99 protein-coding genes (2 of these 99 cut by a window edge) are annotated in these 115343 nt (G+C 54.0%); 51 read left to right on the top strand and 48 right to left on the bottom strand.

What is annotated here, in order from left to right; translation table 11 throughout:
- Positions 1-1036: the 5' portion of a hypothetical protein gene (locus VIN76_RS05350; protein WP_332040788.1), read on the bottom strand. 5 nt of this gene lie to the left of the window's left edge; only the first 1036 of its 1041 coding nucleotides appear in the window; its start codon is at positions 1034-1036; its stop codon lies off the left edge, out of view.
- Between the two features lie 199 nt (positions 1037-1235).
- Between VIN76_RS05350 and VIN76_RS05345 the strand changes: the two genes are divergently transcribed.
- The 3 genes from VIN76_RS05345 to VIN76_RS05335 all read left to right on the top strand — a co-directional run bounded on the left by VIN76_RS05345 (position 1236) and on the right by VIN76_RS05335 (position 3690).
- Complete coding sequence (locus VIN76_RS05345; RefSeq protein ID WP_332040787.1) at positions 1236-1958, top strand: hypothetical protein; 723 nt, start codon at positions 1236-1238, stop codon at positions 1956-1958.
- Between the two features lie 318 nt (positions 1959-2276).
- Positions 2277-2558: a hypothetical protein gene (locus tag VIN76_RS05340; protein ID WP_332040786.1), complete on the top strand. Its 282-nt coding sequence runs from the start codon at positions 2277-2279 to the stop codon at positions 2556-2558.
- Positions 2559-2997: 439 nt separating this feature from the next.
- Entirely contained in the window at positions 2998-3690 is a 693-nt protein-coding gene (locus VIN76_RS05335) for a porin family protein (RefSeq protein WP_332040785.1), read from the top strand.
- 90 nt (positions 3691-3780) lie between these two features.
- Here VIN76_RS05335 and VIN76_RS05330 read toward each other — a convergent pair whose 3' ends face one another.
- Both VIN76_RS05330 and purT read right to left on the bottom strand, forming a co-directional pair.
- A complete protein-coding gene (locus VIN76_RS05330; protein ID WP_332040784.1) occupies positions 3781-5997 on the bottom strand; it encodes a M3 family metallopeptidase in 2217 nt (738 codons plus the stop codon).
- A 157-nt stretch (positions 5998-6154) separates the two neighbouring features.
- Positions 6155-7336 carry a formate-dependent phosphoribosylglycinamide formyltransferase gene (gene purT / locus VIN76_RS05325; RefSeq protein ID WP_332040783.1) on the bottom strand — a complete coding sequence of 394 codons (1182 nt, stop codon included), beginning with the start codon at positions 7334-7336 and terminating at the stop codon, positions 6155-6157.
- 257 nt (positions 7337-7593) lie between these two features.
- Between purT and VIN76_RS05320 the strand changes: the two genes are divergently transcribed.
- The 4 genes from VIN76_RS05320 to VIN76_RS05305 all read left to right on the top strand — a co-directional run bounded on the left by VIN76_RS05320 (position 7594) and on the right by VIN76_RS05305 (position 10382).
- On the top strand, positions 7594-9771 hold the full coding sequence (locus tag VIN76_RS05320) for a TonB-dependent receptor (RefSeq protein ID WP_332040782.1): 2178 nt from the start codon (positions 7594-7596) through the stop codon (positions 9769-9771).
- A 56-nt stretch (positions 9772-9827) separates the two neighbouring features.
- Positions 9828-9953 (top strand): Entericidin EcnA/B family protein, encoded by a 126-nt coding sequence (locus VIN76_RS05315; RefSeq protein ID WP_332040781.1) that lies wholly within the window; start codon positions 9828-9830, stop codon positions 9951-9953.
- A 20-nt stretch (positions 9954-9973) separates the two neighbouring features.
- Complete coding sequence (locus tag VIN76_RS05310; RefSeq protein ID WP_332040780.1) at positions 9974-10099, top strand: entericidin; 126 nt, start codon at positions 9974-9976, stop codon at positions 10097-10099.
- Positions 10100-10271: 172 nt separating this feature from the next.
- Positions 10272-10382, top strand: a complete 111-nt coding sequence (locus VIN76_RS05305; protein WP_414696290.1) for an entericidin A/B family lipoprotein — start codon at positions 10272-10274, stop codon at positions 10380-10382.
- A gap of 16 nt (positions 10383-10398) precedes the next feature.
- Here the strand turns inward: VIN76_RS05305 and tatC are convergent, their stop codons facing one another.
- The 9 genes from tatC to VIN76_RS05260 form a co-directional block, all read right to left on the bottom strand.
- Positions 10399-11178 carry a twin-arginine translocase subunit TatC gene (gene tatC, locus VIN76_RS05300; RefSeq protein WP_332040778.1) on the bottom strand — a complete coding sequence of 260 codons (780 nt, stop codon included), beginning with the start codon at positions 11176-11178 and terminating at the stop codon, positions 10399-10401.
- On the bottom strand, positions 11175-11579 hold the full coding sequence (gene tatB / locus VIN76_RS05295) for a Sec-independent protein translocase protein TatB (protein ID WP_332040777.1): 405 nt from the start codon (positions 11577-11579) through the stop codon (positions 11175-11177). Before tatB ends, tatC begins: the two co-directional genes overlap by 4 nt.
- 32 nt (positions 11580-11611) lie before the next feature.
- Positions 11612-11839: a twin-arginine translocase TatA/TatE family subunit gene (locus VIN76_RS05290; RefSeq protein ID WP_332040776.1), complete on the bottom strand. Its 228-nt coding sequence runs from the start codon at positions 11837-11839 to the stop codon at positions 11612-11614.
- A 28-nt stretch (positions 11840-11867) separates the two neighbouring features.
- Positions 11868-12506 carry an SMC-Scp complex subunit ScpB gene (gene scpB / locus VIN76_RS05285; RefSeq protein WP_332040775.1) on the bottom strand — a complete coding sequence of 213 codons (639 nt, stop codon included), beginning with the start codon at positions 12504-12506 and terminating at the stop codon, positions 11868-11870.
- Positions 12499-13293: a ScpA family protein gene (locus VIN76_RS05280; RefSeq protein WP_332040774.1), complete on the bottom strand. Its 795-nt coding sequence runs from the start codon at positions 13291-13293 to the stop codon at positions 12499-12501. Before VIN76_RS05280 ends, scpB begins: the two co-directional genes overlap by 8 nt.
- Positions 13293-14300, bottom strand: coding sequence for a beta-N-acetylhexosaminidase (gene nagZ / locus VIN76_RS05275; RefSeq protein ID WP_332040773.1), 1008 nt, complete (start codon positions 14298-14300; stop codon positions 13293-13295). The genes VIN76_RS05280 and nagZ overlap by 1 nt, the downstream gene beginning before the upstream one ends.
- A 137-nt stretch (positions 14301-14437) precedes the next feature.
- Entirely contained in the window at positions 14438-15094 is a 657-nt protein-coding gene (locus VIN76_RS05270; RefSeq protein WP_332040772.1) for an SPOR domain-containing protein, read from the bottom strand.
- Positions 15095-15135: 41 nt separating this feature from the next.
- Positions 15136-16863 (bottom strand): arginine--tRNA ligase, encoded by a 1728-nt coding sequence (gene argS / locus VIN76_RS05265; RefSeq protein WP_414696289.1) that lies wholly within the window; start codon positions 16861-16863, stop codon positions 15136-15138.
- A 176-nt stretch (positions 16864-17039) separates the two neighbouring features.
- Positions 17040-17699: a hypothetical protein gene (locus VIN76_RS05260; protein WP_332040770.1), complete on the bottom strand. Its 660-nt coding sequence runs from the start codon at positions 17697-17699 to the stop codon at positions 17040-17042.
- A gap of 157 nt (positions 17700-17856) precedes the next feature.
- Here VIN76_RS05260 and ispH point away from each other — a divergent pair, with 157 nt between their 5' ends.
- Genes ispH through rnhA form a run of 3 tightly spaced genes read left to right on the top strand, consistent with a single transcriptional unit; the run spans position 17857 to position 20221 of the window.
- Positions 17857-18816, top strand: coding sequence for a 4-hydroxy-3-methylbut-2-enyl diphosphate reductase (gene ispH, locus VIN76_RS05255; protein WP_332040769.1), 960 nt, complete (start codon positions 17857-17859; stop codon positions 18814-18816).
- Positions 18816-19775, top strand: a complete 960-nt coding sequence (gene thrB / locus VIN76_RS05250) for a homoserine kinase (protein ID WP_332040768.1) — start codon at positions 18816-18818, stop codon at positions 19773-19775. Before ispH ends, thrB begins: the two co-directional genes overlap by 1 nt.
- Positions 19772-20221, top strand: coding sequence for a ribonuclease HI (rnhA, locus tag VIN76_RS05245; protein ID WP_332040767.1), 450 nt, complete (start codon positions 19772-19774; stop codon positions 20219-20221). Before thrB ends, rnhA begins: the two co-directional genes overlap by 4 nt.
- A gap of 283 nt (positions 20222-20504) precedes the next feature.
- On the opposite strand, the gene VIN76_RS05240 is transcribed toward rnhA, so the two are convergent.
- The 3 genes from VIN76_RS05240 to VIN76_RS05230 form a co-directional block, all read right to left on the bottom strand.
- On the bottom strand, positions 20505-20681 hold the full coding sequence (locus tag VIN76_RS05240; RefSeq protein WP_332040766.1) for a YegP family protein: 177 nt from the start codon (positions 20679-20681) through the stop codon (positions 20505-20507).
- Positions 20682-20768: 87 nt separating this feature from the next.
- Positions 20769-21902, bottom strand: coding sequence for an FAD-binding oxidoreductase (locus VIN76_RS05235; RefSeq protein ID WP_332040765.1), 1134 nt, complete (start codon positions 21900-21902; stop codon positions 20769-20771).
- Positions 21899-22873: an alpha/beta hydrolase gene (locus VIN76_RS05230; RefSeq protein WP_332040764.1), complete on the bottom strand. Its 975-nt coding sequence runs from the start codon at positions 22871-22873 to the stop codon at positions 21899-21901. Before VIN76_RS05230 ends, VIN76_RS05235 begins: the two co-directional genes overlap by 4 nt.
- Before the next feature lie 61 nt (positions 22874-22934).
- Between VIN76_RS05230 and VIN76_RS05225 the strand changes: the two genes are divergently transcribed.
- The 7 genes from VIN76_RS05225 (at position 22935) to VIN76_RS05195 (ending at position 30007) form a co-directional block, all read left to right on the top strand.
- The gene (locus VIN76_RS05225; protein WP_332040763.1) at positions 22935-23408 is read left to right on the top strand and encodes an A24 family peptidase; all 474 of its coding nucleotides are present in this window, start codon (positions 22935-22937) and stop codon (positions 23406-23408) included.
- Between the two features lie 73 nt (positions 23409-23481).
- Complete coding sequence (cpaB, locus tag VIN76_RS05220) at positions 23482-24441, top strand: Flp pilus assembly protein CpaB (RefSeq protein WP_332040762.1); 960 nt, start codon at positions 23482-23484, stop codon at positions 24439-24441.
- Positions 24441-26063, top strand: coding sequence for a type II and III secretion system protein family protein (locus VIN76_RS05215; RefSeq protein ID WP_332040761.1), 1623 nt, complete (start codon positions 24441-24443; stop codon positions 26061-26063). Before cpaB ends, VIN76_RS05215 begins: the two co-directional genes overlap by 1 nt.
- 21 nt (positions 26064-26084) lie before the next feature.
- Positions 26085-26696, top strand: a complete 612-nt coding sequence (locus tag VIN76_RS05210) for a CpaD family pilus assembly protein (RefSeq protein ID WP_332040760.1) — start codon at positions 26085-26087, stop codon at positions 26694-26696.
- Positions 26693-27982 (top strand): pilus assembly protein CpaE, encoded by a 1290-nt coding sequence (locus VIN76_RS05205; protein WP_332040759.1) that lies wholly within the window; start codon positions 26693-26695, stop codon positions 27980-27982. The genes VIN76_RS05210 and VIN76_RS05205 overlap by 4 nt, the downstream gene beginning before the upstream one ends.
- A gap of 46 nt (positions 27983-28028) precedes the next feature.
- The gene (locus tag VIN76_RS05200; protein WP_332040758.1) at positions 28029-29000 is read left to right on the top strand and encodes a type II secretion system F family protein; all 972 of its coding nucleotides are present in this window, start codon (positions 28029-28031) and stop codon (positions 28998-29000) included.
- 17 nt (positions 29001-29017) lie between these two features.
- Positions 29018-30007 carry a type II secretion system F family protein gene (locus VIN76_RS05195; RefSeq protein ID WP_332040757.1) on the top strand — a complete coding sequence of 330 codons (990 nt, stop codon included), beginning with the start codon at positions 29018-29020 and terminating at the stop codon, positions 30005-30007.
- A gap of 44 nt (positions 30008-30051) precedes the next feature.
- Here the strand turns inward: VIN76_RS05195 and VIN76_RS05190 are convergent, their stop codons facing one another.
- From VIN76_RS05190 to infA, 6 genes are all read right to left on the bottom strand, one after another.
- Entirely contained in the window at positions 30052-30495 is a 444-nt protein-coding gene (locus VIN76_RS05190; protein WP_332040756.1) for a MarR family winged helix-turn-helix transcriptional regulator, read from the bottom strand.
- Positions 30496-30504: 9 nt separating this feature from the next.
- Positions 30505-32541 carry a TonB-dependent receptor gene (locus VIN76_RS05185; RefSeq protein ID WP_332040755.1) on the bottom strand — a complete coding sequence of 679 codons (2037 nt, stop codon included), beginning with the start codon at positions 32539-32541 and terminating at the stop codon, positions 30505-30507.
- Between the two features lie 62 nt (positions 32542-32603).
- Complete coding sequence (maiA, locus tag VIN76_RS05180; protein ID WP_332040754.1) at positions 32604-33236, bottom strand: maleylacetoacetate isomerase; 633 nt, start codon at positions 33234-33236, stop codon at positions 32604-32606.
- Between the two features lie 47 nt (positions 33237-33283).
- On the bottom strand, positions 33284-34306 hold the full coding sequence (locus tag VIN76_RS05175; protein WP_332040753.1) for a ribonuclease E/G: 1023 nt from the start codon (positions 34304-34306) through the stop codon (positions 33284-33286).
- Positions 34296-34877, bottom strand: a complete 582-nt coding sequence (locus VIN76_RS05170) for a nucleoside triphosphate pyrophosphatase (protein WP_332040752.1) — start codon at positions 34875-34877, stop codon at positions 34296-34298. Before VIN76_RS05170 ends, VIN76_RS05175 begins: the two co-directional genes overlap by 11 nt.
- Before the next feature lie 46 nt (positions 34878-34923).
- Positions 34924-35142 (bottom strand): translation initiation factor IF-1, encoded by a 219-nt coding sequence (infA, locus tag VIN76_RS05165; RefSeq protein ID WP_332040751.1) that lies wholly within the window; start codon positions 35140-35142, stop codon positions 34924-34926.
- A 280-nt stretch (positions 35143-35422) separates the two neighbouring features.
- Between infA and VIN76_RS05160 the strand changes: the two genes are divergently transcribed.
- Positions 35423-37990, top strand: a complete 2568-nt coding sequence (locus tag VIN76_RS05160; RefSeq protein WP_332040750.1) for a TonB-dependent receptor — start codon at positions 35423-35425, stop codon at positions 37988-37990.
- Positions 37991-38013: 23 nt separating this feature from the next.
- On the opposite strand, the gene VIN76_RS05155 is transcribed toward VIN76_RS05160, so the two are convergent.
- From VIN76_RS05155 to hisG, 7 genes are all read right to left on the bottom strand, one after another.
- Entirely contained in the window at positions 38014-38904 is an 891-nt protein-coding gene (locus VIN76_RS05155) for a transcriptional regulator (protein ID WP_332040749.1), read from the bottom strand.
- Positions 38901-40118 carry a GNAT family N-acetyltransferase gene (locus VIN76_RS05150; protein WP_332040748.1) on the bottom strand — a complete coding sequence of 406 codons (1218 nt, stop codon included), beginning with the start codon at positions 40116-40118 and terminating at the stop codon, positions 38901-38903. The genes VIN76_RS05155 and VIN76_RS05150 overlap by 4 nt, the downstream gene beginning before the upstream one ends.
- 145 nt (positions 40119-40263) lie before the next feature.
- Positions 40264-42372, bottom strand: coding sequence for a sodium-translocating pyrophosphatase (locus tag VIN76_RS05145; RefSeq protein ID WP_332040747.1), 2109 nt, complete (start codon positions 42370-42372; stop codon positions 40264-40266).
- 164 nt (positions 42373-42536) lie between these two features.
- The gene (thiL, locus tag VIN76_RS05140; protein ID WP_332040746.1) at positions 42537-43472 is read right to left on the bottom strand and encodes a thiamine-phosphate kinase; all 936 of its coding nucleotides are present in this window, start codon (positions 43470-43472) and stop codon (positions 42537-42539) included.
- 80 nt (positions 43473-43552) lie between these two features.
- Positions 43553-44011 carry a transcription antitermination factor NusB gene (gene nusB, locus VIN76_RS05135; protein WP_332040745.1) on the bottom strand — a complete coding sequence of 153 codons (459 nt, stop codon included), beginning with the start codon at positions 44009-44011 and terminating at the stop codon, positions 43553-43555.
- Entirely contained in the window at positions 44008-45300 is a 1293-nt protein-coding gene (gene hisD, locus VIN76_RS05130) for a histidinol dehydrogenase (RefSeq protein WP_332040744.1), read from the bottom strand. Before hisD ends, nusB begins: the two co-directional genes overlap by 4 nt.
- Positions 45300-45950: an ATP phosphoribosyltransferase gene (gene hisG, locus VIN76_RS05125; protein WP_332040743.1), complete on the bottom strand. Its 651-nt coding sequence runs from the start codon at positions 45948-45950 to the stop codon at positions 45300-45302. The genes hisD and hisG overlap by 1 nt, the downstream gene beginning before the upstream one ends.
- Positions 45951-46004: 54 nt before the next feature.
- Between hisG and VIN76_RS05120 the strand changes: the two genes are divergently transcribed.
- Entirely contained in the window at positions 46005-47063 is a 1059-nt protein-coding gene (locus tag VIN76_RS05120) for a DUF2332 domain-containing protein (RefSeq protein WP_332040742.1), read from the top strand.
- 8 nt (positions 47064-47071) lie between these two features.
- Here VIN76_RS05120 and VIN76_RS05115 read toward each other — a convergent pair whose 3' ends face one another.
- Entirely contained in the window at positions 47072-47356 is a 285-nt protein-coding gene (locus VIN76_RS05115) for a BolA family protein (protein ID WP_332040896.1), read from the bottom strand.
- A gap of 67 nt (positions 47357-47423) precedes the next feature.
- Between VIN76_RS05115 and VIN76_RS05110 the strand changes: the two genes are divergently transcribed.
- The 18 genes from VIN76_RS05110 (at position 47424) to VIN76_RS05025 (ending at position 84365) form a co-directional block, all read left to right on the top strand.
- Positions 47424-48050 carry a J domain-containing protein gene (locus VIN76_RS05110; protein ID WP_332040741.1) on the top strand — a complete coding sequence of 209 codons (627 nt, stop codon included), beginning with the start codon at positions 47424-47426 and terminating at the stop codon, positions 48048-48050.
- A gap of 145 nt (positions 48051-48195) precedes the next feature.
- Entirely contained in the window at positions 48196-49185 is a 990-nt protein-coding gene (cobS, locus tag VIN76_RS05105; RefSeq protein ID WP_332040740.1) for a cobaltochelatase subunit CobS, read from the top strand.
- A gap of 212 nt (positions 49186-49397) precedes the next feature.
- Positions 49398-51425 (top strand): transglycosylase domain-containing protein, encoded by a 2028-nt coding sequence (locus VIN76_RS05100; protein ID WP_414696288.1) that lies wholly within the window; start codon positions 49398-49400, stop codon positions 51423-51425.
- Between the two features lie 80 nt (positions 51426-51505).
- Positions 51506-53335 (top strand): cobaltochelatase subunit CobT, encoded by a 1830-nt coding sequence (gene cobT, locus VIN76_RS05095; protein WP_332040738.1) that lies wholly within the window; start codon positions 51506-51508, stop codon positions 53333-53335.
- Positions 53332-54003 (top strand): nitroreductase, encoded by a 672-nt coding sequence (locus VIN76_RS05090; RefSeq protein WP_332040737.1) that lies wholly within the window; start codon positions 53332-53334, stop codon positions 54001-54003. Before cobT ends, VIN76_RS05090 begins: the two co-directional genes overlap by 4 nt.
- 183 nt (positions 54004-54186) lie before the next feature.
- On the top strand, positions 54187-57315 hold the full coding sequence (locus VIN76_RS05085) for a CHAT domain-containing protein (protein ID WP_332040736.1): 3129 nt from the start codon (positions 54187-54189) through the stop codon (positions 57313-57315).
- On the top strand, positions 57315-59369 hold the full coding sequence (locus tag VIN76_RS05080) for an adenylate/guanylate cyclase domain-containing protein (protein ID WP_332040735.1): 2055 nt from the start codon (positions 57315-57317) through the stop codon (positions 59367-59369). The genes VIN76_RS05085 and VIN76_RS05080 overlap by 1 nt, the downstream gene beginning before the upstream one ends.
- Complete coding sequence (locus VIN76_RS05075) at positions 59344-60153, top strand: hypothetical protein (protein WP_332040734.1); 810 nt, start codon at positions 59344-59346, stop codon at positions 60151-60153. Before VIN76_RS05080 ends, VIN76_RS05075 begins: the two co-directional genes overlap by 26 nt.
- Positions 60154-60272: 119 nt before the next feature.
- On the top strand, positions 60273-62054 hold the full coding sequence (locus VIN76_RS05070; protein ID WP_332040733.1) for a ShlB/FhaC/HecB family hemolysin secretion/activation protein: 1782 nt from the start codon (positions 60273-60275) through the stop codon (positions 62052-62054).
- Between the two features lie 59 nt (positions 62055-62113).
- Positions 62114-68671 (top strand): hypothetical protein, encoded by a 6558-nt coding sequence (locus VIN76_RS05065; protein WP_332040732.1) that lies wholly within the window; start codon positions 62114-62116, stop codon positions 68669-68671.
- Positions 68672-68739: 68 nt separating this feature from the next.
- Positions 68740-70221, top strand: coding sequence for a cysteine--tRNA ligase (gene cysS, locus VIN76_RS05060; RefSeq protein ID WP_332040731.1), 1482 nt, complete (start codon positions 68740-68742; stop codon positions 70219-70221).
- Positions 70218-71180: a D-2-hydroxyacid dehydrogenase gene (locus VIN76_RS05055; protein ID WP_332040730.1), complete on the top strand. Its 963-nt coding sequence runs from the start codon at positions 70218-70220 to the stop codon at positions 71178-71180. Before cysS ends, VIN76_RS05055 begins: the two co-directional genes overlap by 4 nt.
- A gap of 165 nt (positions 71181-71345) precedes the next feature.
- The gene (locus tag VIN76_RS05050; RefSeq protein WP_332040729.1) at positions 71346-72992 is read left to right on the top strand and encodes an acetolactate synthase large subunit; all 1647 of its coding nucleotides are present in this window, start codon (positions 71346-71348) and stop codon (positions 72990-72992) included.
- Positions 72993-73016: 24 nt separating this feature from the next.
- Positions 73017-74453 (top strand): aldehyde dehydrogenase family protein, encoded by a 1437-nt coding sequence (locus VIN76_RS05045; RefSeq protein ID WP_332040728.1) that lies wholly within the window; start codon positions 73017-73019, stop codon positions 74451-74453.
- A 271-nt stretch (positions 74454-74724) separates the two neighbouring features.
- Entirely contained in the window at positions 74725-76113 is a 1389-nt protein-coding gene (locus VIN76_RS05040) for a multiheme c-type cytochrome (RefSeq protein WP_332040727.1), read from the top strand.
- On the top strand, positions 76113-78107 hold the full coding sequence (locus VIN76_RS05035) for a heme-binding protein (RefSeq protein WP_332040726.1): 1995 nt from the start codon (positions 76113-76115) through the stop codon (positions 78105-78107). The genes VIN76_RS05040 and VIN76_RS05035 overlap by 1 nt, the downstream gene beginning before the upstream one ends.
- 5 nt (positions 78108-78112) lie before the next feature.
- Positions 78113-80209, top strand: a complete 2097-nt coding sequence (locus VIN76_RS05030) for a hypothetical protein (protein WP_414696283.1) — start codon at positions 78113-78115, stop codon at positions 80207-80209.
- 37 nt (positions 80210-80246) lie between these two features.
- Positions 80247-84365, top strand: a complete 4119-nt coding sequence (locus tag VIN76_RS05025; RefSeq protein ID WP_414696282.1) for a hypothetical protein — start codon at positions 80247-80249, stop codon at positions 84363-84365.
- 101 nt (positions 84366-84466) lie between these two features.
- Here VIN76_RS05025 and VIN76_RS05020 read toward each other — a convergent pair whose 3' ends face one another.
- Positions 84467-84862 carry a glycine zipper 2TM domain-containing protein gene (locus VIN76_RS05020; protein WP_332040725.1) on the bottom strand — a complete coding sequence of 132 codons (396 nt, stop codon included), beginning with the start codon at positions 84860-84862 and terminating at the stop codon, positions 84467-84469.
- A 260-nt stretch (positions 84863-85122) separates the two neighbouring features.
- Between VIN76_RS05020 and VIN76_RS05015 the strand changes: the two genes are divergently transcribed.
- Positions 85123-85899 carry an SDR family NAD(P)-dependent oxidoreductase gene (locus tag VIN76_RS05015; protein WP_332040724.1) on the top strand — a complete coding sequence of 259 codons (777 nt, stop codon included), beginning with the start codon at positions 85123-85125 and terminating at the stop codon, positions 85897-85899.
- Between the two features lie 30 nt (positions 85900-85929).
- Here VIN76_RS05015 and VIN76_RS05010 read toward each other — a convergent pair whose 3' ends face one another.
- Positions 85930-86166, bottom strand: a complete 237-nt coding sequence (locus VIN76_RS05010; protein ID WP_332040723.1) for a hypothetical protein — start codon at positions 86164-86166, stop codon at positions 85930-85932.
- A gap of 265 nt (positions 86167-86431) precedes the next feature.
- On the opposite strand from VIN76_RS05010, the gene VIN76_RS05005 reads away from it, so the two are divergent.
- Positions 86432-86554 carry a hypothetical protein gene (locus VIN76_RS05005; protein WP_332040722.1) on the top strand — a complete coding sequence of 41 codons (123 nt, stop codon included), beginning with the start codon at positions 86432-86434 and terminating at the stop codon, positions 86552-86554.
- A gap of 169 nt (positions 86555-86723) precedes the next feature.
- Here the strand turns inward: VIN76_RS05005 and VIN76_RS05000 are convergent, their stop codons facing one another.
- The 3 genes from VIN76_RS05000 to VIN76_RS04990 all read right to left on the bottom strand — a co-directional run bounded on the left by VIN76_RS05000 (position 86724) and on the right by VIN76_RS04990 (position 89095).
- Positions 86724-87119: a glycine zipper 2TM domain-containing protein gene (locus tag VIN76_RS05000; protein ID WP_332040721.1), complete on the bottom strand. Its 396-nt coding sequence runs from the start codon at positions 87117-87119 to the stop codon at positions 86724-86726.
- 123 nt (positions 87120-87242) lie between these two features.
- A complete protein-coding gene (locus VIN76_RS04995; RefSeq protein ID WP_332040720.1) occupies positions 87243-87833 on the bottom strand; it encodes a hypothetical protein in 591 nt (196 codons plus the stop codon).
- A gap of 215 nt (positions 87834-88048) precedes the next feature.
- On the bottom strand, positions 88049-89095 hold the full coding sequence (locus VIN76_RS04990; protein ID WP_332040719.1) for an isoaspartyl peptidase/L-asparaginase: 1047 nt from the start codon (positions 89093-89095) through the stop codon (positions 88049-88051).
- 86 nt (positions 89096-89181) lie between these two features.
- Between VIN76_RS04990 and ispG the strand changes: the two genes are divergently transcribed.
- From ispG to VIN76_RS04975, 3 genes are all read left to right on the top strand, one after another.
- A complete protein-coding gene (ispG, locus tag VIN76_RS04985; protein ID WP_332040718.1) occupies positions 89182-90330 on the top strand; it encodes a flavodoxin-dependent (E)-4-hydroxy-3-methylbut-2-enyl-diphosphate synthase in 1149 nt (382 codons plus the stop codon).
- Positions 90331-90408: 78 nt separating this feature from the next.
- Positions 90409-91146 carry a type II secretion system protein N gene (gspN, locus tag VIN76_RS04980; RefSeq protein WP_332040717.1) on the top strand — a complete coding sequence of 246 codons (738 nt, stop codon included), beginning with the start codon at positions 90409-90411 and terminating at the stop codon, positions 91144-91146.
- Between the two features lie 2 nt (positions 91147-91148).
- Positions 91149-92150, top strand: coding sequence for an LLM class flavin-dependent oxidoreductase (locus tag VIN76_RS04975; protein WP_332040716.1), 1002 nt, complete (start codon positions 91149-91151; stop codon positions 92148-92150).
- A 12-nt stretch (positions 92151-92162) separates the two neighbouring features.
- On the opposite strand, the gene VIN76_RS04970 is transcribed toward VIN76_RS04975, so the two are convergent.
- Together VIN76_RS04970 and VIN76_RS04965 are read right to left on the bottom strand one after the other, a co-directional pair.
- Positions 92163-93356, bottom strand: a complete 1194-nt coding sequence (locus VIN76_RS04970; RefSeq protein ID WP_332040715.1) for an acyl-CoA dehydrogenase family protein — start codon at positions 93354-93356, stop codon at positions 92163-92165.
- 25 nt (positions 93357-93381) lie between these two features.
- Positions 93382-94500: an acyl-CoA dehydrogenase family protein gene (locus VIN76_RS04965; RefSeq protein WP_332040714.1), complete on the bottom strand. Its 1119-nt coding sequence runs from the start codon at positions 94498-94500 to the stop codon at positions 93382-93384.
- Positions 94501-94701: 201 nt separating this feature from the next.
- Here VIN76_RS04965 and VIN76_RS04960 point away from each other — a divergent pair, with 201 nt between their 5' ends.
- The 3 genes from VIN76_RS04960 to VIN76_RS04950 all read left to right on the top strand — a co-directional run bounded on the left by VIN76_RS04960 (position 94702) and on the right by VIN76_RS04950 (position 96352).
- A complete protein-coding gene (locus VIN76_RS04960; protein WP_332040713.1) occupies positions 94702-95244 on the top strand; it encodes a glycoside hydrolase family 108 protein in 543 nt (180 codons plus the stop codon).
- A gap of 222 nt (positions 95245-95466) precedes the next feature.
- The gene (locus tag VIN76_RS04955; RefSeq protein ID WP_332040712.1) at positions 95467-95880 is read left to right on the top strand and encodes a holin family protein; all 414 of its coding nucleotides are present in this window, start codon (positions 95467-95469) and stop codon (positions 95878-95880) included.
- A gap of 169 nt (positions 95881-96049) precedes the next feature.
- On the top strand, positions 96050-96352 hold the full coding sequence (locus tag VIN76_RS04950; protein WP_332040711.1) for a hypothetical protein: 303 nt from the start codon (positions 96050-96052) through the stop codon (positions 96350-96352).
- 302 nt (positions 96353-96654) lie between these two features.
- On the opposite strand, the gene VIN76_RS04945 is transcribed toward VIN76_RS04950, so the two are convergent.
- On the bottom strand, positions 96655-97458 hold the full coding sequence (locus tag VIN76_RS04945) for an SDR family oxidoreductase (RefSeq protein WP_332040710.1): 804 nt from the start codon (positions 97456-97458) through the stop codon (positions 96655-96657).
- 197 nt (positions 97459-97655) lie between these two features.
- Entirely contained in the window at positions 97656-100214 is a 2559-nt protein-coding gene (locus VIN76_RS04940) for a TonB-dependent receptor (RefSeq protein ID WP_332040709.1), read from the bottom strand.
- A 301-nt stretch (positions 100215-100515) separates the two neighbouring features.
- Between VIN76_RS04940 and VIN76_RS04935 the strand changes: the two genes are divergently transcribed.
- Entirely contained in the window at positions 100516-101277 is a 762-nt protein-coding gene (locus VIN76_RS04935) for an SDR family oxidoreductase (protein WP_332040708.1), read from the top strand.
- Positions 101278-101281: 4 nt separating this feature from the next.
- Here the strand turns inward: VIN76_RS04935 and VIN76_RS04930 are convergent, their stop codons facing one another.
- The 5 genes from VIN76_RS04930 to VIN76_RS04910 form a co-directional block, all read right to left on the bottom strand.
- Positions 101282-101677 (bottom strand): limonene-1,2-epoxide hydrolase family protein, encoded by a 396-nt coding sequence (locus VIN76_RS04930; RefSeq protein WP_332040707.1) that lies wholly within the window; start codon positions 101675-101677, stop codon positions 101282-101284.
- Positions 101678-101686: 9 nt separating this feature from the next.
- Complete coding sequence (locus VIN76_RS04925; RefSeq protein WP_332040706.1) at positions 101687-102709, bottom strand: NADP-dependent oxidoreductase; 1023 nt, start codon at positions 102707-102709, stop codon at positions 101687-101689.
- Between the two features lie 169 nt (positions 102710-102878).
- A complete protein-coding gene (locus VIN76_RS04920; protein WP_332040705.1) occupies positions 102879-104045 on the bottom strand; it encodes an acyl-CoA dehydrogenase in 1167 nt (388 codons plus the stop codon).
- A 112-nt stretch (positions 104046-104157) separates the two neighbouring features.
- Complete coding sequence (locus VIN76_RS04915) at positions 104158-105303, bottom strand: thiolase family protein (protein ID WP_332040704.1); 1146 nt, start codon at positions 105301-105303, stop codon at positions 104158-104160.
- 31 nt (positions 105304-105334) lie between these two features.
- On the bottom strand, positions 105335-105742 hold the full coding sequence (locus tag VIN76_RS04910; RefSeq protein WP_332040703.1) for a Zn-ribbon domain-containing OB-fold protein: 408 nt from the start codon (positions 105740-105742) through the stop codon (positions 105335-105337).
- Between the two features lie 268 nt (positions 105743-106010).
- Between VIN76_RS04910 and VIN76_RS04905 the strand changes: the two genes are divergently transcribed.
- On the top strand, positions 106011-106391 hold the full coding sequence (locus tag VIN76_RS04905) for a nuclear transport factor 2 family protein (RefSeq protein ID WP_332040702.1): 381 nt from the start codon (positions 106011-106013) through the stop codon (positions 106389-106391).
- A 20-nt stretch (positions 106392-106411) separates the two neighbouring features.
- On the opposite strand, the gene VIN76_RS04900 is transcribed toward VIN76_RS04905, so the two are convergent.
- The 3 genes from VIN76_RS04900 to VIN76_RS04890 form a co-directional block, all read right to left on the bottom strand.
- On the bottom strand, positions 106412-107551 hold the full coding sequence (locus VIN76_RS04900) for an acyl-CoA dehydrogenase (RefSeq protein WP_332040701.1): 1140 nt from the start codon (positions 107549-107551) through the stop codon (positions 106412-106414).
- Positions 107552-107592: 41 nt separating this feature from the next.
- Positions 107593-108804, bottom strand: coding sequence for an acyl-CoA dehydrogenase family protein (locus VIN76_RS04895; RefSeq protein WP_332040700.1), 1212 nt, complete (start codon positions 108802-108804; stop codon positions 107593-107595).
- Between the two features lie 97 nt (positions 108805-108901).
- Positions 108902-109903: an NADP-dependent oxidoreductase gene (locus VIN76_RS04890; protein ID WP_332040699.1), complete on the bottom strand. Its 1002-nt coding sequence runs from the start codon at positions 109901-109903 to the stop codon at positions 108902-108904.
- A gap of 373 nt (positions 109904-110276) precedes the next feature.
- Between VIN76_RS04890 and VIN76_RS04885 the strand changes: the two genes are divergently transcribed.
- From VIN76_RS04885 to VIN76_RS04870, 4 genes are all read left to right on the top strand, one after another.
- Positions 110277-111260, top strand: coding sequence for a thiamine pyrophosphate-dependent dehydrogenase E1 component subunit alpha (locus tag VIN76_RS04885; protein WP_332040698.1), 984 nt, complete (start codon positions 110277-110279; stop codon positions 111258-111260).
- On the top strand, positions 111257-112264 hold the full coding sequence (locus VIN76_RS04880; RefSeq protein ID WP_332040697.1) for a pyruvate dehydrogenase complex E1 component subunit beta: 1008 nt from the start codon (positions 111257-111259) through the stop codon (positions 112262-112264). The genes VIN76_RS04885 and VIN76_RS04880 overlap by 4 nt, the downstream gene beginning before the upstream one ends.
- Before the next feature lie 2 nt (positions 112265-112266).
- Positions 112267-112500, top strand: coding sequence for a biotin/lipoyl-containing protein (locus VIN76_RS04875; protein WP_332040696.1), 234 nt, complete (start codon positions 112267-112269; stop codon positions 112498-112500).
- A gap of 132 nt (positions 112501-112632) precedes the next feature.
- On the top strand, positions 112633-113445 hold the full coding sequence (locus tag VIN76_RS04870; RefSeq protein ID WP_332040695.1) for a helix-turn-helix transcriptional regulator: 813 nt from the start codon (positions 112633-112635) through the stop codon (positions 113443-113445).
- A gap of 27 nt (positions 113446-113472) precedes the next feature.
- Here the strand turns inward: VIN76_RS04870 and VIN76_RS04865 are convergent, their stop codons facing one another.
- Together VIN76_RS04865 and VIN76_RS04860 are read right to left on the bottom strand one after the other, a co-directional pair.
- Positions 113473-113886, bottom strand: coding sequence for a PaaI family thioesterase (locus VIN76_RS04865; RefSeq protein WP_332040694.1), 414 nt, complete (start codon positions 113884-113886; stop codon positions 113473-113475).
- Positions 113887-113899: 13 nt separating this feature from the next.
- On the bottom strand, positions 113900-115343 hold the 3' portion of the coding sequence (locus VIN76_RS04860; RefSeq protein WP_332040693.1) for an aromatic ring-hydroxylating dioxygenase subunit alpha. 140 nt of this gene lie beyond the right edge of the window; only the last 1444 of its 1584 coding nucleotides appear in the window; the start codon falls outside the window, past its right edge; the stop codon is at positions 113900-113902.

Below are 115343 nucleotides of genomic sequence, written 5' to 3'. Positions count from 1 at the left end.
CAACAATCACATAGCCTTCATCGCCCTGCCCTCGGCACATTTGCTTGGAAACCCGCGTTTCCTCGCCTTCGATTATCGCGACATCGGTTATGCTAAGGCACCGGCGTCCATTGGGCTGAGCGTTGAGGGCAGTGACGGTTGACGATCCGGAAACACCGGAGCGAGTCGGGCTTTTCCAGCTTGCCGTGGCACCGACTTCCTCTTGCTCGGTGACTGCGACAGTGGCCTCGGCAGCTTCTTTCTGCTCGTCTTCGGTAAGCTGGCAGGCAATTTCGCTGACCAGCAGCGCCCCCACGCCGCTTGAAATGAGCGTGCCGACATTGCCAAGACCGGCCACATTACCAGCCACGCCGCCTATAATACCGCCGAGCAGGCCACCGCGCCCTCTCGCTTTTTTGCATTTTTGTGCGGCTGTAGCCTTTTCCGCAGTTTTAGGCGCGCTGCTTTCTTTGTCGCTTTCTTTATCGCTGGCCACATATTCGGGCACGTCATACCCGCCGCAACCGGTGTTGAAGCAAAAGCGGTCCTGTAAATAGGCGCGGTCAGTCTGGTAACGCGACTCCAATTCGCGATAGCCGGCAAGATTGGCGCCTTCCGGGTCGGACGCGGCATGTTCCTGCATTATCGCTTTGTAAAAATCATCGCGGGCCTTTGCCGAGTAGGCCATTTTTCCGGCGACTTTATCTGTATAAAGGGCAGATAATTCATTCTGGTGATCGATCATCCGCTGCCGGAACGGGGTCAACACCTGTGCATAATAACGGTCGAGCGATATGGTGCAGCGGTTAATCTCTTCGGCCTTGTCGAAAGGAGCTGAGATTTTCTGAAAATCCTCGCGGCAGTCAGGATAGCCTTCTGACGTTAATATCGGGGTTGGTGGTAATGAGGGCAATTCCGGCTGGGGTGAGACAGGCGGGGAATAGGCGCGATCCGTATCGGATATGGCCTGTTCCTGGGAATTGGCCGGAACGGCCGCATGGACGGCCAAAAAGGCCGTGGCCAGTGCATAAGATAGGCTGTGCATCCATTTTGTCATTTCATTCCCTCCCCTTGCGGGCTGACTGCTCCAGGCAGACCATGATACGAAACCAAGACCGCCAGCTGGAATGAAACTAGGCCATTTTTTTCAGCCTGTCTGTGAAATATCGCACAATGTGACAAATCTCATCATAACATAAAACCGGTATATGGTATAAGCTCTTCATAATCACCTTCGCCGGATGGGAAGAAAGGTCATGAAAACTCGTTTCAAACCGCTGATATTACTGGCCGCAATGCTGGCTGTTCAGGGGAATAGTGCGCCGGACAAAGATATTGTCATGGATCCCGCCAACCCGACATGCCCGGACGAGCCTGATTGGTCCGATTATACGGAAATGAAGCTCACGCGCGTAGAGAAAGACGGCACATCCGTTCTGCTTGCCGAAGGATTTGTGGATGTAGGATTGCCCCAGCGGCTGAAAAAAGCGCTTGCCGATCATGGCGATATTACCGAAATCTGGCTCCGCTCGCCGGGGGGAGATGCCCGCGCCGGAAATGAAGCGGGACGCATTATCCGCGAAGAAGGCGGTTTGATAATCACCCGTATCCCCTCAGGATGGACCTGTTTCAGCGCGTGCAACTTTGTTTTCATGGGCGGCCGCGCCCGGATTATCGAGGATGGCGGAAATTTCATGGTTCACATGTTCACGATGACAAATGACCGCAATGCTATCAATTACAGCATTGAAATGGGCACCGATTCCACGGTCGAGCTTATCGGGGAAGTCGAACAGGAAAGCGCCCTGCTGGCGACTGAAGATAATGACTTCCTAATCCGCATGGGTGTGTCGCGAAAGCTGTTGACCGATATCATGTATAGACAAAAGGCGATCGAAACAGACGGCAAAGACAGGTCAACGCGGCGCTGTCTGACCAGAGAGGAAGCGCTCAAATATAATGTCGCCAATGTCGAGTGAAGGTCGCCGGTGACATTCAGAAAAGCCTACCAAAGGCCTGCGGCACATTGCTTCCGGTGCCTGATACGGCAATAAACCTGTGTAAATTTAACCATATACGTTAATATGTGACATAAGTTTACAACAGTTTTTTTCCTGTTTCTTTCAACGATTTGACTTCGTTCAAGCCCAGTCTCCCGTCCTTATGTCCGAAAATTACTATAATTCGCCCGATGGTCGGCATATCCTTTCATCGACTGAAACAAACGGTTCATCGCAGATTCAGTCTCGAAACTTAATCTCGTGCGTTGAAAGTTCAGAGTAACAGAAGGAAGAACGATGTATTTACCCCTAAAATCATTCGCCGACCGGACTCTTGATGCGCCGGCTGAAGCTACGAACCCGCAAAAAGAAGCTGTGCAACAACGGGGATATCAACCGATGTATCATCAGGACATCGTCAACCACTGCCCCGGTTGCGGTAAATCCCAATGGTATGTAGGCCGGTTCAGCGCGGAATGTGCCTATTGCGAAACGGCTTTGCCACTGGCGATAGTTTCAAGCCAACCCATGCAGCCGCGCTTTACAGAAAGTTTTAGCAAAACGGCAATGGCGGCCTGATCCGCTACGGTTTCGTTTATGAACAAAAGAATATGCGGGAAAATCTGTTCCGTCAGTCTTGGGCATAGATAACATTCTCTGCATCTGGCTGACGGTTCTCGCATCACCCCTCCGGGTTTAATCCCCCTCCCCTGAACGCTGAAACTTGTGTCCCCATCCTGTATCCGGGAAGGTGTTTCAGTATCTGGTTCACGCCCTCGTATAGTGTCAGAAAACGCTGTTAAAATCAGCGGTTACACAGTTCATCTTACGTGCAGAACAGTTCCTATGTGTTGGAAATGCAACAGATTTGGCCATTTCCAGAATTTTCGTTCCAAAATGTAAAATATCATCTGCCGTTCATCTAACAAGCCGCATTTCAGAGGGGTTCCTTATGGAACAAACTACGTCTGCACACGTTTCCAGCAGATGTTTGAATAGTAATAATGGAGTAATAAAAATGAAATCCCCCCTTATAATATCTCTCCTCGCGGGCAGCATGATGGTTTCAGCTGCGGCCCAGGCTCAGGAAACATCCCCCTTCTCTGGTCCCCGCATCGAAATCCTCGGCGGCTATGATCAGCTTAGCTCCGGCAGTGACGTTGATATCGATACCGACAATGACGGCATTTTCGAAGAGAATGATATCGACCAGTCTGTCGACGGCTTCGCTTATGGCGCAGCGATCGGTTACGACTTCGATCTAGGCTCGGTAATTGTCGGTCTGGAAGGCGAGTATATGGACTCGACCGGAAAGCAGGGAACCGATGAAGATATTGCTGCGCCCTTCGGATATCGCATCAATGTCAATCGTGACCTGTATGTCGGCGCACGGATCGGCGCGCAAGTAGCGCCCAGCACCTTGCTCTATGCAAAGGGTGGCTACACCAACACGCGCGTAGAATCCCGTTTTCAGGACCGTCTTGAAGATGATGGCTTTGACCTGAATTTCGATGATGCCCAGTCAGTAGACGGTTTCCGCGTAGGCGCTGGTGTCGAACAACTTATCGGCCCGGGCTATGTGAAACTGGAATACCGCTATTCCAACTATAGCGCCATGAAGTTTGATGACCGACTGTTCTCGGACAACCAGGAAATCGGCATTGACCTTGACCGTCACCAGGTCGTGGCCGGCGTTGGTATGCGTTTCTAAACTCCAGAAAATATTTCTGTAATCCATAAAGAAAGGGCGCGCTGACCAATGGCTAGCGCGCCCTTTTTATATCTTTCGATTACCGGTTATTCACTCGCTACCGGTAGTTTCGCCGGGCACCGGGAATCCCCGTTTCTTGAGGATATATTTCACTTCCGGATCACGGCCGCGGAATTTGCGGTATGCTTCCTTGCGATCCGTTTCGTTTGCGGTGGACAGGATTATCGAGCGGAAGCGTTCCGCCGTGTCCTTGTCCCACACATCCCCGGTTTCTTCAAAGGCCGCCCAGGTATCCGCGTCCATGGTTTCGGACCACAAATAGCTGTAATATCCAGCCGAGTAGGCGTCGGACGAGAACAGGTGATTGAACTGCGGCAAGCGGTGACGCATCACAATCGTATCCGGCATGCCGATTTCAGCCAGCGTCTCACGCTCGAACGTATCGGGGTCGGTGACCGGTTCGGCGCGGTTGTGGAGTTTCATATCCACAATGGCAGATGACAGATATTCCACCGTTGAAAAGCCTTCATTAAAGGTTTTCGACTTGTTGATCTTGTCAACCAGCTCCTGCGGCATAGGCTCACCGGTTTCGGCATGTTTGGCATAATTATCCAGCACATAGCGGGTGAGCAGCCAATTCTCGTTCACCTGGCTTGGATATTCCACAAAATCGCGCGGTGTCCCGCCAAGTCCCGGATAGGTGATGTCATAGTTCAGATAATGCAGCGCATGACCAAATTCGTGGAACAGGGTCGATGCATCATCCAGACTGATGAGCGTGGGATCACCCACCCCGCCTTTGACGAAATTGTTATTGTTGGACGCCAGAACATAATCATTCTTACCGCCCAGATCGAACTGGCTGCGATAGGTGGTCATCCACGCACCTGACCGTTTCCCGCCGCGTGCAAAATTATCGAGATAGAAAAGCCCGACTAGCTTGTCCCCGCGCTTCACTTCAAAGGTGCGGACTTCGGGATCGAAAACCGGCACGCTGCCCGTATTCTCGGTAAAGCTCATCCCGTACAGCTTGTTCGCGGCGTCAAACATCGCGTCGACCATGTTGTCCAGTTTGAAATAGGGTTTGATCTCCGCTTCATCGAGGTCGTATTTTTCATTACGGACCTTTTCGGCATAATAACGATAATCCCATGGCTTGATCGTGATGTCAGCACCCTCGGCATCGGCAATCGCCTGCATATCAGCCACTTCTTCGTTCACCCGTGCGACAGCGGCGGGCCAGACTTTCATCATCAGCTCCATCGCGGTTTCGGGGTCTTTCGCCATCGTATCGGCCATGCGGTAATGGGCATGGGTTTCAAAGCCGAGCAGCTTCGCACGATCCGCACGCAGCTTCAGGATTTTGGCGATCGTCGCGTTGGTGTCGTTCTCATCGCCATTGTCGCCGCGGTTAATATAGGCGTTATAGACTTTTTCGCGCAGATCACGGCGGGTCGAGTTTTGCAGGAAAGGCTGCATCACCGAACGGGTGTTTTTCAGCGCCCAGCCCTCTTTACCCTGTTCCTTGGCCGCTTCGGCAATGGAAGCGATGAAACTGTCCGGCAATCCGGCAAGATCGGCCTTATCGGTCAGGAAAATAAAGGTTTCCTCATCGGCCAGAACCTTGTTGGAAAAGTCGTTAAACGCTTTTGACAGCTCGGTATTATAGGCAATCAGTTGCTCTTTATCCGCGCCTTCCAATAATGCGCCGTTGCGGACAAGGGCTTCATATTCACGCTCAACCAGACGCAATTGCTGTGCATCCAGACCGGCGTTTTCCCGGTTGTCATAAACGGTTTTATACCGCTGGAAAAGTTTCGGGTCGAGGGTCAGCTCATCAAAGAAAGCCGAAACTTTTGGAATCCACTCACCCTGGATCTTGCGAACCTCGTCATTGGACAGGTTGCTTGAATATACGCCCCAGATGGCGAAAAGCTCATCGGCGCTGGTGCTTGCCAGTTCCAGAGGCACGATTGTATTATCAAAGGTCGCTGGCTCGGGATTGTCACGCACGGCAACATATCTGGCCTTGATGTCCTTCATCATCTGGTCAAATGCCTGCGGAAAGTCGGAGACTTTCATTGCATCCCACGGCGGAACACCGCCATAAGGGCCTGTCCATTCCTGTAAAATGCTATTTTCAGACACATTGCCAGATGGTTCGTTCATTTCATTCTTCCCGTTTGCGCTTACCTTGTTAAGCTCCGCAGTTGTTTGCTCTGCCATGGCGGGACTACTGCCGATGCCGAGCAAGGCAGCGGTTGATACGCCCAGAAAAAATTTGCGGCTGGAAACTGAAAATCGCATATATGCACTCCAAAAATTAGGAAATATGGCCCCGCTCAGGATATTGCCCTGAGCTCCTTTCGTCTTGAGATTCCATATAGGAACAGAACATAGAAAGGCAAATGGTTACGTGTGAAATCATCCTTAGACGAAACGAGCTTAGCCATCGATGAACGCATTATTCCCGATATTCAATCCTGACCCTGTCCGCTGCATTTTTGGCGAGCCGCCGGGCCGCATCGCTGTCAGCGCCGGTTGCCAGGGCCACCCCCATACGCCTGTGGACCCGCGTGACGGGCTTGCAGAATATCCGCACATCCACTTCGGCCCCTTCCCCGCCCAAGGCCAGAGCATCGGCAATTCCGGTAAAGGCAAAATCCCCGGCCTCGCGGTCGGCCAATATCACGGCACTGGCGCTTGCCGGAGCGGTCTGGACGATATGCGGGATGGGCAAAGCCATGACAGCCCGGGCATGAAGATCGAATTCGCTCAAGTTCTGGCCTATTAACGTGACCATGCCGGTATCATGCGGACGGGGGCTGAGCTCTGAAAAAATAACCTCGTCCTGTCTGGTCACGAAAAACTCGACGCCGAACAATCCATAACCGCCAAGGTTATCGACGACTTTGCGCGCCATATCCTGAGCGGATTTCAACGCGTCCTCTGACATGGCAGCGGGCTGCCAGCTTTCCATATAGTCACCGCGTTCCTGCCTATGGCCAATGGGCGGACAAAACAGGACCCCTTCGCGTGTGCGGATGGTCAAAAGCGTGATTTCATAGGCAAAGTCGATAAACTGCTCGACAATCACACGGACGCGGTCGCCGCGCATATTGTCAACAGCGTAAGTCCATGCGGTTTCCAGCGCGTCGATACTATCTACCTTGCTCTGTCCCTTGCCAGAGGATGACATGACCGGCTTGATGACCAGCGGCAGCCCTATATCATCAGCAGCCGCCTGCACCTCGGCGAAACATTCGGCATAATGATAGCGAGACGTGACAAGTCCCAGTTCCCGGGCCGCAACATCGCGGATCGCATCGCGGTTCATCGTAAGCTGAGTCGCGCGTGCGGATGGCACGATATTATATCCCTCGCCCTCCATCTCCACGAGTATCTCGGTACGGATAGCCTCGACCTCCGGAACAATCAGGTCGGGTTTGTGTTTTTCGATGGCAGCGCGCAATTTATCACCGTCGAGCATGGAGAATATCTCGCACTCATCCGCGACCTGCATCGCCGGAGCGGCCGGATAAGCGTCGCACGCAATGACATAGGCACCAAGGCGCTTGGCGGAAATGGTGAATTCGCGGCCCAGTTCGCCCGAACCCAGCAACAGGATTTTTTTGGTAAAAGTCATGATATTGTCATTAGCGTGGTTTTATTTGCGCGTCATGTCCAACTTGTTAAGCGATTATGTGTCCCACGAGTAATGATTTGATGCTGAGCCCGATTTGGGAACGTCCTTCGACCAACCCGGAACTAAAGGCTATGTTCATTGTTCAAAGGTTACGGATAACCAATTTCGCGGCACAATGAAAATAGCATTGATATGTTATATCATTTCTCTTAAAGGAGGGTGCAACAACCCTCAACCCCTCATTCAGGCGAGTATTCATGCCCCAGATCAAATATTTCCTCTCTACCGCTCTATTGATCAGCCCCATCACCCCAATTCTTGCCCAACAACCCGTCCTTACACAAGAAAGTGCGGATCAGGATACATCCGATACGCCGCAACTGCGCGGGACATATGACGATTTTCACAAGGATGACGCGATCGTCGTGACCGCGCCCTATGTCAAGAAGCTGGATATTCTGGCTGGCACATCTGTATTATCGGGCGACCAGTTGACCAAGGATATGCGCGGCCAGATTGGTGACAGCCTGACCAGCCTTCCCGGTATTTCCTCGACCAGCTTTGCGCCCGGCGCTTCCCGCCCGGTATTACGCGGTTTTCAGGGGCCCCGCGTTCGGGTTCTGACCGATGGCCTGGGCGCTCTCGATGCTTCCAACACTTCGACTGACCACGCGGTCGCGATTGACGCCCTGACTGCCCAGCGTGTTGAAGTGCTGCGCGGGCCGGCGGTTTTACTGTTCGGCGGCGATGCGATTGGCGGCGCGGTGAATGTGATCGACAAGCGCATTCCGCGCAATGTCCCTGACGAAGCCTTTCACCTTGATGCCATCGGCGGCTATGGCAGCGCTGCAAATGACTGGAGCATGGGCGGCTCGCTCGACGTGAAACTGACGGACTCGCTTGTATTCCATATCAACGGCAGCTTCCGCGATACCGATGATGTCAATGTCGCCGGTTATGTCCTGGCGCCCGAGCTACGCAGCGAAGTTCTGGCGCAGGCCGCCGAGGAAGCCGAGGAAGGCCATCTCGACGAAGCGGCGGAGCTGACCGCTACCGCCAACCAGCGCGGCAAGGTCCCGAATACGGCCAGCCGCACAATTAACGCATCCACTGGCCTCGCCTATATTGGTGAAGGCGGTAATATCGGCTTTTCGGTAAGCTATTATGACACGGATTATGGTGTCCCCACCCGCCCTGGAACGGTGCACGCGCATGAAGCTGACGATGATGACGACCATGACCATGATCACGAAGAAGGTGAAGCACCTGTCACAATCGGGCTGGAACAATTCCGCGCCGATCTGCGCGCCGGTGTTGATCTTGGCGGATTTTTTGAAAAGCTCAACCTGCGTGCCGGCTATTCCGATTATGAACATACCGAATATGAAGGCGATGAAGTCGGCACGGTGTTTCAGGTTTCGGGTGTAGAGGCCCGTGCGGAACTGGTTCAGTCGGATCGCAACGGTTGGCGCGGCGTCATCGGTACGCAGCTCTTGCAACGGGATTTCAATGCCATCGGAGCAGAAGCATTTGTTCCCAAGAACAGCGTCGAGAGTTTGGCGGCCTTTACAGTGCAGGAAATTGATCTTGGCAATTTTGAGGCTGAAATCGCAGCGCGCTATGAAAAGACCGATCTTTCGTCAAACATCATCAATTTCGATCGCAGTTTCGACAGCCTTTCCGGAGCGCTTGGCCTTGCCTATGCTCCTGATGGCACGGGCCTGAAAGTCGGTGTCAATCTCTCCCGCTCGGAGCGCGCACCATCGGCTGAAGAGCTTTTGTCCGATGGCCCCCATATCGCAACCCAGGCCTATGAAATCGGCAATCCGGATTTCACGACAGAAAAAAGCTGGGGCGGAGAGCTTTATGCACGCTGGGATTCAGACGATCTCCAGTTGAACGCGACCATTTTCGCCAACCTGTTCAATGATTATATTTTTGAAGCCGCAACCGGCGCGGAAGAAGATGGCCTGCCGGTTTTCCAGTATTTTCAACGCGATGCGACTTATTATGGCTTTGAAGCCTCAGCATCCTATGTCTTTGCCCGCACAGGCAGGTTTGACTTTGTCGCCGACGGGGTAGCCGATTATGTCCGGGCAAAAATCAAGGATGGCGGCGGCCCTGTTCCCCGGATCCCGCCGCTGCGTCTGTTGGGCGGTATCGAGGCGCAAAGCGACGCGCTTGACCTGCGCGCAGAACTGGAATGGTCCGACGCCCAGAACCGGGTTGCAGCCTATGAAACGCCAACTGACAGCTTCACCCTGGTCAATGCGTCTGCGGCATGGCGGCCATTCGGTAAAAATGGCGGCGTGACACTTTTGGCTTCGGCAAACAATATCTTTGATGTTAATGTGCGCCGTCATGCCTCGTTCACGAAAGATTACGTACCACTGGCAGGTCGTGATATTCGTATCAGCGCAAAGTTTAGTTTTTAGCAGAAATCGGGTAGCTTCCGGTTCTCGCTAGAAACAGAGAATCAGGAGCTACCCAAATGCGGAAAATCTTCGCTTCCATCGTTATTACATCAACTCTCTTGCTGGGTGCGTGCAACACTGTGCAAGGTGTTGGGGACGATATTAAGTCCGTTGGCCGCGCCGGCGAACGGGCAATCGACTAATTTTAATGATCGGAGAATTTATGCGTAATATTTTAGCTATTTTGATGTTGTCTGCGACCTTCGTTCTGGCGGCCTGTAACACGGTTCAGGGCGTAGGCGAGGATATCGGTTCTGTCGGTCGTGCTGGTGAAGAAGTCATCAACTGAGCCTATTACACTCATCCACCTGTAAACTATCCGCCGCAAATGATCCGGCGTTGATCGCTAAACATGCAATTATGAGGCCGGTTGCGGGAACCAAAACGCGATCTGTGCATTATGTTTGAGTGTCGGCATATTATGTCCGGCCGTAAGGAGAGCGAAAATGCGTAAGATCTTTATGACTTTTATCCTGTCATCAACGATGGTCCTTGCCGCGTGCAATACCGTTCAGGGTGCAGGTGAAGATATTGAATCTGTCGGCGAAGCGGGCGAAGAGGTAATTGACTAGCCCTAAACCGCCATATCTACTCGGCAGCTTTGGTCTTTTCCTGCTTGCGCTCGGTAAACCACATGATCGCAAGCGAAGCCTCGTAAAGCAGGATCATAGGCAGGCCGAGTAGAAACTGCGACACGATATCCGGCGGCGTCAATATTGCGCCAATCACAAATGCCAAGACAACCATATAACGGCGAAGGCCCGTAAGCTGTTCGCGTGTAACCAGCCCTGCGCGGTTTAACAATAAAAGCAGCACCGGAAGCTGGAAACACGCTCCAAAGGCCAGCATGAAGCGCATGACGAGATCGAGATAATCGCCCATTGCCGGCAGTGCTTCCTGTGTCATTCCGCCGACTTCGCCCTCAAATCCCAGAAAAAACTCGAAGGCCAGCGGCATCACAACGAAATAGGCCAGCGAGGCTCCAGCGGCGAATAAGATCGGTGTGGCCAAAAGAAACGGCAGAAAAGCCCTCTTCTCGTTTGAATAAAGCCCCGGCGCGACAAAGGCCCAGACCTGGTTCGCAATGATCGGGAATGCAAGGAAGAAGGCAGCGAACATCGCGACCTTTATCTCGACAAAAAACGCTTCGTAAAGCTTGGTATAGATCAGCCTTCCCTCACCCGGCGGAAATGCGTCGGTCAGCGGGGCCACCAATATTCCAAATATCTCGTCGGCAAAATAAAAGCTGACCAGGAAAGCGATGAACAGGGCAATCACTGTCCGCACAAGACGTTGCCGCAATTCGATCAGGTGATCGATCAGCGGAGCCTTGCTCTCATCAATATCCGGTTTGGACGGGTTGTTCATTGACCGGATTCTTTTGCCGGTTTTTCTGATGTGCTGTCATCAAGCGGCAGATCCCGTTGGTCCGCTTCGCCAGTGTCGTTTTCGCCAGTCTCGTTTTCGCCAGAGCCATTTTCCTTGGGAGCATCCAGCGCCCGCATCACCGGTTCATCTTCTGCATCAGAAATGTCGGGATGTTCGAGCATGATACGCTCGTTCTCCGCGGCCCATTTCTTTTCCATTTCCTGCATTTCAGCCTCACGCACCATGGCATCGAAACCGGTGCGGAAATTGGCCATGACGCCGCGACCCTTGGCCACCCAGCGGCCTGCCGTACCAAGAGCGCGAGGCAATTCCTTTGGGCCAATCACCACAATGGCAATGATCACGATAATCATGATCTCGGACATGGAAAGATCAAACATGGGTGCGCGCCGCTATTCCCCGCGGGCAGGCATTAACCAGCGGTCTTGTCAGAGCTGGTCGTTGTCTCTGCTTTGATATCGGTTGGTTTAGTATCAATCTGCGGCGAGGAACTTGCACTTTTCTCTTCTTCGGAAATGCCTTGCTTGAATGATTTGATACCTTTTCCAACATCACCCATCATCTCGGAAATCCGGCCACGACCGAATAGGATCAGGACCAATGCCCCAATGATTAAAATCTGCCAAATACTCGGTTGCATCGAAAGTCTCCTTATCTGTGCCCACTACTTAGGCTCTTTCGGTTTCACTTTCCAGTGAGTCTCTGGAGTCCCCTTCATTTTCTTGGCTATTTTCTTCACCCTGCGGCAATTCTTCTGCCTCGAAATCCATCTGTTCCATCGCAAAATCAACAGGGTCAAGCAAACCAGCGGCTTTCAGGTCGTCAATTCCGGGCAATTCCTTGCGGCTCTGGAGGCCAAAATGGGTAAGAAATTCCGCAGTTGTAGCGTAAATAAGGGGACGTCCCGGCACTTCACGGCGCCCTGCGGGCCGGACCCAGCCCGTCTCCATCAGGACATCCAGCGTACCCTTGGCAACCTGAACCCCCCTTATGGATTCTATTTCAGCGCGGCTCACCGGCTCATGATAGGCAATGATGGCCAGTGTTTCCATGCCTGCACGGCTCAGTTTGCGTAGCTGCGCGCGTTCACGCCGCAGCAGATGGGAAAGGTCATGGGCGGTCTGGAAATGCCAGCGGTCACCCGCTTTGACCAGCGATATGCCGCGCCCTGTATAATGGTCCTGCAAAGCGTTAATCGCCCCGCGAACATCCGCGTCTTCACCGACATATTGCCTGATATCCGCAATCGTCATCGGTGTTTCGGAGGCGAATAAAGTCGCCTCGACCGCGCGGATGATGTCATCCATCACTTCTCGCCTTCAGCTTTAATGGGGCAAAGCTTTCATCCTGACTGAGCACCAGTTTCCCCCGCCGGGCCAGTTCCAGAGCCGCAACGAAACTGGATGCCAGTGCCGATTTACGCAGTTGCGGCGGCCCGCCAGGGGGAAGAAAATCCCGGATATCCATCCAGTCTATCGCTTCGCCAAGCATCAGGGAAACCCGCTCCAGCGCATCTTCCAAAGTCATCACCATACGCTGTTTGACGATATGGACCGGCGGAATGCTCCGCAATTTGACGCGCCCGTAAGCGGAGATCAGGTCATAATATTCCGCCTGCCAATGCCGGTTATTGACGACCCGCAGGCCTTCTGGCGCACCGCGCGTAAACACATCACGGCCAATCCGGTCACGGGCAAGCAACCGGGCTCCCGCCTCCCGCATTGCGTTCAGCCGCTCCAGCCGCATTTGCAGGCGCAGAGCCAGTTCTTCGGGTGAAGGGTCAATTTCCGGGTCCTTGGGCAGCAACAGACCGGATTTCAGATAGGTCAGCCACGCCGCCATCACCAGATAATCCGCAGCCAGCTCCAGTTTCAGGCTCTGTGCCTCGGCTATATATTTCAGATATTGTTGCACCAGTTCAAGGATTGATATTTCCCGCAAATCAACCTTCTGGCTTCGTGCCAAAGCCAGCAAGAGGTCAAGCGGCCCCTCCCAACCGTCAATATTCAGCGTAAGCGCGTCATCCTCTTCGGGCGGGGATGGCGGGAAGAAGAAACTCTCCGTTTCGCTGTCTATATTGACGCTTCGGTCCATCAGGCCGCCGCCAGCAACGCATCACGGCGGGACAGCAATTCCGCCAATTCGACTTGCTCACCGGCCTCTTTCAATGTTTCCATCGCTTTATCGAGCCGCGCGCGGGACTTTTCGCCAATCTCGCCCAGCAGGTTCGCGATACCGGTCATCTCGTCCATCCGGCCCCAGCAGTTCAGCGCAATATCACAACCGGCCGCAACCACATCGCGCGCGCGTTCCGGCACTTCGCCTTTCAGCGCCTTCATGTCGAGGTCATCAGAAAATAACAGGCCGTCAAACCCGATTTCCCCGCGAATGATATTTTCGATGACGACCGGCGACAGGCTGGCACAGCGTTCCTTGTCCCATGCCGTGTAAACGATATGCGCCGTCATCGCCATCGGCGCGGCGGATAGGGTACGGAACGGGGCAATGTCGGCTTCCAGCTCTTCCGCAGACGCATGGACCGTAGGCAATTCCATATGGCTATCCACCACGGCGCGCCCGTGGCCGGGGATATGCTTGATGATGCTGACCACACCGCCCTTGGTCTGGCCATCAATCACCGCCCGCCCCAAAGCCGCCACCTGCATCGGGTCACTGCCCAGCGCGCGGTCCCCGATAGCCTCTACCGTATCCGGTTGCCGGACATCCAGCAGGGGAAGGCAATTGACGGTTATGCCCACTTCACGAAGGCTTTCGCCAATCGCCTGTGCATTGATCCGTGCCGCTTCGATCGCTGTGCCGGGGGCAATGTTGTAGAGCTTGTCAAAAACCTCTCCCGAAGGAAAACGGGGCCAGACCGGCTCTTGCATGCGCGCCACCCGGCCACCTTCCTGGTCGATCAGGATAGCCAGATCGTCACGGCCATGCAAATCGCGTAGCTCGTCGGTCAGCGCCCGCAACTGGTCCTTGCTTTCGACATTGCGGCCAAAAATAATATATCCGGCAGGATCGGCGTCCTTGAAAAACGCTTTTTCATCAGCGGTCAGGCACAGTCCCGACATACCAAAAATGACCGGCTTCATGATCCCGTTCCACCCAATTTCACGCATATATACATGATTATGTCATGCGGAAAATTGGCAGGCCGGTAAAGCGGAAAGCACCATTATCCACAGTGCTTCCCCCGTTTTCCTGTGATTTGCCCGAATGGGAAAGCTATTTACGGGACAACAACGATGCAGCTTTCCCCGGCTGCTTTCAGGCTGTTGCATATTTTCTTTGCCGCGGAGACATTTTGAGCCACAGCGTTGAGCCGGTAAATCGTGCTGCCTTCAACCGTGCCTTCCACAACCTTTTTGGGCAATGCGTCGATATCCGCAAAGCGGCGGGCGAAACCCGACCATGCTTTATCGGCCTGAGCGGCGGTACTGAAAGCGCCGAGCTGGATCATCGCACTGTCCGGATTAACTGGCGGCGCTGTTTCATCATTCTTGATCGGTGCTTCGACAACCGGAGCCGTGCCCAGCTTGCCGGTCGTGACCTGCCCCTGACTGGCCGCAAAGCTGGCATCGCCGTCGCCTTCAAACTCCCTCACCTGCGGGTCGCTGGGGCGTATCTTGTAATCGCCTTTTGGCGCCTCGATCAGGCTTCCGTCACCGCTCAGGCCCATGGTATTGCGGTTTTGCATCCAGTAAATACCGCCAACAATCGCGGCCAACAGGGCAAGGGCCAGAATGATGAATATTGCAATGCGAACCGGGGAATATTCCCCCTCGTCATCTTCATATATTTCGGCGGATTCCAGCCATGGCAAGCGGTCGCCATCTTCCAGATCCAGACCTTCCATACTCATGCCTGCGTTACTAACATTAGACATAATCAAACCCCGTGTTTTTTTGCCCGTGTTTTTTTCAGCGCTTACATTTTATCGGCGGCGGCAACCCCCATCAATGCAAGGCCGTTCTTAATCACCTGTCCTAAATATTTGGCTAAAAAAAGTCTCGCGGACGTTATTTCAGGATTATCGGCGATGATGATCCGCAGCTCTGGCCGGTCATTGCCCATGTTCCAGAACGCATGAAAAGCCGCCGCCAAGTCATTGAGATAAAACGCAATTCTATGTGGCTCACGGTTTATCGCTGCGGCTTCCACGATCCGCGGGAATTGCGCCGCCTGCTTGATAAGGTCGAGCTCTTCCGCGCCCAGCAGCGCAAGATGCTGCTCGGAGGGCTGGAGATTTTCTTCGGCAGCGGCCTTACGCAGCGTCGATTGAATCCGCGCATGGGCATATTGCACATAAAAGACCGGATTATCGCGCGACGCCTCTTTCACCTTGGCAACATCAAAGTCCATTTGCGCGTCGGCCTTGCGGGTTAGCATCGTGAAGCGCACAGCATCCTTGCCGACTTCATCAACCATATCGGCGATGGTGACGAAATTGCCGGAGCGTTTGGACATTTTTTCCGGCTCGCCATCGCGCAGCAACCGGACCATCTGGACCAGCTTCACGTCGAACTTCGTCTTGCCGTCGGTCAATGCCGCGACCGCAGCCTTGATCCGCTTCACGGTGCCGGAATGGTCAGCGCCCCAGATGTCGATCAGCTCATCCGCGCTTTGGGCCTTCTGGTAATGATAGGCGAGATCCCCGCCAAAATAGGTCCAGCGGCCATTGGATTTCTTGATCGGACGGTCCTGGTCATCACCAAATTTTGTCGAGCGGAACAAAGGCAGTTCCACCGGCTCCCAGTCGTCGACTGTCTTGCCCTTGGGCTGTTCCAGAACCCCGTCATAGACCAGACCACGCGCGCGCAGTTCAGCCTCTGCCACATCGGCCTTGCCCGCTTCCAGCAGCTCCGCTTCGGATGAGAACAGGTTGTGCTTAATGCCCAGCAGTTCGAGATCGGCGCGGATCATATCCATCATTCCCGCAACCGCAGCCTTGCGGAAAATCGGTAGCCATTCCTCAATCGGGGCATCGCGATACTGATCGCCATATTGCTGCGCCAGCGCCCATCCGACCGGCTTCAGATAATCACCCGGATATAGCCCCTCCGGAATCGCCAAAATCTGTTCGCCCAACGCTTCCCGATAGCGGATATGCGTGGATTCGGCGAGGATATCGACCTGCGCTCCGGCATCGTTGACATAATATTCGCGGATCACCTTGTGACCGATAAATTCCAGCAGATCGGCCAGCGCATCGCCCACAACCGCGCCCCGGCAATGCCCCATGTGCATCGGGCCGGTCGGGTTGGCGGAGACATATTCGATATTAACGGTAATGCCCTGCCCCTTGGTAGAGCGGCCATAATCCGCGCCCAGTTGCGCTATTTCCCTGAGCTCCGTGAGCAGCACTTCATCACTGACCCACAGGTTGATAAAGCCCGGCCCGGCAATTTCAGCGGCCTTTACATCGTCCAGCACCTTCAGCTTTTCGACTATCTTCTCGGCAAGATCACGCGGTTTCTGCTTCGCCGCTTTGGACAGGACCATCGCGGCATTGGTCGACAGGTCACCATGCGATGCATCGCGCGGCGGTTCCAACGTGACATTCTTGCGGTCGAGTTCGCCGGGCAATGCCCCTTCAGCGACCAACTCATCTAAAGCTTTGTCAATATGTTGTTGAAAAATATGGAACAACATCAGTTCATCCGATTCTTTATAAACATGCGATCAAAATATGAGCCGTTACAGCTCGCCGGTATCGGGGTCACCCATAACGGGCTTGCCGGAATATGAAAAGAAATTGCCGCACCAGCGCGCCCGCAAGTTCGGGCGAACATAGCGGCAATGCTCTCAATGGCCGGGTTTATCGGCCAGCTTTATCGCGTAGCATTATATTGCAACTGTTCCGGGGTAAGCTGAAACCCGACCAGAAGTTCAAAGGTTGAACGGGCCATCGCAGCGCGCACTTCCGGATCGGCCAGCGGGTCCAGGGCAGCATCCGGATCGCCCGGCTTTCTGCGCCGTGTAATCTTTTCAACAATCTCTTCGGGCAGGCGCGCAGCGGCCGCATCAATATAGGAAGCGGCCTTGGCGGAAGTCGAAGCGCGATATTCGCCGTCGGCAAAGGTCAGCGTCACTTGATTCACCCGCTTGGCGATAACAGCAGTGCCCCCGCGCACGACGGTCGAGAAATAAGGCAGCGTCACTGTGCGCGCGCCTTCGGCATTCGAGCGCAAGGCATAAACGTCAAATGACGCTTCGGTATAGATACGCGCGCCTTCGCTGTTACAGGTCGAGCGGACATTGGTGATATTGGCCACCACATCAATCGCGCTGGCATCCGTGCTATTGGCGGGATTAAACACTGTGATATCACCGGTATAGTCGGGAACAGCCACCGCCGGGCATCCTGTCCGGGTCACGTTCACCCCGACACCCGTGCTGACATCAAGCGCGCCTTCCTTGGCACAACCCGCCAGAGCCAGAACCGTTACACTCGTCAATAGCAGCTTATTGAAACGCCCGTTGAATATCATGCTTATTCCTTGCCTTTTATCCCGATTCACCCAGATATACTCTGCGTCCTTGTTCAGGGTATGAAAACCCTTATCTATGCCTTTAAGAGCGCGCAACCATCCTTAGGATGAACAGACGGGCTTTTCGCCGCCTCCGTTTTTCACTAAGGCATATTTCATGGAACAGCCAGAATCAAAAAAACCCCGTATTAGCTTGCTTGTAGCCGCTCCGCGCGGATTTTGCGCCGGCGTGGACAGGGCAATTAAAATTGTCGAGCTGGCGATCAAAAAATATGGTGCGCCGGTCTATGTTCGTCATGAAATCGTCCATAATCGCTATGTTGTCGATGAACTGAAAAACCAGGGCGCGATATTTGTCGAGGAACTGGACGAGGTTCCGGACGGCGTTCCCGTGGTGTTTTCCGCGCACGGTGTGCCAAAGGCTGTACCCCATAAAGCCGAAGAACGCGGCCTTGAATATCTTGATGCCACTTGCCCCCTGGTATCCAAAGTCCACCGGCAAGCCGAACGGCAGGTCGAGGCGGGGCGGCATATTATTTTTGTCGGCCACAATAACCATCCGGAAGTCATCGGTACCTTTGGTCAGGTTGATGAGGGCATGATGACCCTTGTCGAAACACTGGACGATGTAGCGGCGCTGGCGCCGGCTGATCCCGACATGCTTGCTTTCCTTACGCAGACCACCTTGTCCGTCGATGATACCAGAGCCATTGTCGAGGCGCTGCAAGCACGCTTTCCCAATATTGTCGGGCCAAAGGGCGAGGATATTTGCTACGCCACGTCTAACCGGCAGGATGCGGTTAAAGATATAGCGAAATCCTGCGACCTTATGCTGGTGATCGGCGCGCCCAACAGCTCCAACAGCCTGCGTCTGGTGGAAGTGGCCCAGCGTGAGGGCACAACAGGCTATCTGATCCAGCGGGCGAGCGAGATTGATTTTAACTGGATGGAAGGCGTCAAAACACTCGGCCTGACCGCCGGTGCTTCCGCCCCTGAGATATTGGTGCGCGAGGTCGTAACCCATTTGCAGGAACGATATGATGTCGAAGAACAGAAAATAGAGGCAGCCGAAGAACGTATGGTTTTCAAACTTCCCCGCGGACTAGAAGCCGCCTGATGGCTGTTTATACAAAGGTTAGTGCAGAGGAAATTGACAGGTTTCTCACCCGCTTTGACGTAGGGACGCTTGTTTCTGCAAAGGGCATTGCGGAGGGCGTGGAGAACAGCAATTACCTGATCGAAACGACGAAGGACCGTTTCATCCTGACGCTTTATGAAAAGCGTGTCGATCCCGGCGACCTGCCCTTTTTTATCGCGATGCTGGACCATCTGGCGGAAAAAAACTGCCCTGTTCCGCCGATGATTGCCGACCGCGATGGCACAAAGATCCAGCAATTATGCGGCCGCTATGCTTGTCTGATTAAATTCCTGCCCGGCATTTCTGTGAGCCTCCCCACCGCCGCGCAGGCAGAGGCAACCGGACAGGCTCTGGGCCAAATGCACCATGCGCTCAAAGATTTTCCGGGTGATCGGCCCAACAGCATGAACCATGATACATGGCGCAAGCTGGCAATTGATTGCGGCCCCGACGGGTTGGACGCGATTGCGACGGGTCTGCATGATCTGGTCGATACGGAACTTGATTATCTCGACGATCATTGGCCGGATGACTTGCCAAGGTCGGTTATCCATGCCGATCTGTTCCCTGACAATGTGTTGATGCTGGACGATCAGGTCACGGGATTGATCGACTTTTATTTCTCCTGCACCGACATTCGCGCCTATGACGTGGCGATAACCCATGCCGCATGGTGCTTTTCAGAGGACGGCGCAGAGTTTCACTCCGACATTTCTGACGCTTTGCTGCGCGGATACCAGTCGGCGTTCAACCTGAACCCGGATGCACATTCTGCATTACCCGTGCTTGCGCGCGGCGCGGCGTTGCGGTTTTTGCTGACCCGTGCTTATGACTGGATCAATACGCCCGCCGATGCGCTGGTCACGCGCAAAGACCCGGTGGCCTTTCTCAACCGCCTTCGTTTTTATCAAGCCAACCCGGACATTTTTGCAATATGAGCGACCTTTCCTTCGTTGAAATAGCCACGGACGGGGCGTGCAAGGGCAATCCGGGGCCAGGCGGCTGGGGCGCATTAATCCGCTATGGTGACAAGGAGCTGGAGATTTCCGGCGGAGAAAAGGAAACCACCAATAACCGCATGGAATTGCGTGCCGCGATAGAGGCGCTCAACATCCTCAAGCGGCCTTGCCGGGTCAAGCTGTCCATCGACAGCACCTATGTGAAGGACGGCATTACCAAATGGGTGTTCAACTGGCAGAAAAATGGCTGGCGGACAGCGGCCAGAAAGCCGGTTAAAAATGCCGACCTATGGCAGGATTTGGTCGAAGCGGTGAAACGCCACGAGATCGAATGGCACTGGGTGAAGGGTCATAATGGCGACGCCGACAATGAACGCGCCGATATATTGGCCAGCGATGCGGCGATAAAGATGGCGCTAAGTTAAAAGAAACCGGCCACAGGCGATCATAGAAAAAAGCTGTCCTACACAGTGCCTGCTATGATAGCGGAAAAGCCGTCTTTCTCAGTCTGAATAGGGTTCGGCACGCGCTTTGGCCGAAAATGTCAAACGCCTTCACCCGCGCTTACCCTCATTTTCAGGAATCGGCGCAAATATACGGTTCCTTGGTGTGAAGTTAGTGAAGTTTGAACTTGCTCGCGCTACTAAGCATGAGGCGTAAATAACGAGGCGCGCCTAATTCGCAAACGCGCCTCGACGATCTTACAGCCTAGCTATTATCTTCGATTTCAGCACCGGGGCCGTTTTTGATGATAGAATCAATCGCATTCTTGGCGCTGGCTTTGCTCGTATAGCCCTCAGAGGAGAACATGATCTCGCTATTATATTTGAAACGAACGCGAAACTCGCCTTTTTTATCTTTATAGATTTCAAATTTATGCGCCATTTTCTCACTCTCCTTTTTTGTCTTACGGACAAGTGATTTATTGCGTTTTAAACTGCTGAGAGCAATGGCAGAGATGTAAAAGCTTCTTTAGCCTGCGAAACGAACCGGATCATATAATGCCGCATCAATAGAGCGGACGGACGCTTCCCGCTCCCTATCCAGGAAAATGGATTTCGCCAGTTTCGCCGCAGCGGGGGCGGTTTGAATACCAAAGCCGCCCTGCCCCGCAAACCAGAAGAAACCGGGCTCAACCGGATCAAAACCATAGACTGGCAGGCGGTCTGGCGCAAAGCTGCGAAGCCCAGCCCATTTGCGGGTTACCGAGCGGATTTCGACATCCATGATGGACTGGAAACGGTCTATCGCCACCGCCACGTCCCACTCCTCCGGCGCGGCATCGCACGGGTCGACCGGGGTTTCATCATGCGGGCTTAACCAATAGCTGCCGCCCGCTTCGGGTTTGAAATAAAAACTGCCATCCAGCGCGACAACAAGCGGCATATCGGGTGTGGAAGGCGGGTTAGTGGATAGCTGCACCATGGTTCGCCGCATGGGTTGAATATCTATTGGCATCGCACCGGCCAGCTTGGCGACTTCGCCTGCCCATGCCCCGGCGGCATTGATTATCTTGCCCGCCCGAATGATATTCGCGCCGCTTGTTATCATCCACGCGCCTTCCGCCTGCTCAAGTTTCTCGACCGGGCTTTTGCAGGATAATGTCACGCCCTTGCGCTTGGCAGCACGTAAATAAGCCATGTGCAGGCCCGCTACATCAATATCGCAGCATTTCGGTTCATAAACCGCCTGGTCCCAGCCCGGTTTCAAATTCGGCACATTGGCTGTGATCTCGTCCAGACCCCACGGGATCATGGTGACACCGCTCCCGGCAAATTCCGCCAAAAAGTCCTGAACCAGATGCGCTTCCCCGGTGCGCGCAATATTGACGGCTCTGCGCTTTGTCAGAAAACCCGTTTCGGAAAAGGAAGAGGGCGGATCATTCAGGAAATCGAACGATGCCGTGGTGAGCGGCTGGACTTTCGGTCCGCCATAGCTCTCCGTCCAGAATGCCGCCGACCGGCCGGTGGAATGATGGCCCGGTTGATCCTCCGCCTCCAGAATGATTACCGAGCAATGTTCGGCAACTTCGGACGCGATGCTTGCCCCCGCCATTCCGGCTCCGACAATGGCGACATCATAGTTCATGTTTGGATCAATGCTCATGTATTTCGGTTTAGTGGCGGCGCTACCCTATCTAGAAATTCAAAGCTGGCCTGCAAGGCCGCATTGCGTACGTGGTCCACTTCACGGTAAATTTCATGGGCACATTCCGGCCCGAATATTTTAATCTCGGCATGGGGCATCAAATGGACAGCCCGTTCTATGGTAGCATTGTCCACCAGCTCATCAATTGCCGTAGCAAGCACGAAAACAGGCGCGTCCACGGCTTCAAGACGCTGGCGGTCCCTAAGCCTGCGCGCGGAGGAATAGGCCCGCTCTACCCAGCGCCAGCTACCCGGACCCAGCCGCACAAATGGCCGCTCCTTAAACCAGAAAAATTCATCCGAATAACGCGCCGCATCATGGGTCAAAAGCCCCTGCCTCAATACTTCCGGCTCCAGCGGTTTTTCACTCACCTTCCACGCCCGGCGCTTCGCCCGGCCAAAAGCACAGAAAAGCTTCGCAACCAGATGCGCCGCCCATTCCGGCATCCCGCCCCCTGCCGGTGCCAACATTGGCGCGGATAATATTACGGCATCGGGATGAATACGCTGCTCGGTAAGCGCCCGCGCAACAATATGGCCACCCATGCTATGGCCAATGACAATATGCGGTGCGGGATGATCCTTTTTCCACTGCCTGTAGAAAGCGGTCAGGTCGTCTACCCAGATGGAAAAATCTTCGATATGCCCGACATGTTCATGCGGCCCGCACCGCCCGGAGCCGCCCTGCCCGCGCCAATCCGGCGAAGTCACGTTCCATCCCTCAGCGTGGAAATCGTTAAAAGTCTCAAGATATTTTTCGTAAAAATCCGCCCGCCCGGTCATAAACAGAACCGAACCGCGACTATCCGCACCCGTTTGCAACCATTCAAACTGACGGATCTCCCAGCCGTCAGGAGCGTGCCAGATCAGCTCTTTGGCACCTTCGGGAACAGATCGTCGATCAAAACTAGGCGGGTTCGATCGACTCAAAAACGGGCTCCGGTTGTCATGGTTACTATTTGGTAAGGCATTTTTATTAAAGCTGTTTCCCGTGAACGGGGAACAACTCATCTACTTGCTCTGGGGCGGATTGGCAATTGCTCTGATCGTTGCGGCGATTACAGACATCAAAAGCCGTCACATTTCCAATAAGCTGAATCTGGCTATTGCGCTGGGCGCTCCGCTGTTCTGGATTGCCAGTGACATGACTTTCTGGCCCGACATGATGTGGCAAATTGCTGTGGCTGCGGTTGTGTTTACCATATTTGCAGGATTTTTTGCCCTCGGCGCGATGGGCGGCGGCGATGTCAAGCTGCTGGCTGCCATAGCGTTATGGCTGCATTGGCTCAGTTTAATCCAGTTACTGGTGGTCATGTCCGTCGCTGGCGGTGCGCTCACGCTGTTAATGATAGCCGCTAAGAAAATCCAAAAAACCAAGGGTCCAGTAAAGGTCCCATATGGAGTGGCGATATCGTTCGCGGGGCTTTGGGTAATCCACGAACGATATATTAACCATTTTACTTGAAAGAGAAAGTTCGGCCAGCGGATCGTTTCAGGATGATCGATTTCTGGGGGGCATTCAGGAGGCGTAAAACGTCATGGACAAGAAAAAACTTATATTGCTCATCGGTGCATTGGTGGTGGCTGCGGTCACGGCCTTGCTTGCCAGAAACATGTTCGCAGGCGCATCCGCGCCGCAAGTAGAAGCGAAAAAAGTAGAAGTTATGGGTCAGGAAGTTCTTGTCGCTTCACGCGCTCTACCCGTCGGCACGATCATCACCCCGGATGCTTTCAGCTTTCAGCCATGGCCGAAAGAGCTGGTGGAGGAAGCCTATTTCCTCAAAGAGGGAACGGACGTTGATTCCCTGAATGGGACAGTTGTGCGCAATGCTATCACGGCCGGCCAACCGCTCACTAAAGGTGCCATTGTCAGCCCCGGTGATCGCGGATTTCTGGCAGCGGCGCTTGGCCCCGGAATGCGCGCCATTACCATTCCTGTGTCAAGCCTGACAGGCGTTGCCGGTTTTGTATTTCCCGGCGACCGCGTCGATTTGATGCTGACACAAACGATCAAAGGCGATGGTCCTGAGCTCAAGGTGTCGGAAACTGTTATTCGCAATCTGCGGGTTCTGGCCACCGATAACCGGGTTACACAGACAAAGGACGAGGAGGGACAGACTGTTCCCAAAACGGCCAAGCTCGTGACGCTGGAAGCGACGCCGAAATTGGCCGAAAAAATTGCAGTTGCCCAGACCCTGGGAACGCTCAGCCTTTCTTTACGATCTTTGGCCGATAGCGCCACCGAGCTGGAAGAAGCAATCGCTTCCGGTGACATCAAGCTGCCTAAAACAGATGATCCTGTTGAAGAAGCAGCGCTACTCAAATCCCTTGCGGCACGCCCAAGTGCGAGAAAATCGACTTATTCAACCGGCGGTGAAGTCTCTCGCTTTGAAGCACGCACACCTCCGCCGCTTGCCAAGGAAGAAACACCCGAAGGCCCGAAAGTCCGGGTTGCTCGCGGCGATTCTGTCAGCGAAGTGAAGTTTGGAGATAAATAATGTCCATGCAATATGCAAAGTTCGGGCAATATGCGAAGTACGGAGTCTATACCGTTGCCTCTATGCTCGCTCTTGCCGGAACCATTTATGCTTCGGCACCGCTGAACGCACAGTCAGTCAATATCTCGGTACCCCAATCACAGATTTCCGTTTCTGTGGGACGTGGCAAGTTGATTACCCTGCCCTCGCCCATTGAAGATATTTTTATTGCCGATGACGATATTGCCGACGTGCAGGTTCGCTCTCCGCGGCAGGTTTATATCTATGGCAAGACGGGCGGGCAAACGAGCTTTTACGCAACCAGCGGTTCCGGAAAGGTCGTCTACTCGGCTGAAGTTTCTGTGGGTGCCGAAATATCGTCCATTGACCAAATGCTGCGCCTGGCGATGCCCGATTCCAAAATCTCTGTCAGCACGACGAATAATTTTGTCCTTTTAACCGGCACAATTGCAGATCCGGATGATGCGGAAGAAGCGGAAAATCTGGTGCAAGCTTATGTCGGGGAAGAAACTCGGGTCGTCAGCCGGTTGAAAACCGCAACACCGATGCAGGTGAATCTGAAAGTCCGTTTTGCGGAAGTCAGCCGTTCGCTGGCCAAGAACATCAACGGCAATGTTATGACCCGCGATACAACGGGCGGTTTCCAGTTCGGCGTAGCACGCGGACGGAACTTTGGCACGATCACGGACTTTGATACAAGCGGCTTCCCGACTTTGGATGCATCCAGTCTGTTTGGCCTGCCTGCCGGTTCCGTTTCATTGCCATTCAATACAACAACCGGGCAATTTGTAGGCATGGGAGGGACCGCGTTTTCCACCGAGCAGGCATCTGGCCTGGATACCATTACTGCGGCGGGCCGGTTATTTGGCCTTGATATTTCAACAGCACTGGACGTTTCCGAACGAGTGGGGCTGGCGACGACACTCGCATCACCCAATCTGACGACAATTTCCGGTGAAACCGCGACATTTCTTGCGGGCGGCCGTTTTCCCATACCTATGTCAACCGGACTGGGCGAAGTGAGCGTCACCTATCAGGACTTTGGTGTCAGCCTGTCCTATACGCCAACGGTGCTGTCCAACGGACGAATTTCGATCCGGGTCAAACCAAGCGTATCCGAACTTTCATCAAATGGTGCAGTCAGGCTGAACGGCTTTGAAATTCCGGCAATTTCTACCCGTGAAGCGGAGACAACTGTTGAACTGGGTTCCGGCGAAAGCTTCATGATCGCTGGCTTGATGCAAAACACTTACAATTCAGCCGTTGAGAAAACACCGGGACTGGGCGACGTGCCGATCCTTGGCAACCTGTTCAAATCGGACGGCTATCGGAAGAATGAAACCGAACTGATGATCGTGGTGACGCCTTATCTGGTGAAACCCGTAAATGATGAAGACATTGTTTTACCAACAGATGGGTTCAAACAGGCCAATGATTTTGAACGGGTGATCATGAACCGGCACAGTTCAGATGGCACGGGTGATAGGCCGAAGCCAAAGGTCGCGCCCCCGGTTACATCTGGCCCGGCATTAAGCAGCATGGCCCCGCCCGTTCAGGATAAAACTGCAAGACAACCGAGTAGCTCCGAAGGCGCGGCCCCCGGTTTCAGTTTCGACAAATAGTCCGTTTCAGGAGAAAACATCATGCGTTTTGTTTCTACAGCACTTGTAACAGCTCTCGGACTTTCGCTCACGGCTTGTGGCAGCACGACAGCCAATCGTACCGTTTACAGCGAACGGCAGCCGGTTGTTACCCGCTCCCATTTCGTTCTCGACGTCAATACGGAGGGTTCGGGCTCTCTTCCGGACGGAGAACTTGGCCGCCTTGCAGGATGGTTTGATGCGCTTGAGCTGGGCTATGGTGACCGGGTTGCCATTGATGATCCGGGCTATAATGCCGGTCCTTCTGCCCGCAGTGCTGTCGAAACTCTTGTCGCCCAAAAAGGATTGCTGGTTAGCGACGTTGCCCCGGTAACCGAAGGCCATGTTCCCAGCGGCACCATGCGCATCGTTGTGTCACGCTCAACCGCAGAGGTTCCTGGCTGTCCTGACTGGAGTCATCGCAGCCATACTGATTTTCAAGCACGTACAAGTGAAAATTACGGATGCGGCGTAAACAGCACACTGACCGCGATGATTGCCGATCCCGAGGATCTGGTGCGCGGCCAAGCCCGGGACGGAGAAGACCAGGCCGAGGCGTCCAAAGCCATCCGCGCCTATCGTGATAAAGCCAAACAAGCTGGAGAAATAAAATGAACGCTCCTTGGAAGCCCGGTTCAGCTAACGGACGTGATCCGTTCTCGGCTTATGTTTGCGACGAGGATACGCTGGACTTGCTCCGCCCTGTCATAGAAGAAATGGGTTGGCCGACCGACAAATGTCACAAAGGTGGACTTCGTAACGCTGTGCAATCGCTATCGGTTACAGCAAGCCCGAACATATTGATCGTCGATCTGTCCGAATCCGGTGATCCGTTGAACGATATCAATTCACTGGCCGAAGTGTGCGAACCCGGCACAGTGGTCATCGCTATGGGGCAGGTCAACGACGTGCGCCTATATCGTGATTTGATTGTCAGCGGGCTGCAGGACTATCTGTTGAAACCATTTAGCCCCGAACAATTGCGCGACGTTTTGAGCCACGCACAGGCCACGCTCAATGCTCCAAAAATGGAAGATCATGTCAGCGAGAAACCGCATGTTTCGACCGCTGTTATCGGAACCAGAGGCGGTGTTGGCGCATCGACAATCGCGACATCATTGGCATGGCTGTTAAGCAAAGAAAAAGGACGGCTGACCGCACTTCTTGATCTTGATGTCCATTTCGGAACGGGTGCGCTCTCGCTTGATCTGGAACCGGGTCGCGGTCTGACCGACGCGATCGACAATCCCAGCCGGATAGACGGCCTGTTCATAGAACGTGCCATGATAAAGGCAAATGACAAGCTGTCCCTATTGTCTGCGGAAGCCCCGATCAACTCGCCCATGATGACAGACGGCACAGCATTCTTCCAATTGCAGGAAGAATTCCGCGCCGCATTTGAATGTACCGTTATCGACTTGCCGCGCGAAATGCTGATCAGCTATCCGCATTTGTTGGCTGATGTAAACGCGACGGTGATTGTCACCGAACTGACTCTGGCCTCTGCACGCGATGCCATTCGCTTGCTGTCCTGGCTCAAATCCAACGCCGCGCAGAGCAAAGTTATCGTGGTTGCCAACAAGGTGCAGTCCGGCGGACTGGAAATCACCCGGCAGGACTTTGAAAACTCCATAGAACGCAAAATCGACATCATGATTCCGGCCGACCTGAAAACGGCTGCTCATGCTGCCAAATTGGGCCAGGCCTTTGTTGAAGCTGGTAAATCAAGCAAAGCGACAAGCAAAATCATCGCCCTATCTGAACATATACTTGGCACGGTAGAGGCGGATGACGACGATGGCGAAGCCAGTGCAAAACCCAGTCTGATGGATAAATTTGGCGGGATGAAATCGCTTTTGTCGCCAAAGAAAAAGAAAGAAAACGAGACAGCCAAATCGTGATGCAGGTTCAGCCGCTCTTTCTTTCTGATATGCGAGGATGCTCATAATGGACATGATGCAGATAGCCATTCTTGGCGGGGGGGTGTTGACGTTCCTGATTCTCATCCTGTTTGCTTTTGCCGGTCCGTCCGGGTCCGCGGCAAAGGCAAAGCGGCTGGATAAAGTACGCTTCCGCCATTCTGACAGCACCAATGCCAAGATGGAAGCGCAGATGAAAAAGGCCGTCAGCGCGCGCAAGAAAAACCATCGCCCGGCTGGCGCCAATCAATCAAGACTCGACACTCTTGCCATCCGCCTGGACCGCACAGGTCGGACATGGTCTTTACCGCAATATTTTTATGTTTGCGGCGGCTTGTTTGCGCTTGTCTTCGTTGCCCTGTTGATAAAGGGCGCGCCGCTTCTTTTGTGCCTATTCGGCGGAACAGCCATCGGCTTTGGCCTGCCTCATATGGCCGTCGGTTTTCTTATCAACAAGCGTGTGAACAAATTTACCGCCTCCTTCCCCGATGCCATTGAGCTTCTGGTTCGCGGGCTTCGCTCCGGTCTGCCCGTGACCGAGACTATTGGCGTAGTCGCGAGGGAAGTGAGCGGCCCGGTTGGTGAAGAGTTTTCCAAGGTTGTCGACCGGATCAAGATCGGCCGGACGATGGAAGATGCCCTAGGCGAAAGCGCAAAGCGGCTCGATACACCAGAGTTCAAGTTTTTCTGCATCACTCTGGCTATCCAGCGCGAAACCGGCGGTAACCTTGCCGAGACACTGGCCAATCTTGCCGATGTGCTCCGCAAACGCAGCCAGATGAAATTGAAGATCAAAGCCATGTCCTCTGAATCAAAGGCATCAGCCTATATTGTCGGCTCACTGCCGTTCATCGTTTTCGGTTTGGTTTACACGGTCAACCCCACTTATCTTGATGGGTTTTTCTCTGAAGATCGTTTGATCATAGCGGGGCTAGGCGGGTTAACATGGATGAGCATTGGCGTGTTTATCATGGCCAAAATGGTCAACTTTGAAATCTAGGGGGAAGGAGTAAGGCAATGCCCGATAGTGGTCCAACTTTACTGGGAATAGATGTTCTCTGGGTGGCGACCATCATGGCTGCTATAGCGACGCTGGCCGCTGTCTTTGCTATCTATACAGCTATAACGGTCCGCGATCCTATGGCAAAGCGTGTCAAATCGCTAAACGCACGGCGTGAACAGCTAAAGGCCGGTATCTCCGCCTCTACTACAAAAAAACGCGCAAAGCTGGTCCAGCAAAACGACGCGACCGACCGTATGCGCGGCATGTTATCGTCTCTGAAAGTCTTGCAGGATGACCAGCTGAAAGAATCCCAGCAAAAACTAGCTCAGGCCGGTATCCGGTCGAAAGACTGGGCTTATGCGGTTATTTTCAGCCGCCTGGTCCTTCCCATCATTCTAGGCGGCGGAACCGCGCTGCTTATATATGGCTTTGACTATTTTCCCGACTGGTCCCCGCTCAAAAGATTTTGTGCTTTTGCCGCTGCAACGATTATTGGCTATAAAGCCGCTGATATTTATCTGAACAACCTGATTACCAAGCGAACCGACCTCGTTCGTAAAGGCCTTCCCGATGCGATTGATCTTCTGGTGATTTGCGCGGAGGCTGGTCTGACCGTTGACAGTGCTTTTGCCCGCGTGGCAAGGGAACTTGGCGACGCCTATCCCGAGCTGGCTGATGAATTTTCACTGACCTCGATCGAATTGGGCTTTCTGACCGAGCGGCGCCAGGCTTTTGAGAATCTGGCTTATCGCGTCGCGTTGGAGCATGTCAAAGGCGTGGTCACAACGATGATCCAGACCGAAAAATACGGCACCCCGCTGGCTTCTGCGCTGCGTGTATTGTCGGCTGAATTCCGCAATGATCGCATGATGCGCGCTGAGGAAAAAGCGGCGCGTTTGCCTGCGATTATGACGGTCCCGCTGATCCTGTTCATTCTGCCAACGCTCTTTATCGTGATCCTTGGCCCCGCGGCCTGCTCGATCTCGGACTCGATGTTATCGTAAGAGCAATCAGGCGAAAAGGTTATAAGAGCGGCAGTTAAAGACGATTATTCGTTCGCGATGTCATCTGCAGACTGTTTGATTTTCGTCAGCATAGCGGACAGGCTCTGTTTCTCTTCATCGGAGAGAACCAGCATTATTTTCTGTTCCATCACTTCCGCTGCCGGCATGATCTGGTCATAAAGCTCCTCGCCGGTTTGGCTGAGCATTATATGGTGGGAACGGCCATCCGCGCTATTGGGGCTTCTGTCCAAGAGCGCCCTGTCCGCCAGAGTTTTTACGGCGCGATTAACCGTGACCTTGTCCATCAGCGTCGCTTCAACAAGCTCCCGCTGGGTTGAGACTCCCCGGCTGCCCAGAACGGCCATAACCCGCCATTCCGGGATTTTCAGGCCAAATTTATTCTTATAATCATTGGAAATCAAATCGCTCACTGCATTGGATGTAGTGGACATCTGATAGGGTAGGAAATCATCAAGTTTTCTGGCCATGGAAAATGTTTATTCAATTTTGGAGCGAATTCCAATCCAAAATGTCCTTGGATATGTTCGCTCAATAATATTACTGTTGCTAATCGCTGCCTCTACCCGCGCATCGAACAGGTTTTCAACCCGCCCTTCGACCAATAGCTGGTCATTCACTGCAAAGGCCACGCGGCCGTCAACGGTAAGCGCGTCATCCAGTCGCAAAATATTCTGGTCATCCTCATATTGGCTACTGGTATAGCGCATGGATAAAGAAGCCCCTGTTCCGTTTTCCAGATTCCAACGCAATCCAGCCGAAACATTGTGCTTAGGTATTTGCGCCGGACGTAGACCGTCAACCGCCGCGGCATCGCCGGATCCGTTCACTTTGGCATCAATATAAGCATAAGCGGCTCGAGCAGACAGATTTTGGATGAGATTCCCAAGATCAAACTCAGTATCAATTTCAATGCCTTTGGATTCAATGGAGTCAAGATTCTGGCGCTGGCTATAGGTCGCGCCAGGGGCGACAAAGCCAACACCGGGGAACATCCCGGGACCAGTGGCAAGCGTCACATTGGCAACGGCATCATCCAGTTCGTTATAAAAGGCTGTGATACCGACGGAAACGACATCGCCCTTCCAATCCAGTCCAAGTTCCGCCCCCTTCACACGTTCCGGTTCCAGCAATGCATTGGCCGCAGTCGCATCGTCGCCGACGCGAAATGGCCGGAACAATTCGTTCAATGTAGGCAAACGCCAGCCAAGATAGGCGGCCCCGCGCAATGTAAGCCTGTTTGATACATCATAGGCAAAGCCGCCGCGAGCAGTAAATTCGGTTCCGTCACGATCGGCAAATTTCTCGTCCGTCCGCACTGAACCGGGAAAAGGATCGATAAGTTCAATCTCGCGCAATAGTCCGTTATTAATGGTCCAGTGATCAAAACGCCCGCCACCTGTCAGCGTGAGCCTCTCCCTGGGCTGCACACTGGCTTCAACAAAAGCGCCATAGGTCGCGGTTGAGCCACCGGCATTGCGGCTGCGGCGCGGCGTATCATTATCGGCAAAGAAATAATTCTCTTTCGTCTCCCCTTCTGTCCGCCGCCAATCTCCGCCGATGCGAAGCTCGACATTTTCCCCGACCGGAGGGCGCACTTCAAACCGTGCGCCAATGCCGGTGGAAGGAACATCAAATTGCTCAAACACCCGGCTCACACTGTTGCGGTCATCCGCGACGCCGCCAAAGCTGACATCGAAATTGCGGATCTGGACATAGGCCAAAGCGGACCATTGCCAGTCCGAACCGCGATTTACCAACTGTATGCTGGCATCGGCGCCATCATTATGGTTCTCACTAAAAGCAAATCCGCGCTCTCGGTCATCGGTAAATGCTCGGACATTCGCCTGTAATTCGGTATCCCCGCTCAGCGGCACGGCATAACGCACGGCCACACCGGCCTGTTCATATTCCGATGGCCGATCCACCGCGCCGCGCTGATCTTTAATGATCGGAATATAACCGTCACTGCGGGCATAGTTGGCGGAGATGGTGAGCTGCCCCTGTCCCAATTTGCGGCCAAATAACAGGTCAGCCTCAACACTGTCACGGCTGCCATAAGCCGCGCCCAATTCGATCAGATTGCCGACATCCTGACTGAACAGCTCGACACTACCCGCTATCGCCCCGGACCCTTCCACACCGCTACCGCCGCCGCGCGTAATGCGGGCAGAGCCGAGCGCCAGTGCATCATAACCCGGCCATGCAACCCAGCCGCCAAACGGATCGGCTTGCGGTACGCCATCTAGCAACAAGACAGCACGAGACGATGCGTTACCGCCAAGACCGCGCAGCGTGATCCCCTGGCTGGTAGGATTGGCTGTCCGCGCATCTGATCGTCTAAATTGCTGAAGCCCCGGTATATTACGCAAGGCATTTTCAACCCGTATATCCTCATCCAGCGTAATCACGACCGTGCTATAAGCATCATCGGCTTCCGGCAGGGGCAGCCCGGTAACGGTTATGTCTGCTGGCATCGCGGCGCTGGAAAATTCCTCAGCTCCTATTTCAGCCAATGCGGGAGTGCTCACAAGACATAGGGGCGCAAGGCACACAGACGCCAAAATAGATTTTTTCATTATGCTGGTTTTACCTGTTCGGGAGCTGCGTCATGGAACGCAGCCAGTTCATTACATGCGGCATCAATCCGCGCGAGTTTGGGAAATGCCGTTAGATCGGTTTCAAACCGGCGGCCATTATACATCTGCGGGATCAGGCAGATATCCGCCAAATTAGGCGCATCACCGCCAAAAAACCCGCTATCCGGTGCCATGGCTTCCAATGCTTTAAAACCTTCGCTGACCCAATGCCGATACCAGTTATCAATCGCTTTCTGGTCCTGCCCCATTTCGTTTTTAAGATATTTCAATATCCTCAGGTTATTCACCGGGTGAATGTCCGCCGCGACCACCATCGCTTGCGCCAGTGTCTTACTCCGTTCCAACGGATCGCCCGGTATCAGCGGCGGGTCAGGATATTTTACATCAAGATAGTCGATAATCGCCAGCGATTGGGTCAGGTCATGCCCGTCTATATGCAGCATCGGGACAAACCCCTGCGGATTACGAGCGATATAATCGGGTTGTTTCGTGCTATCGTCCAGCAAACTGGTCGGGGCCACCTGATAGGCAATGCCTTTCAGCTGCAACGCTATGCGGACGCGGTAGCTTGCGGAGCTACGCCAGTAATCGAAAAGAATGATATCACTCATGCGGGGTTTGTGGAGAGAAGGCAGCTAAATTGCAAGCCAGAAGCGGACTAATGGCTACCGGAAGCAACATGGCCGCCTGTGATGGATATATTGCCGCTAGCCTCAACTGAAACGCTACGTCCGGTCCGTTTAGACAGTTCGTCCAGCCATGCCTGCCGGTGGTGCAACTTCGCTGCCACTGCGGGATGGACGTTTAGTTTCATATCCCCGCCCCCTGAGCCGCTCCGTTCCGCCAGACGTAATAGCGCCAAGGTCGCTGTCAGCACTCTGTCGGCTTGTATGATCTCCAGAACAGAAGGGCCGGTTTTCCGCGCCACGATTTGCAAAAAGCCGAAACCGTTGATCGCAGTACGCTCACAATTTCCGGCCATATGCGCGTCAAATATTCTGCATATCTCTGTCCGCTCCGCCTTTGCGGAAAGGGTCGGGAAATCTATGCCGATGGAGCCACCAATATCGAAGCGCGTCAATACCAGCGCAATATGTTTCGCCGCACGTTTTGCCAGTTCAAATGGAGGAAGCGGCCCGTCCACATCAATCACCGTCATCGCTGGTGTGAGCGAGACTAGCAACGTCCCGCCATCAAAGTCTATACGCCCCGTTTCTGCCTGTTCCATGGCTTCATTCCAGCCAAGCTCGGACATTATATCCGGTCCAAAGGCTTGAACATGGTGGATCGGCTGACCGCTCTTCTCGATATGCTCCAACAGGGTTGGTCCGGCTGCAAGCGCGCTGTCATTGGCCGCTGGCCGCGCTTTCGCCCGTTTTGATTGCCCGTCCTTTTCGTTCAAAGCCTCTCGTACAATTTCCACACGCAAAGCTGCGCCCTCGGTCAAACCTTTGGGGAGCGGCTGCAAAAGGCATTGCTCACCGCTTTCCAGCGTTACGATACCCGATTGTCCTGCAACCCATTGGCGGGTAAATTGCGCTTCAACAATGGAGCCTAGCCTTGCGCTATGCCATTCCCGTTCAATCCGAACCGCCGTCAATTCGCCCTGCTCCAGACGCAACGCCCGGTTCTCTCCGATCCCGGCTTCATAAAGCCAGCCGTTTTGGAAATCAGGCTCCATCTTGATTGAATGGATAACCCGAGGAAATAAGCAGATTACGTGTCTCATAAAGCGGCAATCCCATGATCCCGCTGAAACTGCCGCTGATCGAAATGACGAAGGCCTCGGCAATCCCCTGAATGGCATAGCCACCCGCTTTGCCCAGTCCTTCGCCGGACTTTATATAAGCATCGATCTCGCTATCCTGAAAGCGTTTGAACTTTATCGTGCTGTCGGAAAGCTTTGTGCGTGGTGTTCCATCGGCTGCGATAACGCAAATGGCCGACATGGTATGATGTCGCCGTCCGCCCATCAGTCTAAGAAAACCGCGCTGCTGCGCTTCATCTTCCGCTTTACCCAGAATCCGCCTTCCAACCGCGACAACTGTGTCGCCCGCGATCAGTATCTCGTCATCACTGCGTGGCACCGCAGCGGCCTTTTCTTGTGCCATACGCAAGACATAATCGCGCGGCAATTCACCCTTTAGCGGGGTTTCATCAATTTCGGGGGACGCAATCCGGTCAGGCTTCACCCCCAACCGGCCAAGCAGTTCCAGCCGGCGCGGGCTGGACGAGGCTAGGACGAGTTTCATCTCTTTCGCAGCCCGGATCAAGTTCGAGGCAACGAACGATGGCCCGTCACTTGAACCTGTAAGTAATACGACCTTTGGTCAGGTCATAGGGTGTAAGCTCAACGAGCACTTCATCACCGACCAGTACACGGATACGGTTTTTACGCATCTTTCCTGCAGTATGGCCAAGCACTTCATGACCATTTTCCAGTTCGATCCGGAACATCGCGTTGGGGAGCAGTTCGCGAACCATCCCCTTCATTTCCAATAATTCTTCTTTTGCCATCCGGCTTTACTTCATCCCTATTGATTCGTGGCTCTTTCCACGTGTTGCGCTGCGCCATAGCGATAAATTGTGCAAAAGGGAAGAAATTGCTGTGTTCCCTCAACAAGGGCGGTAATAGCGGCTTAATAGTAGTATCTAATCACCCCGATCGTAAACTGGACCCAAATTCGCACCAAATCGGTATTGCGACAATTTATTACAAACATTGAATTGATAAAAATAGACTTGAACGGCATCCCAAGCCTGTTCCCCGGTATCCAATTTTTTTAGAGCAATAATAATGACAAAACACCTCCCCCCTGTTTTAAACCCGCATTTTCTGGGCGCCAGTATATTGGTTCTCTCCTTTATGGCTGTCGCTGCCACCCCCGTTTATGCTCAAGTGGATGACGAGCCTTATGACAACGACGATATTATCGTCATAGCCGAACGTCCACGCGGGTCCGTGATTACAGACGTTCCGCCTGTTATCGAGCTGAATGCAGAGGATATTGCCAGCTATGGCGTGTCCTCTGTTTCCGATCTTCTGGATGAATTAAGCAGTGAGACCAGCTCCAGCCGCGGGCGCGGCAGCGGGCGGCCCATTGTTCTGATTAACGGTCAACGCACATCGGGCTTTCGAGAAATACGCGACCTGCCATCCGAAGCGATTAAGAATATTCAGGTTTTCCCCGAAGAACTGGCCCTTCAATATGGCTATCGTCCGGACCAAAGGGTTATCAACTTCATTTTGAAGGATGATTATACCGGCTTTAGCGCAGAGGCCGAATATGGTGTCCCCACTCAAGGCGGCCAAGGTGTGGCAGAGCTGGAATCTACCATCACCCGGATCAGCAAAAACAGCCGTCTTAACATCAATGTCGAATATCAGAACAAAACCGCCATTACCGAAGCAGAGCGCGACATCATTCAGGATCCTGCAGGCGAAGCGGTTGGCTTAGGCCATTTCCGTACCCTTAGCGATCCATCGGATGATATAGAGATTAACGCAAGCTACAGCCACAATTTGGGGGATGGCATCACATTGTCGGCCAATGGTGGTTATAATTTTAGCAAATCTCGCGGCCTATCCGGGCTACCCGGCGGTACAATAGATATCCCGGCCGGCAGTCCGTTTGCGATCTCCCCGGATGACGAAAGTCTGTTTCGCTATTTCACCCAATTTGATCCGCTTCGCAGAACGGTTGAGACAAATACTTTACAGGGCGGAGCCGCGCTGAACGGTAGTCTGTCCGGTTGGCAATGGTCTCTAACAGCGGATTATACCCGTGAGCAGGTTAATACGGCTACTGATAATTCCGGCGACCTCAGCGCTCTTCAGGCGGCAGTGAATAATGGCACGGCCGACCCGTTTGCCAGCGATTTCGGGCCGCTCCTTTCCCCCCCAGTCACTGACTATGCGCGGTCGGTTAGCAATAGCATCAATACTCTTGCAACCATATCCGGAACGCCGCTTTACTTGCCTTCCGGGGCTGTCTCAACAACCTTCCGCGCAGGTTACAAACGGCAGGATCTGAACAGCCGTGATATAACCGAAGGCGTTACGACCCTAACTAATCTGGGACGGGATAATTTTAACGCCGGTTTCAATATCGACATCCCGCTCGCCAAAGAGAATATTGACGTGGTGGAAGCTATTGGAGAACTCTCCATCAACGGTAATCTGGGCTATAGTGAACTTTCGGATTTCGGCGGTTTGCTCGAATATGGATTTGGATTGAACTGGGAACCGATAGACGGACTGAACTTTACGGCCTCTGCCATCGGTGAAGAAGCCGCGCCTTCCATACAACAGCTTGGCAACCCGGTCATTGTTACGCCCAATGTAAACATTTTTGATTTTGCCACAGGCGAAACCGTGCTCGCCAGTATCACCACCGGCGGCAATCTTGCGCTGCCTGCTGAAAAACGGCGGGATATCAAGCTGGCGGTGAATTACGAGCCGGAATGGTTCAAGGACATGAGGTTTATCGCTGAATATGTCCGCAATAACAGCAAGAATGTCGCGTCCGGTTTTCCGTTGCTGACTCCTGAAATCGAGGCCGCTTTCCCGGATCGTGTGACGCGCGATAATACGGGCCGGTTGATCGCCATTGACCAGCGCCCGGTCAGTTACAGCAATGTGCGTAGCGAGAGCATTCGCTATGGTTTGCAATTCTCCAAACGTTTTGGTCAGCGCCAGGAAAGCGGAAATGCAAGCAGGGGATCACCGCGCAGTGCGGCGCCGTCTGGTGGGGCAAAAGCGCCAAATGGACAAAATGGAGAAGCGACTGCCACTTCGCAAACTCCGCCACAGTCGCAAGCTGGCGAACAGGGCGGCAAGAGAGCTGCCCCCGACGGTCGTGGCCCCGGTGCTGGCGGCCCGCGCGGCGGTCATTGGAGACTATCGGCCTATCACACCGTTCATCTGGAAGAGAGCGTTCTGATCCGTCCGGGTGTCGAGGAACTGGATCTGCTTAATGGCTCGGCCATTGGTTCGACAGGCGGTAAGCCGCGCCATAAATTTGAGCTGAACGGCGGCTGGTTCAAAGATGGTCTGGGCTTCCGGCTTCAGGGTCAACATGAAACCGCAACCCGCGTCAATGGCGGCCTGACAGGCTCTGACCTGCGCTTTTCAGATCTGACGACGCTTAATCTGCGAGTGTTCATGAACCTCGATGATCGCGGCGATCTGACAGAAAAAATCACGTTCCTGAAAGGCGGCAGGCTGTCGTTCAGGATAGACAATATCTTCAATGATATTCAGGATGTCCGGGATAATAGCGGCATTGTCCCGCTACGCTATCAGACCGGCCTGATCGATCCGATCGGCCGATATGTCGAACTGAGCTTTCGCAAACGGTTTTAATGACAAGGAAGCAGGTAGCACCCTCACTTCACCAGCGATAATTTCCGCATAATCCGCCAGCATGTTGCCTTCACCTTATTCTGTTTCGGGAACCGGCCCGGCATTGCCGGGTTCAGCCCCCATTCTCGCAACATGTGGTTGAATGCATGGGCATCCGCCTCGGCAAAGCTCCAGTCCGATCGCCAGGTTATCGAAAGGGATATGCTGGGCTCCGGCCCGTTTTTCACAAAATGCGGCGCCATGACAGGCACGAAGATTGCTTTTCCGGGCGTCAGGTGAAAGGCCGTCCCTTTCTCTGCAAATCCGTCTTGCCACACCAAATTGCGCGGTCCGCCGGTGTGATAAGCCTCGTGCGCCGTCGCCGGAGCATATAGGCTATCTCCGGCGGGAAAGACTGTCATCGTCTTTTCGCCGCGCAGTTGCAGCAATATATTATGTTCCGGATCGAAATGATAAGGCGTCATCGCACCGGGTGAGGAAACAAAGATAAAGCCTTGCGGCTTCAGCATCTTGCCGGTCTTCTTTTCCAGAACGGGTTGGATTTCCGCGAGCAAGGATAGCAGTAACGCCTCATATTCCGGCACCTGCTCGATATTCTTGAGCACGGCCCAGCTTGCCGAACTCTCGATATTCAAGATCGTATCGGCAATCGACAATCCATTGTCCGGCACGTCTTCGGGGGCAATCCCGACAGGCAGGTCGCCGGGATTATATTCGACGCTGGCATCTGGCAATGCACTTCCCAGCTTCGCCAACGCACCCAGCGTTAACAGATCATTGGCCGCCATATCATGGTCCAGTAACTGCGGCTGTTCTGGATAGCAGGCCGCAAATTTCCGCCGAATATTTTCATCAAAAACCGGCTGAGTAGAAACTGGCGGCTTAAACTTATCCTGTCCGGAAATATGGTTCATGTCTGTTCCTGCATAATATCTATAATCTCGCGCCGCTTGATACGGGCCATCAGGTCTTCACCAAGCCGTAATGTGCGAAACAAAGCGGTGCGCGACATTCCCTTAAGCTCGATGGAAAAGCGCCCGATATGGCGGCGGCCGGACCAAAGACCGTCGATCATCGGATGATCCTGCGCCGCGCAGCTATCCATCCAGTCTATATCCGGCTGACTAAGGATTTTGAGGTTTTCGAGCTGCAACAGGACACCGGGCGAAAAGCGGGAATAGGCATCGTCAAATGCGGTCTTGAACGAAAAGCTGCCCGGCGGTGAAAGGAAATTGACCAGCATTGCCAGCGGCTTTCCATCCAGCCGCAAGTCATGCCGTTCAAGTTGCCCACAAGCCGCCGCACCTGCCAGCGCTTCGCGAAAAAAACTGCTTGTATCGCCCGAACAATCAAGCGCGGAGCCCTCCTGCCCTTTCCAGCTCTCCCGCTCCAGCTTCAGGAACTCGTCAATCCACAGGGTCAGCCCGGTACTGTCCCGATGACAGGAATATTTGACCTCACCTATCTCGCTCAATCGCTTGGCCTGACGACGCAGTTCCTTGCGCTTTTTGGACCGGACCGTTTCTGCAAAATATGCTTCGGCGTCCAAGTCGCTTTCCAGCAAGGCCCGAGCAACGCTATGGACCAGATCGCAGCGCCGTTTTTGGCGAGCGCATACGGACCGCAAAGCCCGGTCCAGCGAACCGCCAACCGTCAACCCCCTGATATGCAAGAAGCCCGGCCATTTTTTTGCATCCAGCGTGTTTAACAGCGCTGTCCAGAACTGGTTTTCAAATCCGCTCCGCACCAATGGCGTTCCCAGAAAACTATTATGGTGCCCCCAGTTTTGCACAAACGGAACAGGCCAGCGGCCCAATTGCCAGGTCGGCCCCACCGGCAGCAATCCCAGCAAATCCGATTTGCATGGCGCACCGGCCCAGAACAGGAAAAGGCACAGTTCGGGATGGACGGAAAAATGCTTCAACGCAGGACCAAGCATCCAGTGCTCGTAAAATATGTTCGGTTCCGAAGCATTACGCGCCAGTTTTTGCCATGCGGACAGCAATTCGCTGTCTATTGCGGCGATTGGCAATATTTGGGCACAGGAAGAACTGTTCAGGCACAGCCGGTCCCCGGTTTCATAGAAAACCGTGGCATGTTTTTGGGGTTGTAACCCGCCTGCATCCATGTAGCGCGTCCTGTCTGTTTGGCGGGGCTACTAGCAAGAATAGGGTAATAACCGATTAACGGCCGCGCACTTCAACGCGCAAAGAAAACCCCGCCGGAATTGCGTCCAGCGGGGCTTTATCAACATAACCAAATAATCGGGGGTCTTAAACCGCCAGCGCAGCGAGCAGAAGCAACGCGACAATATTGGTGATTTTAATCATCGGGTTCACCGCCGGGCCTGCTGTATCCTTGTATGGATCGCCAACAGTATCGCCGGTCACCGCTGCTTTATGGGCTTCGGAACCCTTGCCGCCGTGATTGCCGTCTTCGATATATTTTTTCGCATTATCCCATGCACCGCCGCCTGCTGTCATCGACAGAGCAACGAACAGGCCGGAAACGATAACACCCAGCAACAATGCACCAAGTGCGGCAAAGCCATTTTCCTGACCTGCCACAGCGGTAATGACGAAATAAACCACGATCGGTGCCAGAACCGGCAATAGTGACGGCAGGATCATTTCCTTGATCGCCGCCTTGGTCACCAGATCCACCGTGCGGGCATAGTCGGGGCGTGATGTCCCGTCCATAATACCCTTGTCAGCCGCAAATTGTGCCCGGACATCTTTCACAACGTCACCGGCAGCGCGGCCCACTGCAGTCATGCCCATGGCTCCAAAGAGATAAGGCAAAAGCGCACCGAGCAGCAAACCGACAATCACATACGGATTTTCAAGACTGAAGCTGACCTGCAATTGCGGGAAAAACTCCTTAAGGTCAGCTGTGTAAGCCGAGAAAAGGACAAGCGCAGCCAGACCGGCAGAACCAATGGCATAGCCCTTGGTAACCGCTTTCGTGGTGTTGCCAACAGCATCCAGCGCGTCGGTTCTTTCCCGAACGCTCTCATCCAGACCGGCCATTTCGGCGATACCGCCAGCATTGTCGGTTACCGGACCATAAGCATCAAGCGCCACAACCATACCTGCCAAAGCCAGCATGGACGTTGCAGCAAATGCGATACCGATCAGACCCGCAAGCTGGTAAGCCACAACGATACCGACCACGATGACCAATGTTGGCAAAGCAGTTGCTTCCATCGAAATGGCAAGCCCCTGGATCACGTTGGTACCATGGCCTGTTTCCGAAGATTTGGCGATAGAGCGCACGGGACGATATTGGGTTCCGGTATAATATTCGGTAATCCAGATGATCAGGCCAGTAACCGCCAGACCAACCATCATCGACCAGAACAGCGCCATGCCGGTGAACCCGCCGGAGCCGTCAAGATCCGCGCCGATTACAGCATTCATATCACCCAGCGTACGCATGGTGACATAGTAGATTGCAGGAATCGACAGAACAGCAGTGGTGATAAAGCCTTTATAGAGGGCACCCATGATATTATTACTGCTACCCAGACGCACCATATATGTGCCGATGATAGAGGTGATGATACATGCACCGCCAACAATCAGAGGCAGCGCCATCAAGCTGTTGAGCATCGTGTTACCGACAAGATCGCCGAAAAGCAGGGCCAACAGCACCATGGTAGCGCCAACGGTCACAACATAGGTTTCAAACAGATCGGCAGCCATACCGGCACAGTCACCAACATTGTCGCCGACATTATCGGCAATGGTTGCAGGATTGCGGGGATCATCCTCCGGGATACCAGCTTCGACCTTGCCAACCAGATCGGCGCCAACGTCAGCCGCTTTGGTAAAGATACCGCCACCAAGACGCGCAAAGATCGAGATCAGGGACGCACCAAAGGCCAGAGCAACCAGCGCATCAATGACGTCGCGGCTATTGGCTGCAAGGTCAAGATGCGTAGTCAGTACCCAGAAGAAAATGGAAATCGCAAGAAGCGCAAGGCCGGCAACCAGCATACCGGTCACTGCACCCGCACGAAACGCCACGGTGAGGCCGGTTTGCAAGCTCTCGCTAGCGCCCTGTGCCGTGCGGACATTGGCGCGAACCGAAATATTCATTCCGATATAACCTGCAACACCGGACAATATGGCACCGACCAGAAAGCCTACCGTGGAAATTGCACCGAGGAATACGAAAACGAGAAGCGCGACAACAACGCCGACGATCGCAATCGCGCGATATTGCCGATTTAGATAAGCCTGCGCGCCTTCCTGAATAGCCGCAGCAATGTCTTGCATTTTTTCGTTGCCAGCCGGTGCACCCAGCACCTGACGGCTTGTAATAAACCCGTATAATACGGCTATTAAGCCGCAAATAATCGATATGGTAACAACAGTCATTGCTGTTCCTCTCCCCTAATATTTTCTGATCTCCTCCACAATTGGAGTGATATCTCAGAAACTTATAAAGAGTGAACTACATGGCGCAAGCCCTGATTTTACTAGGAACCCCTAGCATTGCGCGTAACATTCGAAATAGCTGGAACCTGAAAAAATGGCCCGTATCAATTATGGATAAAGCCCAAACTCTCCGGCAATTCCATTTGCTCGCCGTTCCTGATTAGCGACACATTCGATCCGGTCCGGCATTGGCCAATCCGTGTTAGCTCGATCGGCAGCACCGTTTCCGGGCTGGCAGTGAGCAGCAATTGATAATCGTCTCCGCCGGTCACCGCGTTCATTCGGGCGGCTTCACCGTCACCGAACAACGCCTTGAAAGCCGGTGAAAGCGGCACCCGGTCAAGATCAATCTCAAGATTGACGCCGCTGGCCTTGGCAATTCGGGAAGCATCCAGCAATAGCCCGTCGGAAATATCCATCATGCTGCTGACCAATGATGACAAGGCGCGGCCTTCCTCCAGTTTCGGTTCTGGCCGGTTATATATTTTTAGCAATTCCGCAGATGTCTCGATATCGGTAGCGTCTGCCTTGCCAGTTGCTATCTGCAATCCGGCCCATGCATCACCAATATTGCCTGTAACATATATTGCGTGCCCGGGCTCCGCCCCGGAACGTGCGGGAACGATATGGCCTTTGGCCTCACCAAAGGCGGTTAGCGACAAAGTGCGTTTGCCGCCCTCACCCACCGATACGGTATCTCCACCAAGCAGCGGCGTGCGAAAATGGCCGATAGCCTCTTTCAGACCACGGACAAAGGCATTATCCCATGCGTCGTCACTGGCCTGACTATAACCCATTATTAGTCCAAGCGGCTTTGCGCCCTTGGCGGCAAGGTCAGACAGGTTTACTGCAATCAGCTTCCACGCAACATCTGCGGGATCTGCGCTGGACAGAAAATGCACATCTTCGACCAGCATGTCATGGGTCATCACCAGCTTGTGGCGGCCAAAAGGCAATACCGCTGCGTCATCAGCCAATCCGCGTGCAGCGGGATGCGTTGCCAGTATTTTCAACTGGTCAATAAAATCCAATTCGGTCAATCAGGGCTACCCCAACAAAAATGACATGCCCCCATATCCGTTTCTAATACCCTGTCTTTACCATGCAGGAACGCGCTGAGTTAGCTTTTTACCTCGCCGCGCACCTGCTTCGCTATTGCATCCAGTAAACCATTGATGAAGCCACTGTCCTTTTTATTGAAAAAGGCATGGGCAACATCGACATATTCGCTGATCACTGTCCCCGTCGGAACTTCGTCCCGTTCCATCAATTCAAAGGCCCCGGCGCGCAGGATTTGCAACATTGTTTTGTCGAGACGCCCCATAGACCAGTCAGACGCCAGTTTTTCTTCGATAAGCTGATCGATTTCGCCAAGGTTGCGAGAGACTCCGATGACGATATCATCAAAAAAGTCCACTTCCACAGGTCGGTATTGCGCGTCTTCTATCTCTGCACCAAGCCGGTGGTCATGAAATTCCTTCAAAAGGCGCGGCACAGGCGTTTTTTCCATATGGTGCTGGAACAGGGCCTGAACTGCTGCAAGGCGAGCCGTGGAGCGGGTGTTTGATTTTGCGGTCATCGATTCAATCTTTTCCTTACGCTTGCTGCATGGGCAGGCAAGCCTTCTGCCTCGGCGAGCGCAACTGCCGCCGGGCCAATTTTTTCCAGTGCCGCCTGGTCACATTCCAGAAAGCTGGTCCGCTTCATAAAGTCGGTGACAGAGAGCCCGGACGAAAAGCGCGCGCGGCGACCAGTGGGCAGCACGTGGTTTGGACCGGCAACATAATCGCCAATCGCTTCCGGTGTGTGCCGCCCCATGAATACGGAACCGGCATGACGCACCTTGTTGAACAAAGCCTCCGGATCGTCGCAGGCCAGTTCCAGATGTTCGGCAGCCAGACGGTCAACCAGCGGAATGGCTTGCTCCAGACGATCAACAACTATTATAGCGCCATTGTCGCCCCAGCTTTGCGTAGCCGTCTTGCTTGTCGCCAATTCGGCAAGCTGCGCGTCTATTCGCTCGGCCACCTGATCGGCGAAACCCGCGTCATCGGTGAATAATATCGACTGGCTGGTGGGGTCATGTTCTGCCTGGGACAATAAATCTGCGGCGATCCAGTCCGGATTATTTTGACCATCGGCAACCACCACAATTTCCGATGGCCCCGCAACCATGTCGATGCCGACAACGCCATAAACCTGCCGCTTGGCTTCGGCGACCCAGGCATTGCCGGGGCCCGTAATCACATCGACAGGCGTTATCTTGTCCGTTCCGAATGCCAGCGCCGCCACCGCCTGCGCTCCGCCAATCCTCCAGATTTGGTCAACACCGGCAATTTGCGCCGCAGCGAGAACCAAGGGGTTCATCTCTCCGCCCGGTGTTGGGGTTACCATGATAATCCGGTCAACACCCGCGACCTTTGCCGGTATGGCGTTCATCAGCACGGATGACGGATAGGCTGCACGGCCACCCGGAATATATATCCCTGCCCGCTCAACCGCATTCCAGCGCGCACCGATGCGAACCCCGGCGTCGTCACGATAGTCACGATTTTCCGGTTTCTGCCCTTCGTGATAATCGCGGATGCGGATCGCGGCCAGCTCCAGCGCAATCCGCAAATTGGGATCAAGCCCCTCAAGCGCCGCTTCACATTCCACTTCGGAAACCTGCCAGCCGGTAAAGTCCAGATCATGTCCGTCAAATTTTTGCGTCAAACGGGACAGCGCATCGTCGCCATTGGCGCGAACGTCCTTGATAATCGCACGCACATCCGCCGATACATCGGCATCGGCCTCTCTTCGCGCATTGACCAGTGCGTCAAAAGCACCGGCAAAACCGGCATCCGATGTTGAAAGCCGCAGCGCCATTATGGCTGCCCCACCAGTTCACGGAATTTCTGCACCAGCGCGGTCAGTTCCTGACTACGCATCTTGAAAGCCGCCCGGTTCACCACCAACCGCGCAGAAATGTCGATAATCCGGTCGGTTTCAACCAGATTATTTGCTTTCAGCGTGCTTCCCGATTCGACCAGATCGACAATATGCCGCGACAGACCAAGCGAAGGCGCCAGCTCCATCGCGCCATTCAGTTTGACGCATTCTGCCTGAATCCCCCGCGCCTCGAAATGGCGGCTGGTCAGGTTGGGATATTTGGTGGCAACGCGGATGTGCGAGATATTGTCAATCTGCTCGGCATCATCCTTGGGCTGTGCAACCGACAAGCGGCAGCGGCCTATACCCAAATCAACCGGCGCATATAGCTCGCTATAGCTGAATTCCTCAATCACATCGGAACCGACAATTCCGATTTGCGCAGCGCCATGCGCGACAAAGGTCGCCACATCAAAAGCACGGACACGGATGATCGAAATATGCGGCTGATTGGTGCCGAACATCAGGCTGCGATTGGCCTTGTCGAAAAATTCCGGCGCAGGCTCAATACCGACCTTCGCCAGCATCGGCAGGGCTTCGTCGAGAATCCGTCCCTTGGGGATTGCAAAGATGAGGGGTCTGGTCATAGGCTTTCTATCATAACGTAGGGCGCATTAGGGCTTCACACCAGAAAGGGCAATATGTCTAACGAGCAAAAGGTAAGAGAGGCTTTCGCCAACCAGATAGAATATTGCCGTTCAAATGGTGCGCCGATTACAGGCCGGATTGTCGAAGCGATTATCGGCGCGGTAGATAACAGCAGCGAACTTGGCCGACGGGTATTGGGATGGGATGGCGATCCGCTTGCCGATGCCCTGCCCCTGCGGGTTGCAGGTGGCTTTCATGCGCTGCACATGGCCGGGCAACATGACCGGCTTTCCGCCATTTATAACGGTGATGAAAACGCGGCGGCCGATGCCGAACAGATTATCGCGCAGATCATCGCCAGCGATGAGGCGGCACTGCTCCCGTGGCTCGATTCTCCGCCGCAGACCAATGAAGCGGGCCGGTCCTCCTCTTATATAGCGGGATTGCTGTGGCTTACTTCTTGCGGTTTGCCGCCGCGCTTTGAACTTCTCGAAATCGGCTCCAGCGCCGGGCTGAATTTAATGATCGACCGCTATCATTATGACCTTGGCGGTGTCAGCGTAGGACCAGAAGATGCGCGGCTATCCTTCAAACCGGAATGGCAAGGCCTGCCTCCCCCCGATCAACCTTTTACCATCGAATCAATCTGCGGATGTGACATTGCTCCCGTTGACCTGACCGATCCAAAACAGGCTGACCGACTCACCGCCTATATCTGGCCCGAACATATAGTCCGTTTTGAGCGGATGAAGACCGCCATCGCACTGGTCAACGAAAAGCCGCCATGTCTGGAAGCGCGTGGCGCCGGTGACTGGATGGCCAAACAGCTCGCCAAGCCGCAGAAGGTAGGCGAAACACGGGTGCTGATGCACTCTATCGTATGGCAATATATACCCGAAGAAGAGCAGGACCGGATCACTCAACTGATGGAAGAGGCTGGCGGCAAGGCCACTCCGGACCGGCCATTGGCATGGCTATCGCTTGAAGCCAATCGGGCGACTTACCGACATAAACTCACCGTGAGACATTGGCCCGGCAGTGGTCAGCCGGTCAAGCTGGGGGAAGCCCATGCCCATGGTGCCTGGGTCAAATGGTCAGGGGTAAAAGCCTGATAGCCGGTTCACTCGCCGGGTGCTGTCGCCTTGATCGCCATGGCGTGAACCTTGTCGCGCATCAAATCGCCAAGCGCCTTGTTGACCATCCGCTGCCGGTTGAGCCGCGATTGGCCCGCAAACTCCGCACATTCGATCTCGACCGTGAAATGCGATTCGCCGCTGCCGTCATCCCCGGCATGGCCATGATGTTTGGCACTGTCGTTGATGACGTTGAGCGTGGTGGGTGATAGTTCGGCCAAAAGCCGCTTTTCGATTTCTGCGGCCACAGGGCCTTTTGATTCTGTTTCCATCATGCCTATATAGGGGATCGATTAACTTTTGCGAACCGCCTTCTAAAGACAGCATACGGACAATCAATTGCCTTCCTCCAATTCCAGAAAAAAGAATCCCAGCCGTGTTCACAGCCGCTTTCATGGCCGAGTGGAAACGGATGGCAAAAGATGCGAGATTGAAGGCTGCACAGAGGGCGGCGAGTTTCGCGCGCCGCCTGTATACGGCGCCTCCCATGGCTATGACGGTCCGGGGCAATATCGCTGGCTATGTCTGGATCATGTCCGCGAGTTCAACCAGGGCTATGATTATTTTGACGGAATGGATCAGGAACAGATTTTTCAAGCCCAGCATTCCCTCAACGGATGGGCGGATGAAAGCTATAGCAAGCGCCGAATCTATACCGCCGGAGCGGGATCATCACCGGCATGGTCCGATTTTGACGATCCTCTGGATGCAATCAGCGCAAGATTTGCAGCGGGTATTTCCCGGCCACAATCACCTGGTCGGATGATCAGCGCGGCCGACCGTAAGGCGCTTAAAACGCTAGGGCTTGGCGAGGATGCGGAACGCGGCGAAATCCGCAGACGCTATTCTGAACTGGTCCGAAAATATCATCCTGACCGGAATGGTGGTGACAGAAGTCATGAGAAACAGTTGGCAAATGCTATCGCGGCCTATACGCAGCTTAGGGAATCACCGGATTTTAGATGACAATCTGAAAAACGTATAACACGCTTGCCATATGGCCCGGAACCGACGCTGTGCGAAAACGATAGGCGATCTTCGACAGGTTCGGTGCTAACGGCCAGAAAAATCAAGCAGTGCATAAAGCAGTGAAATGAAACTGAGGACGAACATGACCGATTTACCAAACACCCATCCCAACGGCAGCGGCGAAACCGTTTTGGATGCCCCCGATATTACGGTCGATGCACGGGAAATGTTTGGTGTTGATCTGGATATGCAGATCCCCGCCTTCAGCGAAAAGGATGAGCGGGTCCCCGATCTTGACCCGTCCTATGTGTTCGACCTGGACACAACAGCCGCTATTCTTGCCGGATTTGCCTATAACCGCCGGGTTATGGTTCAGGGTTTTCACGGCACGGGTAAATCAACCCATATCGAACAGGTTGCCGCGCGCCTCAACTGGCCGTGTATCCGGATCAACCTTGACGCGCATATCAGCCGTATCGACCTTATCGGTCGTGATGCCATTGTATTGAAAGATGGTCAGCAAATCACCGAATTCCGCGAAGGCTTGCTGCCCTGGGCACTACAGACGCCGACCGCTTTAGTGTTCGATGAATATGATGCCGGCCGTCCCGACGTAATGTTCGTGATCCAGCGCGTGCTGGAATCCGAGGGCAAATTGACACTGCTCGACCAGAACCGCGTCATTCGTCCGAATCCCTATTTCCGCCTTTTTGCGACCGCCAATACTGTCGGCCTTGGTGATACCAGCGGGCTTTACCACGGCACGCAGCAGATCAACCAAGGGCAGATGGACCGCTGGAACATCGTGATTACGCTCAACTATCTGCCCGCGGCGACCGAAGCGAAAGTCATTCTTTCCAAGGTTCCGCAAACAGACGACAAAACCGTGGAAAACATGATCAAGGTTGCAGACCTGACACGCCAAGGCTTTGTCAATGGCGATATTTCAACCGTCATGAGCCCGCGTACCGTGATTAGCTGGGCGCAAAATGCCGCGATTTTCAATAATATCGGATTTGCTTTCCGCTTGAGCTTCCTCAATAAATGTGATGAAGCCGAACGGATGCTGGTCGCGGAATATTATCAGCGTGTCTTTGGCGAAGATCTGCCGGAAAGTGTTGTTGAAAAATAGTCAGTTCGCGCGTTCGCAGGCGAAATGATAACGATCATGCAATGGCATAATAAGGCTTGCTACATTCTGTATTGCCGATGTAATACAGCAAGCTCATGTTAGATAACCCGCCTCCCGCGTATGGTTTTGATAATGGTGAACCGCGTTCGCGGGGGATGTGGCCGTTCCGCCGCAAAGCCCGAGCGGAAGCCATGCCGGAAACCCCGGGAACCATGGCTCCTTATCCCGAAGGCTCAGCGCCTTTACCGCGCGAGAAACCGCGCGGTAAATGGTGGTGGTTTAGCCGTGGGCTCGCCGTTTTACTATTTCTGTTTATCCTGCTGGTTGCGTGGCTTGCCATTACAGCGCCGCTGTCCAAGTCCTTGCAGCCCATTGCACCGCCGCAAATCACACTGCTGACGTCCGATGGACAACCCATTGCTCGCGATGGGGCTGTGGTGGACGAACCGGTAAATGTGGCAGAGCTTCCCGATCATGTTGTGGACGCCTTTCTGGCGATTGAGGACAGGCGTTTCTATTCCCACTGGGGTGTTGATCCGCGCAGTCTTGCCCGGGCGATATGGAGCAATGCAACGGGCGACAGCATGATCCAGGGCGGCAGCACGATTACCCAGCAACTTGCCAAGCTGACCTTTCTGACACCGGAGCGCAGCCTGATTCGCAAGGCCCGCGAAATGTTTATCGCCTTTTGGATGGAGGCATGGCTCACCAAGGACGAGATATTGGAGCGCTATCTCTCCAACGTCTATTTTGGCGACAATGTTTATGGCCTGCGCGCGGCATCACTGCATTATTATTACCGCCAGCCAGAAAACCTGAAACCGGAACAGGCCATCATGCTTGCCGGGCTGGTTCAGGCCCCTTCCCGGCTTGCCCCGACACGCAATCCCGACCTTGCCGCCAAACGGGCAAAGCTGGTGAAAGCCGCCATGGTCGATGCCGGTTTCCTGACCCAGGAAAAGGCCGACACACTGCCCAATCCGGTGCTTGATGTCCGCATCCGCAACACATTGCCAACCGGAACCTATTTTGCCGACTGGGCTATGCCACGCGCCCGCGCCCTTTCGGGAATGACCTATAACAAGCTGACATTGACCACCACTCTCGATTCGCGGCTACAGAATATTGCCAGCAAAGTGGTGAGCCGCGCTCCTTTGGGCAAAGCGCAGGTTGCACTGGTGGCCATGCGGCCCGATGGCGAGGTCGTCGCAATGATTGGCGGGCGCAATTACAAGGATTCCGCGTTTAACCGCGTTACACAGGCAAAGCGCCAACCGGGATCGACATTCAAGCTGTTCGTCTGGCTCGCCGCTTTGCGCGCAGATATGCGGCCCGATGATCTGGTCGATGACAGCCCGATCACCCTGGGCAGCTATAGACCGAAAAACGCCGGGGAAGCTTATCGCGGCAAAATCACGCTGAAAGAAGCCTTTGCAAAATCGAGCAATGTTGTCGCTGTCCGCCTGTTCGAGCAAGTGGGCGACAAAGCGGTCATCCGTGAGGCGCGTAACCTTGGTATCACCTCGAAACTTGCAGAAGGCGATCCCAGCCTTGCCCTTGGCACATCGACCATGACGCTTCTGGAGCTCACCGCCGCCTATGCCGGGGTTGCGGGGAATAGCTGGCCTGTCAAACCCTATGCTTTCAAAAAGGCCGAGCAAAGCTGGATGGAATGGCTTGTCGACTGGCCGGGCCGCTATGGCACCAACACGCATCAACGCATGGAGGACATGCTCCGCGCCGCAGTCAATAACGGAACGGGACGCGCCGCCCGGCTTTCCATTCCCAATTACGGGAAAACCGGCACAAGCCAAAATAACCGCGACGCGCTATTCGTCGGCTATGCCGGAGATCTGGTGGTCGGTGTGTGGGTCGGCAATGATGACAACACCCCGCTTAAGGGCATTAGCGGAGGCGGTATTCCTGCGCGTATCTGGCGCGATTTCATGAGCGAGGCTGTAAAAGGTGCGGGACCGGCCAGCAAACCGGAACCGGTGCAAAAACCCGATCCTGATGGACCGGTTCAACCACTGGATGTGCCGGATATCGGGGACTTGCCGGACATTCCGGTTGATCTGGGCAAATCCGAAATCCGTATCAACGGCAGTGAAGGGGTAACAGTATCAACTGAAATTGGCGGTGTTCCATTGGATCTGAACATTAATAATGACGGGCTGGCCGTCGGGAGCAGGCCAGAACAGACCAGCCCGCCACCGGCCGGTCAGCCTGCCGAGCGTTAAGCCGTTAATCGTCCCTAGCAAAATCGGTGAATTTAGACCTTTGATTCCCCTCACCTTTCCGCTTATGGCTAAAGACTTCTATGGCTGAACGATCCAAACTTGATGATTTTAAAGAGGTGCTTGGCGGAGCAGCGCGCGCGCTGTCCGGTAAAGGTGAGGTTGAGCTTGCTTATACCGCCGAAGCGCCTTCGCAATCGAGAGAGCATCTTAAAGTACCGATGCCTGCCCGTGACCTGCCCGCAGATCAGGTCGCCCAGGCACGCGGCTTTGCGGATAGCTTTGCACTGAAGCTGCGTTACCATGACGAAGCGCGTCACCGTAAAAACGCGCCGCAAGAAGCTATTGCCCGCGCTTGTTTTGATGCCTTGGAACAAGTTCGGACCGATGCTCTTGGTTCCCGCACCATGAAGGGCGTGAACGGCAATCTTGATGCAGCGCTGGAAATGAGGATGCGGTCGGATCCGATTTCCCGTGCGCAGAACCGCGATGAAGTGCCTATTTCAACCGCCCTTGCCTTGATCGCCCGTGAAAAGCTGACCGGAGAAAAACCTCCGCAATCCGCGCAAAAGGGCGTGGATATGCTGCGCGAGTGGGTGGAAGAAAGCGCCGGTACTGATCTTGACGGGCTGAACCTGACGCTGGACGATCAGGAAAACTTTGCAAAACTTTCCACACAGTTGCTTGAGCATCTCGACCTTATCAAAAGCGATGATGAAGCATCCGAAGCAGATGATAGTGACGAAGATTCTGACGAGGATAGCGATGAACAGCAGGATGATGGCGCGGACGAAGAAGCCACGGGGGACCAGGGTCAGCAGGATATGCGCTCTGAACAGTCCGAAGACGACGCTCAGGAAGGCGAAAGCGAGCTAAGCGCCGACGATCTGGAAGAAGGCGCAGAGGACGAAATGGGTGATGGCGAGGATGACGGTATGATGCCGGTGCGCCCCAATCGCCCGATGTCGGATCTGCCGCCCGGTATGGATTATGCGCCGTGGACTGAAAAATATGACGAGATTATCAGCGCGACCGAATTGTGCGATGATGACGAGTTGGCACGGCTGCGGGCATTTCTCGACCAACAGCTTACAAGCCTGCAAGGCGCAGTGACGAAGCTCGCCAATCGCTTGCAACGCCGCCTGATGGCGCAGCAGAACCGCAGCTGGGATTTCGATCAGGAAGAAGGCATGCTGGATGCCGCCCGGCTTGCCCGTGTGGTGAGCAATCCGGCGCATAGCCTATCCTATAAGGTCGAACGCGAAACCGATTTTCGTGACACTGTGGTTACCCTGTTGATCGACAATTCAGGTTCGATGCGCGGGCGGCCCATCAGCATTGCCGCAATCAGCGCCGATATCATGGCACGGACATTGGAGCGCTGCGGCGTCAAGACAGAGATACTGGGCTTTACCACGCGCGCCTGGAAAGGCGGCCAGTGCCGTGAAAGCTGGCTGGCGGCCGGTCGCCCTGCCAATCCGGGCCGGCTCAATGACCTGCGCCATATCATTTACAAAGAAGCGGACGAACCGTGGCGGCGGGCGCGCAAAAACCTTGGCCTGATGATGCGCGAAGGCCTGCTGAAAGAAAATATTGACGGTGAAGCACTGCTCTGGGCGCATAACCGCTTGATCGCACGTCCGGAAGAGCGCCGCATATTGATGGTTATTTCTGACGGTGCGCCGGTTGATGATTCTACTCTTTCGGTGAACCACGGTGCCTATCTGGAAAATCATTTACGCAGGGTGATCGAGTGGATCGAAAACCGCTCACCCGTGCAATTGGTGGCTATTGGCATCGGCCATGATGTTACCCGCTATTACAAACGCGCCGTCACAATCATGGATGCAGAACAACTGGGCGGAACGATGGTCGAACAACTGGCCGGGCTATTTGATGAGGAACAAAAATGAACGTAACCGAAGCTGTTGAATCCCGCCGTTCCATTCGCCAATTTCTCGACAAACCTGTTGACCAGAAAACCCTCCAAAAAGTCCTTGAAACCGCCACCCGCTCCCCATCCGGCGGCAATACTCAGCCATGGAACGCGATTATCGTGACTGGCGACGAACTCACGCGAATTTCCGATGCAGTCAAAGCCAAAGTCCGGACCGCTCCTGCCGGAGAAGGCATCGAATATGACATCTACCCCAAGGGCCTGGAAGGCCGCTACGAAGATCAACGGCGGGGCGTCGGCAAGGCCATGTTTGGTTCGCTGGATATAGCCAGAGATGATAGCGCTGCGCGGGTTCAGCAGATGATGGCCAACTGGGACAGCTTTGGTGCGCCGGTGCAACTGTTTACCTATACACGCAAATATATGGGGCCGCCGCAATGGTCGGATATGGGAATGTGGCTGCAAACAGTCATGTTGCTTCTTCGCGAAGAGGATCTGGATAGCTGCCCGCAGGAAATATGGGCGCTATACGGCACTTATATGCGTGAATTGCTTGATATTGACGACGATCATATCTTTTTCTGTGGCATGGCAATCGGTTACCGTGATCCCGATGCGCCGATTAACAATTTCGATGTCCCCCGTGTCCCGTTGGCCGAAACGGTTCAATTTCGCGGGTTCTAGCCTGTTGACTTCCCCTCCCCCAAACATTTACGTGAAGTGACTTTTGTCACTTCGGTGTCGATTATCTGCTATACTAGGCTTGAGTGTATCGCGTAAGAATATGTCAAACAGACATTTCGGGTCGCAATTTGGGTAGCTCTAACGAAATGAATTGAGCTGCCTTGAATATATTGTGGGGAATATATGACTCGTCAGGGACTTTTTCATTTGCCTTTATTGGCATTGCTGCCTGCTTTGGCTTTGGCAACAACATCATCTCTTGCATCGGCGCAAGAAACACCTGTGCAACTGCGCGACAGCTTCCCGATAGGCACCGGTGGCGGCACATTATGTCAGGTTCAGGACCGGAGTTCCGAAAATCCTGCAAAACAAAGCATTTTCGATCGTAGCTGGACCGTTGTTTGCCGCGATTCCGCTCGCCCGATCGGCAATATCTTTGCTTTTCAATCACCCAAAACCGACGTTCTGGCTCTTGTCGCACAGCATCGCCAGACCCCGGTTTCCTGCGATACGAATCCTGAGGCAGATGAAGTAAGCGGCATTAGCCGGAGCATATGCCAACTAAAGAGCGAACCGGTTAACTACTCGATATTTCAGGAGCAACGCGGCAATGTCACCTATGTGGCAGAGGGCCTCACCGCTTATGACAGCGCGACCATTCTGGCGTTACAATCCATAATGTCGGACAAGATTGTCGAAGGCAAAATCGATGTTGCCTCCACCTCGATCAACGACCCGCTGGCCTTCGCCAGAGCGCAGGCATTGACGCTAAGCCCCAGTCAGGCCTTGGCAGAAGGTTATCGCCGCAATCTTAGCGGCAATTACGCAGAAGCCGCTGCTTTTTTTGAAACATTGCAACAGCGCACCACCGATTCAGGTGAAAAAGCCATCCACCCCGAAGAATTTTACATGAACCGCGCCCTGCAAAAATCCAACCTCAGGGAGTTTGCAGAAGCCGATGCGCTTTTTGAACAAGCGCGGTCCGTGATTTCGGATGATATCATAAGCCAGAAATTGCTGCGTAATTTTGAAGGCATGCATCTGCTGAACCAAGGCCGCTATGATAAAGCGTTGGAGCGGATCAACCTGCCCATAGAGGCCACAGAGGTCCAGCGGGATGCGCTGATATCCGGCCTCACCATCACTACGCCCATTGCAATGCGTATCAACGGGAATAACAAAACCGGTGATCTGCTAGGTTTTGATACCAACCTTCAGTTGAGTGATGAAGAACGTGTCGCTTTGATTGATGCCCAGGCATTACAGCTTATCGGCACCGCACAGCGCCTGAAAGGCGATGTCGACACGGCCCAGCTATCGCTGACGAGCGCCCATAATCGTGCATTATCGGTGCGCAATGGGCGGGTAGTGTCGATCACCCGGCTGCGCGCGCAAATATTATCGGAACTGGCATTGATTGTTGAATCAAAAGGGCAGTTTGGCACGGCAGAGCAGTTGCTCCGCAATGCATTGGAACTGGTTGAGCTGCAATATCCTGAAACACGATCGGTCAACGCAGCCAAGGCAAGACTGGCCAGCTATTTATTGCGTCAGGGCAAAGAAAACGAAGCCCGGCAATATTACCGGGAAGTCGTTGACAGCTCGCTGGGCAAGCGCAATGCCCTTGCCGGTATTGCCAATCAAATGACTCCCTATTTTGAATTGCTGAGCAATGACCCGGATTCTGCCGCCGAGTTTTTCAAAGCCGCCCAGGTTCTGGTCCGGCCGGGCGTTGCGGAAACGCAGGCCGCCCTGTTCCGCGAGCTGAGCGGTGGCACGGATGAAGCCGCCCGCCTGTTCCGGCAATCCAATAATCTTACCCGCAGCATCGAAAGGCTGCGTATGCGCTTCACCGCGCTTGGCAAGGTCGAGCAAACGCCTGAAACGCTCCGGCTGCGCAATGATCTGGCCTCGGAAATTGCTGCGCTGGAGCGCAACCAGCAACTGACCATCGTCAGTCTGTCGGAATTTCCGCAATATCGCGCAGTGGCGGAAAGCTCCATCACTCTCGACGAATTACAGGCAAAGATGCGACCGTCAGAGGCCTATGCCCGCATAGCGGTTGTGGGCGAAGACATCTTCATGTTTTACACGGACAAGCAATTTGCAACCGTCTATAAACCCCGGATAAGTGCCAAAAAGCTGGACCAACAGGTGGACCAGATACGCGCTTCCATTTCGTCCTATGAAAACGGCCAATATGTCACCTATGCGTTTGATATTGAATCCTCCCACGATCTTTACAAGACGCTGTTTAGTCCATTGTCGGAACGGCTTACGAATATAGAGCATCTGGTTTTCGAACCGGATGGAGCCATGCTGCGCTTGCCAATCAATTTGCTGGTAATGGATGATAGCTCCGTCTCAGAATATCTGGAGCGTGTTGAACAGCCGGACGGCGATCCGTTCAACTTTACGGGCGTCAAGTGGCTCGGCAGCGATATAAATATCAGCACAGCCGTGTCAGCACGCAGCTTTGCCGACGCACGCGAGGCGCCGATTTCAAGGGCTTCGCGCCAGTATCTGGGCCTTGGTAACAACCAGCCTGTGCTGGCCAATACCAGCATTGGCGGCGTTCGCGCCTCTACAGAGGGACTTGATGCAGAGTGTAACTGGTCGCTGAACGAATGGAACAAGCCGATCTCGGCTGCTGAACTTGTTCAGGCACAATCACTGATCGGGCAATCGGGTTCCGATATCCTGACAGGCAGCGCGTTTACCGATGACCGGATTCTGGCGAAATCGGATATATCCGACTATCGTATCCTGCATTTCGCAACCCACGGCCTGGTCACCGCACCGCGGCCATCCTGCCCAGCCAAACCGGCACTGCTGACATCATTCGGCGGAAAGGAATCTGACGGGCTATTGGCCTTTGACGAGATTTTCGACCTGAAACTGGATGCGGATATTGTCATTCTTTCGGCCTGCGATACCGCCGGCTATGCCAGCATAGAAGCAACCCGCGAAGCCGGTGTCAGCAGCGGCGGCGGCACGGCACTGGACGGACTGGTGCGATCCTTCATCGGCGCCGGTAGCCGTTCTGTATTGGCTAGCCATTGGCCTGCGCCTGATGATTTTCAGGCTACCGAGCGTCTGATTGGCGGATTGTTCACCGGTGGGCAGGGGCAATCCATTGCCACCGCGTTAAGGCTTTCACAGAAACGACTTATGGATGACCCGCTAACATCCCATCCTTATTACTGGTCCGGCTTTGCCATTATCGGCGATGGAGCAAGACCATTCTTGCCGGGGGAACAGGGCGGCGATGACAACATGCCGGGTCAAACAGTCACTTCTGCCCTGAAATAATGACCAATTCCGATGTCTCTAGCGACCCCGTGCCAGCCAGCCGCAATGTAAAGGCGGAGGCCCGCGGGATATTGCAGTCACTACGCCGCCTGTTCAATCAACTGGGGCCGATCCGCCTTGGATCGACCTTGCTCTTTCTGGTGCTCGCGCTGCTGATGGCGCGGTTCAGCTGGTCAACGCCGCTGATTCAGGATGCCGAGCGTGCTCTGTACGATATGCGGGCCTCTGTCTTTGCTCCGGTAGTCGAAAAAGAAGACCGGATCGTGATGATCGTCTATAACGAGGACACGTTGAAACTGACGGGTCAGCGCTCTCCGGTAGATCGGACAATCCTGGCGCAAGCGTTGGAAACTATTGATAAAGCTGGCCCAAAGTCCATCGGCATCGATATTTTATTCGATATGCCGCAAGATGACGATGAACTGTTAATCTCGTCTTTCGACAAGATGGAAACACCCACTTTCATCGCCTATGCGGCACCCAAATCCAATCGCGAGATTGATTTTGTCCAGCACGAGTTTCTTGACCAGTTTCTCGGCAATCTGGAAAACGATACAGTCAAAAGGACAAGTATCCTCATAGAGACTGACAGCGACGACGTGGCGCGACGCTGGACGGTGCAACCCGAAGGATTGCCACCTTTTTTAGCCATTGCCCTGACCAGGCCCAATCCCGAATTTGCGGCGAATGATGGCGCTATCCGCTATCTGGTTCCTGCCCAGCCGGATATACCTGTGTTCGATAAATTCCCCATCGAAAGCTTTGCCGATCCGGCAACAGCAGAAATATTGCAGTCCTTTATCAAGGATAAATATGTCTTGATCGGCGGTGACTTTATCGACCGCGACCGGTTTGAGACGCCTGTTGGTTCCATCAGCAACTTGCAACATGAAGATGGCAAGATGATCGGTCTGGAAGTCCATGCCCATATGTTGGCGCAGTTGCTCAACAACGACATACCGACCCCGATCCCCGGTTGGGCATTGTGGGTCGCCGCCCTGATTATCGCGGCTGCCGGTGGCATTTCCGCTCTGGCCGTGGGTAATCCGTTAAAGGTCGCGGGCATATTGCTGTCCCAGTTTATCTTCTTTCTGGTCTTCCCGTTTGTCTTGCATAAACTAAACGTCGATACATTAACCCTGCCCGCGTTCGGATGGGCGTTAGGCTGGCTGTTCGGTTATGCCTCCGTTGGCTCAGCGGCAAGAACAGTCAATTCCCAGCAGCGGGCATTTGCACAAAACGCATTGGGCAAATATCTCCCAAAATCCATCGCCGGTGAAATATTACGCGACCCCGAAAAGCTTGCGCTGCATGGCGAGAAACGGCAAATTTTTGCGGTTTTCACCGATCTGGAAGGCTTTACGAAATTGAGCCACGCTATCGAACCGGAAATGGTGGCAAAGCTGCTCAATGACTATCTCGACCGGCTGAGCGATGTTGCGCTGGAATATGGCGGAACGATTGACAAATTCGTCGGCGATGCGCTGGTCTGTTTCTGGGGTGCTCCCCTGTCCTTGCCGGGAGATGGCGAACGGGCCGCCAGAGCCGCTTATGCGCTGTATGAAGCGGGTGAAGATTTCCGCAAGAATGTGCCCGAAGGGGTCCCGCCCATTGGCCGCACGCGGGTCGGAATGCATTATGGTGACGCCATTGTCGGCAATTTCGGCGGCGAAGGCCGTATCCAGTATACCGCCCTTGGAGATGCCATGAATACGGCGGCACGGCTGGAAGCGGCCAATAAAGTCCTCGAAACAAAAGTATTGGTCAGCAAAGAGGCGATGGAGCGCACCGGTCTGGACTGGTACCGGCCGATGGGCAAAATCACACTGCGCGGCCGCTCCACTCCGGTTGAGGTTTTTGAACCGGTACCCGAATGGGAAGAGAAAGACCGGGAAGCAGTGACCGCCGTCATAGCAGCCCATGAAAACGGTGATAATAGCTATGTTCAAGCACTTGGCGCCATGATGACACAATATGGCGAGGATTTAGGCCTTTCCAATTTGCTGAAACGATTAAAAGAAACAAAAAATGGAGAAAGCTATGCGCTCGGTTGAATGTAAAACAGTCAAATCAGGAAAGCTCACCGCAAGGTTGGGCAAAGCTGCGTTGGGAGCATTATTGCTGGTCGGGGTCAGCGGCACTGCCTTGGCGCAGAATATGGTTGTCCGATCCACCGGCCCTTCTGCCAGTTCCTATCCTGCCGGTAAAAAGCTGCCTGCTAACGCGAAATTGACGCTCAAGAATCTGGATATGGTGACAGTCCTTAGCAAAAGCGGCACTCGCGTTTTCAAAGGACCGGGCACTTATTCGCTAAACAGCACCGCCAGTAAGCAGACAAGCAGCACGACACGCCTGGCCAGCTTCATCAGCAATCGCGGTAGCAGCCGGGCAAGAACCGGGGCCGTTCGTAGCGCTGGTGTAGGTGTATCGGATGCCGAACCGCAAAATCCCAATCTGTGGTTTCTTGATGTGACCAAGGGCGGAAAATTCTGCGTCGCCGATGCCAATGCCCTGGTATTGTGGCGTCCGGATTATACCGGATCGGCCACCGCCAGCGTTGTAGAGCCGGTAAACGGCACCGTGACGGAAATCGCATGGCGCAAAGGCAACCCATTGAAAAGCTGGCCATTGGACTCAGCGCCGTTGAAAGATGGTGCGAAATACCAGCTTATCGGATCCAATGTCGATAAATCGGTCGAGGTCAACTTTGTGATGCTGGATGAAGCCCCGCAAAATCTTGACGACGCCGCGGCGGCATTGATTGCCAATGGTTGCCAGAGCCAACTCGATCTCTTGGTCGAAACACTGCAAGATGGTTCTACAGACGGCCAAGGGTAGCATGGAATAGATTTCACGTCCCGATATCGGGCAGCAATGCAGGGGCTGGGACGTGAAAAGAATATATAATATTTCCGGGGGATTGGTCTTGCGGGAAATATGGGAAAACGGGGAAGAATATGTCGCGAGCTCGCGCTGCAAAAAATCTGGTCTTTTTATTATCCGCATCGACAATATTATCCGTTCCGGGCGTTGCCTGGGCGCAATCGTCAGTTGCTGCACCGACGAGAGAAGAAATCCAGCGAGGTTTGCTGGATGAAGCGGAGAGAGGGCAAGCGCAAGCGTTGACAGTCGAAGGCGGTGTCGAGCGAGCCCCCTGCCCCCTTGCCAGTCCGGAGTTCGCGGATGTCAAATTCACCTTGCGGTCTGTTGACTTTAGCGGACTTGAAATGGTTGACGCGTCGATATTGGCCCCATCCTATAGCGGCTATGTCGGTCAGGAAGTGCCCGTCGCTGCGGTGTGCGAAATCCGTGACCGGGCCGCTACGATATTGCGCGGCGCAGGCTATCTTGCCGCTGTACAGGTCCCGCCCCAGACAATTGAAGACGGCAATGTCAAATTTGATGTCCTGCTCGCGAGGATGACATCGGTACAGGTGCGCGGCGATGCCGGGGCGTCCCAGTCGCTGCTCAAGAAATATATCGACCGGCTAACCAATGAGCCGGTATTCAATATCAATGTAGCCGAACGCTATCTTTTGCTTGCCCGTGATATTCCGGGGCTGGACGTGCGCCTGTCATTGCGCCCCGCAGCATCGGGGCAAGCCGGCGATGTCGTTGGAGAGTTTAACGTATCCCGCACACCGGTTTATGTGGATGCCAATATCCAGAATTTCGGGTCCAAGCAGGTTGGCCGCTTCGGTGGCATGCTCCGCGCACGGTTTAACGGCCTCACTGGTCTGGGCGATCAAACTACGGTCAGCCTTTTCTCGACCGCCGATCTCGATGAGCAGCAGGTAGTGCAAGTCGGCCATGACTTTTACGTCGGAAACGATGGCCTGCGTCTGGGCGGCAATTTCACCTATGCGTGGACCGATCCCGATTTGCCGAATAATTTTGATATTGAATCGGAGACATTGGTCGCCGGAATCCATGCCACCTATCCGATCATACGCAGCCAGACACAGAATCTTTTCGGCACGGTCGGCTTTGAACATATAGACCAAAAGACAGAGATTTTCGGCATCCGTTCCAATGAGGATGACCTCAGCATCGCTTTTGCCCGTCTCGACTATAGCGCGGTTGACCCCGCCAGCATATCGGGCCGCAGCGGCTATTCCGGCTTTGAACCGAAATGGGGTATTGCCGCCTCGCTGGAATTGCGTCAGGGGCTTGATATATTAGGGGCCAGCAAAGGGTGCGGACCGGGATTTGTTCGCTGCATAGGGCAAGCGATCATCCCCACACGGGCCGATGGCGACCCCACCGCTTTCGTTGTCCGGGGGGAAGCGCGGTTCGATTATCGCCCTACCCCTTTATTGGCCTTCAGCTTGAAACCGCGCTTTCAATATTCGCCTGACGCCCTCTTTGCCTATGAAGAAATTTCGGGCGGCAATTATACGGTCGGACGCGGCTATAATCCCGGCACGATCATCGGCGATAGCGGCTATGGGGTACAGACAGAGGTCAGCTATGGTTCACTGGCTCCGTCCACGCCGCGCGGAATTGCATGGCAACCTTATGTCTTTTTCGATGCCATGGCGGTATCGAACAAGAACATTTCCGGCGATCCCCAGGAAATTTACTCCGCAGGCGGCGGTATCCGGGCGACGATCAGCCGTCAGGCCAGCCTGGATGTGATGGCAGTCGTGCCATTGAAACGCGGGCCATTCCAGACTCGCCGGGATAGCGCCCGCGCATTGATGAGCCTGACCGTGCAACTTGCACCGTGGTCACGGTGATAGCCGGGAAAAAGATGATGACAAAGACAAGCAGAAACAGCGCGATCAAAGGCAAAGCCATGACAAAAGATACAAAATTATGCGGTCGGACAGCATCTTTCCTTAAATTGAAACTGCTGGCCAGCGGGTCCCTCACCGCGGCCACGATCCTGCTTGCTCTGGCCCCTCAAACGGCATTGGCCCAGGCGGCGTCACCTAGTGGTCATGCGGTAAATGCCGATCCCACATTCACTTCGGGTACGGGCTCATTCATGCCTGATACCACGGTTGATACGGTCTTTGTTGACAGCGGCCAGGTCATACTCGACTGGACTCTTTTCGATGAGTCCGGCACGGGCACGATCAACTTTCTGCCAAGCGATAATAGTCTGGTTTTCGACACTATCAATGGCGGCGATTATACTGTGCTCAACCGTATCGTGCCGACGAATCAAACGCGCGGGATCAGTATCGACGGGAATGTCACCAGCCAGAGCAGCGGGATTACCGCAGGGAACATATGGTTCTATAGCCCCGGGGGCATAATTGCCGGAGCCGGGTCTAATTTTAACGTTGGTTCATTGCTGCTGACAACCAATGCAATTGATACAACCGGCGGTCTGTTCGGTGCCGACGGAGAAATCCGTTTTAACGGTCCGACAGGCAGCACATCAGGGATTACAATCGCCAGCGCAGCACAGATAAATGCGCTCGAAGATAATAGCTATGTCGCCATGGTTGCGCCGCGCATCGTTCAAGGCGGCACAGTTACCGTCAACGGGTCGGTCGGCTATGTCGCGGCGGAACAAGCCGACATCACGATCAACAATGGCCTGTTTGATATTAATGTAACCGTTGGCTCTGAAAGTGGCAGCGGTATCGAACATACCGGCACGACGAGCGGGCCGCCCAGAATCGTGCCTGTCGGATCTCCCGAAGCCGATAACCACACAATCTATATGGTGGCTGTCCCTAAAAACCAGGCCATGACCATGCTGCTGTCCGGTTCCGTTGGTTATATGCCTGCGAGCGCCGCCATAGAGAATTCAGTGGATGGCACTATTATCCTCAGCGCGGGCGGGAGCATAGCAAGCAATGGCTTTAGTAACACGATTGATGAAACCGTCGATCCGACCCGCAACGCCAGTATCAACATTTCCGATGCGAATATCATCAGCGATGTAGAAGCTTTTGCAAATAACGATATCATTCTTGAAGCCACTAATAGTGCGGCGATTACAGGATCGCGAGCCTCGTCATCCTCCATCCAGATGGACCTTACAGCTGGCAACGCAATCCGCATGGAAGCCAGCACTGGCGGCACGATTGACATTGATGGTGGCGCGACGCTCAATGCTATCAACGGAGCCCAGATAGTTGTCGGTGAAAGTTCTTCAATCAACATCACCGAAGAACTGGCCGTAAACGCATTTAGCGAAACACAAGGCGGTATCATAGATATTCTCATCAGCGGCAGTGGCAGCAGGGTGAGCGGGTCCGGAGAGTTGATCGTGGGTAATGAACTCAACGTCAACGCCGGTATAATAGGCCTTTCAGGCAGTGATGCGTCCCTTGAGCAGGGAATCGACACCTTTGGCGGGACGATTAATCTTGATATTACCGCAGGCGGTTTATTGGACATCAACGCCAATGGTGTGAATCAGGTATCCATGTTCGATGTCTCTGCCGCACCCATCATGGGAACTGTCACTGCAGGGGAAGCCACAGGCGGAACAATCAATGTCAATATCAATGGTGCCGGAAGCACGCTGACCAACGGTGGTGCAAGTGACCTGGTTTTCGCCGCAGAGGGAATGAGCGGGAATAATTTTTTCGGTTCATCCACAGGTGGGACGAATAGTGGCGGCACCATCAATTTCGATGTGACTGGCGGCCTGATCAATACCTATTCTCTCTTCGCCCTTACTGGTGCGACAGCAACCGAAAATGGCCGTTTCAATGGCCAGCCCAATCTCGGTGAGTCCGAAAACGGTGCCAATGCTGGCAATATTACGGCCAATTTCACCGATGCCACACTTAATATCACCAATAATCTGGCATTTCAAAATTCAGCCTCAGCAAGAATCCAATATGATGGCAACGGGAATGAATCTGACGGGATTGCAACCGCCGGAGTCCTGAATGTCACCTTTGACAATAGCGACCTGAATGGCGGCAGCCTGTACTTTGAGAAAGATATTGTAGGCAATGGGTCTGCCGGGGATTTATCTCTGAATATAGTCAACGGGTCAAATCTGTCCCTGACTAGTGTTATGCAATTATATGCAGAGGCCCGTGTCAACTCAGAGGGAACCACAACGAACAGTGGTAACATAAACCTGTTGGTTGATAATGCTTCGTTGGATGCCCCGCTTTATTTTCTGGGTACCGGTCGGACTACATGGGCGGCGGCCGATGCGTCAACGGACGGGACAACCGGTTCGATAAATGTCCTGGTTCAAAATGGCGGTAGCATGACGGGCGGAAACTTGTTCGTTGATGCCGGTGCACGGACGTTTACGCAGGGCGGAACAGCCACTGCCGGCGATATCGCCATTAATATTGACGGCGGCACATTAGCCATCAGTGAAGGATCTTTTAGCGGCCCCTCGGTATCGCTTACGGCAAGCGGTTCGGGATACGGCAATATAGATGATGGCCTTGCCAGTGAACGGGGCTTGGGGATCGGTGGTAACATCACCTTTACGATGGACAATGGCGGCACTTTCCTGGCCGACAGTTTCAGTTCGGACACCAGTGGCCAGATTGAAGATTTCTCGGAAGGGCCGATTCTAATCCGTGGTCAGGGCGGAAACGGCGTCGGCGGCCTTACGACATTCAACCTGAACAGTGGTAATTTCACCGTCGGTGAAATGTCGGTGTCGTCCAACGGATTGGGCTCCTTCGGCGGCAATTCTGATCCTATGGGCTTTTCTATGGAACCAGGCGTCGTGGGTGATGGGGGCGACGGACAAGGCGGCGATATCGTTTTCAATATCGGCGGAGCAGATGTAGCTGCAAATAGCATGCTGTTCTCGGCCAACGGATTTGGCGGCGATGGCGGATATGCCAATTTTCTTGACGCCATGGCCGCCGGGAATGCAGGAAACGGTTCTGGCGGGAATATCACCATCAATGCCACCGCCGGAAGTTTAACCGTCTCCGGAAACTTGACCGTGCACAGCAACGGAACGGGTGGCAGAGGGGGTGACGGTGTCAGTGTCAATTCCGGCAACGGCGGCGATGCGCTAGGCGGAAACGCAGTCATCAACATTGAAAACGCGGCAACCCTTTCGGCTCCGCTGGTTAGCATAGCGGCAGTCGCCACTGGCGGCCGTGCCGGTGATGCCTTGTCCGACATCCAGGCTGCACAACCGGCACAGCGGGCAGGTGATGGTGGTAACGCGATTGGCGGTAGCGCAATTTTCAGCAATTTTGGTACCAGCAGCTCATCATCGTCTGTCGAAGTCCTCGCCATGGGTTTCGGCGGGGACGCAGGCAATGATCCCGACGCACCCGTGCGGGAGACTGATCCGTTTTCTCCCCCCCTTCTACCGGCCGGCTATGTTGGTCAGGATGCTGGAAATGGCGGTAGCGGAACCGGCGGGGAAGCAAGAATTACTTTAGGGCAGGATGATAATGGCAATGCATCCTATCAGGTTAATGCCAATGGTCTCGGTGCCAAAGGCGGTGGCGGCAATAGCGGGGGTAACGCCGGGAATGGCACCGGCGGGACCGCGGTTCTAGGCATCACCAACGCGTCAATATCATTAGGTGACCAGATGATTACCGCGACCGGAACGGGCGGCGATGGCGGCATTGCAAACGCCATCCTTGGCGATGGCGGCAATGGCGGTGATGGCTTTGGCGGGATAGCACGGCTGGATGTCTCCGGTGCCGGTGCTGAACTGATCGTAAACAGCGAGTCACTTCCAATATTCAGTGATGGCTTTGGCGGAAATGGCGCTGATGGAGCCAGTAATTCCGGCGGCGATGGAGGCATTGGCGGCAATGGCGGCTCTGCGACCGGCGGCACAGCGGAAATTGCTGTCCGCACTGGAGCAAATGTTACGATTAACAGCGAAGCCTTCACGCTATCCAGCACAGGTTACGGCGGACAGGGCGGACGAGGCGGCGATACCATTTCAAATACCAGCGGTGACGGCGGCAATGGCGGACAAGGTACCGGCGGGACAGCCCGTTTGCTGGCACAAGGCGGCACGATAACCGGCAATGACGTTACGATTGTCACTCTTGGACAAGGCGGCGGAGCCGGTGATTCAGGGCTGGTAGAGATTGCCAATGAAGGCATTAGCGGTGTCCGCGGTGACTACGGCTCTGGGGCAGGTGGAACAGCCATTCTGGAAGTGCAGGAAGGCAGCCCCGGCATCATCACCCTTGGCAATGTTTCCATGATCGCCAATGGTTTCAACGGGTTTGATGATTTAATTCCAACAGACCTTGGTGGCCGTATTGAGATTATTGATACATCCACCGATCCGGCCGGACTGATCTCCCTCGCCTCCCTGGATGCAGAGGTATTGGCCGGCGCGGGACCAGCCAGCGGATTCTTTATGTCCGGCAACAGCGGCACGACCAATGTTGCGGGCGATTTCACGGTCAATGTCGCCGGTGATGTTGTCTTTACCTTTGACGGTGACGGACAGTTGTACGTCGGCGGGGGCACAGACATTAATACACCGCAAAACCTCATCATTACTCACACCAATCGACCAACCGGGCGGGATTCCATTATTTCGGTGGGCGATTTTAATGCCAATATCGGCGGAAGCATCGATGCGATTGCGGATTCCAGTTTACGGTCAAATGCCTCGATCGACTTTATCTCTGGCGGCAGCATCGGCTTTGGTAGTCTCTTCGCAGATTCCAATGTAAATCTGTTGTCTATGGATGGCAGTATCACCGGCGATAGGGTCGGCGGCGATAGCGGCATCAATATTGAGACACCCGGCGTCGTTACCATCGGATCACTGGATTCGTCCGGCGCAGTGGATGTCACAGGAGCGCAAGGCATTGAGCTTCAGACCCTGATCGGCAGCAGTGCTTTTCTCAGCGCCTCTGATGGAGATGTAGCTGTTCGCGCCTTTGCTGGCCTTACAAGTGGCCTGACTGCGAGGGGTCTGAATATATTTCTGAGATCGACCGAGAATTTGGAGGTCGTTGCAGAAGCCACAGATGGCAATATCGACATCGTATCGACCGGAAACCTGGTCACTTACGGCTTAACCGCGGCAGGCGATATTCTGTTTTCCAGCACCGGCGGTTCGGTTACAATTAACGAGATACCGGCACAGGCGGGCGGCGATATAACCATTACCGCCGCGAATGATGCCAATATCGTGACCGGCGCATATGCAAACAATAATCTGTCGATCATCGCTGGCAACCTGATCAATCTTCAGGGGCTGGCGACCGGAACGGCCATTGACCTGTCATCGGCAGATATCAATATCGGATCTTCTGGCCAGCTTGGCACATTCACACAGACCAGTGATGTTTATATTGAGAGCAACGGCGTTAATCAGGCCATTTTGGGCGGCACGGGAACAACCGGCGTGTTCAGTCTTTCCGAAGAAGAATTTGGACGCATCCGGGCCAATCAAAGCCTGTCAATCTTCGTTCAGGCCACCGGCGCTGATACGCCCGATCTGGTCATTCAGGATTTGACCGTGCGGAGCATCGATGACTCCAGTGCAGGGCAAATGACGGAGGCCACGCTCGGCTTTGCCGGTGCGCTGAACATCGATTCCGGTCAATCCACACGGGTTGACGGCAACCTCAACCTCACCAATGCCGTGTCTGAATCAAGCTTGAACATGATCGCACTCGATGACATTCAGATCAATGCCAATGGCGGTGTGATCCAGATTACCGATGGCAATAACGACTTTGGCTCTGTCGGTTTTATGTCACTGAACGCCCGGAATATCTATGCCATGACCGATCAGGCTTTTGACGATATCAACGGTCTTTCACTCAGCGATATTGATCTGCGTCTGGGGGATAGTGACGGCATTGATCTTGACGGCGGCCTGATCCGGGCTGGCTATGCCCAGCTTTTTGTCAGCGAAAATCTGTTCATTCAGAATACTGCGCCGGACGGGGACTTTAACAGTCGCCGGGGCTTTACTGTCGGCAGCCTTTTGACTGGCTCCAGCAACAGCGGCAATAATATCAATATTGTCATCAATGGCGTAATTGACGGTGTATCGGGCGCTGACACCATTGAGCTGACGAATATCGAGGGTCAGTTTGATCCGGCATCGACAGTCAACGGCTGTCTGATTGTCGATCCGACAAGTTGTGGCGCTCCGCCCCCAACGCCGAACCCAAATCCAACGCCCGAAATCCCTGTGATTGACCCGGTACAGGATATTATCGAGGAAGAGATGGATTCTGGCGAAAACGGTTCGTCAATCAATGGTCCGCTTCAAAATAATCTTATCGAAATCAAGGAAGTGGAGGAATTTATCAATGATCCATTGATAGACGCCCCCGTTACCGGAGCCGGTAATGACGACCTGTGGAGCGGTGCAAACGGGTCTGGCAATGATGGCGATGAAGGCGATTGTGAAGATGGCAGCGCAGAATGTGGCCAAACCGATCCAGCCAATTAGATGCACTTGAGGCTGCCCATAAATTGATCGGTTGACCTTTTATGCTGCAAGCCATTAGGCGGTGATCCATGAACGAAACGACCGAAAATATGGCCGCAGTCTCCACAGCTTCCCGGCCGCTGATGCTGTTCAACAGCCTTACCCGCACACAGGAAGTTTTCACGCCTGTTCATGAGGGCGAGGTCCGTGTCTACACCTGCGGCCCCACGGTATATAACTATCCCCATATCGGTAATATGCGGGCCTATGTCTTTGCCGATCTGCTTGGCCGGACATTGAGCTGGAAAGGCTATAAGCTTACCCATGTCATCAATATCACCGATGTCGGGCATTTGACCGATGACGGCGATGCGGGTGAGGACAAGCTGGAAAAGGCGGCTGCCGAACGGGCGCAGTCCATCTGGGACATCGCCAGGCATTATACCGAGGCATATTGGGAAGATATAAAGGCGCTCAACATTCGCCAGCCTGCCCACTGGTCCATCGCGACCGATTATGTTCCGCAGATGATAGAATATGCCAAGGCTATTGCCGACAAACATTGCTATGAACTGGACAGTGGCCTGTATTTCGATGTTTCCACCGTTGCCGATTATGGCAGACTGGCGCGCGCCGCGACCGAAGAAGGCGAAGGCCGGATCGATACGGTGGAAGGAAAGCGCAATGCCGCCGACTTTGCCATCTGGCGCAAAACACCGCCCGGTGAGAGCCGGCAAATGGAATGGGACAGCCCATGGGGGAAAGGCGCACCCGGCTGGCATCTGGAATGTTCCGTCATGTCGGAAGCGTTGCTCGGCCTGCCCTTTGATATCCATACCGGAGGGATCGACCACCGTGAAATCCATCACCCCAATGAAATTGCCCAGAATCAGGCGCACAGCGGCTGCGACCACAGCGGCGCACAATTCTGGATGCACAATAATTTCCTGATCGACCGATCCGGCAAAATGTCAAAGTCATCAGGGGAGTTTTTGCGCCTGCAACTGCTTATCGACAAAGGCATCCATCCCCTCGCCTACCGGTTGATGTGTATGCAGGCCCATTATCGCAGCGAGCTGGAGTTTAGCTGGGATAACCTGATAGCAGCACTCACCCGTCTGAAACGCATCGTCATGGGCGTTGAGCGATTGAAGGAACGTCTTGAAACTGCACAGGGCGCAAAGCCGCCTCACCCCAAAATTGCCGAAATCCGGGACCAACTGGACGCGGCAATCAGCAATGATCTTAACAGCCCTCCGGTCATTCCGTTGCTGGAAGAGTTGCTTTCGCTAAAGAAAATCGACGCCGCGAAGCGAATGGAGTTGTTGCAGGAAATCGACTTGTTGCTGGGGCTAGGCCTTGAAACGCTGACCAGAACTGACCTGCGGTTGCGGCCCAAGTCTGTGTCCATTAGCGAAACTGAGATTGAACAAAAGCTGGATCTGCGCCAACAAGCCAAGAGCGCCAAGGATTTTGCCGCCGCCGATGCGATCCGTGATGAGCTGATGGCCCAAGGCGTCGAATTGATGGACGGCGATCCGCTACGCTGGGAATGGAGCATTAAGATATGACTAAGCCGATTGCAGCACTGTCGACGATGGTTCGCCCGATGATTGAGCCCCACTGCGATGACCTGGATGTCACATGGTTCACCAGCACGGAAGAGGCTTTTGAACTCGCTCCTCATGCAGAAATCGGCTGGTTCGACTTATATGATAAAGAAGTTATGGCCCGGCTGCTGTCCAGCGCGACCAAATTGAAATGGCTGAATAGCATCTATGCCGGGTTAGAGCATTTCCCGCTCGCCCAGTTGAAACAACAAGGCACGATTCTCACCAACGGGGCGGGGCTTAACAGTTCCCCCATTGCCGAATTTGTGGTGATGGGCATGCTTGCCGCCGCCAAGCGATCTGACAAATTGTTCCAGCTTCAACAGCAACAGGAATGGCCGGAACAGGCCCCCGGAACCACCGAATTGGCAGATAGCAAGGCGCTCATCATCGGCTATGGCGGTATCGGCCAACAGGTTGCCAGAAAACTGTCCGGTTTCGACATGACCATAACCGCTGTGCGGCGGACCGCCAGCGATGATCCGGCCGGTATCGGGACAAAAGTGATTGGCACCGACGATTGGCGCGCGCGTATCGGGGAGTTTGACTGGGTCATCGTTTCTGCACCGGCCACTTCCGAAACGCAAAAGCTGCTTGGAAAAGACGAATTTGCGGCGATGAAACCATCCGCATGGCTGGTCAACGTGGCGCGCGGGTCGCTGGTCGATCAGGATGCTCTGGTCCAAGCGCTGAACAGCAAGTCTATCGGTGGTGCGGTTCTCGACGTGACGGAGCCGGAGCCTCTGCCCAAAGGAGATCCGCTCTGGACTGCGGAAAATTGCATTATCACCATGCACAAGTCCGGCGTAGCGCAAACCCGGATGTTTCACCGTGCAGCAGACCGCTTTATCGAAAATTTGAAGCGTTACCGTAACGGCGAAGAAATGATCGCCGCCGCTGATCTGGATCGCGGCTATTAAAACGGGGAAAAATTTATTTATTGAGTCGTGACACAATGTAAAATTTAGCTTATCTACCAGTGATATAGGGGTAGGGATGGCTTTTTTCGAGGGAAAAACCATTTCGTGGTCGTTGCCATAATCTTTAACAATCACTGGTCATAACGATCAGGGGGGAGATTTAACATGACCAAAGCATCTGATTTATTCGTCCAATGTCTTGAAAATGAGGGCGTTGAATATCTTTTCGGCGTTCCCGGCGAAGAAAATCTCGATATGCTCGATAGCCTGTCGCGTTCAAAGAAAATCAAATTCATTCTGACGCGGCACGAACAAGGCGCTGGCTTTATGGCTGCCACCTATGCCCGCCATACCGGCAAAACCGGCGTATGTATGGCGACCCTTGGCCCCGGTGCCACCAACCTTGTCACTGCCGCCGCCTATGCACAATTGGGCGGCATGCCGATCCTGATGGTCACAGGGCAAAAGCCGATCAAGAAGTCCAAGCAAGGACGTTTCCAGATTCTGGACGTTGTTGACATGATGGGCCCGATTACAAAGTTCACGCATCAGCTCGCCTCTGCAGACAATATTCCCAGCCGCGTGCGCGAGGCCTTTCGCCTGGCAGAAAAAGAAAAGCCCGGCGCAACCCATATCGAGTTTCCCGAAGATATAGCGGATGAACAGACCGATTCCGTGCCTATCGCGCCCAGCCTTTCCCGCCGTCCAATTGCCGAAGCCAAAGCGATACGCGCTGCTACGAGCAAAATCGAAAAGGCCAAATCCCCCATTCTTGTCATTGGCGGCGGTGCCAACCGCACGACAACCGGCAGGATGCTGACCCAGTTCATCGCAAAAACCGGTATTCCCTTTGTCACGACACAGCTCGGCAAAGGCGTGGTCGATGAAACCAACAAAGAATTTATGGGCTGCGCTGCGCTGTCCGCCAATGACTTTGTGCACAAAGCCATCGAAGCCGCGGACCTCATCATCAATGTCGGTCACGACGTGATCGAAAAGCCGCCATTCTTCATGACGGACGGCAGCACAGAGGTCATTCATGTTTCCATGAACAGCGCCGAAGTGGACCCGGTTTATTTTCCGCAGATCGAAGTGATTGGCGATATTGGCAACGCCATCTGGCAAATGAAGGAAGATATCGTTCCATCGGGTTCGTGGAATTTCGATGCCATGTATAAAGCCCGCGCCGCCGAAGAAGCGCATACCGCGACCATGGATGACGACATGCGCTGCCCCATCTATCCGCCGCATCTGGTAAGGGTAGTTCGCGAAAGCATGCCTGCCGATGGCATCATCTGCCTCGATAATGGTGTCTATAAAATCTGGTTCGCACGTAACTACAAGGCACGGCAGCCCAATACCGTATTGCTTGATAACGCTCTGGCAACCATGGGCGCGGGCCTGCCCTCTGCGATGGCATCGGCGATGGTCTATCCGGATCGCAAGGTCATGGCGATTTGCGGTGATGGCGGCTTCATGATGAATAGCCAGGAAATGGAAACGGCAGTCCGGCTGAAACTGAATATCACGGTGCTGATCATCAACGACAACAGCTATGGCATGATCCGCTGGAAACAGGCCAATATGGGCTTTCAGGATTGGGGTCTGACATATGATAATCCGGATTTCGTGAAATATGCAGAAAGCTATGGCGCCAACGGCTACCGGATCACCAGCGCGCAAAACCTTCAGGAAACGATCGACAAATGCCTGAATAGCGAAGGCGTGCACCTGATTGATTGCCCTGTGGACTATTCAGACAATGACCGTATCCTTAATAAAGAGATCAAGGAACTGAGCCAAAAGGTGTAACATAAAGGTACAATCGAGAGGCATATGACAAAGCTCAAAGACGTTTATCCCCTTTACCTCAACAATGTCGCAGTCCAGCCGAACGAGGATCTGGAAGTCACGGACAAGTTCACCAACGAAGTGGCTTTCCGGACGGCACGGGCGACGCCCGAGATAATTGAGCAAGCAATTGCCGGCGCGGTGGAAGCAGCCGAACCCATGGCGCGCATGGCAAGCTATGAACGGCAAAATGTGCTGCAACATTGCGTGGACCGCTTCAAGGAACGTTATGATGAACTTGCCTATTCGCTGTGCGTCGAAGCGGGCAAACCGATCAAGGATGCCGAAGGCGAAGTTGGCCGCTTAATCGACACTTTCCGCATTGCCGCAGAAGAAGCAACGCGCAATTATGGCGAGGTCCAGCCGCTCGATATATCCGAGCGTGCCAAGGGCTATCAGGGCATGTGGAAGCGCGTGCCGATTGGTCCGTGCAGTTTCATTTCACCGTTTAACTTTCCGCTCAACCTCGCGGCACATAAAATTGCGCCCGCGATTGCGGTGGGCTGTCCCTTTGTGATGAAACCGGCCTCAAAAACACCGCTTGGCGCGATTATCATGGGCGAGGTGCTCGCAGAAACAGACCTTCCCAAAGGCGCATTCTCGATATTGCCAGCCAGCCGAGACGGTGCGGACCTGTTTACCGTGGATGAGCGGCTGAAACTATTGTCCTTCACCGGATCGCCCGATGTGGGCTGGGACCTGAAAGCCAGAGCCGGGAAAAAGCCTGTAATATTGGAACTTGGCGGCAATGCCGCTGTCATCGTCGATCATGACGCGGATCTGGAAGATGCGCTGGAGCGTATTATTTTCGGGGCCTTTTATCAATCCGGCCAAAGCTGCATCGGCGTCCAGCGGATCATTATCCACGAAGCAGTTTATGACAAGTTCAAAGACATGCTGGTTGCCAAGACCAAGACACTGGTCGCCGGTGATCCCAAAGACCGCAACACATTCATTGGCCCGATGATTTCCGAAGGCGAAGCAAAGCGCCTGCATGGCTGGATCGAGGAAGCCGTATCGAACGGAGCGACCTTGCTTTGCGGCGGGGAGCGCACCGGCAACATGCTGGAGGCGACCCTGCTTGAAAATGTCGACCGGAATGCGGCGGCATATCGTGAGGAAGCCTTTGGTCCGCTGGCTTTATTGTCCAAATTCAGTGACTTCAACGCTGCTCTTGATGAAGTGAATGATAGTAAATTCGGGTTGCAGGCTGGTATTTTTACCCGCGATCTGTTCAAAACTCTGGATGCGTGGGACCGGCTTGATGTCGGCGGGGTCGTGATTAACGACGTGTCATCCTATCGGGTAGACAATATGCCCTATGGCGGCGTCAAGGATAGCGGGCTGGGCAGAGAGGGGATCCGCTTTGCGATGGAGGACATGACAGAAATCCGTAATCTGGTCATCCGCCGGAAATTATAGCGCCCGGCAATATGGAGCCTGAATATCGCAAATTTACATCTGACCCGCTATGCAGCGGAAAATGGTGATGCGGATAGGGTGAAAATCCTAACAGCAAGGTGATGCAAGTCACAGAAAAAGCGCAATATTTCGGAATATTTTTCATTGCATTGAGGGTGCAATGGCGCATAATACGAAGCAATTGACGTAATTTACAAAATGGGCCGCGTCGAGTTTATTAAGGGGGCTGGTCTTCGGACCAGAAAACACAACGATGACAATGGGGGAAAACTTGTCAGGCAAACGCCGCTGGTCCGTAGTGGCTGCTTCTCTATTTTGTTGTGTGCTCGCCGGAATCGCTCTTTTCATATCTTCTGTTGCCGCCCCTGCTCCTGTCGAAGCCGCGCAAGATCTGGCCAGTGGCACTCATATGGGCGTTGCCACATGCGGCGGAACCACATGCCACGGGCGACAGGAAGCAGATGGCGAGATTGTCCGTCAGGACGAGCTGATGCGCTGGCAAGAGGAGTCCACCCCCGGCGGCGCACATAGCCGGGCTTTTCGCGTCTTGCGCGAGCCCCGCAGCATCGCCATTGCCAAACGCCTTGGCATAAAGGACGCAGCCTCTTCGCAGCAATGTCTGGGCTGCCACACCACGCAGGCGGCGAAAAAAGGCCCGCGTTTTCAACTTAGCGACGGTGTCGGCTGCGAATCCTGTCATGGCGCTTCATCCGGCTGGCTGTCTGCCCATTATGCCGTCGGTGCCACCCATGCGCGCAATGTGTCGCTTGGCCTCACCCCGCTTGATAACCCGAAAGTGCGGGCCAGTGCCTGTCTCGACTGCCATTTCGGCAGTGCAAAAGATGGCCAGTTTGTCAGCCACCGGATCATGGCGGCGGGTCATCCCCGTGTTGCGTTTGAACTGGACCTGTTCTCTACGCTGCAACAGCATCATGACGAGGATGCCGACTATATCCGCCGCAAAGGCAAAACGAATAATGTCCGGTTCTGGGCTGTGGGCCAGTCAATGGCGCTGGAACGCTCGCTGAACCTCTTTTCGAAACCATCACTGGCGACCGAGGGAATTTTTCCGGAATTTTACTTCTATGACTGCCATAGCTGCCATCGCCGTATTTATGACGAGGCATCAGCCCGGCCGACATCGATAAGCAACCCTGGCCGCCCCATTCCAGAAGGCATGCCGCCCTATAATGACGAGAATATGATCATGCTGAGCGCCGCAATCGCCGTAGCAGCGCCCGATCTGGCCGGACAGTTTAACGCACAGTCCAAGGCATTTCACGCCGCAATGGCGCAGGGGCGCGGTCCGGCTGTCGAAGCCGCAGGGCGTTTGCGGCAAACAGCCACGGTCCTGGCGGATCGCTTCTCCCGCGCCAATTTTGGTCGTGAGCAGACGTTCCAGATCATGGAGACCATCGCCGGACAGGCCATTTCCCCGCGCTTCACCGATTATGAAGGCAGTGTGCAGGCAGTAATGGCCATTGATACCTTGCTGAGCGGGCTAGTGAATAATGGTCAGGTGAGCGAGGCAGCAGCATCCAGCCTGCGTGGTCAAATCAACGTGGCCTACAAGGCGGTGAGTGAACCCAATAGCTACGAACCGCTGCAATTCCGCCGGGCGCTGGGCAGCGCGGTTAGAACCATGAGGGCTTTACGATAATGCGAAAGTTCCGTTTCTCCGCTGCAATCTCTGCGGCTGCGCTCCTTCTGGCATCTTGTGGCGGCGGGGGTGACAGCAACGATTTTGGCGGCACGCCATCGCCATCTCCGGCTCCCTCACCCACACCGTCACCGATTGATGGCACGGGCGGTGCGTTTACGCCTCCCGTCCAAGAATCGCTTAGCGTCACGGATGTGCAAAAAATTATTGCCCAAGCGGTCGGGGAGGCAACGGCTCGCAACCTGCCCTCGGTAATCGCGGTAACAGACCGGGTCGGCAATGTTCTGGCGGTGTTCGAGATGAACGGCGCCCGGCCAACCGCTACCACCAGCGCGCGGACCGCTTTGGGGGCAATCAATAGCCCCACTGTCGATGTGCAGGGCGTAGAATTTCCCGCCGCCGCCGGTGCTATCGCAAAAGCCATTACCGGCGCTTATCTGTCCAGTTCGGGCAATGCCTTTTCCAGCCGCACCGCCAGCCAGATTGTTCAGGAACATTTCCCGCCAGCACCGACTACAGCAGGGCTTGAAAGCGGACCACTTTTCGGTGTGCAATTCAGCCAATTACCATGCTCTGATTTTAACCAGCGTTTTGGCAATCCCGGCGCTCAGGCGTTGATCGGACCAAAACGATCTCCGCTGGGCCTGTCGGCCGATCCGGGCGGACTCCCGCTTTATAAAAACGGCGTTGTTGTCGGCGCAATCGGTGTGATGGGGGACGGTGACTATGGCTCCGATCCCAATATTCTCGACACCGATGTCGATGATGAAGAAGCGATTGCTCTGGCGGGGATTCAGGGGTTCGCCCCGCCCGCTGCGATAACCGCCAATCGCATCTCGGTTGATGGCACACAGCTTCGTTTCAGCGATATGGTGGTGAGCGACCTTTCTCCGCTTCAAAGCAATTTTGCGGCGATCAATGGCACATCGGGCAACCTTATCGCCGTTACGGGCTATACAACCGGTGCTATTATCGCAGGGACAGCCTACGGGACAGAGGCTTCCGGTGTTCGCGCGTCCACCGTGGGCGAGTTCAAGAACCGCGATGCGTTTGTCCTGACCGATGGCACTGGCACCAACCGCTTCCCGATCCGCGCGGCAACAGACGGGGGTGATGTAACAACGCCGCTTACCGCTGCCGAAACGCGGGCAATATTGGAAGAAGCATTTATTGTCATGTCCCGCGCACGGGCGCAAATCCGCCAACCGCTGGACAGCCGCGCGCAGGTTTCGATTTCGGTTGTCGATACGCACGGCGAAATACTCGGCATTATCCGATCCCCCGATGCGCCGATTTTCGGGACAGATGTGTCGCTGCAAAAAGCGCGGACCGCATCGTTCTTTTCGGGAAGTAATGCGGCATCCGACCTGCTTGCCAATCCCGATAGTGATGTCGCCGCATTTGTCGGGCGCGTCAGGACATTTTTGAATGATCCCAATGCGCTCACGGGCTTGACCGCCTTTGCCGATCGCTCCGGCGGCAACCTGTCGCGTCCCTATTTTCCGGATGGCGAGCTGGGCCGCCCCAACGGACCCTTGTCGCGCCCTATAGAGGATTTCAACCCTTTTGCGACGGGGTTACAGGCTGCGCTGATCCTGCCCAATCTGGGGCAGCACCTTGCTTTTGTTACCGGGGCATCACCAACCGATACACCAATGCGCTGCACCAATATGCCTGATGCGGCTGCGGGGCAGAACCGGCTTGAAAACGGTATCCAGATTTTCCCCGGAAGCGTTCCGATTTATCGCGGCAATCAATTGGTCGGCGGTCTTGGCGTGTCCGGTGACGGGATTGATCAGGACGATATGATCAGCTTCCTCGGCCTGCATAATGCGGGGGTTCGTCTTGGCACCATCGGCAATGCGCCCAAGGCCATGCGCGCGGACAATATCGTCGTTGATCTGGGCAATGCCAATGTGCGTTTGCGCTATGTAAACTGCCCGTTTGCACCATTTCTTGATACGGACGACCAAAATGTCTGCGAGGGGCTTTAGCGCCGATGTCCGCAGTCGTTTCTTCTTTTTTGCCGATAATGGCAGTGATGTCCGGTCAGGCCGAGCTGATGGAGACGCGGCACCTGTCTGCCGAAGAAATGGAAACTTCTCTGTCCGCTTTGATTGCGGGAGAGAAGTTTGACTGGATCCGTGCAGGCAATACGGATGCGGCTCTCACGGATATGGGTGCCGGAACCAGCGCCGCTCTTGTAACCGCTATTGACGAACCGACGTCAGAGGGCGCGGATAATGTTGAGGACGAGGCCGAAACCGAACCGGCTCCAGCAGCGCCCGAGCAACTGGAAATGGACTTTGAGAGCATTGATGCTGACGAAGCCCTGATTGATGGCCGCCGCCGTCCCGGCGTTCCCAAAGAGCTGCCCGAACGCGTCACCCAGAACAACCCCGGTGCGATCAGCGCACCGCCGCCGGAAGCGTTTCCGACCGATGAATTTCCGGTTCCTGACAGGTGGCGTATTTTAAGGTCGCTATGTCCGGAAAAAGGCAGCGATCAATCTATCTTTCAGGTCTTTGGCGCGCTGCGGAATAATTGCCGGAGCACCCTGAACCCCTATGGGCAAAATGTTCTGAAGGGCGATTTGCCGATTCCGGCGGACAAGAAACCATCCTTCCTGAAAGGCGATGACTGGTTCTTTGTCGTCAATGCGATTTCCGACACGGTTATCGAGCCGCGCAGCTTTCCCATTCCCGTGGGTGTGCAAACAACCGAACGTCCCGGTAACATCAATGTCTTCGGTCGTTCCGGATCAGAAGTTTATGCACAGACCTTCATAACCGGCTTTGCCCTGATAAAAGGTTCCACTGCCTATAAACCGCCGGATGTCGAATACCGGGTCACGCTGGCAACGCAGATCAACCATGTCAATGTACCGGAACGCCGGGTGCTGTTTGTCGAACCTTCCAAAAAGTCGCGCCGGACAGATTATTTTATCGGCGTGCAGGAAGCGTTTTTTGACTATCATATCCGCAACACTTCCGCCCGCCATGACTTTGACAGTTTCCGGATCGGTATCCAGCCGATGCAAGCCGATTTTCGCGGTTTCCTGTTTCAGGATAACCAGCTTGGCTTTCGCCTGTTCGGGACGCGCGACAATAACCGCGTGCAATATAATCTCGGCGCGTTTGTGCAGTTGGAGAAAGACACCAATAGCGGCCTGAACGACATTACCCAGACGCCGCGTGACAGTTATATCTTCTTTGCCAATCTCTATCGTCAGGACCTGCCGTTTGTCGGCCTGACCAGCCAGTTCAGCGTTACATACAACATGAACCGCGAGAAAAACGATGTCGAGATTGACGATAACGGCTTTCCGGTTCGCCCTGCCCTGATCGGTAATTTGCGGGGCCGCTCTTATGATGTGGTGTATCCGGGTTATGCCGTGGATGGCCGGATCGGGCGCATCAACCTCACGGGACAGGTTTACGGCGCTTTCGGTGAAGACCGCAACAGCATTTTCACCAGCGAACCCGCAAAGATTGCCGCCTATTTTGCCGCCGCAGAGGCAAGCTATGATGTTGATTTCCTGCGTTTCCGGGCGTCGGGCCTGCTCGCCAGCGGGGACGGCAATCCTTATAATAATACCGAAGCCGGTTTTGACGCGATTTTTGAAAACCCCATATTTGCGGGGGCGGATACCAGCTATTGGATCAGGCAGACCATTCCCTTTGCCGGTGGCGGGCGCGTGATCGGTCTGAATGGCCGCAACGGTATTCTCAATTCGTTGCGCTCCTCCAAAGAACAGGGCCAAAGCAATTTCAACAATCCCGGCACGATTTTGGCCGGTGCCGGCGTCGATGCCGATCTGACGCCCCAGCTCCGGTTATCGGCAAATGCCAATCATTTGTGGTTTCACAAGACAGAAAGCCTGGAGGAGCTGCGCGTGGAGGGTAGTATTCCCAATGATATAGGATGGGATCTATCCACTGCGGCAATTTACCGTCCCAAAGCCTCGCAGAACATTGTTTTCCGTCTGTCTGGCGCTGCCCTGCTCCCCGGAAAGGGATTTAAGGATTTGTTTGACAAGACCGACAAGCGCGATTTCCATTATTCCATACTTTTCAACGCGATATTGGCTTTCTGATATGCAGTATTTCCACCATATTACATTGGCCACATATATGCCGAATATGCCGAGGCTGGCTCAGAGCACGGCTGCGCTGTTCTTTGCGGCGCTATTGCTGGTTTTCGGTTCGCCCGATGCCCATGCTGCAGGCAAAGAAAAGCCCCAGAAAATTGACTATCGCTTTACGCCCCCTGCTCCCCAGAACCAGACATGGGATGCCGCAGATGCCAAAAGCACGGGCTGCGTTTCCTGTCATACCGACAGCGATCAGAAAACCATGCACGCAAGTCCCGCCGTGGTGCTGGGCTGTGTCGATTGTCATGGCGGTGACGCCAGCGTTACGGGTGACAATGGATGGGGCAGAAACAGCCCGCAATATATGTATGCGCTCAAAAATGCGCACGTCCTGCCCAAATATCCCGAAAGCTGGCACTGGCCCTCTTCGGCCAATCCCAAGCAGAGCTATACGCTGCTGAACAAGGAATCACCGGAATTTGTCCGTTTCGTTAACCCGTCCGATTACCGCGTTGCGCGTGAATCCTGCGGCGCGTGCCATATGGAGATTATCGAGGCGTCCGAGCGTTCGTTAATGGCAACCGGTGCCATGCTATGGGGCGGCGGCGCTTATAATAACGGTATCGTGCCGTTTAAAAATTACCTCTTTGGCGAGGCCTATACGCGCGACGGATTGCCGGCAACGATCAAGTCCCCCGGAAATCCGCATGGTAGCGTGACCGAAGAACAAAAGAAACGCGGCGCTCTCCCGATTCTTTATCCCCTGCCCACTTGGCATACTGTACCGCCGGGCGATATATTCCGTGTGTTTGAACGGGGCGGGCGCAATATCAACACGCAGTTTCCGGAAATCGGCCTGCCCAATATTGGCGGCATTATCCAAAGGCTGGAAGAGCCAGGACGCCCCGACCTGAAACAATCCAACCGTGGCCCCGGCACGGGCCTGCGCGTCGCTATTCCTATACTCAACATCCATAAAACCCGGTTAAACGACCCGTTCACATGGTTCATGGGCACCAATGACCAGCCCGGTGATTATCGCCAGTCCGGCTGTGCCAGTTGCCATGTCGTCTATGCCAATGACCGCGAACCACGGCATAGCCTGACCTGGGCCAAATATGGCCGCGATGGTCAGACACAAACCAAAGACCCGACGATCCGCAACCTGAAAAAGGGCCAGGTTCGTTTCGGCAGCTATGGCACATATGATGCTGCCCACGGTAAAGAGGACGGACATGCGGATGAGCATGCGGATATTTCCGGCGGCGAAACAGCCCCAGAGGACCGTGAAAAAGGTCACCCGATCCAGCATGCGTTCACCCGCGCAATTCCCACCGCGCAGTGCATGAACTGTCACATGCATCAGCCCAACATCTTCCTGAACAGCTTCCTTGGTTACACCATGTGGGATTATGAATCCGATGCTCCGCTCATGTGGCCGGGACCGGATAATGTAACGCCCAAGCCGGAAGGGATGAGCGACGAAGAATATCAAAAAATCTATAAGCAGCAGAAATACCCGACCGCCGAGGAAGTGCGTAAGGTGCTGGACCGCAATCCGGAGGCCGCTTCTCCCAAGGGGCTTTGGGCCGACCTCGATTTCCTGCGCAATGTCTATGACGTCAACAGCAAAGCCAAAGACACCCAATTTGCCGATTATCACGGCCATGGATGGAACTTTCGCGCTATCCTGAAAAGGGACCGCGAAGGCAATCTGCTCGATGAGGATGGCAATATCGTCGATAATGACGATCCGGAAAAATTCCGCCGCGAAGGGGAAGAAAAATTTGTCGAACCCGGCACTAACCCCGGCAAGACTGTGCATATGATGAGCATCCATGCCGAGGTCGGTATGCAATGCGCCGATTGCCATTTCGGGCAGGACAGTCACGGCAATGGCCTGATTTATGGCGAGGTTGCCAATGCCGTCGAGATTGGTTGTAAAGACTGCCACGGCACTGCGGATGCTTATCCGACCCTGTTGACATCCAATGTTGCCGCGCGGCCCAAGGGCAATAATCTCAGCCTTTTGCGTAATGCCGATGGACAGCGCCGCTTTGAATGGATGCAGGATGAAAACGGCAAGCGCGTGTTGATTCAGCGCTCTATCGTTGATCCAAAGCTAAGCTGGCGGGTTAGTCTGGTCAAAGATTCTGTTGATCGATCCCATCCTGACTTCAACCTGAAAGCGGCACGCGCAAAGCTCATGTCGAAAAGCGGGTCGGAGACGGGGAAATATAGTTTTGGTAGCGGTGTCGCCGCTGCTGACCGCGCGCATAGTGACGACAACATGGTCTGTTTCACCTGCCACCTGAGCTGGACCACCAGTTGCGGCGGTTGTCACTTGCCGATCGAGGCCAACTGGCAAGCCGAAAGCCATAAATATGACGGCGGAACGACGCGTAACTTTGCGACTTACAACCCGCAGGTTGCCCGCGACCAGATGTTCCAGCTTGGCAAACACCAAACGACCAAGGGCAATGTGATTGCGCCGGTTCGCTCCAGCTCGGCCCTGATATTGTCCTCGACCAACATCAACCGCGAACGCATCTATGTGCAGCAACCGCCCATCTCGGCAATCGGGTTTTCCAGTCAGGCATTTGCGCCGCACTTCCCGCATACGGTTCGTAAATCCGAAACAAAGCAATGCTCCGATTGCCACCTGAGCGAAGCCAATGACAATAACGCGATCATGTCGCAATTATTGTTACAGGGCACGAATTTCGTGAACTTTGTCGGCCTTCATGCCTGGGTCGGACTGGACAAGGGCTTTGAAGCGGTGCGCGTCACGGAATGGGATGAACCGCAGGCCGTTATCGGCTCCTATCTGCAAAAATATGCCTATCCCGATTACTGGCGGATGCATGTCGAGGATAATGGCCGTGAGTTAATCAACTGGGTCCGCGGCAAGCGGCTGGACAAGAACCTCTCCGGTGAAACCAAGGCGCTCGAAGAATTTGCCAATGTCGTTCAGGGCACAAGTGACAGCGTCCGCTGTTTACAGTTGCGCGGCGAATATATGTTTGTCGCAGAGGGCAAAGGCGGCTTCCGTGCCTATGACGTGGCGTCCATCGGTAACAAGGGCTTTTCCGAACGCATCGTCAAAGCCCCCTTCTCCTCGCTTGGCCATGACACGCATGTGAAAACAAAAAATGCCACCTGCATGGCGCTTGCGACCAATCAACCGATTGCACCCGAACGCAATACAGCGGAAATGCGGGAGATTAATCAGGAACAGACGTTCCACCCGATCTATAATTACGCGGTGATCACGGACAGCGAAGAAGGCCTGATCCTGGTCGATATCAACACGCTGGCCGATGGCGAGTTCCGCAATAATTTCTTCAAGCGCGCCGTAACCTGGAACGCTGGCGGCCTATTGGATGGGGCGAGACATATCACGCTGGCCGGGCATTATGCCTATATCACGGCGACAAGCGGCTTGGTCGTTATCGACCTCGATGACCCGCTGAAACCGCAGCATGTAGTCACTCTGCCGCTGGATGATGCGCGCGCTTCGGCATTGCAATTCCGCTATCTGTGGGTGACGGATGCGCAAGGGGTGAAATTGTTCGATGTCACGGATATGGAAAAACCGGTTGCGGTTCCGTCCGGCACCATCCCGCTGAACAACGCCCGGCGGCTCTATCTGGCACGAACCTATGCCTATATCGCGGCCAAGGAAGAAGGGCTGGTCATCGCCAATATTACCAACCCCGAAGCACCTGTAATCTATCGCAAGGAAACATTCGGCGGCCAGATGAACGATGCCGAAGATGTGATTGTCGGGACAACCAATGCCAGCCTGTTCGCTTATGTGGCGGATGGCCGCAACGGGTTGAAAGTCATTCAGTTGACCTCACCCAGCAGCCAGCCCAATTTTTACGGCTTCTCACCGCCGCCGATGCCGGAATTGATCGCCTTTGCCCGCACGCCGAAACCGGCCCTCGCCCTGTCCAAGGGGCTGGACCGTGATCGTGCTGTCGATGAAACCGGCGGCCAGATAGCGGTGTTCGGAAGGCTCGGCTCCCGGCCCTTTACCCGCAGCGAGATGCAGCGCTTTTACCTGAACAGCAAGGGCAAGCCCTATTTCGTGAAAGACGAAGCGAACCTGTCGGACTGGATTGGCCCGGTCCCGCCTTTGCTGGCGCGGCGGTAACAAGTTCGCCCTCTCGTTGGCAGGGCGCAAGAAACAAAAAGCCCCCCGCATTCAGGAACAAAATGCGGAGGGCTTTTCTTTAATATCTATAGGATCAGGCTTTAACAGTCGCGGTCAATAGCCCGGCCAGCCAGCGCGCCGGCTGCACCGCCGATGATGGTTCCCACGGTCTTGTCACCGCGGCCAGCCACTTCGTTGCCAAGCAAACCACCGGCAATGGCACCGATTATGGTGCCGCCCGTGCCGCGGTCACATCCACGATAGCGACGGTCATTATTATAACGGCGAGAATCACGGCGATCCCGGCGGTCATAGCGATCACCCCGATAATAGTCACCGCGCCGATAATTGCGGCGATCATCACGAACCTGTTGGTAATAGCCGCCATCATATCCGTTATAATAGCCGCCGCTACGCGCTTCAGCAGGTGTCGCAAAGGACATCGATGCGATGGCAGCGGTGGTAACGGCAAGTGTTCCTAAAACCTTGTTAATCATAGCTTCTACTCCAAAAGGATCTGGCGCGATCCGACTCGTTTAATGCCCTACATGAATCGTTCTAGACACCCCCGCTTGTCCCGTAGCTGAATATCGATTTTATGTTATGTTCATGTTTAAATGTATTTTTATGAACTAAATGTATTTTTCCTTTATATTACAGATAGATATGGTATTTTTGTTGAGCCTACTAATCTTTTGAATGATTGTCGCGATTATCTTCTGCGGATAGCTAGGCATGAGAAAAATCGGAGAAGATCATGAAACTCAAAGGCAAAACCGCTGCAATCACCGGCGGCACCGCAGGCATAGGGCGCGCTATTGCCGAAGCCTTTCTTGCAGAGGGCGCGAAAGTCGCGCTTATGTCGCGCAACCCGGAAAAAGGCGCGCAGGTTCTGGACGAGCTTGATGTTAGCTCCCGCGCCATCTTTGTCGCCGGGGATGTCATGGAACAGGCATCTGTCGAGGGTTTCATAGATAAAACGGTCGAGACATTTGGAACGATCGACATTCTCGTCAACAATGCGGGCGGCGCCGGGGGTCTTGCGCCGCTTGCCGAGCTTAGCGACGAGGTTTTTGACGAAACGATGAAGTGGAATATCTATTCGACATTCTGGGCAACCCGCCGGGCATTGCAAACGATGATCGCGCAAAAATCCGGACGCATCATCAATATGAGCTCGACCGAAGGCAAAATGGGCAAGGCCACTTTTGCGCCCTATACCATCGCGAAACACGGCATCATTGGTATGACCAAATCTGTCGCACAGGAAGTCGGCCCTATGGGCATCACGGTTAATGCCATCTGTCCGGGGCTGGTAATAACGGACATAATCCGCAATAATGGCCCGGAAACAGCCAAGGGATTGGGCATGACTTTCGATGAGATGATCGACATGTTTGCCCAGGAAAGCGCACTCAAGCGCCCCAACACAGCCGAAGAAGTTGCCGCCATGGCCCTGCTGCTCGCATCCGATGAGGGTGGTGGAATTACCGGCGCGGCGTTAAGCGTTGACGGCGGAACATCGCAATATTGAATCGCAATATTGATCAGGCGCAATGCGGGTTCAGGGTAAAAGCTGATCCCGTTTTCGGGCAGCGGCCTTCATGTCTGCCCACGGGTCAGCCTGTTTACCGGCGTGGCCCTGCCCCTCTTCCTGCGCCGCGTCTTCATCATTCGCGCCGACCGCCGTTACGGTCGGCGGCTCTGCGGCAACACAATAAGCGGTCACCAGCACCATCGCTGACCACCACAGCGCATTATTGCGACTGGCAAAGATACGGCTAAGGCGAGGTCCGAACATGGGCCGAGCTTAGCGAAGCTTTCTTAACATTATGTAGTGGCACGCGGCTGCAGCCCATTCATATGTGCTTCATGAAAACCAATATTTGGTAATTTTCACCATTTAGCGGCGTCCACCAATATAGCGCCCAGAGCAGAAATAGCATAAGCCTTTGATTTATAATGAATATAAAAACTGGCACGCTCTATGCAATGATACAGACATCATCGCTTGAACAATCAAGAATGAGCCAAATTAACCAGTCACGAACTTAAAGGAACTTAAAATGTCTAACACAAAACTTCAGAACCAGCTTACCGCCGCTTTCGCAGCATTGCTTTCCGCCGCCGTCATGATCAGCATGAGCGTTGGCCCCGCTGCTCAAAATGCCGCTTCGCTGATAGCCTGATCCCGCAATTCGAACCCGTCATCTGTTCTCAACGCCTCGTCTCATTATCTCATCTCTGGCCAAAAAAAATCTGGCCCTCGCGAAAGCCGGGGCCAGATTTCATATTCCATAAAGCCTGATCCATGGCCTGATCTATAAAGAGATTCAGGCCGTCATAAGGTATAAGCGCTTAACGGCAGCGCAATCCGCCGCGGTCAATTTCACGGCCCAGCAATGCGCCGCCCGCACCGCCAAGCAATGTGCCTACAAGCCGGTCTCTACCGCCGTCCAGCTCGCGCCCTAACAGAGCGCCAACAGCGCCGCCGATAATCAGGCCGGTCGTGCCATTATCCCGCTTGCAATGATAACGTCCATCCCGTCCGCGCCAGATCCGGTCATTGCGCGACAGACGGCGCGGCTCATAATAGCGGCCGCGGTCATCATATCTGTGTCTATGCTTATGCTTGCCCTTATATTTGGCCTTATAAAAACCGTGTGCCGGAGCATGATCAGGCGGCCCAGCCAGCGCGGGTGCAGCCGGTATCATTAAAGTAGCCGCAGCGAGACTCATCAACATTTTTCGCATTTTTTACTCCTGTCTTTGTTCCGATGGACAGGATTATCATGGGGAATATGAACGCCGCCCAACGGCTTCATTCAGTTTTTTCCAATGTCGTCAGACTGTTATATATGTGCGACAAATGACAGCTTATTGACAGGCATTCAAAAAGTTTTTCAGCGCTTCGCCCGAGCCGTTCAAATGCACGCTGAACTTATGCCCGTTCAGATTGACAAAAGCGCGCTCCCCCTGCGCCATCGCCGTGAGCAGATCATGCGATCCGGGCAAGTAAAATTGCGGCATGTAGCTTTTCTTGTCCGCGTCGCCGGTCGGCATCATTCGCGCCAGCACACCGATGGACCGGCCATCATCAATCCTGACCGTAAAGCCGAACCGGTCCCCCGCAACCAGTTCCTTTGGCGCCGCGGCTATCATGTTGGAGATCCGGACGGTTCCATCCGCCTGCCTTTTGCAAGCCATTGTCCAGAACCGGTTATCGGTTTGCGGCGACATGAACGAAAGAACAGGAGCAGTGACATCGCCATTATAATGCCAACCCATGCCGAACGCCTGTCCCGCGTCGGGATAATCCACACGCGACGGGAGGACCGGCTTGACGGCCTCCTCAGCCGCTACAGGCGAAGATTTGGATGACGCATCCACCTGCGCGAACAGCGGCGCGTGCCCCATGGCCAGCGCAGTCGCAGCCAGAGTTGCGAAACGAACTGCCTTTGCCATCATATGCGGCCACTTATCATCAAAAACTGCCCCTTAATTGCCCGATAACCATACAATGAAGGGATTTGCCCCAGCGTCAAGACGTCAGACTTCACAATAGCGGCCAATTCCGCAGGCCTTGCTTTTCTGCAGTTAGGAATTAGGGGCTGGCTCTAGGTCATTGCGGAAACGAATGCACGCAATGCAATATAGTATCCCCATCAGATGATGGATAAACCCTACCCCTCGTCCCCATAAATCGAAACGCTTTGTTCGCCGTCGCTGGTCGCGCGGGCGCGGTACATTCCGGGGGTGTTGAAGCTGTAGCCGGCCTGCCCCCATGGTGTTGCATAGATTACACCGCCGGTTCCGCCCAGTTCGCCCAGTTCCGCGATTACGTCATCGGCGATTTTTTGCACGTCCGCCTGTGAAAGGCCCGCTTCGCCTTCCATGTCACTGACGCGCACCTTTATCCGTGTGCAGATTTCATGGGCAACGGCCAGCCGGATGAAATATTCCCCCGACCCGGTGGCGGAGATCGCGCAGCTTCGGTTGTCGGCATAGGTGCCTGCGCCAATCACCGGGCTGTCGCCAATCCGGCCCCATCTTTTTCCGGTCATCCCGCCGGTCGATGTGCCAGCCGCCATATTGCCCTTGCTGTCCATCGCCACCGCGCCAACCGTGCCGAATTTATAATCGACATCTTTGGCGCTGACCTTTTCGGCCAGCAAATCCTCTATCTGTTTCAACCGGTATGGAGTCGCGAAATAATCCGGATCAACCTGTTCCAACCCCTGTTCGCGGCTAAACTGGTCCGCCCCTTTGCCGGACAGCATGACATGCGGGCTGTTGTCCTTGACCGCGCGGGCAAGCAATATCGGGTTCTTTGTCGCGGTGACACCTGCAACCGCTCCGGCGGACAGATCGCTGCCGTCCATGATGCTGCTGTCCAGCTCATTCGTCTTGTCCCACGTGAAGACAGCGCCTTTGCCAGCGTTGAAATTATGGTTATCTTCCAGAAAGGTGATGACGGCAACAATCGCATCGGTGGCTGTGCCGCCGTCTTTCAGGACTTTTGATCCGGCTTCCAGTGCTGCGGACAGGGCCGCGCGTATTTCGGTATCCTGCTGCGGCGTGATGGCGGTGCGTTCGATGGTTCCCGCTCCGCCATGGATGGCGATTGACCAGCGTGGATTTTCTGATGGCGCGCTCTCTGCCCGGGCGATAGAAGCCGGTGCGCAAAGCAGGGCGGCTAGACCGGTTAAACGCATCAAAAAACGGAACATTGCAATTCTCTCCCACTTCGCGCTTACCTTTTGGGGGCGAAGGGCATATATGTCGAGCAAGAGAGCCCTTCTGACAAGAGCAAATTATGACTGCCAATAGCCCTTCCCTTCGCCCGTGGCGCGATATTGACCGCCGCAAAAGCCGCCAGATCATGGTCGGTGACGTGCCGGTCGGGGGCGATGCGCCGATCACGGTGCAGACGATGACCAACACGCTGACCAGCGATGCCAAGGCGACAATCGACCAGATCCGCCGCTGTGAAGAGGCGGGCGTCGATATTATCCGCGTGTCCTGTCCCGATGTGGAAAGCACCGCGGCGCTCAAGCAAATTGTCCGCGCCAGTAACGTGCCCATCGTCGCGGATATCCATTTCCATTATAAACGCGGCATAGAAGCGGCAGAAGCAGGTGCGGCCTGCCTGCGCATCAATCCGGGTAATATTGGCAGCGCTCAGCGGGTCAAGGAAGTCGTTGACGCCGCCAAGGCCAATGGCTGCGCTATCCGCATCGGGGTGAATGCCGGTAGCCTAGAAAAGGACCTGCTCGAAAAATATGGAGAGCCTTGTCCGGAGGCGTTGGTCGAAAGCGCGCTCGACCATATCAAGATTTTGCAGGACCATGATTTTCACGAATATAAGGTAGCGGTGAAGGCGTCTGACGTTTTCCTTGCCGTTGCGGCCTATGCACAGCTTGCCGAGACAGTGGATTGCCCGCTGCACCTCGGCATTACAGAGGCGGGCGGTTTGATTGGCGGAACGGTCAAAAGCTCCATCGGCATGGGCAATTTGCTGTGGTCGGGAATTGGCGACACGATCCGCGTCAGCCTGTCCGCCGAGCCGGAAGAAGAAGTGCGTGTCGGCTATGAAATGCTAAAGGCATTGGGCTTGCGGACGCGGGGCGTTCGCGTGGTAAGCTGCCCCAGCTGCGCGCGTCAGGGCTTTGACGTTATCCGCACGGTGCAGACACTGGAAGAGCGGCTGCAACATATTCGCACGCCGCTGTCGCTTTCCGTCCTTGGCTGCGTCGTCAACGGGCCGGGCGAAGCGCGCGAAACCGACATCGGCATCACCGGCGGCGGCGCGGGCAAGCACATGGTTTACCTGTCCGGCGTCACCGACCACCATGTCTCCGACAGCGATATGGTCGATCATATCGTCAAGCTGGTGGAAGACAAAGCCGCCGAAATCGAGGCAGCAACAGAAGCCGCCGCACAGCAGGTGGAAGCGGCGGAATAGTTTTTCATCCCCTACTCTTTCGTCATCCTGAACCTGTATCAGGACCCAAATAAGCCATGTCAGGATGAATAAATTATAATGAAAAAGCGGGGATCGCGTGTTTTAATCTATGTGCTGGGCATTCTTGGGCTGATAATATTGGCGCTCGCCTTCATGCCGCTGAAACTCGCGGTAAGCATGGCGGGGCTTGAGTATTCGCGGTTTTCCGCGCGGGATATTACCGGCACGATCTGGAACGGGCGGATCGAGCAGGCGCACATGGGGCCGTTTGCGCTGGGTGACCTGAATGCGAGCGTCCGGTTCTTTCCCCTGCTCACCGGCAACATCACGATGGATCTGGATCGTCCGGCATCTGCGGGAGACAGCGGTTTGAGCGCGGCCATTGGCAAACAGGGCGGCGACATGATGGTCGAAAATGCCACCACCGTCCTTGGCGTAGGGCAAGCGCTTGCCCCCCTGCCCGTCACCAATATCACGCTGGATGATTTCAGCACCCTGTTCTCGCGCGGCCGCTGCCAGTCGGCAAGTGGCAGGGTGCGGCTCTCGCTCGACGCCAATATTCCGGGGCTGGATCTGAAACAGGGCTTGCTCGGCAATGCCAAATGCGATGACGGCTTGCTCGTCCTGCCGCTCACCAGCGGGTCGGGTATGGAAGAATTAACCCTGAAAATTGAAGGCAATGGCTTTTATACTGCACGATTGTTCCTAAATGGGAATGAACGCGCCTGGACATTGCTGCTCCCGACAATGGGTTTTCAGCAATTACCGGGCGGCTATGCCATTACGGTGTCGGGTCAGTTGGAACAAATGAGGTAGCTATGAGCAAATCGGTGAAATTTTCCATTCTTGACCTGTCGCAAGTGCCGGAAGGATCGGATGTAAGGACCGCGCTCGATCGCTCCCTCGACCTGGCGCAGCATGCGGAGGCGCTGGGCTATGAACGTTTCTGGATGGCCGAACATCACGGCATGGTCGGCATTGCCAGCGCAGCAACAGCGGTGGCGCTGGCCCATATCGGCGGCGGCACGAAAACCATCCGGATCGGCGCAGGCGGGATCATGTTGCCGAACCACGCGCCGCTGGTAATTGCCGAGCAGTTCGGCACTCTGGAAGCGCTGTTCCCCGGCCGTGTTGACCTGGGGCTGGGCCGCGCGCCCGGATCGGACCAGATTGTTGCACAGGCGCTGCGGCGCAATCTGAACACGGACGCCAATGAATTTCCGCGCGATGTTCTGGAGCTGCAAGCCTATCTGTCCGGGGACGAGCGGCTGCGCATTCAGGCAACGCCCGGCGCTGGATCAAACGTCCCGCTCTATATCCTCGGCAGCAGCCTGTTCGGGGCGCAGCTTGCCGCCGCTCTCGGCCTGCCTTATGCCTTTGCCTCGCATTTCGCTCCGCAGGCGCTGGATGAGGCGCTCGCCATTTACCGCCGCGAGTTCAAACCGTCGGAGCATCTGGCGGAGCCTTATGTGATCTGCGGCTATAATATATTTGCCGCCGACAGCGATGCCGAAGCAGAGCGTCTTGCATCCTCGATGATGCAGAGCTTTGTCGCTCTACGCACCGGCAATCCCGGAAAATTGCCACCACCGATAGAAGGCTATCGCGAAAGCCTTCCGCCCGCAGCGCAAGGGATGCTGGCGCAAACCCTGCAAGCCAGCGCGATTGGCACCAAGAATACCGTTCGCAGCAGTGTAGAGGCGTTTCTGGAGCGCACGCAGGCGGATGAGCTGATAATCTCCTGCTCTATCTTCGACCATGAAGCGCGGTTGAAATCCTACACGCTTGCTGCCGAAGTACGGGATTCGCTCTCCGCCTGATGCCTGCCCGGCTTAAAAAGCCGAGAACGGTTTGTCCTTGTCCACGCGCACATCCTGCGGCAGGCCAAGCACGCGTTCGGCGATGATATTTTTCAAAATCTCGTCCGTTCCGCCTGCGATACGAAGCCCCGGCGCCCACAGGAAACTTTCCTGGAATATCGCGTTCGCCGCCGCTTCGTCCTTGTCGGAAATAATCCCGTAATGGCCCTGCATTTCAATCGCGCTGTTGCAAATGTCCTGCAAATGGTTGGCAGTGATAACCTTGCCGATGGAATTTTCCGGCCCCGGCGTTTCGCCTTTCGACAAAGCCGTCTGGGTGCGGAACTTGGTCAGCTTATATCCTTGCGCCGCGACATACCAGTCGGCCAGCTTGGCCCGGAACACCGGATCGCTCATCGTCCCGGCTGAACGCGCATAGTCCATGATTTCCTGCCAGTCCGGCCCCGGAGAACCACCCACGGCAAGCCGCTCGTTCATCAAGGTCACCAGCGCCACTTTCCATCCCATGCCGGGCTCACCCAGCCGGTCGCTGTCGGGAATACGCACATCGGTGAAATAGACTTCGTTAAATTCGCTGCCACCAGAAGCCTGATGGATCGGGCGAACCTCGACCCCTTGCTGCTTCATATCGACAATGAACATGGTCAAGCCCTTGTGCTTGGGCACATCGGGATCGGTCCGCGCCAGCACGATGCCGAAATCCGCATAATGCGCGCCGGAGGTCCAGACTTTCTGCCCGTTCAGCACCCAATCATCGCCATCTTTGACCGCTTTTGTTTTCAGGCCCGCGACATCCGATCCGGCTGCGGGTTCAGAGAAAAGCTGGCACCAGATTTCTTCGCCATAAAGCGCCTTCTGGACATAGCGTTTCTTGTGCTCGTCCGAACCAAAGGCAATCACGGTCGGAACACACATGCCCAGACCGATGGTGAAGGGCGCAATCGGGGCGTCGAATTTGCCCTCTTCCTGGTTCCAGATAACCTGCTGCATCGGCGTACCGCCGCGCCCGCCAATTTCCTTGGGCCATGTAATCTGGGCGAACTGGTTTTCCGCCTTGATTTTCTGCCACTTCTTGGCCTGCTCCAGATAATCTTCGCGGCGTCCGGAACGCAGCGATGCCTGGTTTTTGGGTTTCAGATGCTTGCTCAAAAAAGCATGGGCTTCGGCCCTGAATGCAGCTTCTTCTGGTGAGTCTTTAAAATCCATTTTTTAATCCTCGTAAATCTTTTGCTTATGCGGCGTTTTTGGCTTCCAGCGCGGAAACAAGCTTTTCTTTCCACACCGCCGGACTTCCCGCCTGCACCGCCAGTAATTTCGCGCGGCGATAATAAAGGTGGCAATCCACTTCCCACGTAAAGCCCATGCCGCCGTGCGTTTGAATATTTTCCTTGCTGGCGAACCAGAATGCTTCCGATGCGGCAACCCGCGCAGCCGCGGCGGCTTCGGGTAATTCCGCTGCATTGGTGGACAATGCCCATGCGCCATAATAGGCGTTGGAGCGCGCCACTTCGTTTTTCACATACATGTCGGCCAGCTTGTGCTTGATCGCCTGATAACCGCCAATCGGTCTGCCAAATGCCTGACGTTCCTTGGCATATTCGGTGGCCATTTCCAAAGAGCGTGTCGCGCCGCCAATCTGTTCAAAGGCAATCAGTACAGCCGCGCGGTCCATCACCTGCTCCAACAGGGCCATGCCGTTTCCGGTTTCCTGTCCCAATCGCGTTGCCGATGCTCCGTCAAAGACGATTTTGGCATGGCTGCGTGTAGGTTCCAGCGTCTTGAGCGACGTGCGCGAGACTCCGTCCTGCTCCAGCTCCACGATATAAAGGCCTGTCCCGCTGCCCTCTTTGGCCAGAACAACGGCATGAGTAGCAATATCGCCGTCTGTCACCGGCACTTTTGTTCCCGACAATTTGCCGACATTGAAGGCAGTCTGCAAAGAGGTTGCCGACAAAGCGCCCGGCCCCTCGGTAGTGGCTATACATCCGATAATCGTGCCATCGGCCACTTTGGGTAGCAATTCCGCTTTCTGCTGCTCGGTCCCGGCCAGCTTGACCGCTTCTGCAAAGAAATAGGCCGATGATCCGAATGGCACAGGCGCAAGCACCCGGCCCAGTTCCTCAGCAATGACGCAAAGTTCCAGCATGCCAAGGCCAAGCCCGCCAAATTCCTCTGGAATCGCGGCCCCAAGCCAGCCCATTTCGACAATTTTCTGCCAGACTTCTTCATTATGGGTCATCGCATCGTCATCGAGTACGGCGCGGACATGCGCGCTTGTGCATTGCGCGCTCAAAAATTTGCGCGCTTCATCACGCAGGAATTTCTGATCTTCAGAGAAATCAAAGTTCAATCTACCAGCTCCTAAACCTGTTTTGTTTATGCGCTTCATCACCAGCAAAAGCCTGAGGCGAATCATTCGTTATAATCAGGACCAGAATAGGCCCGATTGATGTTAATCAGTCAATTAAATTCTGACCCGGCAAAATTGTCTCTTTCCTACATATAACCATATAGGTTATTTGTTGTTCAATTTCTAAAGGGAAGGGTTATTATGACGAATATCGACAGATTGATTGATGATGTAATCGCGGTGGAGGGGGATTATTCCAACCACCCGGCTGATCGCGGCGGCCCGACGCGTTGGGGCGTTACGGAAACCGTGGCGCGCAGCCATGGCTATGCCGGTTCCATGCGGCATTTCCCCTATGACGAGGCGGTGGCGATTTATAAGCGCACTTACTGGCTGCGCCCCGGATTTGATAAAATTTCGCTCCATGCGCCCGAATTGGCCGCCGAATTGTTCGACACCGGCATCAATATGGGGCCAGCGACCGCCACCGGCTTTCTGCAACGCGCCCTCAACGCGCTAAATCGCAATGGTCAGGATTTCCCCGATATAAAGCTGGACCGCAAAATCGGCCCGCAAACTATCGGCGCTTTGCAACAATTCCTGAAAAAGCGCGGCGCGAACGGGGAGCGCGTCATCCTCAAAGCCGTCGAGGCGTTGCAGGGGGAACGTTATATCAGTCTGGCCGAGAGCCGCCCCGCCAACGAGGCATTTCTCTATGGCTGGCTCGCGCATCGCATCGGGTGAAATGGCTTTGGCAAACATATTATTCGACCAGGCAAGCGAACATCAATGGTGCGTCAGTGGTTAGCCAGTGGAGCGTTTGTCGAACCATGGACCAAAATCAGGCGCAGCATCATTTTCACACCGAAAAATGGAAAATGGCAGAAATAAAGGCTTCCTTGGTGTGAAGTTAGTGAAGTTTGGCAAATCTTACATTCTTGAATCTCATAGAAAAGGACTCTTATCATGTCTTTATTATCCACCCTTATCGGACCTGTTTCACAGATTATCGACAAGGTCATTCCCGACAAAGAGGCGCGCGACCGGGCCAAGCTGGAACTTTTGAAAATGGAAGGCAGCCACGAACTGGAACAGGTCCGTGTCCAGATGTCCGCCATATTGGCCGAGGCGCAATCCGCCGACCCGTGGACCAGCCGCGCCCGGCCCAGTTTTCTTTACGTCATGTATCTGCTCTTGCTCTGGGCGATCCCGATGGGTCTTATAGCCGCGATCCGGCCAGAAGCGGCCCGCGATATTGCGACCGGAATGAACGCTTATCTGGCCGGAATTCCCGAACCTTTATATGCTCTGTTTGGCACGGGATACCTTGGATATACGGTCACGCGGCAGTGGGGAAAGATTCGCGGAGTGGAGAAATAGACGCAAAATAGGGTGACCGGTTAACTATTTTACCCGTTATGTTAACCATTATAATGCTCTGTAGCCCTATGATTTTCAATATTTTTATCATTTGGTAGAATTACACTTGCCATGGATATGCCGTTGCGGATAGAGATGCAGGTCTAGTTCATTCCAAAGGGGATATTTAATGTCTAACGAAACAAGCCTTCGCAATATGCTGGCAGTAGCCGGCCTTGCACTTGCAATTCCTGCTCTTTCAGCATGTGCTGAATCCGCTGACGAAGCAACAGAAGCTGCTGATACTGCAGAAGACGCTGCTGTTGAAGCTGAAGCTGCTGCTGATACCGCTACCGACGCTGCTCTTGACGCAACGGGCGAAGCTGCTGGTGAAGCCGCTGACGCTGCTGGCGAAGCTGCTGAAGCCGCTGGTGAAGCCGCTGAAGCTGCTGGCGAAGCTGCTACAGACGCTGCTGAAGAAGTTGCAGAATAAGCCTAGCTTATTTCGTATTAATACATGCAAGGAATGCTTTTGGCCCTCACGGGCCATATAGCTATTTGGGGCGTCCTGCCAGTATCCAAAGCGATACCGGCGGACGCCCTTTCCTTTTGATACGTTCCCGCCATTACCGGCTTGCTATGCCCGGTTTGATTGCGGAACCATCTAAAGGATCGCTGAAAGACGCGGCTCAGGGTGACTATAACAGGCGTACAGCCCCGACCCTTGCGCTTTCGCGGCAAGGATCAGGACCAGCTAGCCCAAGGGCCTGAAATCAGCCTGAAATCAGCCTGAAATCAGGAAGCGGCAGCTAATGATGCCGCCATCAATTCCTTGTCCTTGTTGGTAGGATTACCACGCAGACACAGCCCGCCATTGACCTGCAAATTCTCGCCGGTCATGAAACATTCGTCACTGGCCAAGAATACAGCCGCTGCGGCAATATCCTCGCTCGTGCCAATCCGGCCCAGCGGATAACGTGCCTCAAAAGCCTCAAGCAGCCCCGGCACCTGCTCGACACCTGCGGTCATAGGCGTGCGGGTAAGCCCTGGCGAAATACTATTGGCGCGGATACCCTGCTCGCCAAATTCATGTGCGACACAGCGAATGATATGATCGGTTGCCGCCTTGCTACCCATATAAGCGGCGTGATCGTTGAGCATGATCGTTGCCGTCGCAGAGCTGATCTGGATGAGAGAACCGCCCTTGTTACCCGCCTTTGTCATCGCCCGGATCATCGCCTGGTAAAACTGGAAAGGACCGACAAATTGAAGCGCCGAAATCATCTCAAGCTCTTCCCTGGTATTTTCCAGAAAGGGCTTCAAAAAGCCAAGGCCGGTAGCGTTGACCGCAATATCAACACTGCCCATTTTGCTGAGCGCCGTTTCGCCAAGCGCGTTAATATCATCCTCTTTCGTCAGGTCGCAGAGCGCATAATGCCCCTCAATTTCTTCTGAAAAACGCTTCAGCTCATCTTCTTTCCGCCCAGCAACCAGAACGTCCGCACCTTCGTCCCGAAAGCGCTTCGCCATGACCTGTCCCATATTTCCAGCACCCGCTGCGCCCAATATAATAGCTTTTTTACCTTCAAGACGTCCCATAATTTCTCTCCTCGATTGCTGGATATTTCCGTCACACTAAATGATCGACCAAACTAGATGATCCGTGGATACGGGCCACTGTCAATATGAGTATTCCCTCGCCCACTCTGTTCAAAAGAACCCTGCGCAGTCCCATAAAAAAAGGGCCGGGAACAGCTTGCACTGCCCCGGCCCACCATGATTAACGGGAGAGTCAATCAAAACTTGAAGCTGGCTTCCACAAACACCTGACGACCACGGTTTTGCGTGACTGAAAAGTCATCGCCTACCGGCAGTCCCAGTCCTGGCCCGGCCAGGAACGGGCGGCCCCCACTGGTATTCGTCCAGATTTCATCAGTCAGGTTCACACCGACAAGCGCCAATTTCCACTTTCCTTCGGGATGCCCAATGGAAACTGCACCATCAATGGTCACATAGCTGTCCTGTTTATAATCTGTCAGCGTCGATTGGTTTGTGAAGTAAGAGCTCGAATATTGCAGGTTACCGTTCAGACCGAATTCCATATTATCACTGAAAGGCATAGTCCAATCGAACGCGATATTGCCGGCAAACTCAGGTGCTCGCGCTGCTCTGCGACCGTCCAGATCGGTCTCGTCACCGCTATCCGGAATACCGTCGGGATCCAATGTAATAAACTGCTTCGAGAATTTGGCATCCGTATAGGCCAGCGCACCAGACAGGTTCAGCCCCTCTATGGGCGTGAACCAAGCCCAATCAATATCAATACCTTTGGTTGTGAGCTGACTGGCGTTGTACGTTAGATACTGAACTTTCGTTGCATCGAAATTCTGCACCTGAAGATCGTCGAACACATAATAGAAGCCCGAGATGTTAAAGGTAACAGACCGGTTTGCAAACTGGCTCTTCACACCGATTTCACCGCCCATGCCGGTTTCTGAATCAAAGCGGATAGAATCGGCAACTGCCTGACGAACTGCCGGATCGGGATCGTTAAAGCCCAGCAGACTGTTCGATGGCAAGGCGCTATTGTCTACACCACCCGATTTGAAACCTGTCTTGAACGCACCGTATATATTGATATCCGGTGTCGCTTGATAGCGAATGGACACTTCGGGTGAGAAATTGTTATCGCTAAAGTTGATTGGTCCGGAAAAGAAACCGCTGTCAATAAACGCGGGGGTCGCTGAAAGGAACGAGTGAACGTAAGGGACTGTAATCCGGCTTACTTTCGTTTCATCTGTCCAACGTAGACCACCGGAAAGCTGTAACTGGTCGGTCAGGTCCAGCGTTGTACTCGCAAATACGGAAAATGCTTCGGTTTTGGTTTTTTGCTTCTTGTAATAGTCAAAAGTATTTCCGGTCACAGGATCTGGTGCAATAAGCGAAATATTTACCGCCTGCTGCGATGTACCCAAATCGATCTCGCGGCTTTCGTAGAATGCGCCGACCATGAAATTGAACATGCCATCAAAATTACTTGTCAGGCGTACTTCCTGGGTAAATTGTTCGGTCTGGTTGCGTGGGTCACTTTGCCCAGCAGCCAACGCAGCGCCCGGAAAGTTGACTGCATCAAGTGCCGGTGCAATTGCGGATAGCGGCAAACCAGCCGGATTGAAGGCAAGACCGACACCGCCATAGCTATAGCTGTCAAAGTCAACTGAATCGAGGTTCAGATAACCGGATACGGAGGACAGTGTGAGAGTATCTGATAAATCCAGATCCCATTTCAAACGACCAAAGAAAATATCGGTTTCGCCAAATGGTTTGCCTGGATAACGGCCATCTGCACCGGCACTTCCGTCAGGAAACTTCCCTACGAGCGCAGGGTTTGGATCAACCTGCGTAGCATAGGTATCATCATTGATGTTACAGCTTGCTACGGTTGGAATAGCAACTGCCCCTTGCAGCAATACAACTTCATCGGGACGACCATTGGCACCGCAATGAATGTCCTGATGGGCTGTCGCGCCATCATTCTTGTTTTTGACATAATTCAGCTTCAGATTGGCGTTGAAATTGTCAGCGGGGTCCCACTGCAATGTCGCACGACCGACAAATTCACTCAGGCCGCGCTCCCGGTTAATGGCCGGCGTGCCTGGCTCCAATTTCACATACTCGTCAATGTCGGTATAGCGCGCAGCCAATCGGACACCTAATGTGTCACTCATTGGACCGGAAATATAACCGCCAAAAACTTTCCCTTTTTCTTCAAATTCGTAGGATGCCTTACCTCCCATTTCCCAATCCTGCGTAGGATTGGCAGACCGGATGGAAAACACGCCAGCCGAAGCACTTTTACCAAAGAAGAGGGACTGCGGGCCTTTCAGTACATCGATCTGCTCGACATCAAAGAAGCCGGCCTGCACGATACGCATCGTGCTAACCTGAACACCGTCAAAATCGAAAGCGACAGCGGAGTCAAAGGCAGCCGAAAGGTTCGAAGACCCAACACCGCGCAGTGAAATCTGTCCGCCGGAGCCGGAACCACCAATGGCTACGTTCAACGACGGGACACGACTGACTACATCAGCAATCTCATCAACCTGAAACTTCTCCAGAGTCTCGCCACCAATGGCAGAGACAGTGACCGGTACTTCCTGCAATGTTTCTTGCTGCTTACGGGCCGTCACAGTAATAACGCTATAACCGGTGTCTTGTTCGTAACCGCTATCTTCCTGCACTGCATCCTGCGCATATGCAGGTACAGCAAATCCCGCAAAGACCAGACTGGCAGCTGAACCTAGCAGCAATGCCCGTGCGGTCACATTATTATGGCGTGTATTTTCTTTCGTCATCGCTTCCTCCCTTATTGACCCAGTTACGTATCCGGGCCGTGTTGCAATTGTTTATTGTGCCTGCTGGCGAATTATGAATTGGCTTCGCGTTGCAGATTATGGGAGCATATTAAACGTGACTTTTGCGGGGCTCTGCTACCCAATTTGATAGCAAATCGTCACAGGTGTGATATTCATACCACATTATCCTCGATGATAGCTGAAATTACGCTACGAAAACTAATGATTTTAATGGTTGTCATATGGTTCGTAATTGCAACTTATGCTATTAACCAGACGGTTATTTGGGAGAGGGAACGATATGGCTCGGCTAGAGGGTAAAATTGCAATTGTTACTGGAGCGGCTTCCGGGCTTGGGAAAGCAATTGGCGAAACATTTGCCAAGGAAGGTGCGAAGGTTGTTCTCACGGACATAAATAGCGAGAGTGTCAAAGAGCTAGGTTCATCAATCGGAGCACATGCAATGGGACTACACCAGGACGTTGCCGATCCGAGCCGCTGGCAAGAGGTCTTTGACGAAACGCAAAACACATTCGGAACGCCGCATATCCTGGTCAATAATGCCGGTCTGGTTATTCCAGCCACGATTGAGGATTGCACACTGGAACAGTTTCGCCTGACCAATGCGGTGATGTTAGAAGGTGTATTTCTTGGTTGCCAGACGGCAGTGCGAGCTATGAAAAATAATGACCAACCCAGCTCGATCATCAATCTCAGTTCCATGGCCGCTCTGCAGGGATATTCCGCATTCCTGGCATATACGGCCGCCAAAGGCGGTGTGCGGTCGATGACCAAATCAGTGGCGCTGCACTGCAAAGAACAGAATTATCCTATCCGCTGCAATAGCCTGCACCCTGCTGCTATCGATACACCCATGGTCCGACAAGCATCTGTTGGTGCAGAGGGCGAACCGACACCCGCAACCGGCATGATCCCGCTGGGCGAAATGGGCCACCCTAACGACGTTGCAGAGCTTTGCGTCTATCTGGCAAGCGATGCATCGCGGTTCATGACAGCAGGGGAATATCCCGTCGATAACGGGGCACTATATCAGCCAAGCTAGTTAATTAAGGGGCATTTGCTTTCATAATGGCAGCAACCTGTCCCTGAAACTCGGCAAGGTCAAAATAGTCCCGCCACTTGGCGATCTTACCATTTTCAATTTCAAAAGCGCCCATGACCCGGATTGCTATCCATTGTCCGGCCATCTTGAATTTATCTGTGCGTTCGGTAAGCACCACATCGCCATTGGTTGCGATTGCATGCACGGTCCAATCCGCTTCTTCAAAATTAAATGCGCCGCCGTCAAAAAAAGCCTTTACCTCAGCAAGGCCGTTACATGGTTCCATCGGGATATTATGATAAAAAATATCATCCGCCATCGCGGCATAAATGGAATCAAAGTCACGCCGGTTCCAGCTATCGATAAAGTCGAGAACAAGCTTTTCATTCACATTTGACATGGTTGCCCCCTATTTGTCCGGTGAAACGTCCAGAATCAACTTGCCCTGATTGCCGCCTGAAAACAGCTTCATAAAGGCATCGTAGCTATTCTCGATACCCCGAACGATATCCTCGTCATGCTTGATCTTGCCTTCAGCCAGCCATTGTCCCATCTGGGCGATACCCTCTGGAAAGCGCGGGGGATAATCACGGACAAGAAAACCCTTGATCGTTACCTGACGGGAAACAAGATACCACAGGTTCCGGATACCCACGGGTTCAGGGCTGTTATATTCGCTGATAAGGCCACATAGCACAACGCGTCCATATTCGTTGATTGCGGTGAGGCCTGCGTCCAGAATGATACCACCTACATTTTCCCAGATAATATCGACACCATCCGGCGCGGCTGCGGCGATTTCCGCCTCCAGCTCGCTCTGACTCTTGCCGCGATAATCAATCGCAGCATCAAAGCCATAATGGTCGATCAGGCGCGCGCATTTATCAGCGCCTCCCGCAATTCCTATAACCCGGCACCCCTTGATTTTGCCGATTTGTCCGACCAGCGATCCAACCGCGCCCGCCGCACCGGTTACCAATAATGTGTCGCCTTCCTTGGGCTGGCCATCCTCGATCATTCCGAAATAGGCCGTCATGCCAACTGCGCCAAGCACTGACAGGAAATTGGTCGGAGAAGGCACAAGTGATACGTCAACCGGAGAGGTAAAGCCCCCTGCTTCGACGACCGAAAATTCCTCCATTGCCGCCAATCCGACAACCCATTGTCCCTCGGCAAAATCGGGATTTTTGGAAGCATGGACCCGTCCAACCGCACTCGCCCGCACGGCATCGCCCAAAGCAATTGGCGGCATGTAGCTTTCTGCATCGCTCATCCATCCACGCTGCGCGGGATCCAGTGAAATATAATGGTTGCGGACAAGGAACGCACCGTCTGCCAACTCTGGTAATTCCTCTTCAACCAGTTTGAAGTCGCCTGGCTTTGGTTCGCCGTCGGGGCGCTTGACCAGCGTGAATTTTCTGTTGGTTGTCATATTCTCTCTCCTAAAATGACTCTCCTCCCAAGAGAGCTAATGGTTCCGTCCAACTCTCTTGCAAGTCGCCCCGGTGAGAGGATGTCACTGATTGAACAACCTTCACACCGTCTAAGACTATGCGGCTAATCAAGCCCCCCTATTTTCATTGAAGAGGCCTGATTTTCAATTAAGTGGTAGCTTGCTGTTTCTTGATTTTCTTGGCGAGCGACCATTTGTGAACCTCGGTCGGTCCGTCGTAAACGCGGAAAGCGCGAACCTCACGGAAGACCTGTTCGACCACAGTATCCCGACTAAGGCCAGTGCCGCCCATGACTTGAACACATTTGTCAGCAATGCGGAACAAGGCTTCTGAAACGGCAACTTTCGCCATCGAGCTTTCAGTTGTTCCAAGGTCACCGGTATCAAGAACACGCGCGCACCAATCGATCATTAATTCGGCTTGTTTCAGATCAATCTGGTTTTCCGCCAGCATGAACCCGACCCCTTCGTGATCGATAAGCGGCTTGCCAAAAGCCATCCGCTTTCTGGCATAATCCGATGCGATTTCCTGCGCCCGGTCACAGGAACCAAGCCAGCGCATGCAATGGGTCAATCGCGCCGGGGCCAGCCGGACTTGTGCATATTTGAAGCCCTCTCCACTTTCTCCAAGCATCTGGTCAGCGGGCACACGCAAATTTTCAATATTCACGACAGAATGACTACCCGGCATGGAACTGTCGATCGTATCCAGCACTCGTTCGATGGTAATCGCCGGGTCAGGCAAATCGACCAGGAACATACAGGCGCCATCATCGGATTTCGCCATGACGATTCCGACTGTCGCGCCTTTGGCACCGGTGATAAATGTCTTGCGGCCGTTAATCACCCAATGATTGCCATCGGGTTTTGCCGTTGTCTGCATCATCATCGGGTCGGATCCCGCTCCGTTTTCACTCGCCGGTTCGGTCATGAAAAAGGCGGAGCGCGTGGTTCCGTCAATCAATGGTTGCAGAAAATGTGCCTTCTGCTCCGGCGATGCACATTTGCCGAGCAGATACATATTGCCCTCATCCGGCGCGAATGTATTGACCGCCAACGGCCCAAGAGGTGACAAGCCGGATTTGCGCAGAACCAGAGCGGTTTCAAGATGCGTCAGATGGCTACCGTCTTCACGGATATGCGGTGTGAGCACACCTGCCTCTCTCGCCAAGGCCCGCATTTCCTGCACCAGTTCATCGGTTGGGCCATGATCCTCGCACCGGGCATCCTTTTCATAATCGAATATTTTGTTCCGGACGAAGCCCTCGACCTTCTCGGCAATTTCTCTGGCTTCGGCACTAATTTCGTGATTCAAATCATAGTCCTTTCATTATTCCGTCATTGTGGATCTGCATCAGAACCTCTCTACCTTACCTTAAGCCTGTTAGAGACGGCGACACAAGTTGGCACGACGAAATAGATTCGTATCAGCGCTGCAATATCGTGACTGCTGCTACACCAGGAGCGCCATAAACCTGAGTATAGGCGGTTTTCGGATCACCCGGAACCTGACGCTCACCAGCGGTTCCGCGCAACTGGACGACATTTTCATAGACTTGCCGAAGCCCGGACGCGCCAATCGGTTCCCCGCAAGCAAGGCAACCGCCGTCAGTATTAACCGGCAGCGCACCTTTAATTTCTGTTCGTCCCTCGATCAGCCATTTTTCCTGATCCCCGTGCGGGCAAAATCCGTTCTCCGCCATATGCATGATTTCCGCACCTGCCTCAGTATCCTGAAGCTGAGCAATATCGATATCTTCCGGCCCCATACCAGCCTGCTCGAAAGCTGCCTTGGCAGCAAGTTCAGTCGCAGTGCCGCCGCGCTCATTATCAATCGATGCGGCAAAAACTTCAAACGAGCCTGGCGGACGAGTCCGCATTACAGAGGTTTTCAGGCGAATTATCGGCCCGCCAAGTTCTCTGGCTTTTTTCTCGCTCGCAAGGATCAGTGCCACAGCCCCTTCGGCCGGAGAACAGAACATATATTTGTTAAGCGGGTCGCTGATCATCGGGGCATTCATGATCGTTTCAAGATCAACTTCACTGCGCCGCCACGCGTGATCTGTTTTGGCCCCGTTGCGAAATGCCTTTTCTGCAACCCGTCCCAATGTTTCGGTACTTAGGTTATTTTCATGCAGGTACCGCATAATCTTTGCGCCAAAGAACTGCGTAGTAAGCATATAACCCGCTTCACCATACCAGTTAGGCAGGCCATATTCCGCTGGATTGGCGTTAAACGCCCCGCGCGGGTGCTTGTCAAAACCGACAGCCATGCCAAGCTCATATTCACCCGACTTGATCGCGCTAGCTGCTGCGTTGAGCGCAGACCCACCGGTTGCACATCCGTTGGAAACATTGATAAACTGAATACCGGTGAGGCCAAGATGCGACACCATCGTATCTGCAGCGCCGGAAGCGCTGGAACCACCGAAAGCAAATTCGACATCAGCCCAATCAATTCCGGTGTCGGCCAGCGCCTGCTTAACAGCATAAACCCCCTGATCCATGCCATCCCGTCCCTCGGTCCGACCAAAAGGGTGAATGCCAGCGCCTACAATACATACGTCGCTCATCTCAATCTCTCCTCAAACAGCTTTCAAAACTTCAAACAGGCTTGAAAGCATGAATTATTTTTTGCTCATCATCTGGTGCATCCGGGTTTAGCGGAATGGCGACAAGCTCGACTTCCATGCCGATTTTCACGTCTTCCGGTTCAACGCCGGTCAGCCGGGATTCCACCATCGTCTGTCCGGGCAAAGAGACATAGGCAACCACATAGGGCTTGAAAGTCTCTGGATCCGCAGGTCCGATATAAGGGGGCTTTGGCGGAAAACGTTGAACGGTATAAGTCCAGACGGAACCGCGGGTCGCCAGTTCTATAGGTTCTATATCATCATTCGGTGTGAGAGGCAGCGGGAAGGATATATGGCCCGTCTGTTTATTCCGCGCACCAAGAAGGGCTGTCATACTCTCATCCGTGAACAGATTATCTGCGATAGGCTGCGCGTTCATACGCCTTTTCCTTTTGATTTCACCAATATGAAGCCCCGACACTAAGCCAAAGACTGTCTGTCACTAACTGCCAAAACGGCTAGTTAGATTTTTAATAGCCCGAATGCACGGCGAGCATCTCGCCATCTACCAGAAGGTCTCTTCCGGTGACGAAACCCGCATCATCACTGGCCAGGTAAGCTGCGGCACCCGATCCTATCTAATTTGGGAGACGCTCTTGTAAATCCTGCCTCTATTATTCGTTTAATATCTTAGGAAAGGAAGCTGGATGCCAACGCCCGAACATATGACCGAGATAGTGAAACGCTATCTTGCTGCTATCAACGCCGGTGACATGGATGCGGTGATGGCCATTTATGCAGACAATGCCAAAGTCGAGGATCCAGTTGGCACAGAGCCAAAGACGGGTGCGGACATATTGCCCTTTTACCAAAGAGCTTTTGCTGGTGGCGCGAAAGCCGAGCTGACCGGCCCGCCCCGCGTGAGCGCCAGAGCGGCGGCTTTTCCGTTTCATGCCGAAATCAAATCCGTCGACGGAGCGGTGACCCATATTGATGTCATCGACATTTTCGAATTTGACGATGAAGGCAAAGTCGTAAAAATGACTGCCCATTTCGGACCGGGTAACGTCACCCGCAGCGAAGGCTAAACGCTTAATCGCCAGCCGGCCTAGTAACCCGACCGTCGCGCCAGCCGGTCGGCATGGAATCCTGCATCGCCAAACATCTGCTGGGCCACATGGACTCGCTTGAAATAAAGCCCGACATCATATTCGTCTGTTACGCCAATGCCGCCATGCATCTGGATCGCTTCTTTCGTGGACAATTGCGCGGTATCCCCCGATTTTGCCTTGGCCATCGAGCAAGTCGCAGAGGCGCTTTCGAAATCATCATCAAGCAATTGCAATGACTTAAGAACAGCCGACTTGGTCATCTCAATCTCGGTCGCAAGATGGGCTGCGCGGTGCTGGAGCCCCTGAAATGAACCGATTTTCTGGCCAAATTGCTCGCGCTCTTTCAGATAATCTACGGTAATCGCAAAAGCCTGTTGTGACGATCCGGACATTTCCGCGCTCAATACCGCGCGGCCCGCAGACAAAATCCCTTCCAGGGCAATATTACCGCCGTCTATTGTGCCAAGGATATCATCGCCCGTCACCTCAAGACCATCAACCTCGATATCAGCAGCATTACGGCTATCGATCATTGGTGTATGCGTGCGCTTGATGCCCTCCGCGTCGGCATTAACAAGAAACAGTGTAATGCCTGATGAGTCAGCGACCTTGCCGGATGTCCGCGCCGCAATGATAAGCTTATCCGCAATATTCCCGTCCGCTATAAATGTCTTTGAACCGGACAGAATATAGCCATTGCCATGGGGCTTGGCAGAAAATTCGATATGTTCCGGACGGTGATGTGGCCCCTCGTCAACCGCCAACGCGAACAGGGTAGATCCATCGCATATTGATCCCAGATATTGCTCTTTCTGTTTGGCACTACCGTACCGCTGGATGGCAGTCGCTCCCAGAACTGAAGTGGAGAAAAACGGCGAAGCGGTCAGGTGGCGGCCCATTTGCTCGGCCAGCACACCTGCGCCAACATATCCAAAATCACTACCGCCAAATTCTTCATCGACGATAATCCCGGCCCAACCCATTGCAGCCATTTCCTGCCAAAGACTGCGGGAAAAACCATCCGGATTTTTGCTATCTCTCAATTGCCTGAGCGCGGCGACCGGAGCATTCTCGGTTAAAAATCCGCTAGCCGCATCCTGCAGCATTTCCTGTTCTTCTGTGAGAATAAGGGCCATGTCGTTTTCGCCTAATTATGAGCCTGATTTAATTTTCTGACTTAGTTGTCGGGCAGTTCCAAGACTCGCTTGGAAATGATGTTAAGCTGGACTTCGGTCGTGCCACCGAGGATCGAGTAGGCACGGTTGTAAAGCCAGGTATTGGCCAAGCTGTCATGCTCAATCCCGTCGGGACCAATTGTCGCGGCCTTTGTGCCTTCAATGTCCATACGCAGTTCGCTACCCTTTTTGGTGAGTTCGGAAGCAGCATATTTGAGCATGGATGATTTGGCGCCAAGGCCATTGCCATTACTGGCTTCATCGTTCATCCGCTCGACCGTCAGTGTATAGGCCCAGTCATCAATTTCGGCCTGGGCAATTTTCTGCCGCAGCGCCGGATCATCCAGCCGCCCTGTGGCGTCCAGACCGATTTTTTCGGCTGCATATCCGCCAAGATTTTCAGGTCCTGTCGCCCCGCGTAGAGGGGACATGGTTCCAAGCATGCCGCGTTCGTGAACCAGCAGGTTTTTTGCAACATCCCAGCCCCGGTTTACTTCGCCGACAACGGATAAGTTGTTTTCACCATAGGCTTTGGGAACTTTCACATTATCCAGGAAAGTCTCGCAAAACGGCGAATGGCCAGAGATCAGGACGATCGGTTTTACGCTGATCCCCTCACTCGCCATATCAATCAATATGAAGGTAATGCCCTTATGCTTGGGCGCATCAAAATCAGTTCGCACCAGACAGAATATCCAGTCGGAAATATCTGCATTGGACGTCCAGATTTTCTGTCCGTTGATCAACCAGTGATCGCCTTTGTCTTCACATTTGGTCTTGAGCGAAGCAAGATCAGAACCCGCGCCGGGCTCGGAATATCCTTGGCACCAGCGGATTTCACCACGGGCAATTGCGGTCAGGTGCATCTGCTTCTGCTCATGCGTACCGAAAGCCAGCAACGCAGGGCCAAGCATAGAGATACCAAAATTACTCAGCGGTTTGCGCGCGTTAATACGGCCTAATTCCTCGGCAAGGATCTTCGCTTCGTCCGCCTTCAGTCCAGCGCCGCCATATTCACGCGGCCAGGTCGGTACCGTATACCCCTTTGCAACAGCCGCATCGAACCAGCGTTTCTGAGCTTCGGACTGAAACTCCCATTGGCGGCCGCCCCAGCATTGATTCTCTGCGGTGATGTCGCCATCGCGCATTTCCTCTGGGCAGTTTTCTGCTAGCCATTCGCGCGTTTCGGCGCGAAATTTTTCCAGGTCGCTCATATATTCCCTCTTGTCATATAACCATCTTATTGCAGACGGCGAAGGGCTGGCACTGCGCAAATAGTTAGCGCTAGCAACAAGCCAGCCCCAATATGCGTCAATCCAATCGCAATAATTGCTTGCCGAAATTCTGCCCCGCAAACAAACGCTTCAGGGTCTCAGGGATATTATCGAAGCCTTCCTGGATATCTTCCTTAAAGGTGATTTTGTCTTCCTTGATCCATTGACGCATGCGTTTCTTGGCTTCGGGAAACTCGCTCGCGTAATCGTTCATAATAAAGCCCGACATCGTCCCGCGCTTGAATATCAGATTGAAATAATTCTCGGGACCAGCTGGCATATCGCCTTGTTCATAACGAGAGATGCCCCCGCAAATCACAATACGTGCATGCATGGCAATATGAGCCAGCGCATCGTTCAAAATCTTTCCGCCGACATTGTCGTAGAAAACGTTGATCGACTGGTTGCAAAGCTCTTTCAGTTTGGCTCGCACGTCTTCATTTTTATAGTCAATGGCATGGTCATAGCCGACTTCCTGGGTCAACCAGTCACATTTATCCTTGCCGCCTGCAATGCCAATGGTCCGGCATCCGGCAATCTTGCCGATTTGACCGACCATAGAGCCTGTTGCCCCTGCTGCGCCGGAAACCACCAATGTATCGCCCGGCTGCGGCCGTCCGTGCTTCAACAGACCAAAATAGGCCGTCAATCCCGTCGTACCGAGAGCACCAAGATTAGCACTTAGCAGATCATCATCGGGAACTTTGATCAATTCGCTGCCCGTTAACATCGCATAGTCCTGCCAGCGCAGCCCGCCCATGACCTTGTCACCAGCGGCAAATGCGGAATCGCGCGATTCAACTACTGTGCCGATGCCGCTGCCCCGCATCACTTCACCAATTTCGGTTGGAGCAACATAACCGCCGATATTTTCCATCCAGCCTTTTTGGGCAGGGTCGAAAGCAAGAATCTCGTTCTTGACCAACACGTGGCCTTCGGTGACCTCAGGTACCTGTGTCACGACTTTCTTGAAATCGTCGTCCACAAGACCACGTCCTCTGGGGCGTCCGTTAATCAGCCACTGTCTGTTTTCTGTCATCCTAATCCTCCAATTTCGTGATATCCGTTCTGATAGACTGAAGCCCGGCGACCGGATAACTGCCAGCTTTGATAGCTTTGCTGTTTATAAGGAGGGGTCGCCATAACCCTTGAGGGCCGCGAAACATTCCATGAATTTCCAGTAGGATGGTCTAAAACCAACGATATTTTGCTGCATTGCGGGAATATTGACCGTCGCGGAAACCCGCATTTCGAATCCACAATATTCCGTAATTGCGGGGGCCGATTTTCCTGCAATACTCCCTATAACAATAGTGGCCGGTGATCTGCCCTGCGCTATTTAGGAATATATGGAATAGACCTATCCTGATAGAGTTCAGGTGATACATGTTTACCAAAAATGGAGTGAAGCCTTGAGCGATACACAAATGGCAGACAAAGATGTCCTGATAGACATTTTTACCCGTGCGGACCTGATCATGCAGTCGGATATCCGCTTTCGTAAAATGATTGGTTCAGGACAATTGCAGATTGTATATTATCCTGTGCGTGGTCAGGAAGTTGTCTCTTCCGCTATGATGGCCGCAATTAATCAGGAAGACTATCTCGTCACCATTTACCGTGGACTGCACGACCAACTGGCCAAAGGCATCCCATCCAAAGATCTTTGGGCAGAATTTGCCGGCAAAGTGACCGGCACTTGCAAAGGCAAAGGCGGCCCGATGCATATCACCCACCCGAAATCCGGTGTTATGGTTACAACCGGCATCGTGGGATCGGGCATTCCGATTGCCAATGGATTGGCTCTCGCCAGCCAGCTGGACAAAGACGGCAAAGTCACAGTTTGCTGCTTCGGTGATGGGGCGTCCAATATCGGTGCCTTTCATGAAGGTCTGAACATGGCGCAGGTCTGGAAACTGCCAGTGATCTTCCTCTGCCAGAACAACCTGTATTCCGAACATACGCCGATGGCTTTTGCCACCAGTTCGGAAACCATCAAGCAGCGCGGCGAAGGACTTGGCATGCGCTCAGTCCGCGTCAATGGCAATGACGCCAGCGAAATGTATGCCGCAGCCAAAGAAGCCGTGGAATATGCGCGTGCCGGCAAGGGACCAACCCTGATCGAGGCCATGACATTCCGCTTCCACGGCCATTTGCTGGGCGACACCAGCCACTATATTCCCAAAGAAGAAATGGAACAGGCAATAAAGGATGATCCAATGCCTATCCTGCGCCAGCAATTGCTCGACCTTCAGGTGAGCGAAGCGGACATCGCTGCCATTGAAGCCAAAAATACCGCAATCATTGATGAAGCTGCACAATTTGCGCTCGATAGTGATTATCCGTCAGGAGACGAATATCGCATTGATGTTCTAGACGTGGAGATTGCAGCATGAGCACGCCCGATAAAAAAGAAGCCCCGAAGCAAATCATGTTCGCACAAGCGTGTAACATGGCAATGGCCAAGGCGATGGCCGATGATCCAAAGGTCATCCTGATGGGTGAAGACATTGCCGACGAACAAGGCGGCGGTGTGTTCAAAGTAACGGCTGGTCTTTCGGAGAAATTCGGTACCGACCGCGTGCGCTCGACGCCGATCTCGGAACAGGCGATTGTCGGGGCCGCTGTAGGCGCGGCTTTGGTCGGATATAAACCTGTCGCGGAAATCATGCTGATGAACTTCATCACCGTGGCTATGGACCAGATTGTCAACCATGCGGCCAAATTACGGTTCATGTCCGGCGGACAGACCAGCGTGCCGCTAACCATTCGCACCACCACGGGTGCAGGAACCGGTCTGGGCGGGCAACATAGTGATATGCTTGAAGCATGGCTGGCCCATGTTCCGGGCTTGAAAGTGGTTGCAGCATCCAATCCGGCAGATGCTTATGGCCTGCTATATTCATCTATCATGGACCCCAACCCGGTGATCTTTATTGAGAACACCCCGACCTATTTTTCAAAAGGTCCAGCGCCAGCACCTGATCATGTCGTGCCACTCGGCAAGGCATCCGTTCCGCGGGAAGGTAGCGATATCAGCCTGATCACTTACAGCCGCGGCGTTGGTGCCTGTCACGCAGTTGCGGAGAAACTCGCTGGCGAAGGTATCTCATGCGAAGTCATAGACCTGCGCACAATCGCTCCGTTTGACGAGGAAACCGTGCTGAAAAGTGTGGCCAAGACCAAGGCTGCGGTCGTCGTGCATGAAGCCGTGAGAAATTTTGGAACCGGCGCAGAGATTTCGTCGCGCATCCATGAAGAACTATTCTCTGAACTCAAGGGACCGGTTGGACGGGTTGGATCAGGCTATGCCCCGGTTCCCTTCTCTCCCGCCATTGAAAAGGCCTGGATGTTCAGCGAAGATGATATTGAACGTGAAATCCGCAAATTACTGAGGTAAATATGGCTACTGAAATCCGCATACCAAAATTGGGCTTTAGCATGGAAGTCGGCACACTTGCAGAATGGCTGGTGCCCGATGGCTCTGATGTCACCGAGGGGCAGGAAATTTATGCTCTCGAAAATGACAAATCCACGCAGGAAGTGGAATCACCTGCAACCGGAAAACTCAAGATTATTGTCAGCGCAATTGGCGAAGAATATCCGGTTGGCGAGCTGATTGGAGTGATTGAATAACCGGTGAAAATAGAAACTAACCAAGCCTATCATTATAGATAGCGATGTTGGGTTGACTAGAAAACCAAACATGCGAAAGATGCGCTAATCGGGAGCCCGCACGAACGGGCTCCCTGGAGAGGAAGCGCATAAATGGCCGAAAATTTTATCGAAGATATTCCTGATTTTTCAAAGTTAACTTTCAGCCGTATCCTGAACAGTGTCACCATTACCAGCCCCGCTGGGATTCGCCCCGCTGCAGAAGCGATTCACAAACTCGCGCAATCCTATAACTTCCGGATCGCGGCCAGCGCCGATATTTCGTCCAAAGCCCATATGGTAGATGCCGAAGGTGAGCTGATTAACAAAGATATTTTCGGCTGGACAGCCAAAGGCGAGCGCTGGTGGGAGGATACCCGGCTGGCACTTAGTTCTCCGCTACCGCGTGCATGTCGCTATGAAAGTGAGCCTATCTGGTGCAATGCCGAGGGTTTCCATGGCCATTGGCAGAACGAATATCTTAACGAGATCGACCTCAAAGGATATTTTAATGGCACCTCCAGCGCCAAATCAGCCATTCTGATCCCGATACATTTGCCTTTCGGGCAAATCGCGTCGGTCAGCTTCACCCCGCTGGATAATAATGTCAGCGAGCTTAGCGAACCTTACCGGCTGTACTCGGACTTTTTTGCTGTTGTCACCCGGCGTTTTATAACAGGCTATGTCCTGGCGATGCGGCAGAAGCACCGGATGCCGGCCAATTGTATCCTGTCTAAACGGGAAGCGGAATGTCTGCACTGGGCAGCTATCGGCAAAACTGACAAGGAAATCAGCATGATATTATCGCTGAGCCATGCGACTATCCGCTATCATGTTAACCGTGCGGGGCAAAAGCTCAACAGCGTCAACCGCGGCCAAACGATATTCAAGGCCGGGCAGCTCGGTTATCTGGGTGCTACCGACTAATAGACGCCCAGATCGGAGTAAGGAAATCTATTTTCGCAGTAGCGCGAACACGCCTGTCATCGTCATCAACAATCGATCATCTGCGACAATATTGCCGTGGCAATATGCCGTGCGCGTGCCCTTGCGATCAATATAGGCATGGGCCACGACCCACTCTCCCAATTTCGCACCGCTAAGGAAATTGGTGTTAAGATTGATCGTGGCAATCGGTAAATGCGGCTTCTCACTGACAAAAAGCTGATAGCTTAGCGCAACATCGGCCAAGGTTGTCAGCACACCGCCATGGGCCACATCAATTCCATTGATATGCCCTTCCCCGATACGGATGCCGACCGCAATATGATCGGCATCCTTTCGCGTATAATAGGGACCCGCTACGTCAAGGAAGCCAGTCGAAAATCTGGCAGGTGCAAATCCCGCGGGTATAGTTCCAGCCTCCAAAGCTCCCAAAACCCTATGCCGCTGTTTGACGTTTCGGACTCTTGGGCGGTGTTTCGCTAGTCAGCCATAATTCGAGCGTCTCGTGAAAATGGCGCAGCTTTGATTCCTGGTAGCTGGCAAATATCGCGACACCGTCCGGCTGGCTTTTAATCCCCTTTTGCATGGCTTTATGGTTGAGATAATCCTGATTGAAAACCTTCGCCAGATAGCTACCCAATCCCGTGGCCTCTGTATAATCGTCTTCCAGATCAAGGAACTTGCATTCCGCCGGCTCAGGTCGCTCGGCCCCTTCGGGCAGCGCAACCATATACAGCACTTCATGCAATGATTGCTCAGGATTATCACCATCCGGGCGGAACCGGTAAAAAATCGGATTAAAGTCCGCCCATGGGCTTATATTCGGGAAAACACTGTAGAAAATCGCATCGGTCAGATCGGCATCGCTGATCTCATCCACCTTGTCACCCCATACCGGGCGCATTTGTTCGCGCCGCGCCTGTGCCGCTTCCTGCCGGTTAGCCTGAGCCGACTCACCTGTGAACTCCATCGGCATGTCCTCATCTGCGGGTGCGATTTTACCGCCGACCCAATTGCACATATGAGTATCAGCCGATTTCAGATCACCTTCTATATAATTGGCTTCCATATCGAAAATGCCGCTCTTGCCATTAGGCAAAGAAACCTCAACCCTGTTTTCTCCCAACCGCTTGTACAGATGCTTGCTGAGCGGGTGAATGAAACTCTGGAAGGCTTTCTTATCCGGAAAAGCGCTAGGGTCCGGGTTTTCGAGCCCTGTGTGCGGGCTTGGCGAACCATGGGCAGACATGGCGCGGGACACATTGGGCCACACATCATATTTACTGTTCGCATCGGCAAAAGCCGGCATCAATTCGGGATGGGTCGCTACCACATGATAGGATTCCATAAAGGCTTCCTGGGCAAGCTTCCAATTGCAAGGCAAGCGCTTGATAACATGTGCGGCCTTGTACCGGCGCTCGAAAGGAATCTGGAAATGACGATCAAGATCGCCAATAAAATCCTCAAGCGGCTCACAATCGGGATCCGGATTGATGAAAACAAATCCGCCCCATTCGCCGACGCGAACCGCCTTAAGACTATGCGTTTCTTCACTGACCGTCGGGAAATCCCACTGGCAAGGCACTTCCTTCAACTTGCCATCCAGTTCCCATGACCAGCCATGGAACGGACAACGCAGGGCTTTCTGCTCTTTTTTATGGCCATCGCAAATCGCACGGCCGCGATGCATGCAACTGTTAGGGAAGGCTTTAATCTCGTCCTCTGACACACGGACAATGAGGTAGGACATTCCGGCAATATCATAGACATGGGTATCACCAACCGCCTTGATATCATCTTTGTGGCAGGCCATTTGCCAGACCCGTTTCCAAAGCATTTCCACTTCCCGGTCATGCTCTTCCTTGGTCCAATAGCGGCTG

The organism is Parasphingorhabdus sp., assembly GCF_036568145.1.
Classification (GTDB): domain Bacteria; phylum Pseudomonadota; class Alphaproteobacteria; order Sphingomonadales; family Sphingomonadaceae; genus Parasphingorhabdus.
The sequence above is the reverse complement of the archived record's forward strand: the minus strand, read 5'-3'. Positions and strand labels throughout refer to the sequence as shown.

Coding starts and splice junctions, on each gene's coding strand:
- tatC (WP_332040778.1), bottom strand. CDS start 11,178: ATGAACAACCCGTCCAAACCGGATATTGATGAGAGCAAGGCTCCGCTG.
- VIN76_RS05115 (WP_332040896.1), bottom strand. CDS start 47,356: ATGGAAACAGAATCAAAAGGCCCTGTGGCCGCAGAAATCGAAAAGCGG.
- ispG (WP_332040718.1), top strand. CDS start 89,182: ATGACTGCCAATAGCCCTTCCCTTCGCCCGTGGCGCGATATTGACCGC.
- VIN76_RS04900 (WP_332040701.1), bottom strand. CDS start 107,551: ATGGCCCTTATTCTCACAGAAGAACAGGAAATGCTGCAGGATGCGGCT.
- VIN76_RS04935 (WP_332040708.1), top strand. CDS start 100,516: ATGGCTCGGCTAGAGGGTAAAATTGCAATTGTTACTGGAGCGGCTTCC.
- VIN76_RS05200 (WP_332040758.1), top strand. CDS start 28,029: ATGGACATGATGCAGATAGCCATTCTTGGCGGGGGGGTGTTGACGTTC.
- rnhA (WP_332040767.1), top strand. CDS start 19,772: ATGAGCGACCTTTCCTTCGTTGAAATAGCCACGGACGGGGCGTGCAAG.
- VIN76_RS04875 (WP_332040696.1), top strand. CDS start 112,267: ATGGCTACTGAAATCCGCATACCAAAATTGGGCTTTAGCATGGAAGTC.
- tatB (WP_332040777.1), bottom strand. CDS start 11,579: ATGTTTGATCTTTCCATGTCCGAGATCATGATTATCGTGATCATTGCC.
- ispH (WP_332040769.1), top strand. CDS start 17,857: ATGGAACAGCCAGAATCAAAAAAACCCCGTATTAGCTTGCTTGTAGCC.
- nusB (WP_332040745.1), bottom strand. CDS start 44,011: ATGACCGCAAAATCAAACACCCGCTCCACGGCTCGCCTTGCAGCAGTT.
- cobS (WP_332040740.1), top strand. CDS start 48,196: ATGACCGATTTACCAAACACCCATCCCAACGGCAGCGGCGAAACCGTT.
- VIN76_RS04945 (WP_332040710.1), bottom strand. CDS start 97,458: ATGGGACGTCTTGAAGGTAAAAAAGCTATTATATTGGGCGCAGCGGGT.
- VIN76_RS05215 (WP_332040761.1), top strand. CDS start 24,441: ATGTCCATGCAATATGCAAAGTTCGGGCAATATGCGAAGTACGGAGTC.
- VIN76_RS05120 (WP_332040742.1), top strand. CDS start 46,005: ATGTCTAACGAGCAAAAGGTAAGAGAGGCTTTCGCCAACCAGATAGAA.
- VIN76_RS04890 (WP_332040699.1), bottom strand. CDS start 109,903: ATGACAGAAAACAGACAGTGGCTGATTAACGGACGCCCCAGAGGACGT.
- VIN76_RS05270 (WP_332040772.1), bottom strand. CDS start 15,094: ATGTCTAATGTTAGTAACGCAGGCATGAGTATGGAAGGTCTGGATCTG.
- VIN76_RS05030 (WP_414696283.1), top strand. CDS start 78,113: ATGTCCGCAGTCGTTTCTTCTTTTTTGCCGATAATGGCAGTGATGTCC.
- VIN76_RS05335 (WP_332040785.1), top strand. CDS start 2,998: ATGAAATCCCCCCTTATAATATCTCTCCTCGCGGGCAGCATGATGGTT.
- VIN76_RS05175 (WP_332040753.1), bottom strand. CDS start 34,306: ATGGAGCCTGATTTCCAAAACGGCTGGCTTTATGAAGCCGGGATCGGA.
- VIN76_RS04880 (WP_332040697.1), top strand. CDS start 111,257: ATGAGCACGCCCGATAAAAAAGAAGCCCCGAAGCAAATCATGTTCGCA.
- VIN76_RS05155 (WP_332040749.1), bottom strand. CDS start 38,904: ATGAACCATATTTCCGGACAGGATAAGTTTAAGCCGCCAGTTTCTACT.
- gspN (WP_332040717.1), top strand. CDS start 90,409: ATGAAAAAGCGGGGATCGCGTGTTTTAATCTATGTGCTGGGCATTCTT.
- VIN76_RS05340 (WP_332040786.1), top strand. CDS start 2,277: ATGTATTTACCCCTAAAATCATTCGCCGACCGGACTCTTGATGCGCCG.
- maiA (WP_332040754.1), bottom strand. CDS start 33,236: ATGAGTGATATCATTCTTTTCGATTACTGGCGTAGCTCCGCAAGCTAC.
- VIN76_RS05330 (WP_332040784.1), bottom strand. CDS start 5,997: ATGCGATTTTCAGTTTCCAGCCGCAAATTTTTTCTGGGCGTATCAACC.
- VIN76_RS04990 (WP_332040719.1), bottom strand. CDS start 89,095: ATGTTCCGTTTTTTGATGCGTTTAACCGGTCTAGCCGCCCTGCTTTGC.
- VIN76_RS05050 (WP_332040729.1), top strand. CDS start 71,346: ATGACCAAAGCATCTGATTTATTCGTCCAATGTCTTGAAAATGAGGGC.
- VIN76_RS05035 (WP_332040726.1), top strand. CDS start 76,113: ATGCGAAAGTTCCGTTTCTCCGCTGCAATCTCTGCGGCTGCGCTCCTT.
- VIN76_RS05010 (WP_332040723.1), bottom strand. CDS start 86,166: ATGTTCGGACCTCGCCTTAGCCGTATCTTTGCCAGTCGCAATAATGCG.
- cysS (WP_332040731.1), top strand. CDS start 68,740: ATGAACGAAACGACCGAAAATATGGCCGCAGTCTCCACAGCTTCCCGG.
- VIN76_RS05020 (WP_332040725.1), bottom strand. CDS start 84,862: ATGATTAACAAGGTTTTAGGAACACTTGCCGTTACCACCGCTGCCATC.
- VIN76_RS05150 (WP_332040748.1), bottom strand. CDS start 40,118: ATGGATGCAGGCGGGTTACAACCCCAAAAACATGCCACGGTTTTCTAT.
- VIN76_RS04895 (WP_332040700.1), bottom strand. CDS start 108,804: ATGAGCGACCTGGAAAAATTTCGCGCCGAAACGCGCGAATGGCTAGCA.
- VIN76_RS05045 (WP_332040728.1), top strand. CDS start 73,017: ATGACAAAGCTCAAAGACGTTTATCCCCTTTACCTCAACAATGTCGCA.
- scpB (WP_332040775.1), bottom strand. CDS start 12,506: ATGGATGACATCATCCGCGCGGTCGAGGCGACTTTATTCGCCTCCGAA.
- VIN76_RS04950 (WP_332040711.1), top strand. CDS start 96,050: ATGTCTAACGAAACAAGCCTTCGCAATATGCTGGCAGTAGCCGGCCTT.
- VIN76_RS04925 (WP_332040706.1), bottom strand. CDS start 102,709: ATGACAACCAACAGAAAATTCACGCTGGTCAAGCGCCCCGACGGCGAA.
- VIN76_RS05290 (WP_332040776.1), bottom strand. CDS start 11,839: ATGCAACCGAGTATTTGGCAGATTTTAATCATTGGGGCATTGGTCCTG.
- VIN76_RS05240 (WP_332040766.1), bottom strand. CDS start 20,681: ATGGCGCATAAATTTGAAATCTATAAAGATAAAAAAGGCGAGTTTCGC.
- VIN76_RS05065 (WP_332040732.1), top strand. CDS start 62,114: ATGACAAAAGATACAAAATTATGCGGTCGGACAGCATCTTTCCTTAAA.
- cpaB (WP_332040762.1), top strand. CDS start 23,482: ATGGACAAGAAAAAACTTATATTGCTCATCGGTGCATTGGTGGTGGCT.
- VIN76_RS05170 (WP_332040752.1), bottom strand. CDS start 34,877: ATGAAACTCGTCCTAGCCTCGTCCAGCCCGCGCCGGCTGGAACTGCTT.
- VIN76_RS05090 (WP_332040737.1), top strand. CDS start 53,332: ATGAACGTAACCGAAGCTGTTGAATCCCGCCGTTCCATTCGCCAATTT.
- VIN76_RS05070 (WP_332040733.1), top strand. CDS start 60,273: ATGTCGCGAGCTCGCGCTGCAAAAAATCTGGTCTTTTTATTATCCGCA.
- VIN76_RS04960 (WP_332040713.1), top strand. CDS start 94,702: ATGACGAATATCGACAGATTGATTGATGATGTAATCGCGGTGGAGGGG.
- purT (WP_332040783.1), bottom strand. CDS start 7,336: ATGACTTTTACCAAAAAAATCCTGTTGCTGGGTTCGGGCGAACTGGGC.
- VIN76_RS05075 (WP_332040734.1), top strand. CDS start 59,344: ATGGAGAAAGCTATGCGCTCGGTTGAATGTAAAACAGTCAAATCAGGA.
- VIN76_RS04915 (WP_332040704.1), bottom strand. CDS start 105,303: ATGAGCGACGTATGTATTGTAGGCGCTGGCATTCACCCTTTTGGTCGG.
- VIN76_RS05005 (WP_332040722.1), top strand. CDS start 86,432: ATGTCTAACACAAAACTTCAGAACCAGCTTACCGCCGCTTTCGCAGCA.
- VIN76_RS04970 (WP_332040715.1), bottom strand. CDS start 93,356: ATGGATTTTAAAGACTCACCAGAAGAAGCTGCATTCAGGGCCGAAGCC.
- VIN76_RS05145 (WP_332040747.1), bottom strand. CDS start 42,372: ATGACTGTTGTTACCATATCGATTATTTGCGGCTTAATAGCCGTATTA.
- VIN76_RS05160 (WP_332040750.1), top strand. CDS start 35,423: ATGACAAAACACCTCCCCCCTGTTTTAAACCCGCATTTTCTGGGCGCC.
- VIN76_RS05260 (WP_332040770.1), bottom strand. CDS start 17,699: ATGATATTCAACGGGCGTTTCAATAAGCTGCTATTGACGAGTGTAACG.
- VIN76_RS05000 (WP_332040721.1), bottom strand. CDS start 87,119: ATGCGAAAAATGTTGATGAGTCTCGCTGCGGCTACTTTAATGATACCG.
- VIN76_RS05315 (WP_332040781.1), top strand. CDS start 9,828: ATGCGGAAAATCTTCGCTTCCATCGTTATTACATCAACTCTCTTGCTG.
- infA (WP_332040751.1), bottom strand. CDS start 35,142: ATGGCAAAAGAAGAATTATTGGAAATGAAGGGGATGGTTCGCGAACTG.
- VIN76_RS05100 (WP_414696288.1), top strand. CDS start 49,398: ATGGCTCCTTATCCCGAAGGCTCAGCGCCTTTACCGCGCGAGAAACCG.
- VIN76_RS05235 (WP_332040765.1), bottom strand. CDS start 21,902: ATGAGCATTGATCCAAACATGAACTATGATGTCGCCATTGTCGGAGCC.
- VIN76_RS05320 (WP_332040782.1), top strand. CDS start 7,594: ATGCCCCAGATCAAATATTTCCTCTCTACCGCTCTATTGATCAGCCCC.
- VIN76_RS05280 (WP_332040774.1), bottom strand. CDS start 13,293: ATGGACCGAAGCGTCAATATAGACAGCGAAACGGAGAGTTTCTTCTTC.
- hisG (WP_332040743.1), bottom strand. CDS start 45,950: ATGACCAGACCCCTCATCTTTGCAATCCCCAAGGGACGGATTCTCGAC.
- VIN76_RS04975 (WP_332040716.1), top strand. CDS start 91,149: ATGAGCAAATCGGTGAAATTTTCCATTCTTGACCTGTCGCAAGTGCCG.
- VIN76_RS05205 (WP_332040759.1), top strand. CDS start 26,693: ATGAACGCTCCTTGGAAGCCCGGTTCAGCTAACGGACGTGATCCGTTC.
- VIN76_RS05345 (WP_332040787.1), top strand. CDS start 1,236: ATGAAAACTCGTTTCAAACCGCTGATATTACTGGCCGCAATGCTGGCT.
- VIN76_RS04905 (WP_332040702.1), top strand. CDS start 106,011: ATGCCAACGCCCGAACATATGACCGAGATAGTGAAACGCTATCTTGCT.
- VIN76_RS05025 (WP_414696282.1), top strand. CDS start 80,247: ATGCCGAATATGCCGAGGCTGGCTCAGAGCACGGCTGCGCTGTTCTTT.
- cobT (WP_332040738.1), top strand. CDS start 51,506: ATGGCTGAACGATCCAAACTTGATGATTTTAAAGAGGTGCTTGGCGGA.
- nagZ (WP_332040773.1), bottom strand. CDS start 14,300: ATGAAGCCGGTCATTTTTGGTATGTCGGGACTGTGCCTGACCGCTGAT.
- VIN76_RS05195 (WP_332040757.1), top strand. CDS start 29,018: ATGCCCGATAGTGGTCCAACTTTACTGGGAATAGATGTTCTCTGGGTG.
- VIN76_RS04995 (WP_332040720.1), bottom strand. CDS start 87,833: ATGATGGCAAAGGCAGTTCGTTTCGCAACTCTGGCTGCGACTGCGCTG.
- VIN76_RS05055 (WP_332040730.1), top strand. CDS start 70,218: ATGACTAAGCCGATTGCAGCACTGTCGACGATGGTTCGCCCGATGATT.
- VIN76_RS04910 (WP_332040703.1), bottom strand. CDS start 105,742: ATGAACGCGCAGCCTATCGCAGATAATCTGTTCACGGATGAGAGTATG.
- hisD (WP_332040744.1), bottom strand. CDS start 45,300: ATGGCGCTGCGGCTTTCAACATCGGATGCCGGTTTTGCCGGTGCTTTT.
- VIN76_RS05310 (WP_332040780.1), top strand. CDS start 9,974: ATGCGTAATATTTTAGCTATTTTGATGTTGTCTGCGACCTTCGTTCTG.
- VIN76_RS05085 (WP_332040736.1), top strand. CDS start 54,187: ATGACTCGTCAGGGACTTTTTCATTTGCCTTTATTGGCATTGCTGCCT.
- VIN76_RS05305 (WP_414696290.1), top strand. CDS start 10,272: ATGACTTTTATCCTGTCATCAACGATGGTCCTTGCCGCGTGCAATACC.
- VIN76_RS05210 (WP_332040760.1), top strand. CDS start 26,085: ATGCGTTTTGTTTCTACAGCACTTGTAACAGCTCTCGGACTTTCGCTC.
- VIN76_RS05190 (WP_332040756.1), bottom strand. CDS start 30,495: ATGGCCAGAAAACTTGATGATTTCCTACCCTATCAGATGTCCACTACA.
- VIN76_RS05015 (WP_332040724.1), top strand. CDS start 85,123: ATGAAACTCAAAGGCAAAACCGCTGCAATCACCGGCGGCACCGCAGGC.
- VIN76_RS04955 (WP_332040712.1), top strand. CDS start 95,467: ATGTCTTTATTATCCACCCTTATCGGACCTGTTTCACAGATTATCGAC.
- VIN76_RS05080 (WP_332040735.1), top strand. CDS start 57,315: ATGACCAATTCCGATGTCTCTAGCGACCCCGTGCCAGCCAGCCGCAAT.
- VIN76_RS04940 (WP_332040709.1), bottom strand. CDS start 100,214: ATGACGAAAGAAAATACACGCCATAATAATGTGACCGCACGGGCATTG.
- VIN76_RS04870 (WP_332040695.1), top strand. CDS start 112,633: ATGGCCGAAAATTTTATCGAAGATATTCCTGATTTTTCAAAGTTAACT.
- thrB (WP_332040768.1), top strand. CDS start 18,816: ATGGCTGTTTATACAAAGGTTAGTGCAGAGGAAATTGACAGGTTTCTC.
- VIN76_RS04930 (WP_332040707.1), bottom strand. CDS start 101,677: ATGTCAAATGTGAATGAAAAGCTTGTTCTCGACTTTATCGATAGCTGG.